Origin of the sequence: Defluviitalea raffinosedens, from assembly GCF_016908775.1 — a bacterium.
Taxonomy (GTDB): Bacteria; Bacillota; Clostridia; order Lachnospirales; family Defluviitaleaceae; genus Defluviitalea; species Defluviitalea raffinosedens.
In genome coordinates this window covers 288,357-383,104 of record NZ_JAFBEP010000001.1, presented here as the reverse complement: position 1 = coordinate 383,104, position 94,748 = coordinate 288,357, and the positions used below count along the sequence as shown (strand labels likewise).

Below are 94,748 nucleotides of genomic sequence, written 5' to 3'. Positions count from 1 at the left end.
CTACCAAGTGCACAGCAGAGTAGCCAAGTTTGGAAGGGATAAACGCTGAAGGCATCTAAGTGTGAAGCCCACCTCAAGATAAGATTTCCCATAGCATAAGCTAGTAAGACCCCAGGAAGACTACCTGGTAGATAGGCTTAAGGTGAAAGCATGGTAACATGTTGAGCTGATAAGTACTAATAGGTCGAGGGCTTGACCTAAGAAAGCTTTAGCAGACAGTGTTTAGTTTTGAGGGTGCAGATCCTCAAGAAAGCTTCCAAGGGAAGCGAGAATATGAAGTTTTAGAAGAAAATTTCTAAAAACTTCTGATGTGTAGCGAGATTGTGAAGTTTTTGAAAAAAACTTCTAAATAATTGCGAAGCAATTATAATCCTCGATAGCTCAGCGGTAGAGCATCCGGCTGTTAACCGGAGGGTCGTAGGTTCGAATCCTACTCGGGGAGCCAATATGGCCCATTGGTCAAGCGGTTAAGACACCGCCCTTTCACGGCGGTAACAGGGGTTCGAGTCCCCTATGGGTCACTCATATATTTCTGGTGGCGATGCGTCTATGGGAAACACCCATACCCATACCGAACATGATGGTTAAGCCATAGACGGCCGATGGTACTTGGCGGGAGACTGCCTGGGAGAGTAGGTGGCTGCCAGAATTTAAAATATGGCGCCATAGCCAAGTGGTAAGGCAGAGGTCTGCAAAACCTTTATTCATCGGTTCAAATCCGATTGGCGCCTTATAAAATAATCCCCATAGGTTTGATATCCTATGGGGTTTTTGATTATTCTTTTTTTATTTTGATAATTCCATGAATGATTCTTTTAATACAAATATCCCAATTCCTATAAACAAGCATCCGGCAATGAATTTAATAATATGCTGCGGGATATATCTTGATATGTATTCACCAAAAAATGCCCCTAAGAACGTGACCAGAATTAAAGCTAAGGAGGCTCCCAGAAATATTGGGATAGGTTGTTTTTTATCTGCACTCATGCAAAATACTGCTAGTTGAGTTTTATCTCCTAATTCAGCAATAAATAAGGTAAAAAAGGCAGAAAAGAAAAGTTTCCAATTCATTAAGGTTCCCCCATATTTAAGTTTTACAAAGTATTGATATCGTACAGCAATAAAAACACAAAGTTCTGGTTTTATCTTCCTTTCTTTATATATAATACAGTGTAGATCAATTTATTCATTAAAACTATGGAGGTAGGAAAATGAAGTTTTATGTAGGAGATATCGTACAAATGAAAAAACCCCATCCCTGTGGTGCCAATAGGTGGGAAGTACTTAGAGTGGGCATTGATTTTAGATTAAGATGTACGGGATGCAATCATTTAGTCCTGATTCCTCGAACAAAGTTTGAAAAAAGAGTGAAAAAAATTCTTGAGAGGCCAGAAGGAATAGCTGAGGAAATAACTGGGGCAGATAATTTGTAAAAATAGCTTGTATCTTTCTTGATTTTATGGTATCATCTTAGATTGTAAGTGTAAATCCTTGCTCTATTTATAATAGGGCCAAAGTCCAAAAGGAGGTGCTTGAGAATGAACAAATACGAATTTGCAGTGGTTTTTGCACCAAGTCTTGAAGAAGAAGCAAAAAATGCAGCATTGGAAAAAGTTCAAGGCTATATCACAAGATTTGGCGGAACCGTAGAAAAAGTGGATGAATGGGGTAAAAGAAAATTAGCTTACGAAATCAGTAAGTTTAACGAAGGTCTCTATTACTTCATTACTTTCACAGCTGATGCAAGTGCGCCAGCAGAAATTGAAAGCCGTGTTCGTATTATGGATTCTGTAATCAGATATTTGATTACAAAAGTAGAAGAATAATTGATCCATAATGATTAGACATTGAACATATTGGAAATAATTTGAGATAGAATATTGCAGTTCCTCAAAAGATAAAGGGGGTTATTGTATGAATAAAGTGATTTTAATGGGACGATTGACAAAAAACCCGGAAATAAGATACTCGCAAAGCGCAGAGCCGTTGGCAGTAGCTAGATATACCCTCGCTGTTAATAGACGTTTCAGACGTGAAGGAGAGCCGGATGCGGACTTTATTAATGTGGTTGCATTTGGAAAACAGGGAGAATTTGCGGAGAAATATTTTAAGAAAGGGCAGATGGTTTCTGTAGTAGGTCGCCTTCAGGTGCGTTCTTGGGATGACCAGGAAGGTAAAAGAAGATGGTCTACGGATGTGGTTGTTGAAGAACAGTACTTTGCAGAAAGCAAAGCTGCCTTTGAAGCCCATCAGAGCTATGAACCGTCCCAAACACAGCAATATAAAACAACCCCTTTTGATCAAGAACCGGAAGGATTTTATCCAATCGATGAAAGTTTAGAAGATGAAGACTTACCATTCTAGTGAATGGTATTCGTAAAGGAGGGTTAAGCGTGGCAGTTCAAAAAAGACGTATCCGTAAAAGAAAAAAAGTATGTAATTTTTGCATTGATAAAATGAACGTGATTGATTATAAAGATACAAATAGACTTAAAAAATACGTTTCTGAAAGAGGCAAGATTCTTCCAAGAAGAATTACAGGTAACTGTGCAAAGCATCAACGTGCCTTAACAATTGCTATTAAGAGAGCAAGACATATCGCTCTTCTTCCATATACTCAAGATTAATAGGTTAAGAAGTGTCACGAAACTACTAAGTAGTTGGCGGCACTTCTTTTTTATTGACTAATAGATTTCACTTAGATACAATGGAATTAAAACTAGATTAGGTAATGGTGATTAAAAATGGATATAACTGAAAATCAAATTTCAAGCTTTTCTAAACGCTTTACAGAAATAGAAGAGGCCATTGGAGAAAGTATCATAGGGCAGAAAGACATTATACGGTATGTGCTTATGGCTATTATTGCCGGGGGTAATGTGCTCCTTGAAGGGCTTCCCGGCTTAGGAAAAACACAATTGGTCAAAACCTTAGGGAAAGTGCTGGATCTTAGATTCTCAAGAATTCAGTTTACCCCGGATTTAATGCCAGCAGATGTTATTGGAACCAATATCATTATGAAGAAGCAGGACGGAAGCAGTGAATTTCAATTTCAGGCAGGGCCTGTATTCTCAAACATTGTGTTAGCCGATGAAATCAATCGTGCAACGCCAAAAACCCAAAGTGCAATGCTGGAAGCCATGCAGGAAAAAACCGTTACAGTAGGCAATAATACATACACTCTTCCTAGTCCATTTTTTGTAATGGCGACTCAAAATCCTTTAGAAATGGAAGGAACTTATCCTTTGCCGGAAGCCCAGATGGACCGGTTTATGTTCAAACTAGATGTTAAGTTCCCAAACGAAAAAGAATTGGCTCAAATTGTAGGCCTGACAACAGGAGTTAATGTTTCTGAGCCAAGAACTGTATGCGGCAAAGAAGATCTATTACAGATGGGAGAAATCGCAAAGCAGGTGCCAATTGCAAACCCTGTATTGGAGTATGCTATGCAGCTTATACTGAAACTTCATCCGGAATCGGAGCATGCTTCTGAAACAACTAAAAAATATGTAAGATATGGTCCAAGTCCAAGGGGTGCTCAGGCAATTATTATCGCTGCAAGAATTCATGCCTTGCTTGAAGGCAGATACAATGTATCCTTTGATGATATTAAGACTGTGGCCCTTCCTACTTTAAGGCACCGTATTTTCTTAAATTTTGAAGCTTTAGCAGATCAGGTTACATCAGATGATTTGATTTTGGCAGCTTTAGAGGAAGGGAAATAACTATGCCCAAATTGATGGAAGTTATTACAAAAGAATTTTTATCCCAATTGGATGTTTTTGCTATAAGAATGGAGTCTCTTCTTGTCAATGGATATAGCGGTGCGCGAAAATCAAAAGCTCAGGGGATGTCCTTAGAGTTTTCTGATTTTCGTCCCTATGTTCTTGGAGATGACTTAAGAAGAATTGACTGGAACAGTTATGGCCGCTTTGATAAACCGTTTTTAAAACTTTTTATGGAAGAAAAACAAGGAAATGTAAATGTATTTTTAGACAACAGCATGTCTATGGACGACAGTGAAATAAGCAAAATTTTTTATGGAAAGCATTTGGCGGCAGCTATTGCATATATTGGATTAAGAAACATGGATGTAGTGAATCTCTATGCCTGTGGCAGAACGATTAACGCAGAGAAGAAAAATATCAAATCAAAAAACTTGTTTTATGATGTTGTAAAGTTTTTAGATGAACTTCCTCTTGATAGAGAAACGACTTTAACCCAGTCTATTATGAGCCTTAAGAATTATCCTATGGCACAGGGGATCTCTTTTATTCTGTCTGATTTTTTTTCGCAGGATGGATATGAAGAAGCAGTGAAGCTTCTTCAATATAAAAAACAGCAGGTTGTACTGGTTCAAATTTTATCCCCGGAAGAACTAAACCCAAGTCTTAGGGGATATTACAGGCTAACAGATCAAGAAAGCGGGGAATTTAAAGATATAGAATTAACAGAGAGTACAATCGAAGCATACAAAAAGGCCCTTAAAGAATTTCAAATTCAAATTCAATCCTTTTGCCAAAAGCGCGGTCAACAGTATGTTTGCCTATCAACAGATATACCTATTTTAACAGGTCTTAAGAAATGTTTGGGAGAATGAGAAAAGGAAGAAGAGTGTCGTCATGAAAGAACATCCTAAATTTGAATTCATAATCCATTCAGTGTTATTGGTTATAGGCGTTTTGCTGGGTGTAGTACTTTTTTATATACATACTTATATTTCCGACGGAATCGCAATTTTGATGATTATAGGGGATGTATTTTTAGTACTTGCTTTTTCTTTTATATCCTGGTGGAAGTATAAGAAAAATGTTTATGGACAAATAGATGCATTAATGAAAAATATTGAAAGTATTTCTAAAGGGGAAGAAGCTGATTTCGCGCCTTCTAAGGCATTCGAGAAGGTGTATAATGCTCTGGAATCTTTAAGAGGACATTTAAAACGTCAAAACAGGATTAAAGTTAAGACATTTAATATCATTAATGCCTTGGCAGTGAATATTCAACTGGAAAAGCTTTTAGAAGATCTTCTTCCCAAAGTGATTGATGCAACAAGAAGCAACTGGGGAGCGTTTTATATTGCCAGCTCTGTTACGAATAAGTTGGAGATCAAGGCTTCTTTTGGATTTTCTAAGAATGTGTATAAGGAGTTTGATATTTCTATTGGAGAAGGGTTTATCGGGCAGGCGGCACAAAGCAATGAAATTCAAATTATCTCCGATATTCCTGAGGATACGGCATATTGTACCCGGACATTTTTAGGAAAGATTAAGCCTAAGTCCCTGATGGTCGTTCCTATTTCAACTCAGCATGAGCTGGTAGGAATATTGGTATTGGCCAGTATTACAGATTATCAGGAAGAGCAGATAGAGGTCATAAAGTCTATTCGCTATTATCTAGGAATGTCTGTTTCCAATGCGATGATTTATGAAAGAACGGAAAGACTTTCAAAAGAGCTGCAGTTTCAAAATCAGCTGATTCAAAATATGAATGATGAATTAGAAGAAAAGGTAAAAGAAAGAACAGATTTCTTAAACAATATTATAAACAGTATAAAAGATTATGCCATCGTATCTATGGATAAGGACGGTTTTATTACTACCTGGAATAAAGGAGCAGAATTATTGGAAGGCTATAAAGCAGAGGAAATCATAGGCAATCATATATCAACCCTTTATAAGGACGAAGATGTAAAATCAGGAAAAGTGGAAAAGGAGCTGGAAATCGCCAAAACAGAAGGGGAATATGTTGAATATGGATGGAGGACCAAGAAAAACGGAGAAAACTATTTTGCCGAGGTCCTTATTACTCCAATGTATAATAAAAATAATGAGCTCATCGGATTTACCAATATCACTAAAGACATTACTGCGATGAAAAACATGGAGCAGGCCTTAATCTATGAAAAGAACTTTAATCAGAAACTTTTGGAGAGCAGTACGAGGGCCCTTCTGCTCATCGACAGGGAAGGAATCATTATACAGAGCAACGAACTAATATCTTCTTTATTGGGATTTACCAGGGAAGAAATGAAAGGAAAATATTTTGCCGATTATTTTGATGATCCGGAAATGGTGGATAAAAGTCTAAAAGATATGATGAGAAGAGGTAGTCTCGGGGAATGGAAGTGGAATATCAGGGATAAAGAAAACAATTCCCTTCCAGTGATTGTGAATGCTTATGAGATCATGGATCATCAAGGAAAAGGATCGGAAATTTTATTATATTTAAAGATCCAGGAAATATAAGAGGAGTTGAAAGTAAAGCTTTCAACTCCTTATATTTTGCATATAATAATGCTTACATCATCGGTTTCATATTTTGATGAATCATCGAGATAATAAAACTGATTTAAAATAGATTCTATGATTTCTTCTGAGGGCTGGTTTTTGTAGTCCAGCAACAGTTCTTTTAATTTTTGAATAAATTCTTCCGGATTATCTTTGTAAAGGGAATCACATAAGCCATCCGTATAAAATAAAATGACATCTCCTTTTTCAAATACAGTGGATTTTAAATCATAGGAAGAATCTTCCATAAGACCAATGGGAAGACCGTTGATACTGAGTTCTTCTACTGTGTCATCGCAGGATCGGACAAACAGAGGTAGCGCTTGTCCTGCATTGGAATAATGTATGATCCTATTTTTGGTATCTATTTTTGCATAAAAGGCTGAGGCATATACATCAGTGATTTTATTGGCAAATACATTAATAAATTCTCGATTCATTTGAGACAGGAGTTTATCTGGTTCAGGACAGGCAGCTACCAGATTTCTGAATAACATTTTTACCATAGATGTAAGAAGAGCAGCTGAGATTCCATGGCCTGAAACATCGGCAATAAATACCCCGACAGAATCTTCATTTAACTTGATGATGTCGTATACATCTCCTCCCACATCTAAGGCTGGTATATAGCGGCTCGTAAATTTTACGTCATTCACTGAGAAGTTGGCCTCCTGAATTAAGGACTGCTGAATTTGCTTTGCCATTTTAAGCTGATAATCCATGATGTTATTTTTTTCCTGAAGTTCGGCATATTGCTTTTTTAACTGATCGCTTAAATGTTTGATACGAAGAAGAGATTTTACCTTTGAAAGCAGGGTCATTTTATCAAAGGATTTGGTAATAAAATCATCTGCACCTGCTTCAAAGGCTCTTACTTTCGTATCTTTTGAATCCAGAGCCGTTATAACCAATATGGAAATATATTTTGTGTCTTCATTGCTTTTTAAGATTTTGCAAACGTCATAACCGCTTATATTAGGCATCATAATATCTAATATAATCAAATCAGGCTGAAGCAGTTTTGCTTTTTTGATTGCCATAGAGCCACTATTGGCTGTGATGACATCATATCCTGCATTGATTAAATATCGGCTGATCAATTCTACATTTTGCTCGATATCATCTACAACTAAGATTTTGTCCATTTTTGCTCATCCTTTTGTAAAAGCTTATTCGTTTTCCTGAAGGTTCATAATGAAGTTCATTGGTTAATGATTGTACCAGCTGAATGCCTCGACCGCTTTCTAAGAAAAGCCGGTCTGTTTTTTCTATTTCTTTTAATATACGATTATAGTCAAAGCCATTTCCTTCATCTGTAATAGTAGAGTATATACTATCATCCCCTATAATTTCAATCGTTACAGATACAAATTTGCTTTTATCGTTTTCATTTCCGTGAATTACGGCATTGATTAAGAGCTCATTATAAATTAATTTGCAATCAAAATAATCCTCTGAGGATAAAGAAGGAAAGGAACAGCATAAATAGTCCATAATTTCTTCTATGACTGTTCTAATACATTTGAGTTCACTTGGAAAGGTCTTTTTGAAGAGTTGAGCTTTCATAAAACCACCTTCATCCCTATTGATCTTACATGGCAAAGCTTCATAAAAGACATGTATTATTATATATATATTAATTCTGCGCAAAGGAATATTATACCTTTTTTGAATCAAAAATTTTTAGAAAAATAAAAAAGTGGTATATATAACCACTTTTAAGAACATATGCATTTATTTTAATTTTTTCAACATTACTATATGGGTATCATCATCTTTATTAGAGATAGAAATGAAATCCATTAATGCTTCGATCATCAGGATGCCTAAGCCGTCTTCCTCTTGTCCGGAACTTTTTTTGAATCTGCGGGTGGTTAACTGAATCTCCAGACCTTCCTCTTTAATCATAAATTGAATTTTGAAAGTACTTTGCCCATCTCTGTCTAATTGATACTGTTTGATTAAATATGTACAAGCTTCTGATACAGCTGCTTTAATATCTTCAATATCTTCAATGTCAAATCCCATGCGGTTTGCAATGGAAGAGGCAGTGAGTCTTGCAGCAGAGACATAGGCAGGATTTAAGGGGAGTCCCAGTTCAATAACATCTTGGTTGGCGGATGGATTTTTAGGATTATTCATGGGCAGCACCTTCTATCATAAATACTTTGTTTAAGTCAGTGATTTTAAAGATTTTTGCTACATTAGGCTTGAGCTGAGATAAATGAATATTTCCATTAAACTGCTTAACTTTTTTAAGAACAGATACCAATGAGCCTAATCCGGTGCTGTCAATATATTCTAAATTACTGCAGTCGATATATAAATCCGCTTGTTTTTCTTCAAGGAGCTCATATAATTTTCCTTTTAATTGTTCAGAATTATAGATATCAATCTCACCTTCAATAGAGATATGCCATTGATGATCCGATTCATTTAATTTATGGGTAATTTTAAAGTCCATTTTCCAGTGCCTCCTTTATTTAGAAATATATATCAACAGTAGTATAGCACAGATTAAGCATAAATGCCATAGATTTAAAAAAATGTATGTGATAGAATAAAAGAGCTTATACTTCTAAAGAAAGTGGGGAAGCTATGTTACTTGCAGGATATTTAGGACCAAGCGGAACTTTTTCGGAGCAGGCGGCTTATGCGTATTTTAACAATATAAATGAATATCAGTTAATTCCTTTTCCAACGATTCAGGATTTATTACAGGCTGTAGACAAAGGAGAAGTTTCAAAAGGCGTTGTTCCTATTGAAAATTCCATCGAAGGGGCTGTCAATACAACTGTGGATATGCTGGCCTTTGAAGTCAATTTAAAAATACAGGCGGAAATTGTAATACCTGTAAGACATTATTTTATTGGATTTGAAGAATTCGGTTTTGGTGAAATTAAAGCAGTTTTATCCCATCCTCAGGCCATTGCCCAATGCAGAAACTATTTACATACTCATGTTCCAAAAGCTGAGATCGTATTTACCAGTTCAACTGCCGAAGCAGTAAGGGAAGTTGCAGCCAATAAGGCTCCCAGGGCAGCAGTAGGAACTTTGCTTGCAGCAAAGAAATATGGACTTTCTGTTCTGGATTCCGATATTCAGGATAACAAACATAATGAAACCAGATTCGTAGTATTAGGAAAAGAAGAGGGCAAAAGGGGTGCAAAATGCAAAACCAGCCTTGTATTTTCCACGGAGAATAAGCCTGGGGAACTCTACAGAGTTTTAAATATTTTTTCTCTATGGGATGTCAACATGACTAAAATCTTATCCAGGCCTTCTAAAACAAGACTGGGTGAATACGTATTTTTTGTTGACTTAGAGGGACATATTTTGGAAGAGGATATGAAAAATGCGCTTATGATGGTACAGAGAAAAACTTCATTTTACAAATTATTAGGGTCCTATGAGATTATTGAATAGACTTTTCATTAAAACGAAAGAATGATATAATTAAAAGACGGTTTCAATGGGAGAATGGGGTGGTATTATGGCGATGCACGATAAAGAGTTCGATATTACACGCTCTTTAAAAATTATCGAAAAGTTAAAGGCACAACTTCTTTCAGATGTAGCAAATCTGTTTTCAGGAATGCTTGATTATGGGAATCAAAGTTACCAGGACAGAGGAGACTTATTAGCCAATATCATTATTCTTACTTATCTACTCGCAAAAAGATTAGGAATACCATATAATACATTAGATATGAAGATTCGTAACAAATTAAAAGTAGGTATTTTAGAAAATACTGATGAGCAAGAATGGTTTGCTGATTTGACAGCTTTACTTAGACATCTGGATGGAGCGTATGAGAAAAACAGGAGGTCATGAAATGAAATTTTCGATAAAAGATATTCTATGGCTTTTAGCTATGGGATTATTTTATACGGGTGTTGGTGTACTGGGATATTCTCTTCCCGTTTTATATATTCTTGCATGTTTTTTTGGTGTACCCTATAGCCTGTATGTATACAAAAAAGGGACGCAGATGTCTTCTTTTGTAATGCCGGTGGTTGTGTTGTCTGTATTAATATTTACAGTTAGTCCAAGAGCTGCGATTATGCTCATATTACTTCTTTTAATGCCGTCTTTTGTATGCGGTATTTATTATCATAAGCAAAAAAATCTCCCTAAAAATATTATTATGCTTTCTATTGCGTACTTATCCGGATGGATTGGATTGCTGATCATATGGAACTTTGCCTATAAAGTAGGCATTATATCACGGTTCTATTCATTTACCAATTTTGTTGAAAATCAGTATCTTAGTCAACTGTCTAAGCAGTACGAGCTGTTATTAAATAATTTGCAGGGAACAGGGACTACTTCTTTATATCTTTTAAAGGAAGACCCTGTAAAATTTGCGGAGAATTATTCGCTTTACAGATTGGCAATAAAGCAATCTTTTTTCTTAATACGATATCTGTTCCCAGCTTTCATTTTTATTGGTGGCTTTTTATCTTCAATTGTTCAAGTCTTATTTACAAAGCTTATTTTAAAAGCTCTAAAATGGGAGTCTCCTAAAATTAAAGACATAACGAATATTGGATTTACCCCTTTAACTGTAGGTCTTTTGGGTTTAACCTGGCTTATTCGAAATGATATGGATGACAGATTATATCCAAGGCTAGCCATGGCTATGGATAATGTTCTGATTATATTTGCTGTTTTTATGTTTATTGTTGGTGTTTTATTTACGATCCACGTGATTAAAAATGCTAAGGCCGGTGCTAGATTTAAGGCATTTATGGGCATCTTAAGTTTCTTAAGCATCATTGTAAGTCCTTTCTTATTTGTAATCCTTGGATTCTTGGAAGGCATATTTAATTTCAGGAAAACAGAAAGATTCCTATAGTAAGGTTGTATAGATGTATGTGTGGAGGCTAAACCATGAATAAAAGTCATTACAAAACATTTATAAATAGAGTTTTTCTGCAGCCTCATTTCTATATATTGATTTTGTTTGTTTTTGGAGTAATCTTTCTATTTTATGAGCCAGTTATAGGGTTTGTTGCAATGCTGCTTTGTGTGGCGTTATTGATCTTTACTCTTTTATGGGGGAAGAAAGGAAGTCAGCTGGAAGAAAGGACTCTAAATAAAGACTATGATTTCCATTCCATTCATAAAGATGTGCTGTCTTATTTTCCTTTTCCATTTATTATGGTTGACGCCCATGGATGGATCAAATGGTATAATCCCAGGATAGAAGAAGTCATAAAAGCAAAGAATTTAGTGAATAAAAACATTCAAAATCTTTTTCTGGATATTACTGCCGATCAGTTTCCAAAAGGAAAAGAACAGGTTACAAAAACAATCACTGTAGACAACAGGCACTATAATGTATATATCGATCGGGTGTATTTGTCACAAGCCAGCGGCAGCCAGCGGACTATGTATGGACTTTACTTTATTGACAATACGCACAATATGATTTTAAAAGAAGAAAATTTAAAGCAAAAAGTATCTATAGGACTAATTTTTATAGATAATTATGAAGAGGTCATGCAAAGTGTAGAAGACGTCAGAAGGCCTTTACTGATTGCCTTGATTGACAGAAAGTTAAATTCCTGGGCGCAGCAGGGTGAAGGTATCGTTAAAAAGTTAGAAAAAGACCAGTATCTTATGCTTTTTTACAATGAGCATTTAGAAAAGTTCAGACAGAAGAAATTTGAGATCCTGGATGAAATAAGGCAGATCCATATAGGCAATGAGCTTCCTGTGACATTAAGCATAGGGATTGGGGTGAATGGGAAAAATTTGCCCCAGTCTATGGAGTATGCAAAAGCAGCCATTGATTTAGCTTTGGGAAGAGGCGGAGATCAGGCGGTTATTAAAAATGTTGACAAATATTCTTTCTACGGGGGAAAAACCAAGGAAGTTGAAAAAAGTACCCGGGTAAAGGCAAGAATGAAGGCTTATGCATTCCGAGAGATTATTGAAGAGTCGGATGAAGTTCTGATTATGGGGCATAAAAATCCTGATGTGGATTGCCTCGGAGCAGCCATAGGTGTTTATCGGGCAGCTCAGTTATTAGGTAAAAAAGCTTATATTGTATTAAACGAACCTACCAGTGCGATTAAAACAGTATATGACAAAATCTTAGAATCTGGAGAATATGAAGAAAAGATTTTTTTAAACAGTATTGAAGCCATAGGGCATACGGGAGAAAAAACCCTTGTAGTGGTTGTAGATGTTCATAGACCGAGTTATACAGAGTGCCCTGAGCTTTTGGAATTAAGTAAAAATATTGTAGTATTTGATCATCATAGAAGAAGTGCAGAGTTTATTGATAATGCTGTATTGACTTATTTAGAACCTTTTATATCTTCCACTTGCGAAATGATTGCTGAAATCTTACAATACATCGTAGATAAGGTTAAACTAAAGCCAATAGAAGCAGATATTCTTCTTGCAGGAATTACTATTGATACCAAGAACTTTGTATTTAAAACAGGGGTAAGAACCTTTGAGGCTGCTGCATTTTTAAGAAGAAATGGGGCTGACAGTACGAGAGTTCGCATGCTGTTTCAAAACGATATGGAATCATATCAGGCAAGGGCAGCTGCGGTTAAGGATGCACGCATTTATAGGAAGAATATGGCGATTTCTATTGCGCCTTCTGATCTTAAAAATGGAGCTGTGATCGCAGCTCAGGCGGCAGATGAATTATTAAATATCTCAGGGATTAAAGCATCCTTTGTGATGTGTTCTATAAAAAATGATGTTATGATTAGTGCAAGATCTTTAGGAGATATTAATGTGCAACTCATCATGGAAAAGTTAGGGGGCGGAGGCCATCAGACTGTGGCAGGAGCCCAGTTTAGCGAAGTCCCTATTGATGAAGTATACGATCAATTAATAGAAGCTATAGATGAATACTTAGAGGAAGGAGCGGAAAGAAGATGAAAGTTATATTAACTCAGGATGTAAAAAAACATGGTAAAAAAGGTGATGTTATAAATGTCAGCGATGGTTATGCAAGAAATTATCTAATTCCTCAGGGATTAGCAGTAGAAGCAACCAAAACGTCTTTAAATGATTTGAATTTGAAAAAGAAAGCAGAAGATAAGAAAAAACAGGAGGAACTTGCTGCAGCACAGCAACTCAAAGAGGAATTAAAAGATAAGATTGTGACAGTCAGTGTCAAGGCAGGAGAAGGCGGAAGGCTCTTTGGTTCTGTGACAGCTAAGGAAATTGTTGAAGCCGCCAAAAAGCAATTTAATTTATCTTTAGACAAGAAAAAGATTCAACTGGATGAACCCATTAGAAGTTTGGGCAATCATATGGTTCCAGTTAAACTTCATCCGCAGGTTACAGCAGAGTTAACGGTTAAAGTAACTGAAGCATAGAAAAATAAAAGGGGGCTAATTATGGAGGAATCAAGATTGCAGAGAATTCCCCCTCATAATATTGAAGCTGAACAATCTGTATTGGGATCCATGATTCTTGATCGGGAAGCCATCGCATCTGCAGCAGAGATTTTAAGAGGAGATGATTTCTACAGACCCGATCATAAGATGATTTTTGAAACTTGTATTGAGCTTTTTAATCAAGGCGCTCCGGTTGACTTGGTTACCCTTAAAAGCCGCCTTGAGGAAAAAGGATTGTTAGAGCAAATAGGGGGTATTGCGTACTTATCAGAATTAGCTTCCAGTGTTCCTACATCAGCTCATATTAAGCAATATGCCAAAATTGTTGAGAGCAAATCAATTTTAAGAAGATTGATTAAAGCAAGCCAGGATATTATGGGGCTTAGTTATGAAGCTAAGGAAGATGTGAATACGATTTTAAACCAAGCAGAGCAAAGCATTTTTCACATTTTGCAAAATAAGCATACAGAAGATTTTTCTCCTATGAGAGAAGTGCTTTTATCTGCCTTTGAAAAAATAGAAGAAATATATAAAAATCAAGGGAAGGTAACAGGACTTTCCACTGGTTTTATCGATTTAGACTATAAAACTGCAGGTCTTCAGCCTTCGGATTTGATTTTAGTGGCTGCAAGGCCTTCCATGGGAAAGACGGCGTTTGCCCTGAATATTGCCCAATATGCAGCGGTACGGGAAAAAGTACCCATTGCCATCTTTAGTCTGGAAATGTCAAAAGAGCAGTTGGTTAATCGTATGCTTTGCGCTGAAGCGATGATCGATGCACAGAAACTTCGAACCGGTGCTATGAACCAGGAAGATTGGGTAAAAATAGCGAGAGCTATGGGTACTCTTGCAGAAGCACCTATTTATATTGACGATACACCTGGTATTTCTGTTATGGAGATGAGGGCAAAATGCAGGAGATTAAAGCTTGAGAAAGGCCTTGGCCTTATTTTAATCGACTATCTGCAACTTATGAGTGGAAGTGGAAAGTCTGATTCCAGACAGCAGGAAATATCTGAAATCTCCAGATCCTTAAAGGCTCTGGCAAGAGAAATGGAAGCTCCTGTTATTGCCCTTTCCCAGCTTAGCCGAGCCTGTGAAACAAGGGCAGACCATAGACCGATGCTTTCAGATTTAAGAGAATCCGGAGCTATAGAGCAGGATGCCGACGTGGTAATGTTTTTATATAGGGATGAGTATTACCATCCGGATACAGAAAAGAAAAACCAGGCAGAAGTCATCATAGCAAAACAAAGAAACGGCCCGACAGGGACCGTAGATCTGGTTTGGTTAGGTCAGTATACGAAGTTTGCCAATATGCAAAAAGCCAATTAAGAAAATACATAAAAATCCAGTTCTTCTTTTGGTGAAGAACTGGATTTTTTGTTATCATATCGATTTATATGGTCGCCTGAAAGATAAACCAACCCTCTTTGGTCGTAAACAGAAAGACACCGCTATGCTTTTTTATAATATGGGCCATGCTCTTTGTACCATAACCATGTCCCTGCTCTTTGGATATCGGCAGATCCCCAGAAAAAATCGGTTCTGATTGATAGCTGTTTCGGATGTCAATGCACAATTTATTGCTTTTGGAATACATGCGGAGTTTGATAGATCGTTTACTGCTTTCTGATATTTGCTCGCAGGCATGTATGGCGTTTTCCAAAGCATTGGACAAAAGTGAACAAAGCTCGGTATCGCTAAAGGGAAGGGCATCAGGCAATCTTGCATCTATGCTTAAATGGATGCTTGCTTCCTTTGCCTTGAAAGCAAAAGAGGACAAAATCAGATTGACAGTCTCATTTTCACAAAAACGTATGGGAGTGATGGCATCGACATCGGACTGGGCAGTCTTTAGGTATTCTATGATTTCATCTACAAGTCCTTCGGATGCCAACCACTGTAAAAGGGAGAAATGGTGGCGCATATCGTGTCTGTAGGCTGCAGCAGTCTGCTGAATTTGTTTTAGAGAAGCAAATTCGGTTTGAGCCTGCTTAAACTGTGTGGCCAGCATGTCTCGCTCTCTTTGAATTCTTGCTTGTTTTTGAGTTTCGTCATAATACAAAAGAACAAAAACTATATAGAATGCGGACGTCACAAAGGGCATAAACTGTACAGCCGCCCGGGTTCCGCTGTACATAAAATCTGTATATACTGTGGAAGTATGCTCAAAAACATAATAAAAAGTGGGCATTGCACCAAACAGCAGGCAGGACTTATTAGACCGTTCCAACAGATGCCGAACAGATTTTACGGCATATTTCTGTAGAAAGTAGTACATCAGAATGGCTGTGACAATATAACCAATGTGGTTCATAGTAACCCAGCCAAAAGTGGCTCCTAAAACAGTGCCAACGTATCGGGGAAACTGGTAGCACAGAAAAGAAAGACACATACTGGTAATAGCTATTAGCCATGATTGTTTTAAATAAAATACAATAAATATAACCATTGGAAGATGGGTGATGAGTGGATAGAGTTTAAACGTGATCTCCATGCCCCATGTCCATAAGGAAAGAAGTTGTAAAAGAAATATGATGATGGTAAAGATTCCATAAACCAGATAGTTTTTCCTTGTGTGTGGCATTCCGGTAAAAAGGGCTGCTATGCCCGTTCCGAACAGAAGGGCGATATAATAGCGAGAAAACTCAATGACAGTTTCTATCATTCTTTTATTGCTCCTCCATCTGATAATTTAGATATTGTTGCTTAATTTCTCTAATCTTTCTCTGGGCAACAGGTATAATGGCAAGATTCTGCAGGGTGATCTGATGATTTTCGATGGTGTCTATAAACTGCATGTTCACAATGTAGGAGCGATGCGGTCTGATAAAGCACCCATATTTCATAAGCTTGTCGCAGACAGAGGAGAAAGATTCTGTACATTGGATGATTTTTCCGAAGTAAAGATGATACAAAACATTTCTGCCAATCACCTCGACAAAAGCTAAATTAGAAATGAGGATTCTTTGAATGCCTTCATTGCTTTTTACAATAATGGCATCTTCTTCTTGATCTGCGTTTATTTTCTCTAAGACTTCATCCAGGGTGAGGAAGAATTTTTCTTTTGTAATAGGCTTTAGTACATAATTGACAGCTTTTACAGAATAACTTTCTAAGGCAAATTCAGCGGAGGAGGTAAAGAACAGAAGGGGTGTGGTTTTGTCAAACTTACGGATTTCCTTTGCCACATCAATGCCCGTCAACCCCGGCATAATAATATCCAGACAGTATATATCGAATCTCTTTCCTTTTTCTAAAACCGAAATGAGCTCAAATCCATTATGAAAGATGGTACATTTGCAGCTGAAGTTTTTGGATACTTTATATAGGTTGATCAGTTGAACAATGTGGGATAGTTCGTCAATATTGTCGTCGCAGACTGCAATTTGTATCATTAAAATTCCTCCGTTTCTTCACTATTATTTTAACATAATAATTTGACAGACGATACTATGTTTCATGTAAAAAAGTATTTCATGTCAAAAAAATCGTCATTCATGCAAAAGACGGTTAAAAAAAAATGCCTGATATACTTAACGGGCGGTGCGTTATTACATACGTTGACTAGAAAGAGGAGGATTTAAAATGAAAAAATTACTTGTAGTATGTTAACACTTATGATGACACTGAATCTTGTTGCCTGTGGTGGAGAAAAAGCGTCCACTTCATCAACCAGTTCACAAGGAAGTGCACAGGAGAATAAACAAGAAGCTGCGCAAGATACTACACAAGAAAGCACAGAAGTGGAATATACCGAGGAACAACAAGCCCTTGCACAGGAATTTTCAGCGATGATAGACGCATATAATGAGGTTGTTGACAAGGTGAATACAAGTCCTGAGCTTTTAGAGATTGAAGAACTTGTTACAGTTATGAATGAGATTTCCGAAGGAATTACAGAAATTGACGGATATTTTGCTGATCCCAAAAACCTCACACCTGAAGTTATGGACAACATAAAAACAGTTATTGACAGAGCTTACGAATTCATCAACAGTGCTGAAAAACTTATAAACGAAGTCGAAAGTGGGAATGCAAATTCCTAAATCACTCATAAAACAGCAGTTAATAAAAACCTTCCCGATTCATGTTTTACTTTAGCATGAGCCAGGAAGGTTTTTATTTTTTCGTCTTCAACTTTTATCAATATTAGCCCTTAAAGTAAATTTTTAGCATTTTTTTATTGATTTAATGTAAATTTATGGTATACTACGAGTATAACTGGAAATTTTTGATAATGGGGTGAAACTATGGAAGAAAAAAGATACAGTATTTCAGAGGCATCTGAAATGCTCAATTTAGAAACACATGTACTTCGGTACTGGGAAGAAGAACTTAACCTGGAGATTCCAAGGAACGAAATGGGGCATAGATATTATACGGATCAAGAAATCAGGATCTTTGAAAACATTAAGCACTTTAAAGAGCAGGGACTTCAGCTTAGAGCTATTAAAGCTGCAATTTCCAGTATGGATGAAAATGAAGATTATGCACTGAAATTAAGCCATGGAAATGAAGTAGATATAACCAATCCTAATGATGAAAAGGTTAAACAGTTTCAGATGATGATGAAAAATTTATTCAAAGAGGCTTTGGTTGAACATAATCATATATTAAGAAAAGAGATCAAAGAAGAGTTAAAGCAGGACTTAAAGGAAGAAATGTTGACTCAGATTAAATTTTTAGAAAAAGAATATGAAGCAAGGGATAAAGAACGATACAAAAGGTTAGATGAAGTTTTAAGGGAAGTTCAGAATATGAGAAAAGAAACAGCGGTTGCAGCCAGCAGAAAGATTCCATGGTATAAGCATATTTTTGGAAGATAAAAAAATCGCCCATCAGGGCGATTTTTTGATTTTAGGCTGGGTTTGGAGCATTTACAGGACAAGCGTCTGCACAAGCACCACATTCAATACATTCATCTGCATTGATTTCGTATTTTCCATCTCCTTCAGAAATACAGGAAACAGGACATTCTGGCTCACAAGCTCCGCAGCTGATACATTCGTCATTTATTACATAAGCCATAATAACACCTCCTCAGAATATTCGATACAAGCATATTGTATACTAATTGCGTTAAGTTTACAAGTAAAATGTTAAATTCTTATTGTTCCCAAAATACTATTTTATTATTCTTTTTAGAAAGATTGACATCAATGATTCTTTGATTCGATGATCCTCTGTACAATAAGGTGAAATCTTTTTTTTCTAAGATAAAGGGACCATCGATCAGTACGTCAATTTCTTCCAAAAACTCATTCCACAAGGAGTTGTTATTTGCTAGTATTTCTTCATAGGTATAACCGGTGTAAACCCATACATCCCAATTTAAGTTATGACAGAATCTGGCGATTTCTGCACAGGCCTCCGGCTGCAAGAAAGGCTCTCCGCCGGAAAAGGTGATGCCTTTTTGGAGTTTTAATGTTTTTAAGGTTTCCATGATCTCTTCTGTAGAAGTTTCGAATCCACCGTCCAGGGGATGGGTTCCTGGATTGTGGCATCCTATGCAATGATGTTTACACCCCTGGGTCCAAAGGACTGTTCTAAGCCCGGGGCCGTCCACAATACTATCTCGAGTGAGAGAAGATGCAAGTCGTATTTTCATTTTTTGTACCCCTCTTATTGAAATTTAAACCAGATTATAATGCTTTTTTATATTAACACAGGAAAAATAAAATTGAAAGATTTATTACATAGTTGGTAAAATGTTATAAAAATTTAAAAAATATTGATTTGATAGCTTGTTTCAATGTATAATAAATTATATGAATTTTAATACATATTAAGGAGGTAGCGTGATGGATCGCTGGGAATTAATTTTAGGATTAGGTCTTGCTTTTGTTTTAGTATTTGCTGTTATTTTTATCGTACTTTATGTTCTGAAATCTATTGGACTATTTGGTATGGCAAAGAAGGCAGGGATTGAAAATTCCTGGCTTGCATGGATTCCTGTAGCTGATATGTACATAATGGGAAAACTAGTTGGAAAGATTAAGTTATTTAATCAGGAAATCAACAAATTGGAAGTTGTTCTTCCTGTGGTATGTGCAGCAAGTATAGTGCTGGGAGGGATACCCTTTATAGGTTTTCTTATTTCGATAGCTTATGTGATCTTAAACTTTGCATCCATTTATAATCTCTATAAAAAATATAGAGGAGATAAAGCCGTTGGAATGTTGATTCTAAGTATTATATTTATATTTATGTGCCCAATTTACTTATTTACTTTAAGAAATGCAGATCCTATTGAGGGATTTGGTGATAACACAAATACGGTTGCTATGTAAAAGCAAAAGCCGCAGATTTTCTGCGGCTTATATTTTTATACTTTTAATCCATATCTTTCAAAGATCGCTTTGGCATTTTTAATGGCTTCTTCTGAAGGAGGGGGAGTATTTTTTAAACGATAGGGGTAGCCCAGTTGCTCCCACTTGTACTCACCCATTTTATGAAAGGGGAGGAGTTCAACTTTTTCAATATTATTAAGGGTTGAGAGAAAAGAAGCTAAGCCTTCTATATTTTCCGGGTCATCTGTCAGATTAGGAACAAGGACAAAACGTACCCACATCGGTTTATTAATATCTGAAAGATATTTTGCCAACTTTAACGTTGGTTCATTGGAAACACCAGTAAGATCCTTATATATATTCGGGTCAAAGGATTTAATATCCAGCAAGACTAAATCTGTATATTCCAGGACTTCTTTTGCATGTTCCAGGGGGATATATCCGGAGGTGTCCAGGGCTGTGTGAATGCCTCTTTCTTTACACTGACGAAACAGCTCAGCTGTAAACTTAGGCTGCATAAGAGGTTCACCTCCGGTTAAAGTAACACCACCACCAGAAAATTTCATATAAGACTTATATTTTTCTATTTCCTTTATAAGCTTTTCAACAGTAGTTTCTTCTCCGTGCGCAATATTCCAGGTATCAGGATTGTGACAGTACTGGCATCTAAGAGGACAGCCTTGTGTAAACACCACAAATCGAATGCCGGGACCATCTACGGTTCCACAAGTTTCAATCGAATGAATTCTTCCAGTTATACTCATAACAAGGCTCCTTTCCTTTAGGATAAAAGAGAAGAAACTAATGTTTTTTCTCTTATTATAACATATTTACTTAGAATCTTTCGTGGAAAGTTCTATTAATAACATCTAATTGTTGTTCTCTTGTAAGTTTGATAAAGTTAACAGCATATCCAGAAACACGAATGGTTAATTGAGGATATTTTTCAGGATGATCCATTGCATCGAGTAAAGTCTCTCTGTCAAAGACGTTTACATTGATGTGATGTCCTTCATCATGGAAATATCCATCCAGCATACCCACCAGGTTAGATACTCTTTCGTCTTCGGACTTTCCTAAAGCTTTAGGAACGATGGAGAAGGTATAAGAGATACCGTCTTGTGCATGTTGATAAGGAAGTTTTGCAACGGATGCCATAGATGCGATAGCACCTTTTTTATCTCTTCCGTGCATTGGGTTAGCACCTGGGGCAAAAGGTTCGCCGGCTTTTCTTCCGTCAGGCGTATTTCCTGTTTTCTTACCGTATACCACATTGGATGTAATGGTCAAGATGGATAATGTCGGAACAGAATCACGGTAAGTTTTATGTCTTCTTAATTTGTTCATGAATCTTTCTACGATTTCAATAGCAATGGAGTCCACTCTTTCATCGTTATTTCCGAATGCAGGATATTCACCTTCTATTTCGTAGTCAACTGCTAAGCCTTGTTCATTTCTTATAACTTTTACTTTGCTGTATTTGATAGCAGATAAGGAATCGGCTACAACAGATAATCCTGCAATACCGCAAGCGGAAGTACGAAGGATGTCTTTATCATGAAGCGCCATTTGGAGTTTTTCATAGGCGTATTTGTCATGCATATAGTGGATGATATTGAGGGTGTTGATGTAAACTTGAGATAACCAATCCATCATTTGATCGAATTTTTCCATGACTTCATCATAATCAAGATAGTCAGAAGTAATAGGTGCAAATTGAGGAGTAACTTGTTCTCCGCTCTTTTCATCCCTACCGCCATTGATTGCATATAACAGGGCTTTTGCAAGGTTTGCACGGGCACCAAAGAATTGCATTTGTTTACCAATTCTCATAGGAGATACACAGCAAGCAATTCCGTAGTCGTCGCCGTACCATCTTCTCATGATGTCGTCATTTTCATATTGGATGGAACTGGTGTCAATAGATACCTTAGCGCAGAATCTTTTAAAGCTTTCAGGCAATCTTTCAGACCATAGAACGGTTAAGTTTGGTTCTGGCGCAGGGCCTAAATTATTTAATGTATGAAGAATACGGAAACTGTTTTTTGTTACTAAGGTTCTCCCGTCTTCGCCCATACCTCCGATGGATTCTGTTACCCAGGTTGGGTCTCCTGAGAACAATTCATTATAAGATGGTGTTCTGAGGAAGCGAACCATTCTTAATTTCATAACGAAATGATCGATTAATTCTTGGGCTTGTTCTTCTGTTAAAATGCCTTCTTTCATGTCTCTTTCAATATATATATCAAAGAAAGTAGATACGCGGCCCAAAGACATGGCAGCACCGTCTTGTTCCTTAACAGCACCTAAATATGCAAAATATGTCCATTGGATTGCTTCTTTTGCATTAGATGCAGGCTTGCTTATATCAAAGCCATAATTCTTTGCCATTTCTTTTAAATCCTGAAGAGCTCTTATTTGCTCGGAGATTTCTTCACGAAGGCGAATGATTGGGCTTTCCATATATTCTACTTCGAGTTCTTTCTTTTCTTTTTGCTTTTCTTCTATAAGTCTGTCAACACCATATAAAGCCACTCTTCTATAGTCTCCTATGATACGGCCTCTGCCATAGGCATCTGGAAGACCAGTGATAATTCCAGTGTGTCTTGCTTTTCTCATTTCTTCTGTATAAGCATCAAACACTCCATCATTATGAGTTTTTCTATATTTCTTAAATATTTCACGGGTTATTGGGTCCAGTTCATAGCCATAAGCATCCAATGCTTTTTCTACGACACGGATTCCGCCAAAGGGCATAATACCTCTTTTTAAAGGTTTATCTGTTTGAAAACCTACAATTTGCTCTAAATCTTTGTCAAGATATCCAGGGCCGTGGGAAGTAATGCTTGAAGGGATCTTTGTTTCAACATCTAAGATTCCTTTTTCCCTTTCTACTTTGGTTAATTCCATAACTTCATCCCAAAGCTTTTTAGTTCTTTCAGTTGGTCCTGCAAGGAAGGAGTCGTCTCCTTCATAAGGGGTGTAATTTCTTTGAATAAAATCTCTGACATCTATTTCTTTAGTCCAGTTACCTTCGCTAAAACCTTTCCATTGTTCAAACATAAGGCATCCTCCTTTTTTATTTATACAATTAAGTGTTATTTTTTTAACACAGTTACAATATTAATTTATTGTTTGATTCTATTATATATGAATACTGTATACACGTCAATAGATTTTTAAATAATAATTGTTATTAATTATTTTAAAATCCGCTTAAAAAGACAATTATTCTAAAAGATAAAATAATGAGAAAACAATACAAATGATAATTATTTTTAATAAGACAAAAAGGATAAAAAATATGAAAAATATAAATGATAAATCATTAACAATATGGTCAATATTTCCATCAAATAGTGTAAAAAGCTGGTTTGAATTAAGGCGGAAACTGGGGAAAAACTAAATTAAAAATATATGATACTTGCTGTGGAGGACATATAATGATTAAAGCAAATGATATGGCAGTCCTTGTACTTCATGGATTTAACAGTTGCTCCAAAGATGTTAAAATATTGTCAGATTATTTAAAAGATAGGGGAATTTATACCATATCTCCCACTTTAGCAGGAATAAAAGGGACTAAAAAAGAATGGAATACAACCACATGGAGAGACTGGATCTCCAATGCAGAAAAAGAATTCATACATTTAAAGCAAAACTTTAAAAGAGTTGCAATCATTGGTTTTTCCATGGGAGGGCTGGTTGCACTTTATCTTACTTGTAATTATGGTGCAGATGTACTGGCGACGGTGAATACACCAATCTATTGTGCAGATATTAGGAAGGTCCTGGGGAATATTAAAAGATGTATTCGAAAAAGAAGTTATGATCCTCTAAAATACTATTATCGCGTGATTAATGAGACACCTTTTTGGGGAGCTATTCACTTAAGTTTGGGGCTTAGTGAATGCATCCCTTTAGTAGAAAAGATCAAAACGCCTCTTCTTGTTATTCAGGGATTAAAAGATGAAGCTGTCCGATGGAAGAGTGCCGATTATCTTTTTTGCCGCTCGGCTTCTCCATGGAAAAAGAAAATATACTATAGAAATGCGAATCACTTTATATTTGACGGGGAAGAAAAAGAAGATGTCTGCCAGGAAATCTTTCATTATTTAATGCAGGTTTAAGTATAAAAACTGTTTGAATCTTGTATAAGGGAATGTTAGAATAATGAGAAATGGAGGTGATAGTTTGAAAATTGATAAGAGTAATCCTCTGCCTTATTATATACAGTTAAAAACCATCATAGAAAAGCAAATAGAAGAAGGCATTTTTCAGCCGAATCAAATGATCCCTTCAGAAAGGCAATTAAGTGAAACCTATGGCATTAGCCGGATGACTACACGACAAGCCATCAATGAATTGGTTAAAGAAGGGAAATTATATAGAGAAAAGGGAAGAGGAACTTTTGTATCCTCTCCTCGTTTTTTACAAGAAAATATGATGAGTTTTACAGAGACCCTAAAAGCTCAGGGTTATACGCCAACTACCAAAGTTTTGGAATTTTCAGTGGTACGAAATCTAAAAAATATCAGCAAGATGTTGGATGAGAAAGAAGAACAGACCTTTTATAAAATCAAGCGCCTGCGTTTTGCAGATTCCATACCTGCTGCTCTTGAGACCGTTTACATACCCACAAAATATTGTGAAGGGTTAGATCAGTATGATTTGGGAACGCTTTCGTTATACAAGATCTTAAAAGAGAATTATAACCATAATATTGAATCAACTTTTTTAACCATTGAAGCGCTGATTTCCGACAAAATGATGATGAAAATTTTTGAGTCTGGTAAAGCCATTCCTTTGCTAAAGATAGAAGGGGTTACAAGAACAGAAGAAGATATAAAATTATTTTATGAAACATCTTATTATCGTTCGGACGTATATACATATCAAGTCAATATATACAGGAGAATGATGGGACGGTGAATGATGTGGATAAACCGATTTTCATTTTCGGACATCAAAATCCAGATACCGACTCTATTTGCTCAGCCATTGCCTACGCCCATTTAAAACGGGAGCTGGGTTTTAGAAATGTTCAAGCGGTTCGCTTAGGGAATATTAATAAAGAAACTGAATTTGCTTTAAATTTTTTTAAAGCAGCTCCACCGCCCCTGCTTTCTGATGTAGAACCTCAGGTAGCAGACTTAAATTTCTATAAGCCCTATGTAGTACATAGAGATGATTCAATTAAATCCGTATGGGATTTGATGAAAAAAGTAGAAAGAAATATGATTCCTGTAGTGGACGAAGAAGACCGATTGAATGGGATTGTATCTCTTAAAGATATTGCGGCATCTTATATGGAATTTTCGGACGAGATGGCAATAAAGAATAATAAAACCAGATTTTCTAATCTCATTAAGGTTTTGGACGGAGAAATTTTAGGAGGGAGATACCCTTATGAATATGTAGAAGGAAGTATTTATACGGATTCTACTTTATTAAAAGGTCAAAAGCTTTCTAGAGGCGATATTTTAATTATAGGCTGTGATAAAGATATACAGGAAAAAGTAAAAAATGCCGGGGCAGGATGTATTATTGTAGCTGGGGATAAAGATTTTAACCTATCCCTTGATCTTGGAGAAGACTTAAGCTGTGCAGTAGTCAAGGTGCCTCACAGTTTTTTTAAAACAATAAAATTAATCAATCAGAGTATCCCTGTATCTGCCATTATGCGAAAGCATAATCTGGTGTATTTTCAGATGGATGATTATGTAGATGAAATTAAAGAGATTATGCAAAGCTCCACCCATAGAAGTTTTCCTGTTGTAGATGCCAAAGGAAAAGTGAAGGGGATAGTCTCAAGAAGGCATTTGATCGACTTTAACAGAAAACATGTCATCTTGGTGGACCATAATGAAAAAGGGCAATCCATAAAAGGTTTGGAAAAGGCTACGATATTAGAAATCATCGATCACCACAGAGTCGCAGATATCCATACTATGGCGCCTTTGTACTTTAGGGCAGAACCGGTAGGATGTACTGCTACAATCGTTTCAAAAATGTATCGGGAAAATCATATAGAGCCAACCCCTCAGATGGCAGGACTTATGCTAAGTGCGATCCTGTCTGATACTCTGATCTTTAAGTCTCCAACCTGTATGGAGGAAGATAAAAAACAAGCTGAGTACCTCGCTAAACTTGCCGGTGTAGATATAGAAAAGTACGGTATGTCCCTTATTGTTGCCGGTACTTCCTTAGAAGGAAAGACTGCAGAACAACTTTACTATACCGATATGAAAAAATTTGTATTCGGTAAATACAATGTGGCCATTTCCCAAATTAATACGGCTGATTTTAAGGGCTTGTTTAATTTAATTCCAGATATAAAAGCTATGATGTATAAGCTTTGCGAAACGCAAAATTATGATTTGGTGCTTTTAATGGTAACAGATCTGTTACTAGGCGGAACAGAACTGATCGCGATAGGTTCGGGAAAAGAATTGGTGACACGGGCATTTGGTCTAAATAGTAAAGAAGACAGCATATTCTTACCAGGTGTATTATCAAGAAAGAAGCAAGTGGTTCCAAAGCTTATGAATGCGGCTCAAATGTAGAGAGAGCCGACACATATTTTGGTTATTGCATTATATCCTATTATTGGGCTATAATAAAAATGTTACAGATTACTTATTGTTTATATAAAGGAGGAAATATCATGGCAGCTAAGATCACAAAGGACATGATTATAGCAGATATCATTGCCGTTGACCGCAATCTTATTCCTATTTTGATGGAAGCAGGAATGCACTGTGTTGGATGTCCTTCCTCTCAGGGAGAAACCTTAGAAGAAGCAGGAATGGTTCACGGTCTTAATGTAGATGAAGTAGTAGAAAAAATGAATGCTTATTTAGCAAGTAAAGAATAAAAATAAAAAACCTTCAGGCTAAAAGCTTGGAGGTTTTTTGGTATATGAAATACTTAAGAATTTCCTATAGCAAAAAATTTCCAGGCAGGATGAAACTTGCGCATGTTGTATTTTGTCGGCTTTGGCGACCGCACTCGGCGCTAGAGTTTTGAGGCGAAACTCTTTTTCAAAGAATTTTAACTAAAAATGATGATGAAACAAAGTAATTTGAATATAATATATATAACAGATGTTAAAATATAAAACTGTTACAAAGGAGGAGTTTTTGTGATGAATATCAACAGTGCAACAACTCTACATAATGGAGTTAAAATGCCGTGGCTTGGTTTTGGGACATTCAAGATCACAGAAGAAGGACAGGTAGAAAATTCTGTTTTAGAGGCTTTGAAAGTGGGATATAGACATATTGATACCGCTGCAGTTTATGGAAACGAAGAAAGTGTAGGAAGAGCCATGAAGAATAGCGGCGTAAAAAGAGAGGAAATATTTTTAACCAGTAAAGTTTGGAACTCAGACCAGGGATATGATTCAACTTTAAGAGCTTTTGAAGCATCCTTAAAGAGACTGGATACAAATTATCTGGATTTATATTTAATTCATTGGCCAAAGCCTCTTAATAAAGAAACCTGGAGAGCACTGGAAAAGCTTTATAAGGAAAAAAGAGTAAGGGCTATAGGTGTTAGCAATTTTAAAGTTTATCATTTAGAAGAACTTATGGAATCCTGTGAAATTGTACCGATGGTTAACCAGGTAGAATATCATCCACGACTCCAGCAGACTGATTTGTTGGAATTTTGTAAGAAACATAATATCCAGCTGGAAGCCTGGGGACCTTTAATGCAGGGAAAAATCTTTGATATTCCTCTTATGAAAGAACTATCAGAGAAGTACAATAAAACGATTTCACAAATTGCACTTAGATGGGATCTTCAAACAGGCGTGGTGACGATACCTAAGTCTGTTACTCCTGAAAGAATTAAGGAAAATTCGGATATCTTTGATTTTGAAATATCAAAAGAAGACATGGAAAGAATTGCAGAGCTCAACACTGGAGAAAGAGTTGGTACCGATCCGGATGATGTTTATCTGCATAATAAGTTTTAAAGATCTTATGATGAAGCAGGAATAAAAAGTATTTTTTATTCCTGCTATTTTTATTGTATAGGAAATTCTTCCGGATTTCCTATGAAATAGAAAGTCTTCATATCTATTTTAAAATAATAGGATGGAATTTTTTTACTTTAAAGAGTTTGTTATTGAAATATAATGAATATTTAAGTAAAATAGATTTTAAGATGATTTAAATTATTTAGAATTTGAAACAATTATCTACATTATTCTAAATAAATATAGATCATATTTTTTATAACCAGTATTTAGTATTGTAAAGCTGTTATTATGAATGTGGAAGGAGGACCGATCTGAAAACGACTTTGAAACTCTACTTTTATGGAGTGGAGAATTGAAATTCTCTTTTAAAAAAAAGGAAAATACTAAGGCATTTAAAATAAAAAAGAATATAATCTAGTTCAATCAGAAAAAGAGGTGAGAATTATTTGGGTTTGAAAACTAAATATATAAGAACCTGCTATATTTATTTATAAATATAGTATTAATATGTTTACTGATGAGGGGGAAAAGTATGGAAAAAACAATGAAGCCAGTGCTGAACTTTAAGCCTAAGTTTGAGTCTGCAAAGGGGAGACAGTATAACAAATGGCTTAAATCTTTGCTTGGCAGAATACGCAATGTCGGGATAGCCAAGAAACTCATTGTATCTTTTATGATCCTAAGCATTATACCCTTAAGTGTAGTAGGTATGTTTTCGTATTATAATGCAGAAAACACTGTGGAAGGTAAAGTTGGTTTTTATTCAAAACAGATGATTGATCAGTTGATCTTGAATATTGATTATAAAATAGAAGAAGTAGAACGGGCTTCTATGATGCTGATTTCAAATAAAGAGATTACAAAAATAATCGAGCAAAAGAAACAAGATGTAATGGATTATGATCAATTACAAGAGATTAATAAAGTTGAATCTACGATATTATCCATAGTTAATACCAATAGTGGTATATCAGGAATATACATATACAAAGAAGATGGTACCAGAATAGGGGCTGGTTCGGATTCTATATTATATAAAGGTCAGAATTATGATAAGCAGATAGAATATTACAACATGTTTAAGGAGATTTTAGATAATTCTCAAGAAGAAGCCTCATGGATTACAGGGTTCAATGATTCCTATCAAAATATATACTTTGTAAGAACCATGAGATCTCCTCAAACCATGAAGGAGATAGGATTAATTATTATATCCATTAATAGTAAATATATCAATTCAGTATTGGAAAATATGGAATTAGACCAAAATGCCCAAGTGTATATATTAAATGAAAATCAAGTCATTATCGGACATTTGAATCAAGAAAATTTAGGTATAAAAAATGAAGATGAGTTCCTGACTTATATTTACGGGGAAGAGTCATCAGGCAATATTACTCTTAATGGTGATTTGATTAGTTTTGCGACAGCTTCCAATGGATGGAAGGCTGTTACAACAGAACCAATCGCCTCTTTGATGTCAGAAATGAATAGTACAAGAAGAGGGATCGTAGTGATCGTTGTCCTGTGCATTATTTTATCTGTGGTGGTTGGAAGTTTAATTTCTTTTAGTATATCCAAACCTTTAAAACATATCATGAAGTTAATGTCAAAAGCAGAGAATGGGGATTTAACAGTCTCCTCCAATATCAATAGCAAAAATGAAATAGGTAAGTTGGCTCAAAGCTTTAATAAAATGATCGAAAATATCAGGAATTTAATCAATGAAGTAAATTATGCAGTCGCTCAAGTAGAAGAAAATGCAGATGTTATGAAAACTTCATCGGAGAAATCGGCAATAGCGGCTTCTCAGGTATCAGCAACGATCAGTGAACTGGCACAAGGATCTACTGAGCAGGCAAAACAGACAGAACATGGCTATGAATTAATGGAACGTCTGGCCAAAAACATTAATCAGGTTACAAAAAGAATTGAAATGGCCATGGAAATGATCGGCAGAACAGAAGTATCAAGGGATCATGCAGCCCATACAGTGGGGAAATTGAATGAAAAATCAAAGATTGCTGTAGAATCCACCCGAGCCATAAATGAAGAAATTAAAAAGCTGGATGAAGAAGCAAAAGAAATCATTAAAGTGATTCAGGTGATCGAAGATATCAGTGAACAGACAAACTTGCTTGCTTTAAACGCAGCCATAGAAGCAGCAAGAGCAGGAGCAGCTGGGAAAGGGTTTGCAGTAGTTGCTGATGAAATCAGAAAGTTAGCCCTCCATTCAAAAGATGCAACGGGTATGATCAGCCAAATTATTTCCAGAATACAGCAAGAAGTTAAAGAAACCGTAGCCATGGTTGAAACTTCAGATCAGATCTTTGAAGAACAAAGCAGGATTGTCCATGAGACAGACAATAATTTTAGAGAGATGGCAGCATCTATGGGAAAAGTCATTGAGCAAATAGAAAATATTAATCGAGCCATCATAGAAATAGAAGGCCAAAAAGAAGAGACTACAAAAGCCATTGGATATATTGCAAAAATTGTTGAAGAAAACGCAGCCTCTATTGAAGAGGTTACTGCAACCAGCCAGGAACAGGCCAGTTTTTCAGAGCACCTGTCTATGTTGGCAGGAAAGCTAAACCAGGTCATCGAAGGGTTAAAAGAAAGAGTGTCCAGATTTGAGATATAATTATTTTAAAAACGATTGGAATTATATTTTAGGTTCTAAATAATTAAAATGTTTAGCCAGGAAGCTAGGGAAGTTTATTCCCTAGTTTTTTTATTGTATAGGAAATCTTTTTGGATTTCCTATACAATAAAAAGCCTTCCGATATCAGGATTATTCCTAAGTCAGCAAAACCACAGATAGCAGATACTTGATCTTTGATGATTCTTAAAGTAAAATATTTAGTAAAAATATATTGTTTTAAATGTTTTAGGAGGGGAAGCTTTGGCTACATTAAAAGATATTGCCAATGAGGCAGGAGTTTCCATTACAACAGTATCAAGAGTAATCAATTACGACACTACTTTTTCCGTGTCAGAGGAAACAAGAAAAAGAATTTTAGAGATTGCAGAAAGAATGAAATATAAGTCCCCTAAGGAAAAAGCAGAGGTTTATAATACTAAAGCTAATGGGAGAAGTACTCCGGTAAGGATAGGTATTCTCTCAAGTTATTCTGAAGAAGTAGAGCTATCGGACCCTTATTATCTGTCTATCCGTATGGGGGTTGAAAAAGAGTGTGACAGACAGGGTATTATTACAGAGAAAATTTTTAATATGAAAGATTATAACGAACTTGCTAAAAAACATCCGGATCTGTCAGGAATCATTGCAGTAGGGAGATTTAGCAAAGAGAAAATCAATACTTTGGCAGGATTGTTTTCAAATATTGTTTTTATAGATGAAGAACCGGAAGATCCTCATCTGGATTGTGTGATTATTGATTTAGCAAAAGCTGCAAGAGAAGTTCTGAATTTTTTACTAAAAAAAGGACATCGGGATTTAGGATATATCGGAATACTGGGTTGTAACAGTGAATATCCGGAAAAGATCGACGCAAGAGAATATGAATTCCGGAATTTTATTAAAGAAAATTGTATAGAGAAAAATGAAAAAAATATCTATCTTGAAAATGGAACAGCTGCAGGGGGATATCTGGCAATGGTAAATGCGATCAAAAGGGGGAATTTGCCTACAGCATTTTTTGTTGCCAGTGATTCTATGGCCATTGGAGCATTAAAGGCTCTTCACGAACACAATATATCTGTCCCGGACCAGGTTTCTATTGTTGGCTTTAATGATATTCCAAATGCTGAGTATACAGTACCCTCATTGACAACAGTCAGAACGTATACTGAATTTATGGGTGTAACAGGAGTAAAATTACTGATGGATCTTATAGAAAATGGAGCCAACGACATCGGACGAAAAGTGATCATACCAACAGAATTTATCATAAGAAACAGTACAAAGTAATATTACTAAAACTGACTAAAATTATCCCAAAGTTCATTGACAATATTTTTTGAGCAAGGTAAAATTTAAGTAAAATAATACTGTAAAAACTGATTATTTTACTTAAATATCAGGAGGGAAAAAATGAGTATTGTAAAAGGGATCAACAATCACTGGTACTATACCCCGGATTATAAAGAAACTTATCTTACGGACAATGAAATTGACTTAAATATTTTTAAAGAAGTAAGGCTTCCCCACACCAATGTGGAACTTCCGTATAACTATTTTGATGATAAAAGTTTTCAGATTATTTCCTGTTATAAAAGGAAGCTCAATATACCAAAAGAATATGAAGGAAAGGCCATTTATATTGATTTTGAAGGTGTAATGGCATATGCACAAGTTTATCTTAATGGGATTAAACTAGGAGAACATAAAGGAGGATATACCCCTTTTACAATTGATTTATCCGATGCAGTCAAATTTGGTGAGGAGAATGTATTAACTGTTGTGGTAGACTCCACAGAAAGAGAAGATATTCCACCTTTTGGCGGAGTTATAGATTATCTTACTTTTGGAGGCATATATAGAGAAGTACATTTACGCATTACTGAAAGTACGAATATTGAAAATGTGTTTGTGAAAGCCTTTGATGTCCTTCAAAGTGAAAAAAGATTAGAAGTAGATCTTTCTCTAATCAAGAAAGGCAATAAAGATGAAGTGATTGAAGCAGTATGCATTTTAAGAGATAAGGATAAGGAAATCAGTAAGATTTCTAAAACATTCAGCGAAGATTCTGCAACCCTTTCGATGGACGGCCTTCAGGATATTCAGTTATGGGACATTGATCGTCCTTATTTATATGAATTGGAGGTAAAAATATTAAAAGGGTATAACGAATTAGATTCATATACTACGAGATTTGGTTTTAGAGAGGCAGTCTTTAAATCCGATGGCTTTTACTTAAATGGCAGAAAGATTAAGCTGATGGGACTTAACAGACATCAGTCCTATCCATATGTAGGCTATGCAATGCCAAAAAGAGCCCAGCAAAAAGATGCGGATATCTTAAAATATGAATTGGGACTTAACATTGTCCGAACTTCTCACTACCCTCAATCCAGGCACTTTTTAGACCGATGTGATGAAATAGGACTTTTAGTATTTGAAGAAATACCAGGGTGGCAGTATATAGGTGATGTGGCTTGGCAGGAGCAGGTATTAGAAGATGTTAAAGCAATGATTAGGAGGGACCATAACCATCCATCAATTATTCTGTGGGGGGTTCGCATTAATGAATCCCAGGATAATCACGACTTATATGTAAAAACCAATGAGTTGGCAAGAAAGCTAGATCCTACAAGACAAACCGGAGGGGTTCGCTTTTTAACCAACAGTGAGCTTCTGGAAGACGTATATACCATTAATGATTTTATCCATGACGGAGGATACAGAAAATACCTTGCAAAGAATGTAAAGAACTTTGAAACCTATGACCAACCTATGGGCGCTGATGGAGAAGAAGTGGCCTTAAGAGAACCCAAAATGGTAACAGGATTAGACTATTACGTTCCTTATCTGGTTACAGAATATAATGGACATATGTATCCAACAAAACGTTATGACCAGGAAGAGAGAGTTATGGAACATGCTCTGCGTCATGCAAGAGTACAGAACGCTTCCCATTTAGACGAGCATATATCCGGGGCTATAGGATGGTGTGCTTTTGATTATAATACCCACGCTGATTTCGGGTCAGGAGATAAGATCTGTTACCATGGTGTCATGGATATGTATAGACTTCCCAAGTTTGCAGCTTATGCCTATAAAAGCCAAAAAGATGCCACTAAAGAAGTGGTATTAGAGCCTGTAACCTACTGGTCCAGGGGAGAGCGCAGCATAGGAGGCGTTATTCCTCTTGTAATTTTTACAAACTGTGACTATATTGACTTTTATTATGGAGAAGAATATAGAGGAAGATTTTATCCTAATAAGGAAAAGTTTGCAGGATTAGCTCATCCCCCTGTCATTGTAGATGAACTCACAGGATATTGGGGCATGGAATGGGAAGATGCTAAGTTTATTGGATATGTTGGAGAAAAAGAAGTGATCTGTAAGAAATATTCAAGGAATCCTATCCCTGCTCAATTAGAAGTAGCAGCAGATGATTCTGTTCTTTGCGCAGGGGATATGGACGTTACAAGGGTAGTTGTAAAAGCCTTGGACCAATACGGTAATCTCATGCCGTTTATTACAGATGGGATTTATGTTGAAGTGACAGGAGAGGGAGAGCTTATTGGCCCTAAATGCCTTTCTCTTATTGGTGGAAGCATAGCTTTTTGGGTGAGAACGACAGGCCAAAAAGGAAAGATTCATGTAAAGGTATGTAACGAGCGTTTTAAAGAAAGAGAAATAGAAATATCTGTTGAATAAACAGAAAAAAGCATAAAAAAACTGACCCACCGGGTCAGTTTTTTTATGCCAAATGTTTTTTAAGAACTTCTATAGCTTTATCTTGAATCATAAGCTCTCCATGTTCAACCAGAAAACCTTCACTTAATGGAGAAGAGACATGTTTATTGCCATATTCACTTAATATTGATTCTATTTCATTGGGATTAGTATTGATGAAGTAGTTTTTATGAAGCACAAGAAAATATTTTTGAGATTCGGTGTCTTTGTACAAAGAATTTACACCGCAGTATAAAGGATATAAGCGAATGGAAACATCGACTACATCGTCTAGTTTATTAAAGGAATAAATGGTCACAGACTGAGGTTCGTTTTCTTCTTCTGCAACAGAGGACTTTTTCTTGAAAGTACGAGAATTTACTTTAGGCCTGAATGAATTTAATTTCTTGTCTATGTCATCCGGGTGGTCCACCTTAGTTACAATAATCATAATACTGTCCACAGAAAGGGGAACGGCCTCAATCATCAAAGGAACATTATCCGTATTAAATCCATATTCTTCAAAAGCGGTTTCCATCATATCTCTGAATAGTTCCTGAGCTTTTTTAGAACCATAAGCGAGTTCGCTGATTTTAATGTCTCTATGCTTAAGATCTGCTTGATTCAAAATAATTTTAATTTGAGAGTCATTGATTTTTTCTATTTTCACAAGCATCACTTCCAATCTAATATAATCATCAAAATATATATGTATAGTATATCGATGTTGGGGCAAAATGTAAAGAGGTGAATAATGTAACTTAAAATGCGAACATTTAGATGAAATGTACCGAAAATATTCGAATACATATTGATTTTGGATGCCATTTCTGTTATCCTTAGAAAGGACTGTATAAAGCAGAGAGTTTGAAGCTGCGTTTTTTTATGTTTACATAATGAAGTAAAGGATTTTAGGAAGGGGTGGTTTTATGCCAGCTAAAGTAGTCATTGGAGCTCAATGGGGTGACGAAGGTAAAGCAAAAATCATTGATATATTATCTCAACAGGCAGACATGGTGGTACGTTCTCAGGGAGGAAACAATGCAGGTCATACAGTAGCAGTCAATGGTGAAGTTTATAAATTTCACCTTGTGCCTTCAGGTATACTTTATCCGGGAACAGTTTGCATCGTAGGCAATGGAGTTGTAGTAGACCCTCAGGGGATTTTAGAAGAAATAGATATGCTGACAAGTAAAGGAGTTTCTGTTTCAAATTTAAAAATTGACTTAAGGGCACATGTAGTAATGCCTTATCATAAAGCTTTAGACGGCATTAAAGAAAAACACAGAGGGCAGGACGACATCGGTACAACCAAAAAAGGCATAGGCCCTTGCTATATGGATAAAGCTGAACGTTCAGGAATTCGTATGTGCGACTTTTTCTATCCGGAAGTTTTTGAAAAGAAAGTTCGCGAAAATGTAAGGATTAAAAATGCCATTATATCTAAAGTATATGAAAGCGACGAAGTTTTTGATGCCGATGAAATCATCAGAGAATATAAAATGTACGGCGAAAGACTAAAGCCCTTTTTAGCTGATACAACAGTGCTGATCTATGAAGCGATTAAAGCGGGCAAAAACGTACTCTTTGAAGGTGCACAGGGTACTCTTTTAGATATAGATTTAGGAACTTATCCATATGTTACATCCTCTCATCCGATTACTGGAGGAGTTTGTGTCGGAGCAGGCATAGGTCCTACAATGATTGACGAATGTATTGGCGTTATGAAGGGCTATGTTACAAGAGTCGGAAAAGGACCTTTTCCTACGGAACTTTTTGATGAAACCGGGAACAGAATCAGAGAAGTAGGTGGAGAATACGGTACGACTACAGGCAGACCAAGACGTTGTGGCTGGTTTGATGCGGTAATTGGCAGATTTGCCGTAAGAACGAGCGGACTTACAGCTATTGCTTTAAATAAAATAGATGTATTATCCAATCTTCCAACCATCAAGATTTGTACTGCTTATAAAAAGGGAGACGAAATTTTAACAGAGTTCCCCGCAAGTTTAGAGGACTTAAAACAATGTGAACCGATTTATGAAGAATTGGAAGGATGGGGAGACATCAGTCATATTAGAAAATATGAAGATTTTCCTGAATCCGTTAAAAAATACATTGCCAGAGTAGAAGAACTTTGCGGTGCTAAAGTTACTATGATAGGTGTAGGACCAGAAAGAGAGCAAAATATATATAGAGACTAAATCAATAGGGACGGTTCTTATTGGCTTTAACCAAAAAGAACCGTCCCTATTGATTTTCCTGTTAATTAACTCACTATTTACTTATTGTATTTACTGGTGTAAAATAAAAATAAAGTATGTTTATGGGAGGTAAGCCAATTGAATTGTTACGTTCATCTACAAAAGGAAGCGGTAGGTACGTGTGTAGGCTGCGGAAAATTCATATGTGAAGAATGTAATACTGAAATTTCAGGGAAAAATTACTGCAAGAAATGTATAAGTGAATTGATTAATGAGAATAAGAAAAAAATAGAAAAGTTAGAGGAGAACACAAGACAACAGCCGATGGTGTTTATGAATGCAGGAGGAGGAGCATCTTCAAGCAGTTCTTCTTCATCTGGAGGAAATATAGGCAGATTGGTGCCGACTAAGAGCAAATTGGTTGCCGGGTTATTGGCAATATTCTTTGGAGGTTTAGGTATTCATAAATTTTATTTGGGTAGGCTAGGTACTGGGATTTTGTATTTAATTTTTTGCTGGACATGTATACCCTTTATAATAGGATTTATTGAGGGAATTATTTATTTATGTACCAGCGAGGAAGTGTTTGCTGCAAAATATGGTGGGAGATACATATAAATCCCCAAAATCAGCAGGGGCGGTTCTTTTGATTGAAATTAAAAAGGACCGTCCCTGCTATTTTTGCCATTCTAATGCAGTATAAAATAGGATATAATTTATAAGAATATATGTAGAGTTTTATCCTTATAAAGGAGTGATACCATGTATGATATGATTATTATCGGTGCAGGGCCAGCAGGCATGGCTGCAGCAATTTATGCCGGCAGAGCAAAGCTTAATGCCATTATGTTTGAAAAGGAGTTTCCGGGAGGACAGGTAACCAAAACTTATGAGGTAGCCAATTATCCTGGGATCGCTGATGTCATAGGACCGGATCTTGCTCTTAAAATGCAGGCCCATGCGAAGGAATATGGAATAGAGCCCATCGTTGAAGAGGTTATAGAAATAGATGTAAATGATAAAATTAAAAAAGTAAAAACGAATAAAAATACATACGAAGCCAGGACGCTTTTATTAGGAATGGGGGCTACATGGAGAGAACTTGGGGTTCCGGGAGAAAAGAAATTAAAAGCAAGGGGAGTTTCCTACTGTGCCACCTGTGACGGTGCTTTTTTTAACGGAAAAAATACAGTGGTAGTCGGAGGAGGCAACACAGGAGTAGAAGATGCGATTTTGCTCGCTAAATTTTCTCCTAAAGTGTATGTGATTCAAGATCTTCCTCAGCTTACAGCTCAAAAAATTCTGCAAGACACATTATTCTCTCTGGACAATGTCGAAGTTTTTACCAATCATCAGGTTCTGGAAATCTTGGGAGAAGACAGCGTCCAGGGTATTAAAATTAAAAACAAAGAAACAGGAGAACAAAGGGTGCTGGATGTAGAAGGCGTATTTGTTGCCGTTGGAATGACCCCTAACTCAGAGCTGGTAAAAGGAAAGGTTGAAATCAATGAGTGGGGATATATCAAGGCCAATGAAAATTGCGAAACCAATATTCCCGGAGTATATGCCATAGGTGATATACGGGATAAGAAACTCAGACAAATCATTACTGCTACAGCAGACGGAGCTATAGCTGTTTCTGCAGCGGAAAAATATATCTTAGAAAATCCGTAAAATTAAATCTATATTTTTTAGCGGATATGATATTCCTTTTTAATTGAGATTAATATACATACTGAATTTTAGGAGGAATCAATAATGAAGATTGGCATTATTGCTGCGACAGGTAAAGCAGGGAATCTTATATTAAAAGAGGCCCTTAACCGTGGCCATGATGTTACTGCCATTGTAAGAAATAAAGCTAAATTGGAAGATCAAAATGTTAAAGTTATAGAAAAAGATATTTTTGAACTTACAAAGGAAGATTTAAGACAGTTTGATGTGGTTGTAAATGCCTTTGGGGCCCCAATGGGGCAGGAAGAAAAACACGTTCAGGCAGGCCGGGTACTGATTGATGGGTTAAAAGGAAGTAATACAAGGCTGATTGTGGTAGGCGGGGCAGGAAGTCTTTATCTGGATGATTCCCATACTACATTGGTAGTAGAAACTTTACCGGAATTCGTTCATCCAACAGCTAAAGCACAACTGCAAAATTTAGAAGAATTAAGGCAAACCTCCCAGCTTAAATGGACATTCATCAGTCCGCCTATGTCTTTCGTACCGGAAGGAAAAAGAACAGGAAAATTCAAAAAAGGAAAAGACCAATTGATTTATAATTCAAAAGGGGAGAGTTATATCAGTTATGCAGACTTTGCCATTGCTGTAGTGGATGAAATTGAAAATCCAAAACATATCAATGAACGGTTTACTGTTGCCGGTGAAGCAGAGTAAATTAATAAGGAATATTATAAAAATCGAAGTTTTTTGGAATAAACACCAGAAAGTCTTCGATTTTTTTATTTTATAGGAAATCCTTAAGGATTTCCTATAAAATAAATGAGCAAAAATGTTATATTCATTTCTACCCTTCCAATGTATTCATATAAATAATGTCGATTTCTATGATATAATAAGGAAACAGACAATATAATATCGAACTGCCTTTATTGAGTGTGGTATAGATATATTTCAAGGGGGGTTATAATGGCAAGGAAGAAGAAAAGGAAAAAAGGATTTAAGTTTTTACTAGGGTTTATAGGTATATTATTTGCTGCATTTATGATCAAAATTTATATGCCGAATTTTACAGTGGTTCCTGCTTATAAGATGTTTTCAGGTTTTGGCCAGGAAGAGACGGGAGTTGTTCTTGGGAAAGAGATCATAGTGATGGAATACGGACCTCAAGTCATTGAGGGAGAAATTTTTCTTCCTTTTGATTTTGCCAAACAGTATATAGATCCTTATTTATTTTGGGATGAAGAAGCCGAAAAACTAACCATTACAACACAGAACAAGGTTATCAGAATGCAAACTGATGCGTTAACTTATTATGTTAATCAGGAGCCGCTGACACTTAATATGCCCTTAAGGAAATTCGGAGATATGGCATATATTCCCTTTTCATTTTTAAAGAATTTATTTAATGTTGAAGCATGTTATAACGAAGAAAATAATATTGTAATTATGGATTATACCACAGAAATTAAAACCACGGGAGAAATCCTCTCAAAGAATGCCCCAATCCGTTATGAAGCCAATATCAAAAGCCCGATTTTAAAGAAATTAATCCAGGGAGATAAGGTGAGAATATTTGAAGAGAGTGAGGATTGGCTGCTTGTTAGAAGTGAAGATGGTGTAATCGGTTATATGGCTAAAAAGCATATAGGAAATGTAGAAGAAATGGAAGGGCAGCCTGTGGCACAGGAAGAAGAAAAGCCTTCCTGGAAGCCTGTAAAGGGGAAAATTAATCTGGTGTGGGATCAGGTTTTTAAAGTGGAAAGCAGTGAAGTACCTTCAAAATTTGAACCAATCAAGGGATTGGATGTTCTATCCCCCAGTTGGTTTGAAATAGAAAATGAAAAAGGTGATTTAAAAAATATTGCCAGCGAAAAATATGTTAACTGGGCTCACAGTAAAGGTTATCAGGTATGGGGCATGATTACCAATCCTTTTAATGATCCGGACCTGACCCATAAGGTTTTAAAAGATACCAACAGCAGAGAAAATATTATAAAGCAGCTTCTGGCATTTTCTTCTTTATATAATTTGGATGGTATCAATATTGATTTTGAAAGCCTAAAACAAGAAACAGGAGAATATTATCTCCAATTTATAAGGGAGCTGGCGCCTCTTTTAAAAGAGCAGGGACTGGTGGTATCCGTTGATATGTATGTCCCATCCGGTTGGACGCGGCATTACAACCGTTCGGAAGTGGGGAAAGTCGTAGATTATATCATGGTGATGGCTTATGATGAGCATTGGAGTACATCTCCAACCAGTGGCTCAGTTGCTTCCATTGGCTGGGTTGAGCAGGGAATAAAAAATACACTTGAGGAAGTACCAGCGGAAAAAGTCTTGCTTGGATTACCATATTACACAAGATTATGGGAGGAAGAAGAAGTAGACGGAGAGATCAAAGTCTCTTCCAAGGCCTATGGAATGAGCAGGGGAGAAAGTATCTTAAAAGAAAGGGATATAGAACCTCAGTGGCTCGATGAAATAGGACAATACTATGGAGAATTCAAAGAAGACCATAAAACCTATAAAATTTGGCTGGAAGAAGAGCGCTCTATAGAAGAAAAAGTGAAACTCGTTAACAAATACAATCTGGCCGGGGTTGCAGGCTGGAAGCGAGGACTGGAAAAGAAAGAGATATGGGATATTTTGTTCAAATACCTTAAGGAATAACAGTCATATATCTTCTTATTGAGAATAAAATAGTTAGCAAAGAGAAGATATATGAGGTGAACCCATGGATTTCTGGACCAAAAGGCCAAAAATATATGTAGGAATCGGAATGCTTCTGGTGTTGCTTTTGGGGTATAATATTTATTCCAATCGGACAGTAAGCACCTTTGCCTTGCCAACAGCAAAAAGGGTCATCGTGATTGATCCGGGCCATGGGGGCTTTGACCCAGGCAGGGTAGGCACTAACGGTGCTGATGAAAAAGATATTAATCTTGCCATCGCCCTAAAGCTTCAGGCTTACCTTGAACAAAGCGGGGCATACGTTGTTATTACCAGAAATGCCGATGAAGGTTTAAACCAAAAGGGAGACCCTAAACCAAAAAGCGCTGACATGAGAAGGAGAAAAGAACTCATCAATCAAAGTGAAGGAGATGTCCTTATCAGTATCCATCAAAACAGCTTTCCTGAATCTAAATATAAAGGGGCACAGGTTTTTTATCATGGGCATTCGGAAGAAGGAAAGATGTTGGCAGAATCTATTCAAAAGGCTTTAAAGGAATTTGTTGATCCTACCAATAAAAGAGAAGCCAAGGCCAATACGGATTACTATGTATTAAGAACCACCAATATACCGGCGGTTATTGTGGAATGTGGATTTTTATCAAATCCTGAAGAAGAAGCTAATTTAAATAATGAAACCTATCAGGAAAAAGTTGCATGGGCTATTTATGTGGGAATTGTAGAATATTTTAAAAATCTTTAAATTTCTTCTTTACAAACTGGGAATAATTGAATATAATATATCAAAAAAGGAAAAATCAATGACTGGAAAGAGTACTTTTAGGTCTTTTATCCCAGCGAGCCGGCGGTGGTGTGAGGTCCGGTATAAAAACCTTTAAGGAATGGTTCCAGGAGATGCTAGGTGAAATGCAAAAAGTAGCCGATGCCGGGGCCTCCCGTTACAGAGGTAAGATATCGAGCACAAGCTCCGTATCGGATATGCAGGATACTTAAATGTATTGGGTGGCAGTATAAGACATTTTTCCCAAAGGATGAATGTCTTTTTTTATTTTAAAAATATAAAAGTCCCTCATACATTTAAGTCAAGTCAATTTGAGTGGCATAGCGAAGTAGCCCTTCGTCTCAAGTTTTGAGACGAAGGGTTTTTTTATTACATAGGAAATCCTTAAGGATTTCCTATGTAATAAAAAATTCTGGGTAGGATGCACACTCGTGGGTATTGGATTTTGTCGGCTTGCTGACTGGGTGTGGTGAAAGAGTTTTGATGGCGAAACTCTTCGTGTTTTGAAATAAGAAGGAGGGATGATGATGGAATTAAAGCTGTATTTAAAAAGCTTAGAAGGAGATACCAAGACGCCTATTACTTTATTTAAAAATTATGTAGGAAAAGAAAAAGGATTTTTATTGGAAAGCAGAGATGAAGGAAAGGGAAGATACTCTTTTATTGCAAGAAACCCCTTTGCAGAACTACAAGGAAAAGGGGAGGGAATCATCATCAGAGAAGGCAGCCAGGTTACCATAAAACAGGGCAATATCATGGAAGCTGTAAGAGCATATATGTCAAAATTCACTGTTAAAAATCACAGTTCTATTCCTTTCATAGGCGGAGGGGTAGGGACTGTAGGGTACGATATCGTAAGACAGTTTGAAAAACTTCCGAGTCCCAATAAAGATACCATCCAGGTTCCCGATGTACATCTGATGTTTGCCAAAGAAATGATTGCCTATGACCATTTTCATCAACAGATTTTTATCATGGTGCTGGAAGAAGATACTGAAGACGGAGAAAAAAGGGCGGAAAGCAAAATGAAGCTTATAGAAGAAGCCATCAAAAAAGATGAACCCTTGGAACCAAGTGCAGAATTTATCCCTTCTTTCAGAAATCTAACCAGTAATATGACAAAAGAAGAATATATGCAAAAAGTTGAAAAGGCTAAGGTGTACATCAAAGAAGGAGATATTTTCCAGGTAGTTCTTTCTAAAAGATGGATTCTGGAAACAGATGAAGATGCTTTTAATCTTTATAGAAAGCTTAGAAGGGTTAACCCTTCACTATATCTTTTTTATCTGAACTTTGGGGAGTATCAGGTGGCAGGCAGTTCTCCGGAGATGCTGGTAGAGTTAAGAAAAGATAAGGTGTATACCTGTCCCATTGCCGGTACAAGAAAACGGGGAAAAGACGAAAAAGAAGATGAAATTCTAGCGGAGGATCTTTTAAGCGATGAAAAAGAATGCGCAGAACATGTGATGCTGGTGGATCTCGCCAGAAACGATATGGGAAGAATTGCAGAGGTTGACACGGTAAAGGTTACAGAATTTATGAAAGTTCATTACTATTCCCACGTTATGCATCTTGTATCTTTGGTAGAAGGAATTAAGAAAAAAGAAGAAGATGCCTTTTCAGTTCTCCAATCTTTTCTTCCTGCAGGTACTTTATCCGGGGCACCCAAAATCCGTGCCATGGAAATTATAGATGAGCTGGAAGAAGAAAAACGGGGTATTTACGGAGGCGCTGTGGGATACTTTGGTTTTGATGGAGATATGGATATGTGTATTGCCATCCGTACTATGGTTGCAAAAGACGGAAAAGTATATATGCAGGCAGGAGCAGGAATTGTGGCGGATTCCGATCCTGAAAAGGAAAACGAAGAATGTGAGAACAAAGTAAAAGCGCTGCTTATGGCAGTGGAATAGGAGGGTATTATGGTTTTATTAATCGATAATTATGACTCCTTTACATATAATTTGTATCAATATATAGGCAAGTACGAAAAAAATATAAAAGTTGTACGAAATGATGAAATCACTATAGAAGAAATAGAAGATTTAAACCCGGACCACATTGTTATATCTCCGGGACCTAAAAGCCCAAAAGAAGCAGGTATCTGTATCGAAGTTATAAAACATTTCCATGATAAAATCCCTATTCTTGGCATTTGCCTTGGCCATCAGTGTATAGGGGCAGCTTTTGGAGCGGAAATTACCTATGCCAAGCAGCTTGTTCATGGCAAGGCATCAAAGATCTTCCATAAGGGCATTGGTGTTTTCAGTGGCATTGAAAATCCTATGCAGGGGGCAAGGTACCATTCTCTGGCTGTTCGCCTGGATACTATTCCTGATTGCTTTGAAATCGCGGCAATGACTGAAGACGAAGAAGTGATGAGCATTATTCATAAAGAGTATCCCTTGATTGGACTTCAGTTTCATCCTGAATCTATTTACACGCCTGATGGCATCAAAATTATAAAGAAATTTTTAGAAAAGGAGAGGGTTATATGTTAAAAGAAGCAATTGAAGCCATTATACAGGGAAGACATCTGTCGGAAGATGAAATGATGAGTGCTATGGAATGTATTATGGATGGAGAAGCCTCTCCGGCTTTGATTGGAAGCTTTCTTACAGCTCTTAAGATGAAAGGGGAAACCCCGGATGAAATCACCGGAGGAGCTAAAGTTATGAAAAGAAAGGCAGAAAAGATTAATTTAGAGGATTTGTATACTCTGGATACCTGTGGAACAGGAGGGGACAGTGCAGGAACTTTCAACATCTCAACAGCCGTGGCATTTGTGGCAGCTGCTGCCGGTATTCCTGTAGTTAAACATGGGAACCGTTCCGTATCCAGTAAAAGCGGCAGTGCAGATGTGTTGGAAGCTTTGGGAGTAAATATTTCTCTTATGCCCAAGCAGGTAGAGGAATGTGTAAAGACCCAAAATATAGGTTTTCTCTTTGCTCCGACCTTTCATAAAGCTATGAAACATGCCGCTGGTCCGAGAAAGGAACTGGGGTTTAGAACTATCTTTAATATCCTGGGGCCCTTAACCAATCCGGCCAATGCAAAGGCTCAAGTTCTGGGCGTATTTGATGAACACTTAACAGAACCCATAGCAAAAGTGCTGCTTAATTTAGGAGTAGAACATGCGATGGTTGTCCATGGGATGGATGGACTGGATGAGATGACTATAACTCAAAAAACGAAAGTAACTGAGGTTCTGCATAATGAAATTAAGACCTATTATATATCTCCCGAAGATTTTGGTATTACAAGATGCCAAAAAGAAGATTTACAAGGGGGAGATGCCAAGGAAAATGCAGAGATTATTAAAAACCTTTTCCAGGGAGCCAAAGGACCTAAACGGGATATCCTTCTTTTAAACAGTGGAGCTGCCCTTTATGTTGGAAGAAAGGCAAAGTCCTTAGAAGAAGGTATGGAGATCGCCAGAGAATTAATTGATGGAGGATATGCCCAAAGGAAACTGGATGAATTTGCAGAGTATACAAGGAGGCTGGCATGATACTGGATCGTATTGTTGAACAGAAAAAAGAGACCTTAAAAGAGTTAAAGAAAACTATTAATATACCTTTGCTGGAGGATGTCATAAAGCACACCAAAACTCCTCCTTCTTTTTATCAGGCTATGGCAAAGCCAGGGCTATCGATTATCGGAGAGATCAAAAAGGCCTCTCCTTCAAAAGGGGTCATAAAGGAAGACTTTAACCCCAAAGCATTGGCAAAGGAATATGAGACCTGTGTGGATGCAGTTTCTGTGTTAACGGAAGAAAAATTCTTCCTGGGTGATGCCAGATTCTTAAAGGAAATCCACGAAGAGATTGACTTACCTTTACTGAGAAAGGACTTTATCATCGATCCTATCCAAATTTATGAAGCAAGGGCTCTGGGAGCCAGCTGTGTTCTTTTGATCGTAGCCATATTAGAGGACAGTCAGCTAAGAGAACTGGTAAATATAAGCCATTCCCTTTATATGGACACCTTAATTGAAGTTCATGATGAACATGAACTGGCAAGAGCCTTAAAAACCAATGGAGAAATTATAGGTATTAACAACAGAAACTTAAAAGACTTCAGTATAGATCTTCAAACCACCATAAATCTCAGAAAAGAAATACCGGAGGATAAGATTGTTATCAGTGAAAGTGGAATCTTTGATAAAGGAGACATTTTTAAACTTAAAAAATCCAATATCCATGGCATTCTCGTCGGAGAGAGCTTTATGAGATCAGAAAATATAAGGCAAAAAGCAGAGGAGTTCAGAAAGGCATATGATTCCTAAAATTAAAATCTGTGGATTAAAAACTGTTGAGCAAATCAAGATGATCAATCGATATGATGTGGATTATGTGGGCTTTATATTTGCAAAAAGCAAAAGACAAATATCTCCTAATAAGGCAAGAGAGATGAAACTGTATTTAAGAAAAGACATTAAGGCAGTAGGGGTATTTGTAGATACTCCCATAGAAGAAGTAAACGAAATTGTACAATTTTGCAATTTAGATATGGTTCAATTCCACGGGAAGGAAGATAATGACCAGTGTGCCAAAAGCATTGTTCCTGTATGGAAGGCTTTTTCAGTTAAGGATGGGGAAATACTTAAAGCCCTGCCATCCTATCAAAATGTCCAGGGCTTTGTATTTGACAGCAGCAGCGGAGGTTCTGGAAAGACCTTTTCCTGGGATCTGATTAAAGGCATTTCAAAAGATTATTTTACGGTCTTAGCCGGAGGATTAAATGCAGAGAATGTAAGAGAGGCAATAAAGACAGTTTTTCCCCATGTAGTTGATGTAAGTTCTGGTGTGGAAACCAACGGAGAAAAAGATGAAGAGAAAATAAAAGAATTTATTAGAAAGGTGAAAAGTTATGAAATTGGATAGAAAGTTTGGTATATTTGGAGGGCAATATGCTCCCGAAACACTGATGAACCCTTTAAAGGAACTGGAAGAAGCACTTATAGAAGCTTTAGAGGATCAAAGTTTTATGGATGAATATAAGTATTACTTAAAGCAGTATGTAGGTCGTCCCAATCCCCTTTACTATGCTAAGAATCTTACAGAAGAACTGGGAGGGGCTAAGATTTATCTTAAAAGAGAAGATTTAAATCATACAGGAGCTCATAAAATCAACAATGTTATAGGTCAGATTCTGCTTGCAAAACGTATGGGAAAGAAAAAGGTGATTGCAGAAACAGGAGCAGGTCAGCACGGAGTGGCAACAGCCACAGGAGCGGCTTTATTTAATATGGAATGTACAGTATTTATGGGAGAAGAAGATATCAAAAGGCAGAAACTCAATGTGTTCCGAATGGAACTTTTAGGTGCAAAGGTTAGGAGTGTCACCAGCGGTACAAGAACTCTAAAAGATGCAACCAATGAAGCTTTAAGAGAATGGGCAAGAACTGCAGAAGATACTTTTTATGTTGTAGGTTCTGTTGTAGGCCCCCATCCTTATCCTACCATGGTTCGAGAATTTCAAAAGATTATAGGAGAAGAAACCAAAATCCAGATTAAAGAACAGGAAGGAAGATTACCGGATACCATTATCGCCTGTGTTGGAGGAGGAAGTAATTCTATGGGAATCTTCTATCCTTTCCTGGAAGAAAAGGAAGTAGAACTCATTGGTGTAGAAGCAGGAGGCCTTGGCATAGAAACCAAAAAGCATGCGGCTGCCTTTGCAGAAGGAAAGATTGGGGTGATCCACGGCATGAAAACCTATTTACTGCAGGATGATGATGGCAACATCCTTCCAGCCCATTCGATTTCTGCAGGCCTGGATTATCCGGGAACGGGACCTGAACACGCATATCTTTTTGAGACAGGAAGGGCAAAATATGTGTCCATAACCGATGATGAGGCGGTAGAAGCTTTTACCCGTTTGTGCAAAACAGAAGGTATTATCCCAGCCTTAGAAAGTTCTCATGCCATAGCTTATGGCATTAAGCTGGCACCCATGAAAAGTAAAGATGAAATCATCGTGATCAATCTATCCGGAAGAGGGGACAAAGACGTGCAAAGTGTTGCAAATTATCTCGAGAGCAGGGGTGGTTATCATGAATAGAATTCAGGAAAAGCTAGAAGGGCTAAGAAAAGAAAATAAGAAAGCATTAATTACTTATATGACGGCTGGAGATCCAAATATTGAGCAAACAGAAAAGCTCATCTACGCCAAGGAAAGGGGAGGGGCGGATATCATCGAAATAGGTATTCCTTTTTCCGATCCCGTAGCGGATGGACCCGTGATCCAGGCAGCAGCTCAAAGAGCTCTGGAGGCAGGAACCAATCTGGAAAAAATATTTAAGTGTATTGCAAATGTCAGAAAAAACACTCAAATCCCTATAGCATTTTTAGTATATTATAATTCAATTCTGGGTTACGGGGTAGAAAGGTTTATCAGGCAGTGTGAAGAAGTTGGCGTGGACGGCCTGGTTATTCCTGATCTTCCCTTAGAAGAAAGGGAAGAAATCATGCCATACATAAAATCTTTTAACATAGGCCTCATTCCTTTGGTAGCACCTACATCCAAAGACAGAATAAAGGATATTGTTCAGGATGGAGAAGGATTCGTTTATTGCATATCTTCCATGGGTGTTACAGGTATAAGAAGTGAATTCCATAAAAACTTAGAAGAGTTTTTAAAGGATGTAAAAAGCATAGCCCATATTCCTACCGCAGTAGGCTTTGGTTTTTCCTCAAAAGAAGATATTAAAAGATTGCTTCCCTATGTGGACGGCGTAATCGTAGGTTCTGCAATCGTTAAGAAAATTGAAGAAAGTAAAGGCAATGAAAAAGTAATAGAAGAATTTATAAAAGATTTAAAAAGTGCTTATTAAAATGCCTTCAACTTTAAAAATATTATAGAAAATTAAAATTTCTCTTGACAAATTTCTTTTTAATCTTTATAATCCTTATAAAAATTCTATGAATAAAAAAGACTCTTATCCAGAGTGGTGGAGGGACTGGCCCGATGAAACCCGGCAACCGGCATAATTGCAAGGTGCTAAATCCTGCAGTTTCTGCTTTCAAGTTATTTTGAAAGCAAAAATCTGAGAGATAAGGGGAGCAGAGTATTACTCTCCTAATCTTAGGAGAGTTTTTTTGTTTATAAATCAATTTCTGAGAGGAGAATGTATAATGAGTAATAAGCAGTTTAGGTTTGATACCATCCAAGTTCATGGAGGGCAAGAAGTAGATCCCACAACAAAGGCAAGAGCCGTACCTATTTACCAGACCACTTCTTATGTTTTTGACAATGCACAACATGCGGAAGATTTATTTGCACTTAAAGAAAGCGGAAATATCTATACCCGTATTATGAATCCTACCACCGATGTATTTGAAAAAAGGATTGCACAGTTAGAAGGCGGTGTAGGTGCATTGGCGGTAGCTTCCGGTTCAGCGGCAATCACTTATGCAGTGATCAATATTTTAGGTGCTGGAGATGAGCTTGTTGCAGCATCCACCCTATATGGAGGAACTTATAACTTATTTGCCAATACCCTTCCCCGTTACGGAATTACGACACATTTTGTAGATCCAGACGATCCGGAAAATTTCAGAACGGCCATTACGGATAAGACGAAAGCAATTTTTATAGAATCCATTGGAAATCCGGGAATCAATATTATAGACATTGAAGCAGTGGCAAAAATCGCCCATGAAAACAAAATTCCTCTCATTGTAGACAACACTTTTGCAACACCTTATTTGCTAAGACCTTTTGAATATGGAGCAGATATTGTTGTTCATTCTGCAACGAAATTTATTGGCGGGCATGGCACATCTATTGGTGGTGTGATCGTAGATTCCGGAAACTTTGACTGGGAAGCCAGCGGCAAATTCCCAATACTTACTGAGCCGGACAGAAGCTATCATAATATTCAATTTACAAAAGCTGTGGGAAGGCTTGCATATATTACGAAAGCAAGAGTAACCCTTTTAAGAGATACCGGTGCATCCCTTAGTCCATTTAATGCCTTCTTATTCTTACAAGGCCTTGAAACCCTCTCCTTAAGAGTAAGAGCCCATGTTTCCAATACACAAAAAATAGCAGAATTCTTGCAAAGTCATCCGGCTGTTGCTTGGGTAAATTATCCTGGATTGCCAGGCAATAAATACTATGAATTGGCTAAAAAGTATTTCCCAAGAGGAGTAGGTTCCATCTTTACCTTTGGAATCAAAGGAGGAGAAAAGAAAGCTAAGGAATTCATCGACAAGCTTGAGCTCTTCTCAAATTTAGCGAATGTTGCAGATGCTAAATCCTTAGTCATTCATCCTGCAAGTACTACCCATCAGCAATTATCTCCAGAAGAGCAATTAAGTGCAGGGGTTACACCGGATATGATCAGATTATCCATAGGAATAGAAGATGCAGAAGATTTAATTGATGATATCAAGCAAGCGCTGGAATAAAAATAGTTTTAGAAGTTGCTGTAAAGTCATGCAATATTGGCTTTACGGCAATTTTTTTATTGTATAGGAAATTCCCCCGGATTTCCTATACAATAAAAAGCCCTCAATCAAAAAAGATGTTATTATTATAGAAATGTGATATCATTTATACTAGGATATAAAAAGTTTTCTAAGGTTAGATAAGTTATGTGCTCTAATTTGAAGGCATAACTTTGGAATTATTTTTATCTATATTGGTTAATGGAACAATAAAATCTATCATAGGTTGAGGTGGATGATGGCAAATTATAAGGAAATAACCTGTTCTGTTGCCTGCAATAAATTAAAAAGGAAGATGCCCTATTCCTGGGATTTGAATATATACCGAGGGTGTGAACATGGCTGTATATATTGTTATGCAATGTACTCTCATCAGTATTTAGATTCCGAACAGTATTTTGATGATATATATGTAAAGACCAATATTGTAGAGCAGTTGGAACAACAACTGAGCAGTCGTTCCTGGAAAAGAGAAGTTGTTAATATAGGTGGAGTAACGGATAGTTATCAGCCTATAGAAGCACAATATAAGATCATGCCTGAGATCTTAAAATTAATGATTAAATATAAAACTCCCTGTATTATTTCCACAAAGTCAGATTTAATTCTGCGAGATTATAATTTGATTGAAGAACTTGCCCGTATTACCTATGTAAATGTAGCAGCTACTATTACCTGTATGGATGAAGAAATTCGCAGAAAAATAGAATCAAACGGGGTAGATTCTCTAAAAAGATTTGCTATGTTAAAAGAATTTTCAAAAACAAATGCATCCACAGGACTGCACTTTATGCCAATCATCCCCTACATTACGGATACCCGTGAAAATGTTGATTCATTGTATGCCTATGCCAGGGATTCCAGTGTAGATTATGTTCTTCCTGGAACCTTATATTTAAGGGGAAAAACAAGAGAGGTCTTCTTTGATTTTATAAAAAAGGAATTTCCGGATTTGTATGAAGAGCTGACCTTATTATATAAAACCGGCGGTGCAGATAAGGAATATAAGAATAAACTCTATTTGATGGTCAATGAAATAAAGGCAAAATATAATCTTTCAGGCAGCTACTCAAAGCCTATGAAAGAAAAATTAAATCAAGCTGAGAATATACAGTTATCACTTTTTTAAAAAATTATCTGCTATATGCATTATATTTTTGCAAATAGAATAGGAGAAGAATTTATAATAACTATTTGCAAAAAGTAGTTTTTTTATCTAAGATAATATAGTAGTTTGATTTTATTGTTCAGGAGTACATAGATCAAGTTTCTGACAGGAGGTATTAATGATTATGAAAGCATTTATTTTTGACATGGATGGGGTTATTATAGACAGTCAGCCGATTCATTTTGAAGTGGACACCATGATTTTAAAAGACATGGGAGTGGATATAGATCAAAAGGAATTGGAAAAGTATGCCGGCAGGGCTAACGAAGATATATGGTCTACACTTAAAGAAAAATATAATTTAAAGCCGACTGTGCCTGAAATTATAGACCGTTTAGTAAGTAAGAAGGTCCAGATTTTTAGAGAATCAGACATTGGACCGATAGATGGAATTATTGATTTACTTAAGGCATTGCATGAAGCGAAAATCCCTATGGCCGTGGCATCTTCTTCCCCGATAGAATTGATAGAAACCGTTATGGAAAAGTTTAATATCAGACATTATTTTTCTTATATCATTAGCGGAGATGAAGTCCATAAAAGCAAACCGGATCCGGATATTTATCTGACCGCTGCACAAAAAATCCATGTGGAACCAAAGGACTGTGTTGTTTTGGAAGACAGTAAAAACGGTGTCCTGGCTGCAAAGGCTGCAGGTATGAAATGCATAGGATTTCACAATCCTAATTCAGGAGATCAGGATTTGTCTAATGCGGATGTAATCGTTGAAAGCATTAGAGAAGTTATTCAAATGATTAAATAATATCTTTTCTTTTTATTCTCCCAAAGATGTGGGAGATTTTTTATTGCTTGGGGCACTGCTTTGGATTTTTTATGCAATAAAATAAGAATATTTTTCTGTTTGTAAAGAATTAAACTTCGATTTGGCAAGTAGTTGTAGTGATTTATGCAGAAATTGTGCATATCTTGTGGACAAGCCAGAAATACTAAAAGTAATTGTGGATAAAGTTTAGATAAAGCCTGAATCTACTATTGAAATAGGTATTGGATTATGATAAGATATACCAAGGAATGCAAGCGTTTGCACAAAAATTAAATAGGGGGTTGCTTTATGAGTTATAAAAGAATTTTCGAAATCGATGAATGGAAAGTTATTGAAAAAAGTCTCCACAAAGAAGATATGCGACTGGCAGAGAGTATCACATCTTTAGGAAACGGATATATGGGAATGAGAGGTAACTTTGAAGAAAAGTACAGTGGAGACATGCACAGAGGCACATATATTGCAGGAGTATGGTTCCCTGATCCGACTCGAGTAGGATGGTGGAAGAATGGCTATCCCAAATATTTTGGTAAAGTCATTAATGCAACCAATTTTATTGGTATAGATGTTTTCGTTGACGGAGAAGAATTAGACCTTTATAAGACTGAGATAGAAGAATACTACAGAGAATTAGACATGAAAAACGGAATGCTCTACAGACGATTTATTGCCAATATGTCTGGAAAAAGAACTTTGTTTGAAGTTACAAGATTCGTAAGTATCGCCAATAAAGAGCTTTGCCTGATTTCTTATGAAGCTACACCTTTAAATTATGACGGAGAAATCACATTTGTTCCTTATTTAGATGGTGACGTATTCAATGAAGATTCCAATTACAATGAGCAATTCTGGCTGGAAGTTGATCAAGGGATCAGTCCTAAAGAAGGACATTTGATCATGAAAACCAAAGAAAATCCTTTTGGCACCCCAAGATTTACAGTATGCACCAGCATGAGAACAGAAGCTTCTGCAGATTGTGATGTTGAGGTACTTAAAAAGGATAAATATGTAGGCAATAAACTCGTCTTTAAGGCTAAAAAAGATGAGAAGATTCAACTGATTAAATATATTTCAGTAGTGACATCGAGAGATTATGAAGAAACAGCCCTTAAAGATGAAGCTTTTAAAGTTCTGGATGAAGCAGTTAAGGTAGGATTTAACGGATTAAAAGAAAAACATTCCCAGGCATGGCATAAGAGATGGGAAAAAGCAGATGTTGAAATTAAAGGAGATCCGGAAGCACAGCAGGGGATTCGATTCAATCTTTTCCAGATGTTCTCAACTTATTATGGGGACGATCCAAGATTAAATATAGGACCTAAAGGTTTTACAGGAGAAAAATATGGTGGAGCAACTTACTGGGATACGGAAGCTTATGCACTACCCATGTACTTATCCGTTGCAGATCAGGAAGTAGCAAGAAATCTCTTGCTCTATAGATACAATCAGTTAGAAGGTGCATACCACAATGCAAGGCAACAGGGATTAAAAGGTGCCCTATATCCCATGGTTACCTTTACAGGTGTAGAATGTCATAACGAATGGGAAATCACCTTTGAAGAAATTCACCGTAACGGAGCCATCGCTTATGCAATTTATAATTATGTAAATTACACAGGAGATAAAGAATATCTCCACCCTTATGGAATAGATGTTTTAGTAGGTATCTCCAGATTCTGGGCGGACAGAGTACATTACCATAAGAAAAAAGATGTTTACATGATTCATGGGGTAACAGGTCCTAACGAATATGAAAACAATGTCAACAACAACTGGTACACCAATACCATGGCAGCATGGACTCTTTCATACACCCTGAAAGTGATTGATTATCTGAACAGTACCAATAATAATGCACGCCTGAAGGAACTGAATGTAACCGAAGAAGAAAAAGCAAAATGGAAAGAAATTACTGATAAAATGTACTATCCCTATGATGAAGAATTGGGAATATTCGTTCAGCATGATACCTTCTTAGATAAAGACTTAATGACAGTGGATCAGTTATCTCCAGAAGACAGACCTCTTAATCAAAAATGGTCATGGGATAAGATCCTTCGTTCCTGCTTCATTAAACAGGCAGATGTACTGCAAGGACTTTATTTCCTAAACGATCAATTCACTTTCGAAGAAAAGAAAAGGAATTTTGAGTTCTATGAACCTATGACGGTGCATGAATCCAGCTTATCTTCCTGTATTCATTCTATATTGGCAGCAGAACTCAAAATGGAAGAAAAAGCTGTAGAAATGTATAAACGTACTGCGAGACTGGACCTTGATAACTATAACAATGATACAGAAGACGGACTTCATATTACTTCCATGTCCGGAAGCTGGCTTTCTATTGTTCAAGGTTTTGCAGGCATGAGAACATTTAATGAAGAACTGTCTTTCTCACCATTTATTCCTAAAGACTGGGAAAGCTATTCCTTTAAAATCAACTATAGAGACAGACTCATTAAAGTTTTAGTTGATAAGAAAGAGATAAAAATTTCTCTGGAAAAAGGTGAAGCTTTGGACCTCAAGTTATATGGAGAAAAGATCACTTTAAAAGATACTTATCAATGTCCTTTAACACAACGTTAAAGATAAAAAGAAAGGGGGATACTTATGGTAAAAGGTGTAATATTTGATTTGGATGGTGTTATTACAGACACCGCAGGTTATCATTTTTTAGCGTGGTCTCATTTGGCAAAAGAAATAGGAATCGAAATTGATGAAGAATTTAATGAAAAGCTTAAAGGGGTTTCAAGAATGGAATCCCTTGAAGCCATTTTAAAATACGGAAACAAAGAAAACGAATTTACGTGGGAAGAAAAAGAAGCCTTAGCCACCAAGAAAAATGAGCACTATAAAGAATTGATCCAAAACATTTCAAAGAAAGATATCTTGCCGGGCATAGAAGCATTACTAAAAGAGTTAAAAGCAAACAATATAAAAATTGCGCTTGGCTCTGCTTCCAAAAATGCCCCGGTGATCTTAAAACAGCTGGGAATCGAAGAATACTTTGACTACGTAGTAGATGCAAATCAGATTAAAAACAGCAAGCCTGCACCGGACATTTTTATAGATGCTCTTAAAGGCCTTAATCTTAAACCTGAAGAAGCTGTAGGGGTTGAAGATGCAGAAGCCGGAATAGAAGCGATTCATGGGGCCGGAATGGTTGCCATAGGCGTAGGCGTAAATGGTGATGTTAATGTAAATTCCACAGAAGAATTAACTTATGATGTGATTCTTCGTGCCAGCAAAGTATGTTAGTTGCAGAGAGCCATAAAGTCGTGTTATGCTGATAAGGATTTAATATTTTATAAATAGGAAGTGGACTAGTGAATGACTGCTACGATTAAAGATGTTGCTAAAGAGGCGAATGTATCTCCTTCAACCGTGTCAAGGGTAATAGCAGATAATCCTAAAATCAGCGATGCAACTAAAAAAAGAGTTTTAGCGGCTATGGAAAAACTAAACTATCATCCTAATGCCATAGCCAGAAGCTTAGCCAATAAATCTACGAAAACCTTAGGGCTGCTTCTTCCCAATACGGACGAAGACCTATTCAACAATCCATTTTTTACCCAGGTCATGCGTGGTATCAGTATCTATGCGCAAAAAAAGGGATACTACATTATGTACAGCTACAGCAATAATGAAACCCAGGATATAGAATTTATCAAAAGCTACATTCACAGTAAGTGGGTGGATGGGATCATTCTTCTGTCGGCAAGGCAGGAAGATAAATGTATAGAATATCTGAAAAATATTCATTATCCCTTTGTTGTGGTTGGTCGGCCTAAGGACAGCCAAAGTGTCTTATGGGTGGATAATGATAACTTTCAGGCAATGTATAATGTAGTAACATCTTTGATGGAAAGAGGATATAAAGATATTGCTTTTATAGGTGGTCCACAAAGTCTTACTGTTACAAATGACAGACTTAAAGGATATAAAAAAGCCCTTTGGGAACGAGGAATAGAAATTGATGAAAACTATATTCTTACCTCTGAATTTTCTGAGCTTGCAGGTTATGAGGGAGCAAAAAGAATCATAGAATACAAAGTACCCCAGGCAATTGTCACCACTGATGATATTATAGCCTTTGGCGTACTTAAGGCTATAAAAGAAAAAAATATGCAGAAAATAGCTGTCATAGGGTTTAACAATACTTTTCTTGCACCTTATCAATCTCCAAGCCTTTCATCGGTAGATATCAATGCAGAGCAAATAGGTTATCAGGCGGCTAAACTTTTGATCGACAGCTTAGAAGATAAAGAAGGAAATAATAAACCGACATATTATATCGTAGATACCAAATTTATCGAAAGAGAATCTACACAATTATAAAAAAATGACCTTGGTACAACCAAGGTCATTTTTTTAGTGTTTAATATAAAGTTTTTCATAATATTCTTCTAACATTCTCTTGATGGAGAACTGATCTTTTGTACTTAAGATGCTGTTTCGCATCATTTCAACCCATTTATCCCTGTTTTCATAATATGTGGGGATCACCTCATCCAAAAGTATTTTATAAAGTGCTTTTAAATCATGAGCATCCAGTTCTTTTTCGTCTTCACTTTCAAATCCGTCACCGAACTGCCATCCATTTACCCCATGATTACATGCTTCTGGCCACCATCCATCAAGGGTACTTACATTCAATACACCGTTCATAGCAGCCTTCATGCCGGAAGTACCGCTGGCTTCTTTAGGCCTTCTGGGGTTATTAAGCCATACATCTGAACCTCTGGTTAACATAGCACCTATGGTCATATCATAGTTTTCAAGGAATACTACTGAATTAGGATATTTCTTGGACATACGTACAATGTTTTCAACAATTTCCTTTCCGGTATCATCCAGAGGATGGGCTTTACCGGAGAATACAATCTGAATCTTTCCTTCTTTTAATAAAGGATCAATAACTTTTTCGTCGGTAAAGATGAAATTGCTTCTCTTATAAGGAGCAGCTCTTCTGGAAAAACCTATAAGCAGCTTATTGGCATCTAATCGTACGCCATTTCTTTCTTCTACAAAATTAATCAGTTTCTTTTTATTATCCATATGGATTTCCCATAAATCTTCGCCGTTTACTGCACAATCAATCATCCTTTCATCAACCCATGTAGGAATATGGATTGCGTTGGTGATTCCGATGATTTCAGCGCGGTTATCGATATGCGCCCACATTTTGTTTGCAGTTTCTTTATGAAGATCTGCAACGGCATTGGATATTCTGGATAGTCTTAATGCACCTACAGTCATGTTAAAAGGAGAACCGCCAATGGATACTAATTGTTCTAAGGTTAAGCCGTTGTTGGCACCCATATACATTAATCTGTCCAGATAATGGGATTCATTTCCCTGAACGATAGGTGTATGGGTAGTAAATACGATTTCTTCCCTTGATGCTTTTACAGCTTCTTCAAAGGACATTCCACGATCCATTTTTTCTTTTATAAGTTCAAAGCCTGCAAAAAGTGCATGGCCTTCATTAAAATGATAAACGTCAACATCAATACCTAAAGCTCTTAATGCCCTTACGCCGCCGATCCCCAGAACCATTTCCTGAGCGATTCTTTCTTCACCAAACCATCCGTACAATTGACCGGTGATCCATGCATCCTCATTCTCAGGAAGATCTGTATCCAGAAGATAAATTGGCGCATTACCAAATTCGGTTACTTCCCAAACTTTACATACAACGTCTCTTTGACGAATCTTTACAGTAACTTTAACCCCTGTATCTTTTAAGAAATCATATTTATAATTATGATATGTATCATAAGGACGACCATCTTCATCGATCTTTTGATCGGTGTATCCTTGTTTCCATTTGATGCCTATGCCTACGATGGGATAATCATAATCTTTGGCACCTTTTAAGTAGTCCCCAGCTAATATTCCGAGCCCGCCTGCATAGGTTCTCAGGGATGTATCCAGTCCATATTCCATACAAAAATAAGCAACCTTAGGTAAATTCTTATTAGCCATAAAGCCCCTCCTAAAACGTGTTATTTTTAATAGGTGATCACACCAATACTTGTATTATACAAAAAAATTTGGTATAGTGCAATCGCTTGCATGAATATTAACCAAAATATTTTTTCTATTAAGATAATACTTTTAAATTGCAAACCCCAATAGAATATGAAATAATAATAAGGATATTGTAATAAACGGGAGGATATGACATGTTTCTACCAGATGGATATGGAAGCTTAGAAATAATCTGTGGACCTATGTTTTCAGGGAAGTCAGAAGAACTCATCAGAAGAATTAAACGGGCAAAGATTGCAAAGCAAAATGTATTGGTTTTTAAGCCTAAGATTGACACTAGATATGAGGAAGAATGTATTTGCTCCCACGATGGCAATAATATTAAAGCCATCAGTATATCAAATTCTGAAGAAATTCTAAATTACATAAATGAGGATACAGATGTGATCGGCATTGATGAGGTGCAATTCTTAGAAGGAGATACGGTATCCGTATGCAAAGGGTTGGTAGCAGAAGGAAGAAGGGTGATCTGTGCAGGACTGGACATGGATTTTAGAGGGGAACCTTTTGGATGTGTCCCAAATCTTTTGGCGGTTGCTGATTCAATCACAAAATTAACAGCAGTGTGTATGAATTGTGGAAAACCTGCTATATTTACTCAGCGCCTTGTGGATGGAAAGCCGGCAAAATATAATGATCCCCTCATATTAATCGGTGCGAAAGAATCCTATGAAGCACGATGCAGAAAATGCCATCAAATAGATCAATAATTATAACATTTATTGGACATGAAAGCCTTACTTAGAGAATATATTTTAAGTAAGGCTTTTTATTGTATAGGAGATTCTTTCGGATTTCCTATACAATAAAAAGTCCTCCGATGAAATAAGAAAGTTTGATGCGCTTAAAGAATCAGACTTTCTTATCTCACAGTGTGTGCAGGTGTTTTTTTTATACATGAACTGGACAACCGTATATGCTTCATATTTTGAGCGGGATTTTAAAGTTTACCAGGAAGATGTTAGGACCTTTTTAGGTTCTTAACATAAAAAATAAAAGTATTGGGGGGTCCTTCATGAAAAAATTAATTAACAAGCCGGAAAACGTTGAAAAGGAAATTCTAGAAGGGATTGTAAAGGCACATGGAGAGTATGTGAAAAAGCTACCTGGTTTTAATGTATTGGTTCGTGCGAAAAAGAAAGAAAACAAGGTAGCTTTGGTCAGTGGGGGCGGCAGTGGCCATGAGCCTGCCCATGGAGGATTTGTTGGAGAAGGGATGCTTGATGGAGCGGTTGCAGGGGCTGTATTTACTTCTCCGACGCCAGACCAGGTATTTGAGGCAATCAAAGCAGTTGATGGGGGACAGGGAGTGCTGCTCATTATCAAAAATTATACCGGAGATGTCATGAACTTTGAAATGGCTGCTGAGATGGCTGAAATGGAAGGGATTAAAGTAGAGAAAGTTATTGTAAATGATGATGTAGCGGTTGAAGGAAGTTTGTATACGACTGGCCGACGGGGTGTTGCTGGAACAATATTCGTGCATAAGATCGCAGGTGCCTTGGCAGAAAAAGGTGCGACATTAGAAGAAGTCAAAGCCGTTGCGGAAAAAGTAATTGCCAATGTAAGAACCATGGGCATGGCACTTACTCCATGTACCGTACCGGCTGCAGGAAAACCGGGATTTGAACTGTCAGAACATGAGATGGAAATGGGTATTGGAATCCATGGAGAACCGGGAACCCATAGGGAAGCCCTGGTGGAAGCGGACAAAATAGTTGATCATATGATGACTAAAATACTTGGGGATATGGATTTAAAGGCTAAGGATGAGGTAGCTGTCATGGTCAACGGATTTGGCGGTACACCATTGATGGAATTATACATTGTCAATAATCATGTATACGATGTATTAAATGAAAAGGGTATTAAGATTTACAGGACTTTTGTAGGTAATTACATGACATCCATCGAAATGGCAGGGTGTTCGGTAACGGTATTAAAATTGGACGAGGAAACGAAAGAACTTCTCGATGCGAAAGCCAATACCATTGCCTTTAGAGTATAACAAAGAGAGGGTGCCTTTATGATCGATCATAAAAAAGTGCTGGAAATCATAGAGAAGATTGCAGAGAAAATCCATGAAAACAGACAGTTTCTAACAGATTTGGATGCTGCGATCGGGGATGGAGACCATGGAATTAATTTAGATCGGGGATTTCAAGCGGTTGTCGAAAAACTTCCTACGATAAAGGATAAAGATATTGGCTCTATTTTAAAAACAGTGGGAATGACATTGGTATCCACTGTAGGAGGGGCTTCAGGGCCATTATATGGTACTGCTTTTATGAAAGCAGGGGCTGTGATGAGTGGGAAGATGGAACTTAATGGATCGGATATTCTTACGATTTTTGAGGAAGCCATAAAAGGCATTCAAGTGAGAGGAAAAGCCAACAGGGGGGAAAAAACCATGCTGGATGCCATTGAACCGGCTTATGAAGCCTTACGCAGGGAATTAGAAAAAGGCAGTACTTTAAAAGATGCCCTATCCCAGGCAGAAAATGCGGCAAAAGAGGGTGTAGAATACACAAAGACCATTATTGCAACCAAAGGAAGAGCAAGTTATCTTGGAGAAAGAAGCATAGGACACCAGGATCCGGGAGCAACTTCTTCAATGCTGATCTTTACAGTATTAAAAGAAAGTTGTGAGGAATAGAGGTGATTAAATGGTTGGAATTGTCATTGTTTCTCACAGTGAAAAGGTAGCAGAAGGGGCAAAGGAACTGGCACTGCAGATGGCTAAAGAAGCACCTGTTGCAGCAGCTGGAGGGATGGCTGACGGAAGCATTGGAACAGATGTAGAAAAAATCGTCAAGGCGATCAAGTCGGTGCAATCAGAGGATGGGGTTGTGGTTTTAGTAGACCTTGGCAGTGCCATTATGAGTTCTGAAATGGCCATTGAAATCACCGGAGGGAATGTAAAGATTGTGGACGGTCCGATCGTTGAAGGAGCGATTGTTGCAGCAGTAGAATCCGTCATTGGCTCAAACTTAGAAACAGTAACCAATGCCATCATAGAAGCCAAAACCACCAATAAGCTCCTTTAGATTAATTAGGCAGTAGGAGGTAAGAAATGAAACAAGTGACTCTTGTATTAAAAAATGACGGGGGACTTCATGCACGGCCGGCAAGTCTTTTTACAAAAACCGCTTCGAAATTTCAATGCAGGCTTAAAGTAGTGAAAGAAGAGAAGGAAGTTAATCCCAAAAGTATCTTATCTTTGCTCGGCATGAATGCAAGGAAAGGAGACAGCATCACAATTATTGCTGATGGAATAGATGAAAATGAAGCAATAAAAGCACTGCAAAACCTAGTTGAAAACAATTTTAAAGAATAGCGGAAGAGCAATCTTCCGCTATTTTTTTCAATTGATTATATGTTCGTGGGATCCGCTGTAATATTTTTCTGAGTATAGGAAAAGATAAAAATAGACTTTGATTATAGGAGGAGTATATATGCCCGAGCAACGAGGAAATGAAAAGAAGTCTATTTTTAAAAAATGGTGGTTTTGGGTACTGATTGTTTTGATTATTTTAATATTGGCAAGCTTAGGTGGAGGGGGTAAGAATCAAACTCAGGAACCCACTCCCCAGGAAGAAACAACGTCCCCGAATGAATCTGTGCAGCAAGATACAGAAGAAACAGCACAGGAAACCCCCGAAGAAGTAGCAAAACAAGGACAAGAAGTAAAAGAAACACCTGATGCAGCGGAAAATGCAGCAGATGAAGAACCAGAAAAAATTGAGTTTTCAAATATACTGGTAAATACTGATTTGGATATGACCATGGTTTATGGTGAAGTAAAAAATAATGATACCAAAGCCCATAGCTTTACCGTTAAAGTTACTTTTTATGACGATGCCGGAAAAATCATAGGAACTGCCAGCGGTGCAGTCAATGATTTAAATGGTGGAGAAACCAAACTTTTTTCAGCCATTGGTACTGATGACATATCCTCAGCAACAAGCCAAAAGGTTCAGGTGGATACGATGGTAAGTACAAAAGACAATACGCCTTTGGTCATTACTTTTTCCGAGCCACTTGTAAGATCTGACGGAGGCATTACGATGATCGATGTGGATACTACCAATAATGATACTTCCACCCATTCATTTACTGTCCTTATAGGTTTCTATGATGAAAGCAATACTTTAATCGGTGCAGCTACCGGTGCTATGAATGATTTAGGCGCGGGAGAAACCAAAACCCTTTCAGCTATGGCCAATGGAGATTTGTCCAATGCTGCATCCACTAAAATTTATGTAGATGCCATGGTACGATAAAAATGACCTTGAAGGATTACCTTCAAGGTCATTTTAAAATAAGGAGGGAATTTTACAGTTTAAAGGTTTCAACCAGACGTTTAAGATCATATGCCAGATTCTTAAGAGATTCTGCATCTTGAGCAATTTCTTCAATAGCAGAAGTCTGCATTTCTACAGAAGCCAGTACTTCCTGGGAAGCAGAAGCAGATTGTTCAGAGATCGCAGCAATTTCTTCAATAGCAGTGATGACTTGATTTTTGTTTTCATTCATATTTTCTATACCTTTTAGGAGTAATTCTGCTTCAGAAAGAACTTCTTTTATAGATTCATCTATATTATTAAAGGCAGATATGGTATGGCTGGAAGCTTCATTGGACTGTTCTAAAATCATGTTCAGCTCTTGAAGTTTCTTCTGAACATTTTGAATAGAGTGTTGCACTTCTTTGATGGTACAATCTATATCCTTTGAAGACTTGGCAGTCTGCTCGGCAAGTTTTCGGATTTCATTTGCAATGATTCCAAAGCCTTTTCCGGATTCTCCTGCTCTGGCGGCTTCTATGGCTGCATTGAGGGAAAGAAGGTTTGTTTTGCTGGCGATATTTTGAATAGCCTGTGTGATATCACTGATGGAAGAAGATTTTTCTGCCAGATTAGAGATACTTTCTGTAACATATGTTTTGGCTTCGTCGTAAGCTTCTACGCCTTCCTTAAGAGCATTTACTGCAACCATTCCAGCGGTTTTAGCTTCATTGGTTTTATTCATGCACAAATGAATTTGCTTGCTTCTGTTAAATATATTATCCATTTCTGAACCTAATTCAGAAAGCTGAATACTTCCTTTACGGGCCTGATTAGCCTGGGAAGTGGCTCCCTGAGCCAATATTTCTGCAGTATGTGCAATCTCATCGCTAGTTGTGGCATTTTGAGTAGAAGATGAAGCTATACCCTGGGCGGATAAAAGGAGTTCTTCTGAGACTTTAGAAATGATTCCGATCATTTCACGTAATTTTTTTCTCATTTCAAGAACCGATTTTGCCATGAATCCGATTTCATCTTTATGTTTTGCTAAGCCATAATTTTCATCATAAACTAAGTCAAACTTAGATGTTCTTTCGATTAAATCTGTAATGTGCTTGATTGGTTTTGTGATCGTATTGCCTATTAAAATCGCTATGATACTGCTTACAATGATACTGATGCATGCAAAAGCAACCATAAAGGCGAAACTTTTGTTGACTTCTTCAGACACTTCGTCAAAAGGCACATTGGCAACTAAAATAAATCCATTAGACAACTTGGAATATCCAAAGATTTTCTTTTGATGGTTTAAAGAATATTTAACCACATCCGTATCTGAGTTATTTATTGCGTCAGCAATGACTTTGAAAGAGCCATCTTTTACAGTTTTCAAGTTTTGATTTATGGAGAACTGTGGGTGTACAAGAAAATCAAGATCAGAATTTAGAAGGAAGCCATAACCAGTTTCGTAAAATTTCATAGCATTTACGATTCTCTTAAAATACGCAAAATCAAGATTCATTCCTACCACACCTATTAAAACATTGTCTACATATATGGGATAGGTGTAAGAGATGATCTGTGTACCGGAAAGGCTGTCCGACCTAATGTCGCTCCAGACGCCTCTGCCTTCTTTAATTGGCTCATAGTACCATTCCATGGCTTCATTATATGGATTGAAATCTTCTAAAGTATACGCACCATCCATAAAAAATTCGTTGGAGCTGTTATTTCTTTTGTAGGCACAGTAAGAAAGGTCATCGGTCAGTTCCGGGTTAAAGAAAAAGTAAGTACTCAATACTTCTTCGAAAGGCTTTCCAAACTCTTTAATCAGAGGGGTCAGATGTTCTTTATACTCTTCTAAATAGTGACAATCATTTATTTTATCCATTTCAAATTCTGCCAGTATACTTTGGGCCAGGAAATCTACCCTTTCTTCTGTATTTTTTAAGATGGCATTAAACTCTTGTGATTTATTTTCAATGTTCATAGAAAGTACTGTAGTCGCAATTTCTTCAGACAGTTGGATTCCTTTGGAAATTACACCTATACCCATCAGCAGCATAGCCGAAACAGAACAGATCGTCATTCCAAGGATTAGTTTAGTCTTGATCTTTTTCAATCCTCTCACTCCTTTCAATGAATTTTTGACTTTGTAATATATATATGCAGACAACCTCAAAAATGGGACAAATTTTGATAAAATATGACATCAATAAATTTTTATAAAATATGTAAGAAATAATTGATTTATGCCGATATTTATAATGAGAGGATATTGAGCAATAGGAGATGATAGAGATGAATCATTATGAAGCAATTTTAGACTTTTTTAGCAAAGCAGATAAACCTGTGAGTGCAGGGCAAGTTGCAGAGGCAACCGGTATAGAAAGAAAAGAAGTGGATAAGGTAATGAAAAAACTTAAAGAAGAAGAAAAAATTGTATCTCCAAAGAGATGCTATTGGGAACTTAAGAAATAATACATAATAAAAAGCCTTCATTAAAAAATGGAGGTTTTTTATTAATAGTTAGTCACTTATATCCATTGTATTAATAATCATAGACTAGTAATATAAAAGTATAGTCTAGTCTTATAGGAGGCGCGATGATTGAAAACGGTAAGTTGTGCAAGGTGTGGAAAATTATATGAATATAATGGCATCTCTGATTACTGCCCGATTTGCATGCAATATGATGAGGCAATCTTTCAAAAAATCAAGGAGTACTTAAATGAGCATCCTAAGGCAACGGTAATACAGGTAGCGACTGACCTAGATATCCCTGTAAAAATGATCAAAAAGTATTTGCGAGAAGGAAGACTTGAAATTGTTGAAGCCGAAAACTTTTTTTTAAATTGTGAAAAATGCGGAGCGCCTATTAAGACAGGAAGATATTGTGATAAGTGCGCAAGAGATTTTGACAGTGGCGTAAAAAGGATCACTAATGAAGCAGCAACCAATATCCATAATAGAAAATATAGTGAGAAAATGAGATATTTAGATAAATCAAAAGTAAAATAACCGAGGAGTATCCCCGGTTATTTTTATTATTTTGTATTCATTACACGCATGGCATTTAATACTGCAATTAAAGCAACGCCTACATCGGAAAATACGGCTGCCCACATCGTAGCAAAACCTAAGGCTCCTAAAGCCAGAACAAAGATCTTAACGCCAAGAGAAAAAATGATATTTTCCCATACAATACGGCGGGTTTTTTTGGCAATTTGAATGGCAGAGACAAGTTTTGAAGGTTCGTCGGTCATAAGAACGATATCGGCAGCTTCGATTGCCGCATCGGAGCCTACTCCTCCCATGGCAACGCCTATGTCAGCCATTGCAAGAACCGGTGCATCATTTATACCGTCTCCTACGAAGATAAGCTTTTCTTTTGAAGGAATTTGAGTTTGGATCAATTCTAATTTTTCTACTTTTTCGTGGGGAAGCAGTTGACTGTAGTACTCATCCAGACTAAGTTCTTCTGCAACTTCTTTGGCAGTAGAATGTCGATCGCCTGTCAGCATTACTGTCTTTTTAATTCCAATGGCTTTTAATTCATGAATCGCCTGTTTGGAATCTTCTTTGATTTCATCGGAAATGACGATTAACCCTTCATAATTTCCGTCCACCGCAATATGAATCAGACTGCCGGAGGTATCAGAATCAACATGAATGTTATGATTAAGCATTAACTTTTCATTTCCAGCCAATATTTCATTTCCATCCACATTTACTTTAACACCGTGCCCAGGTATTTCTTCCGCCGCAGATATTTTGCTTTTATCGATGTCTTTTCCATAGGCTTTTAAAATTGAAAGGGCAATGGGATGTGTAGAATAACTTTCCGCCAATGCAGCAAATTCAAGCAATGCTTCTTCGGAAAGATTTCCTTTAGGAATTACTTTTGTTACTTTAAATACGCCTTTTGTTAATGTGCCTGTTTTGTCAAATACAATGGTATGCACATCATTTAAAGCTTCCAGATAATTGCTTCCTTTTATGAGGATACCGTTTTTTGATGCGCCTCCAATTCCTCCAAAAAATCCAAGAGGTATAGAAACAACCAGGGCACAGGGGCAAGATATAACCAGGAAAATAAGGGCCCTATAAATCCACTCTGAAAAGGTTGCGTCAGGAATAAAAAGAGGAGGGATCAAAGCAAGAAGAGCTGCCGAAATGACAACGGTAGGGGTATAATATCTTGCAAATTTCGTAATGAAGTTTTCTGTGGGAGCTTTTTTGCTGCTGGCATTTTGAACCAAATCCAGTATTTTTGATACGGTAGATTCAGAAAAAAGCTTTGTCACTTTGATCGTTAATAACCCTCTTTCATTAATTGAACCTGAAAGTACTTCATCATTTACTTTAACTTCCCTTGGAAGAGATTCTCCAGTGAGAGCCGATGTATCAAGGGTAGAACTTCCTTCTACAACGATTCCGTCCAATGGAATTTTTTCACCGGGTTTTACAAGAATCAGATCGCCCACTTTTACTTCTTCAGGAGATACGACTTTACTGCCGTTTTCAAGTTTTAGATGAGCATAGTCCGGCCGGATATCCATTAAGGCCTGGATGTTTTTTCTTGAGCGGTTAACCGCCAAGTCCTGAAAGAATTCTCCGATTTGGTAAAAGACCATTACCGCTACAGCTTCAGGAAATTCTCCAATAGCAAAGGCGCCAATTGTTGCAATCACCATCAGGAAATTCTCATCGAATACTTGCCCTTTTAATATATTTTTCAGGGCTTTTACTAAGACTTCCGTGCCGACCAGAAGGTAACTCAGTAAAAATATAAGTTTTTCATTTAATGAAGACAGAGGAAGTATTAATCCCAAAGCATAAAGAGCAATTCCCAATATCAGAGGTATTATTTCTTTAAAATCTTCCTTTTCTTCTTTCTTAGTCTCTTTAGGTGTATTTTCCAGTACACGGATACCGGATTCGACAGATGTAGCTATCGTTGATGCTTTTTCTATTATAGAGGCTATTGTACCAGGAGAATTAATTTCTAATGTGAGTTTTTGAGATACAAAATCAATATATGCATTTTGAACTCCTGGAATAGCTTTTACTTGAGTTTCAATTTTTGCAGCACAGTTAGCACAGTGCAATCCTTCTAAAATCAGTTCTTTTTTAACCATAGGATTTCCCCCCTTGCAATTACTCATTAACGTGTTCTAAACCTTGGGCAAAGATTTGAGTCACATGGTCATCTGCCAGAGAATAATAGATGGTTTTTCCTTCTTTTCTGTACTTTACAAGTCTTGCTTGTTTTAATACCCGGAGTTGATGAGAAATAGCCGATTGTGTCATTCCAAGGAGTGCGGCAATATCACATACACACATATCGGAAGCTGACAGGGCATGAAGTATTCTGATTCTGGTACTGTCTCCAAATACTTTAAATAATTCTGCCAAATCATATAAAGTTTCTTCAGGGGGCATGGAATCTTTTACTTTTTCTATAACATCTTCATGAATGATCGTAGAGTCACATTTTTCTATTCCATTATATTCCATAATAAAACTCCTTTCTACGTCTGAACATATGAACGAATATTCATATGTTAATTACATTATATAATAAGTTAAATGAAAGTCAATAGGATTGGTAAATTTTTATATGCATTTTATATGCATTTACTTTAATTCACCCTTATGCTAACATGAAGTAAGATTAAGCCATTAGAAGCGAGGGAGAATAATGCAGTATAAGCTTATCGGGATTGATATGGATGGAACTTTACTAAATTCAAAACATGAAGTAACTTTAAATACTCAAAAGGTATTGACCCAATGTATTAAAAAAGGCATTAAAGTGGTATTGGCTTCAGGACGTTTATGGGATTCTATGTATGCTTTTACGAAGCATTTAGGACTGGTTGATGAATATGTTTCTTTAAATGGAGCGGTGATTACTTCACCAAAAGAAAGAGAAAAGGTGTTTAAGGCATTCATTAAAGATAAAGATTATTATGAGCTTCTTGAGCAATTAAAAGGCGTAGAAATGCCTGTATATGTATTTGATATGGATCGGTACTACACACAAAAGAATTGGGATGACAGAGAAATCATTGAAGAAATATCAGGAATGAAAGCAGAGCTTATAGAGGATTTCTCGGTTATCAAATATCCCACGAAGATTCTTCTGTCTTTTCAAAATGAAGAAGAGATTAAGACATTAACACAGAGAATCAATCATCCGGATTACAAGCTGATCCGAACAGGCTTTAATTATATTGAGATTGTAAGAAAAGATGTCAGCAAGGGAGAAGCAATCTACTGGCTTGCTCAAAAATATGGATATGCTAAAGAAGAGATTCTAACCATAGGGGACAGTGAAAATGATATAGAAATGATCTCTTATGCTGGTCTTGGAATTGCTATGGGGAATGCAGCACCTAATGTTAAGGCGGTGGCCGATCAAATAACAGATACCTGTGATAACGAAGGGGTTGCCAAGGCGATTGAAAAATATGTTTTAAATGGGTAACATATTAAAAAGCTTAAAGGCATAAACTTATAATAAGAACTAATTTGCATACGATTGGCTCTTGACATAATATCCAGAATAATGTTATTATATGGACAAATAGTAAATAATGTAGATGTGTTACTGGTTATCAGGCATAAATCTATTCATGAAGTTTTTTCGTAAGTGAGTGGGTTTATGCCTTTTTGTTTTTTGTATTGGTTATCCGATTATTGGGGGGAGTCCTTTGACAAACAAGTCAAGGTATCAAATAAAAAAAGTAATGAATAATAATGTGATTCTTGCAGTAGACCTTCAAAATCACCAGGAAGTAGTTTTGATTGGAAAAGGACTTGGATTTGGTAAAAAAGAAAAAGCCATTATCGAAGTAGATAAAAGTCAAATCGAAAAGGAGTTTCGCACCTTTGACAAAAAGATCAAAGAGGAGTATTTTTCTCTTTTACAGCAACTGGATGAAGACGTCATAAGTGCATGTGAAGAAATCATTACCATCGCAGAAGAGCAACTTGGAAAGTTAAACGATCACATTCATATTGTACTTGCGGACCATATAGGTTTTGCTGTAGAGCGGCTTAAAAATGGAATGGAGATCAATAATCCCTTCTTATTTGAAATCAAGACTTTATATCCTAGAGAATTCGAAATAGGAAGAATAGGAGAAGAGATTATCAGAAACAGATTAAAAACAGAAATATCCGAATCAGAAATAGGTTTTATCGCCCTTCATCTGCACTCTGCGAGACAAAATAAAAGTATTTCAGAAACGGTAAAAGATACAAGGCTTCTTAAGGAAGCTGTTGAAATTGTTGAAAAGGCTTTAGATTACAAAATTGATCCCCAAGATCTTTCGTATTATCGGTTGGTCAATCATTTAAGGCTTGCAATTAATCGGATGGAGCAGAATAAGCAGGTTGAAAATCCTCTTTTAGATACAATCAAGCAGCGTTTTTCATTTTCCTTTGAGATTGCAAGAAATATTGCAGATCATATTAAGCAATATAAAGACATTAGGATTACGGATGATGAATTAGGATATATGGCGATTCATATTGAAAGATTAAGGGAATTAATGAAATCAAATAAAGAATAGTAAGCGTGTTACTGACGGTTGTTCAGGCATGAGCTTATATCTTAGAAATAATTATTTTCTAAGATGTGAGTTCATGCCTTTTTTAAATTTTTATTATGATTATTAAATGTATAACGAAAGGAGGGTAGAAACATTTATAAATTTTATTCTATTATATTTTAGGAGGGGTCAGAATGAGTAATGTATTTGGAAAGTTACAAAAATTGGGGAAGGCATTAATGCTTCCTGTTGCTGTAATGCCGGTTGCAGCACTGATGCTTCGTCTAGGTGCGGAAGATGTATTTAATATTCCTTTTATTGCAAGTGCCGGTTCAGCGGTATTTGACAATCTGGCAATCTTGTTTGCTATTGGAGTTGCTGTTGGTTTGGCAAAAGACAATAATGGATCGGCAGCTTTGGCTGGAGCTGTAGGTTACTTTGTTCTGACGAAAGGTACAGCAGCTATTAATGATACAATCAATATGGGGGTTCTTGCAGGGATGCTTGCAGGGATTGCAGCAGGACTTTTATATAATAAATATCATGATATAAAATTACCGGATTTCTTAGGATTTTTTGGCGGAAGACGATTTGTACCCATTGTTACTTCCTTAGTTATGATTATTGCGGCATTGATATTTGGTTATGTCTGGCCTCCAGTTCAAGGAATCATCGATGCGATCGGCCATGGCATGGTAGCAGCCGGTGCAGCGGGTACATTTGCTTTTGGATTCTTAAATCGTCTGCTTATTCCAGTGGGCCTTCACCATGTTATTAACAGCTTTACATGGTTTGTATTTGGAGAATTTAACGGAGCTACAGGAGATTTGAACCGTTTCTTTGCGCAAATTCCTGCACAGGGTTTAATGGATCCATCTGCCGGAATGTTTATGACAGGATTCTTCCCAGTGATGATGTTTGGTCTTCCTGCAGCTGCATTGGCAATGATTAAAACTGCCAAAAAGGAAAACCGTAAGGCTGTTACAGGTGCATTGCTTGGAGTCGCTTTTACTTCTTTCTTAACAGGAATTACAGAACCTATTGAATTTATGTTTATGTTCCTGGCACCAGCACTTTATGTTGCGCATGCCCTTCTAACAGGTGTATCTATGGCTGTTACCTATGTAATGGGCATTCGTCACGGATTTGGATTCTCTGCAGGTGCGATTGACTATTTCTTAAATATGGGGCTTGCCACCAAAGGATGGCTGCTTATTCCTGTAGGAATTGTATTTGGTATTATTTACTATTTCTTGTTTGTATTTATTATTGAAAAAATGGATCTTCCAACTCCGGGAAGAGTGGATGAAGAAGGCGGAAAAGCAGATGATCTGATTGCAGATAAGGGACTTTCCGGTTTGGCAAGAGAATATATTAAGAAGCTCGGTGGCAAATCTAATATTGTTGAAGTAGATTCTTGTATTACGAGATTGCGTCTTACAGTTAATGATGCCAGCATCATAAAAGACGAAGAACTTAAAGCTTTAGGCGCAACTGGTGTACTTCGTCCCAATAAAAAGAATCTGCAGGTAGTTGTAGGAACAAAAGCAGAACTTATTGCCAATGAAATAAAACGTCTTCTGTAAGAAAAGGGAAAATCTCGTTACGGGAGACCCTTCTCCCGTAACGAGATTTATGTTTATTTATGAATGTTTTTATATACTATAATGGTATTTTATATAAAAGCATTCATAAATAAATAAGCATTTCACATTAAAAGGAGGGCTTTTATGTTTGGATTTTTAAAGAAAAGTATTGAAGTATATATCGTTGCACCGGTTTCTGGAAAACTGATGGATATTACAGAGGTTCCTGATGAAGTGTTTTCAGCAAAAATGGTTGGAGATGGAGTGGCTATTGAACCCAATAATGGCTTGGTCGTTGCTCCCTGCAACGGAACCATTGTCCAGATTTTTAATACCAATCATGCAGTGGCTATGAAGACTAAGGAAGGACTGGAAATCTTGATTCATTTAGGAATTGATACGGTAAAATTAAAAGGCGAGGGTTTCAGGCGTATTGCAGCAGTAGGGGATGAAGTCAAAGAAGGAGATCCACTTATAGAAATGGATCTTGAAACAATTAAGTCGTTAGGGAAATCCACAATTACCCCGATTATTATTACAAATCCTCAGATCACAGAAGCAATGGAAAAGAAAAATGGCATTGTAGAAGCAGGTAAAGACAATATCATGGTGATCAAAATAAAAAGATAAACAGTCCTTTAGTTTTGCCTCATAAACGGCAGGGAGAATCCGAACTTTTTGCAGTATGGTTTGGATTTCCCCTGCTTTAAAAATATCAGGGTTCCATTTAGTTCTCCGCCCAGGAGTATGACGATACTGCTTAAATACAACCAAAGGAGTAAAACAATGATGCCTCCTATGCTTCCATACATCATATTAAACTTCCCAAAATTGTTTACATAAGCAGAAAAAACAGATGAAATTACTATCCAGATCAATGCAGAAAACAATGTTCCAGGAATCACATCTTTAAACGAAAGATGATGATTGGGCATATAACGATAAACACACATTAAAACAAGCACCAGAGTAATGATGATAATAAAATAGCGAAATAATCCCCATAAGGTTTTAAACCAGGGGGATAGTCCCATATGTGAGAATAAAGAGCGCCCTATGGTTTCTCCAAAAACAATCAGCCCAAGAGAAAACAGAATAGAAATCGCAATAACAAGGGTGAAGAATAAGGAAATCCCGCGAATTCTTAAAAACGAACGGGTCTCTTCTGCGTCATAGGCTTTGTTAAGGCCTCTTATGAGGGCATTAACACCGTTGGAAGCACTCCAGAGGGTGGTGATCATACCAAGGGATAAAAGAGTGTGATTGCCTCCCGCCATAATTTCTTCAATCGTTTGATACACCGCATAATATGCTTCATGAGGAAGGATACCTGACAGATTCATAAGAAAAGAATCAAATGTTATGGGAGTATAGCTTAAGATGCTTAGTACAAAAATTAAAAAAGGGAAAAATGACAATACGAGGTAAAATGTAAGTTGTGCACCTAAGGCCGTAACTTCATCATCATAAAATCTGCAGTATAAATCTTTTATGATTACGCTGAGCTTAGGGTGTTTCAAACCAATACCCCCTTTTTTAAAGAACTATTTATGATATGGTTCATTGTTTATAATACGATAAGCACGGTATATTTGCTCAAATAATATAGTAGCTGTAAGCCCCAAGTCCATTTCCATAGGGCTTATGGCAAGACATTCATCATAATTTGCTTTCGTGGACCCTATAATTATGGCAATATCCGATTTTCCTGACACTCCAAGGTGATTGATTTTAGATGCAAGTTCTTCGGAAGAGAGTTGAGCGCCATAAGAAGCGATCAAGATTTTATAGGATTTTGGAGAAAGTTTTTTTAGCAGATCTTCTTCATTTTTCACGGGAACTAAACTTGGTTTGCAGTATCGGCTTAATCTTTTGACATATTCTTTGATCCCGTCAGTGTAAAATTTTTGGATTTTATTGCCAACCACGTAGATTTTGTAATTCATATTAGTATACTCCTTATCGTTGAAAAAATATGATAATAATATTATAATGGGAAAAAACATTAAAACAAAGGCGGGAAGAGGAGGAAGAACATGGTTAAACATATTGTGATGTGGAGATTAAAGGAAGCTTCGGACTTTGGAAGCAAGGAAGAAATAGCGAAGGAAGCCAAAATTCGCTTAGAAGGTTTAAAGGACAAAATAAAAGAGATTGTTTCCATCGAAGTAGGCATTAATTTTAATCCCAGTGATATGGCATACGATTTGGTATTATATTCCGAATTTAAAAGCAAAGAAGATTTAGATACATATCAAGAACATCCCGAACATTTAAAAGTTGCAACCTTCATAAGAGCCAATATAGTAAGCAGAGCTGTTGTAGATTATGAAATATAAGAAATCCCTCCATTTTCTGGAGGGATTTTAATTTATTTTTTAACTGATTTAATGGACAAGATATAGAGCCCTGCAATTTCCACTTTAACGACTTTTTTAGTTGGAAGTTGTTTAAACACTTTTTCATCACAAAGAAAAGTAGTGATTTGAGGGCCTACTTTCGCCTTTACTAAAGGCATTTTACGAAAACGATACCACTTGGGAAATTGATCAATTACCATTTTCGGCAAGTTGGAATCAGTAATTTTGCTTTTCTTCTTATCAATTACAAGAATGGATGTAACCATTTTGTGTTGATTGATTAAGCTTTGTTGTTGGTCCATTTTGGTTTGCATTTTTTTTCCCAAAAAATACAATACTACACCCAAAGCAATCAACACTGCAAGAATGATCAAAAGGATTTGCCAAATATTCACTCGTTGTCCTCCTTTGTTTCTACTGCCACATTTATTGCAGCAAGAAAATATTATGTAATATATCCTTTTTACATTGTACCATTGAATATGAAAATATGAAATAGAAATTTCTTAGAAAAATATTTGGGAAATACAAAGTTTTGGTATAATAATATGTGATAAAAGGAGGGGGAAAATGACTATTGAAAACACAATTCTTTGGATTATCAATCATATTTTGTTTATTAATTTCATACTGGCGATTTTGATTGTGTTTTTTGAAAGAAGAAATCCTTCTTCTACATGGGCGTGGCTCATGATCCTGTTTTTTGTACCTATTTTAGGCTTTTTATTATATTTATTTATAGGCCAGGATTTAAGAAAAAAGAAGCTCTTTGAGCTTAAAGAAGAAGAGGACCAGATCCACAGGATGGTACACAGGCAGGAAAAAGTGCTGCACCAAAAGGAAATTGCCTATGATTACCCCAATATTCAAAAGTGTAAAGATATTATACATCTTCATCTGGTAGGACACAATGCTCTTTATTCCCAGGATAATATTGTGGACATTTATTATAATGGTTATGACAAATTTGAGAAAATGATAGAGGACATTGAAGCGGCAAAGGATTTTATCCATATAGAATATTATATTATTCGAAATGATTCTTTAGGCAAGAGGGTTGTTGAACTTTTGGCCAAAAAAGCAAGAGAAGGAGTGGAGGTTAAGCTGCTCTATGATGGCATGGGATGTATTTGGCTTCCAAAAGATTTTTTTAAGCCTTTGCTGGAAGCTGGAGGAGAAATCAGCTGTTTCTTACCGCCTTTTTTGCCTTATATCAATCTTCGTGTTAACTATAGAAACCATCGTAAAATATGTATTATCGACGGTCAGAAAGCCTATGTAGGGGGCATTAATATTGGCACGGAGTATCTGGGGTTATCAAAGAAAATGGGTTTTTGGAGAGATACGCACCTAAGAATTCAGGGAACTGCTGTGGACAGTCTGGAACTTAGGTTCTTGCAGGATTGGCGTTTCTGTACAAAAACTCCCCAAATTATAGAATCAAAATATTTTCCTCCTAAAAATGTCGATGGCAATACGGGTATTCAAATCGTTTCCAGCGGTCCTGACTCTAAATGGAGTTCCATACGAAACGGATTTTTAAAGATGATTAGCCTGTCAAAGGAAAGAATATATATCCATACCCCTTATCTTATTCCTGACGACAGTTTATTGGAAGCTTTAAAAATAGCAGCCTTATCGGGAGTGGATGTAAGAATTATTATCCCCAATAAGCCTGATCATATGTTTGTATATTGGGCATCCTTATCTTATGTTGGAGAGCTGCTTCAGGCTGGAGTTAAATGCTATACTTATGAAAAAGGATTCATACATAGTAAAATGATTTTGGTGGATGATTTAGTGAGTACCGTAGGGACGGCTAATTTCGACATCAGAAGTTTTAAGCTGAATTTTGAAGTAAATGCATTTATATATGATGAAGAGGTCAATACCAGGCTTTACGAACAGTTTCTGAGAGATTTAGAAGACAGTGAAGAAATTACTTATGAAATATACAAGAAAAGAGGATTTAGAATTAAATTCAAGGAGTCGGTTTCAAGGCTTTTGTCTCCAATGCTATAGTTTCCAAAATAATAACGGGTGAGCATGCTCACCCGTTTAAATTTTTCGCAAATTTTCAATTTGATTTTTAACATATTCTGATAGGTTTTTCTTTTCTTCCGAAGACAGATTTTCTAAATCAATGGGGCTGCCGATATTTACAAGGATATCAGTGGCTTTAACCCAAGGGAAATGAGTTTCTAAAATATTATAGGCATTTCCTATGTAGATCGGCACAATAGGTGCATTAGTCTTTGTGGCAAGTTTTAAACTTCCTTTTTTAAACTCTCCCAGTTCATCTCCTATGATTCTTGTTCCTTCCGGAAAGATTAATAAGGATTGCCCTTCTTTGATTTGCTCAATACCTTGATTAATGGCTTTAAGGGATTGGCGGATATCGTCTCTGTCCATAAATATGCAATTGATTTTTTTCATCCAATAGGATACTACAGGCGTCTTTTTAAGTTCCATTTTACCAATAAAAGCCATAGGCATATCAATGACACTGACTAAAATAGGTATATCAAAAAAACTCTTATGATTGGCTACAAAAAGAACTGTTTTGTCCTTTGGTATGTTTTCTTTTCCATTTACAGTCATTCTTGCTCCTGAACACCATAGGACACCTCGAGCTAAACCCTGGACCCATTTATACGCATAAGCGGTTAATTTTTCTTTTGTTCTAAATTTTTTTAAAAAAGTATATTTAACCATAAAAATGAGTGAAGAGATTCTATGAAAAACAATGAATAAAATGCAGAGAACTGATCTCATAATGTACACCTCATTTTTCAACAAGTATTTCGATATAGAAACATTATATCATATTATTCTGTACAATTACCAAAAAACATACAACATTTTTCTCTAAATTTAAGAGACAATAAATAATGAAATTTATAATAAGGAGGCGATGAGATGAAAAAGTTTGCACAAGCAGCATTAATTGGATTACTTGCCGTAATGGTTATGCTTGCAGGATGCTCTGGCAACAATACTGCAAGAAATACTAGAAACAATGATGGATTGTATGATAATGGCGTTACAGACCGCAACGCCAATGATTGGGACGATAATATTATGGGCTATGATGATACAGGCAATACCAATAGGGCCAATTATAACACTGACAATGATGTAGATTTAATGCCTGGTGACGAAAATGTATTTGACGGAGATTTAAACGATGATGAAGACAATGTAAGACGAGGCATTACAACCCAGATTCAGCGAACACTTCCCGGAACAACAAACAGAACAATAACAGGAACAACAAATAGAATTATAAACAGAAATACTACCGGAACCACAACCAGAAACACGACTGGTACAACAGGCACACGAGGAACAACAGATCTATCTAATATAAAAGGTACAACAGGTAAAAACAATATATCAGGAGGAGCGGGGATTACCACATATAAAACACCAACTGCTGGGAATACTCCAAACACCAGAACAACAACCACAACGACAAGACGAAATAACTTGACTACTTCTAGATAGATAAAAAGCGTGCATGGACTTGCACGCTTTTTGTACAATGGTTTTATTCATCTATACTGGTACCTCTAATGTCATCGATCATTTGCTTTTTCAAATCGTAAAGTTTTTTGGACAAATCCACAGGGATGATATATGGGTTGGTGAGTCTTTTTGCTTCGTCCCATAAGGTCGATAGCTCATGCTGACAATATTCCCGTATTTCCATAACAGAAGGAGACTGATAAACACATTCTCCATTGATGAAAACAGGAACAAGCAATTCTCTTAAAGTAAATGTCCCGGGTTTAAGCTTCATTTGCTTCCAGGTATTCACTGGATCAAATAATTTAAGAGGTTTGCTTTCGTCAAAGGTTTCATCATCTAAAGCAATCAAATCCGCTTTTATTTTGCCTGAAGCTTTATCATAAATTCTGATGATTTTCTTAACTCCAGGGTTCGTTACTTTATCGGGGTTTTCTGAAAGCTTGATTTTAGGTTCTAAAACCCCTTCTTCATTTCTTTCCGCGGCTAATTTATAAACTCCTCCAAAGGCAGGGCAGTCTTTAGAGGTAATCAGTCTTGTTCCTACACCCCACATAGTAATTTTTGCACCTTGCCGTTTTAAATCCGCTATAAGATATTCATCAAGATCGCTGGAGGCGCTGATAATGGCTTCGGGGAATCCGGCCTGATCAAGCATCTTCCTTGCTTCTTTAGAGAGATATGCCAGATCCCCGCTATCCAAACGAATACCTATGATTTTAGGCTTTATATTCTTTTCTCTTAATTCTTTAAACACTTGAATGGCATTGGGTACTCCGGATTTTAAAGTGTCATATGTATCCACAAGAAGGATACAGTTATCCGGGAATGCTTTTGCATATTCTCTGAAGGCTGTCAGTTCATCCGGAAAACTCATGACCCAACTGTGGGCATGGGTACCTTTAACCGGAATGTCAAACATTTTACCTGCCAGTACATTTGAGGTGCCGGTGCATCCGCCAATCATTGCTGCCCTGGCTCCATAAATGCCAGCGTCAGGACCCTGTGCCCGTCTTAATCCAAATTCTAAGACAGAGTCTCCTTCCGCCGCCCAGCATACTCTGGCAGCTTTGGTAGCAATCAAACTTTGATGGTTGATAATGTTCAGCAAAGCAGTTTCGATAAATTGCGCTTCAAAAATAGGCGCCTTTACCCGAAGGAGAGGTTCCTTTGGAAAGACCACTGTGCCTTCAGGAATAGCGTATATATCTCCAGTAAATTTAAAGTTTCTTAAATCATTAATAAAGTCTTCGGTAAATAAATTAAGGCTTCTTAGATAGTTCAAGTCTTCTTCAGAAAAAGAAAGATTTTTAATATAATCAATCGCCTGTTGCAACCCTGCAGCGATGGCGTATCCTGAGTTGCTGGGATTGGTACGATAAAACAAATCAAATACGACTTCATGGTTTTTGACATGAGCTTGTTTATACCCTTGCATCATGGTCATCTCATAAAGATCCGTAAGAAGGGTTAAATTTAAACCGTTCATTTTAGACTTCCTTTCGTATACTATTTAATACCGGCTTGTACCATTATACCACAAAGTCAATGAACGGAATAAGGATTTTGAAATAGAAAAACTATATCTGTTTATTTCTGGATATAAGTTTAACCAGTTCCTCCCCTTTTTTGACTGCATAATGTTTGCATTGAGAAGATAGAAGCAGCAAAGTAAAGGCAGAAAACAATGTAACGATAATGAAGTATAAAATCTCCATATCCATCCTCCTTTCTAATCCGTCAAGGCAATGTAAAATCTATAACTATAAAATATGAATAAAAAGTTAAAATAATGACAATAAATATAAAAAACCCCCTTTACAAATCATAAAGACTTTCCTATAATAATAAATTGAATTATAGATTGGGATATTTGTATAAACACGAGGAAAAGGACAAGTACGTATTTTTGGAGTCCACAGCGAATTGGGGATGGTGGAAGCCCAAGATGAAGAAAATACGGAAAATCCCCTTGGAGTGGCAGACCGAACTTGCAGTAGGCTCTGACGGGATTCCCCCGTTAACAGGAAAGCATATTATAGTATGTATAGAACGATGTAATATCAGGTGGTATAGCGAAAGTAGCCTTTCGTCCTGTTAAGGGATGAGAGGCTTTTTATAATGGAAAGGAATGGAGGGTATACTGTGTATAACAAAGTTTCGACAGACCTGAATTTTGTGGAACGAGAAAAACAGGTATTAAAATTCTGGAAAGAAAACAATATCTTTGAAAAAAGCATGTCCCTGAGAGAAGGGGGACCGACTTTTACATTTTATGATGGACCTCCTACAGCCAATGGAAAGCCTCATATAGGGCATATTTTAACAAGGGTAATTAAGGATATTATCCCAAGATACAAGTCAATGAAAGGATATAATGTTCTTAGAAAAGCAGGCTGGGATACTCATGGACTTCCTGTTGAGCTGGAAGTAGAAAAAACCCTTGGCATCAGCGGTAAGCCTCAGATTGAAGAATATGGCGTAGAACCTTTTATCAAAAAGTGTAAGGAAAGCGTTTGGAAGTATCAAAGTGAATGGGAAAGAATGAGCGATCGTGTAGGTTATTGGGTAGATATGGAAAACCCATATGTAACCTATCATAATAATTATATTGAATCGGTTTGGTGGTCTTTAAAGAAAATTTGGGATCAAGGACTTTTATACAAAGGCCATAAAATAGTACCTTATTGCCCAAGATGTGGTACATCCTTATCCAGCCATGAAGTCGCACAAGGCTATAAGGATGTTAAAGAAGCTTCTGTTTTTGTAAAATTCCCTGTAAAAGGCGAAAACCAAGTTTACTTAATGGCTTGGACAACAACCCCATGGACTCTGCCGTCCAATGTGGCATTGGTTGTAAATCCTGATGAAACCTATGTAAAAGCAAAATGTGCTGATGAAGTTTATATTTTAGCAGAAGCTTTGGCAGAAACCGTATTAAACGAAGCATACGAAGTTTTAGACAGAATGGTTGGAAAAGATTTAGTCGGAACAGAATATACACCAATTTTTGATTTTGCTAAGGTAGATAAAAAAGCATGGTATGTTGTAGCAGATGATTATGTAACCTTAACAGATGGTACTGGTATCGTTCATACAGCTCCTGCTTTCGGGGAAGACGATGCCAGAGTCGGAAGAACTTATGATCTTCCTTTTGTGCAATTGGTTAATGAGCAAGGTAATTTTGTAGATGCTGTAACCCCCTGGAAAGGAATGTTTGTAAAAGACGCTGATCCAGAGATTATAAAGAATTTAGACAGCAGAAACCTTCTTTACAAAGCTCAGGATTATGAGCACTCCTATCCTTTCTGTTGGAGATGTGATACACCACTTTTATATTACGCAAGAGATACCTGGTTCATTAAGATGACAGCAGTTAGAGACAAATTGCTTAAAAATAACAAAAAAATTAACTGGCTTCCTGAAAATATCCGTGACGGCCGTTTTGGAAACTTCCTTGAAAATGTCATAGACTGGGGTCTTAGCCGTGAAAGATACTGGGGAACTCCTCTGCCAATCTGGGAATGTGGTTGCGGATATCGCCATGCCATAGGCAGCATTGCAGAACTCCGCGAAATGGGAAAAGATGTACCAGAAGATATAGAACTTCATAAGCCTTATATTGACAATGTATATCTTAATTGCCCCAAGTGCGGCGGCAGCATGAAGAGGGTTCCGGAAGTTATTGACTGCTGGTACGATTCTGGTTCCATGCCTTTTGCACAATGGCATTATCCGTTTGAAAACAAGGAAAAATTCGAGCAAAATTTCCCTGCAAACTTTATCAGTGAAGCAGTGGACCAAACAAGAGGTTGGTTCTATACACTCCTTGCTATTTCCACTCTTTTATTTGATGAACCGGCATACCAGAACGTAATTGTGCTCGGATTGGTTCAGGACAAAGATGGACTTAAGATGAGCAAGCATAAAGGAAATGTAGTGGATCCATGGTCTGTTCTGGACAAACAAGGGGCGGATGCAGTAAGATGGTATTTCTACACCAACAGTGCACCATGGCTTCCAAGCAGATTCTACGGAGAAGCCGTCAGTGAAGCTCAAAGAAAATACATGGGAACTTTCTGGAATACTTATGCATTCTATGTACTGTATGCGAACATTGACGGATTCAATCCAATGGATTATACATTGGATTACGACCAATTATCCATCATGGACAAATGGATTTTATCCAGACTGCATTCTTTAATTGCAACTGTTGATAAAAACTTAGACAATTACAGAATCATAGAATCTGCAAGAGCTCTGCAGGACTTTGTAGATGATTTAAGTAATTGGTATGTAAGAAGAAGTAGAGAACGTTTCTGGTATAAAGATATGCCTCAGGATAAAATCAATGCCTATATGACTCTTTATACTGTTTTAACCACTTTAACGAAGCTTACAGCGCCATTTACACCATTTATGGCAGAAGAAATTTACCAAAATCTTGTAAGAAATGTGGATAAGAACGCTCCTGAAAGTGTGCACCTGTGCCTGTTCCCAGAAGTTAATGAAACATTCATTAACAAAGAATTAGAAGAAAACATGGACACAGTTCTAAAAGTCGTTGTTCAGGGCCGTGCATGCAGAAATACTGCCAATATTAAAAACAGACAGCCTTTAGGAAAAATGTATGTTAAAGTAGCTAAAGAACTTCCAGGCGAATACAAAGACATCATTGCCGATGAGTTAAATGTGAAAGAAGTTATCTTTACCGATGATGTGGCTGATTTTACAACCTATTCCTTCAAGCCTCAGTTAAAGACTGTAGGGCCTAAATACGGAAAACTGGTAGGAAAAATCCGCGAAGCTCTAACAGCAATCGATGGCAACAAAGCCATGAATGAGCTAAAAAGCGGCAATCCATTAACCTTTGATTTTGATGGAGAAAAAGTGGAACTCCTTGAAGAAGACCTTTTAATCTCCACAGAGCATAAAGAAGGTTTTGTGGCAGAAAGTGAGAAAGATGTGACTGTAGTATTAGATACCAATCTTTCAGAAGAACTGATTGAAGAAGGATTTGTAAGAGAAATCATCAGCAAGATCCAGACCATGAGAAAAGAAGCTGACTTCGAAGTACAGGACTATATTCTTGTAACATATCATGGCAATGAAAAGCTGGCTAAGATTATCGAAAGAAATAAAGAAGAAATCGCCGGAGAAGTTTTGGCAGAAAACATATCAGAAGGAACCATGGACGGCTATTCCAAAGACTGGAATATCAATGGAGAAGCAGTTCAATTCACCGTGAAAAGAGCGTAAGTTTAGCAGGCTGCTCAGTAAAAGATTTACTGAGCAGCCTGTTTTTATTGTATAGGAAATTCCACCAAATTTCCTATACAATAAAAAGTCTTCCGGGCAGGATGCACACCTGCGGGTATTGTATTTCATGTCAAAAAAATCATGTTTCATGCAATAGATCGTTTTTAGAGAATTTTTTATGATATTTTAAATGAAAGAAATATAAAAATTCATTTCAAGGGAGGAAAGCAAATGAGAAAAAAAGGAGGGAAAACAGTGAAAAAGCTAATTAAAAGAATGGCTCCCCTTATATTGGCATTAGCGGTGATTTTGGGAAGTCTGCCAGGCTTTTTAAATGCAAAAACTGTTTATGCTGAAGAAAGACTTAAAGACTTAGGAAACATTTTAGTTGAGCTGGGATATTCCGATGCAAAGGTGATACGAGGGATTCCTGGTGCAGAGCCTGTTGTTCCAACACAGGAATTTTAGAATACAATGTATACAGAGATGGTGTATTTGCTGGTAAGACCATAGAGACTCAGTATTTAGATACTGGATTAACTAAAGGAACTGAATATGCTTATACGGTTGAAGCTATAGATGACAGTTCTGATCAACTTAGTTCCGGGCTCTCTGAACCACTTAAGGTAACGACAATTGAAAGTCAACCTGTACCTGAGCTTACACCAGATACGACTTCCAATACAGTAGATAATTCCTTAGATATTACTTTTACAGATCATGTAGATTGGAGAAGTAATATTGTCGAAATTACAGTTGGTAATACCGCATTAACAGCGTCTCAATACAGTATTGCTCCTGGAAAGATAACCATTAAACAGGGTGTTATTACTAAAGCAGGAGATTATGAAATTACTGTCAGAGCTAATAATTATAATCCTCTAACGGTCACACAATCTGTAAAAGCAGGAAAACTTGCTGCAGAAAAAACAACTGTAGAAGTAAATCCTGCATTCGATTTAGGAACTGAAAGTACCATTACAGTGACTGCCAAAGACCAATATGGCAACCTTGTAAAAGGTGAGCAGCTCTATACCGATGTAACGATTATCAATAATGACGGGGAAACAGATGAAGAATATATTGTTGCAGGATATGTTTATAAAGAAAGCGATAAGAATGTGGAATTCGTTGTACCGACAAATGAAAATGGAAAGACATCCATGAAGGTTCGCATTCCTTCTCACGTTGATGAAAATGATGGTATATCCATACAGTTTAAAACTGATGGTGGAACCAAAGCAGGCAGTGCAGTAGGATTTATCGCTGGATCAATTCCTCCAGTGAATACCACAGTGCAAGTTTCCCCCAGTTTAAGTTCAGGGAAAACAAGTATCGTTACAATTATAGCAAGAGATGAAAAAGGAAGAGCGATAAAGAATCATCAATTCTATGCGGATATTATAATTATAAACCATGATAAAACTAATAATGAGAGTTATACAGTTTCAGATCATGTATACCGAGCAAGTAATACCAACGTAAAAGTTGGAAGGAAGACAGATGCCAATGGAATAACAACCTTCCAAATTACAATCCCTAACGTGGTGGACAAAAATGATGGAATATCTATTCAGTTAAAAACAGATATCAATGGGTATGCCATCGGAGAACCAATCAAATTTATAGAATCTTCTTCCGGTGGAGGTTCCGGTGGTGGCGGTTCTGGCAGCGGAGGATCCGGAGGATCCGGCGGTGGTTCTGGCAGTGTTTCTCAAAATAATAATAAAATTAATGTGACAAAAGAGATGGTAAAGAATGCTTCTGGAGAAACGTTAACAGTTACGATATCTTCATCTGCAAAAGAACCTGCGGTATATGTTAACGGTGATGCATTAAAAGAACTCATTTCACAAAGAAAATCACTTGCTGTTAAGACGAATGATGTAGCGATTACTATACCATCCAGTGTGGTCGCTTCCATTGATGACGATCAACAGGCAAAAATTACTGTGAAAGAACTTGACAGCAAAGAAGCTGAGGACAAATTAAAAGATGCCTCCAAGAATGCTGGGAAAGGTTTATTTGCCATTGGCGGAAGAGTATTTGAATTTACGGCAGAAATTGAGGACGAAAAAGGAGATAAAGAAACTCTAAGATTTAACTCTGATATCACGGTAGCAATTTCTCTGGCAGGAATGGATTTAAGCACTATCAATGTAGAAAAATTAGGCGTATACTACTACAATGAATCTACTGAAGAATGGGAATATGTTGGCGGAGTATATAATCCGAAAACAAATACAATAACATTTACCACCAGTCATTTTTCACTTTATGCTGTGATGGAATATAATAAAACCTTTGCAGACATTGCAAGCCACTGGGCAAAGAATGAGATTGAAATTATAGCTGCAAAACACATTATGGTTGGAGTAGATGATACCCATTTTGAACCTGACAGAAGCATTACCAGAGCGGAATTTGCAGCGATCCTGGCAAGAACCTTAAAACTTGAACCCGATCAAGCTTCTGTTCAATTTGTCGATGTTCCAGAAGGAAAGTGGTACTACGATTATATCTCTGCTGCTACCAAAGCAGGATTAATCAAAGGAGTAGACAGTAACCATTTTGCACCAGATGCAAATATCACCAGAGAGCAAATGGCGACCATGATTACAAGAGCATACACATATCTCTACGGAGGAATAGGCCTTCCTGATATACCAAATGCAAACGATGGAAACTTGTCCATCTTTACAGACAGGAGCAATATTTCAGGTTATGCAAGAGCAAGTATTTCCTTTGTTATAAATGAGAAGCTGGTAGACGGAAGAACTCAAACGACATTTGAACCAAAAGCAAATGCAACAAGAGCAGAAGTTGCAGTAGCACTTTACAGATTCATTAAACTCATGGAAAGAAAATAAGTAAAAAGAGTAGGCAAAGGGCGTATAATGCGCCCTTTGCTTTTTGTGAAATAAAAAAAGGTATTTGTGTTATAATGATAATATCGACTTTCACAATATCTTGTATATAAAGGAGTTTATTATGAGAAATGATACATTTGCAAAAGAACTTATTTCATTTATAGACAGCAGCCCTTCGCCTTTTCATGTAGTTCACAATTTAAAAAAGACTTTAAGAGATCATGGGTTTATAGGCTTAGACCCTAAAAGTCATTGGGAACTTCAAAAGAAGGGGCGTTATTTTACAGTAATGAATGATTCTGCTCTAATCGCTTTTGAGATAGGAGAAGGAAATATAGAGGAAGAGGGCTTTAAGATGATTGCGGCCCATACGGATAGTCCTGCGTTTAAAATAAAGCCTTTTCCTGAAATGAGGATAAAGAATTATATCAAACTCAATACTGAAAGCTATGGAGGTGCTATACTGCATACCTGGCTTGACAGGCCCTTGTCCATTGCTGGAAGAGTAGTCCTAAAAAGTCAAAATCCGTTGAATCCTACAAAAAGGCTTATAGATTTTAAAGAGCCTATTGTCATTATTCCCAGTCTTTCAATCCATATGAATCGGACAGTGAATGAAGGCGTAAAATTTAATAAGCAGAAGGATACCCTACCCTTACTGGGGGTTGTAAATGATGAATTTGGCGAAAAAAATAGAATTTTAAGATTGATTGCTCAAAACTTAGATGTTAAAATAGAAGAAATTTTGGACTTTGATTTGATTTTATACCCTGTAGAAAAAGGACTTATTACAGGTATGAACAAGGAGTTTATCTCCTCACCTAAACTAGATGATTTAGCCATGGTTCATGCTGGTTTGAAAGCCATTATAAGTGCAAGGCAGACATCGGGTATTAATGTTTTGGTATGTTATGATAACGAGGAAATTGGAAGTGCTACCAAACAAGGGGCGGATTCCCCCATGCTTCCTTACGTACTGGAAAGGATTCTCCTGTCATTAGGCAAGGGGCGGGAAGATTATTTTAGAGCTTTATCCAACTCTTTTATGATTTCTGCCGACATGGCCCATGCCCTTCACCCGAACTACGAAGAAAAACAAGATCCAACCCATCATCCTTTAATCAATGGAGGGCCGGTAATAAAGATCAATGCTGATCAAAAATATGCAACAGATGCGGACACCAGTGCAGTGTATCAGGAAATATGTCAAAAAGCAGGCGTACCTGTCCAAAAGTTTGTCAATCGTTCTGATGAATTGGGAGGAAGTACCATAGGACCCATCAGTGCCACCCAACTTGGAATACGTTGTATAGATGTAGGAAATCCCATGCTGTCCATGCATTCTGTCAGAGAACTTGGCGGCGTATTGGATCATGAATATATCATTAAGTCCTTTGAAACGTTTTATGGTTTATAAGAAATAATGTGGAGGGATTTGCTTTGAATCTGGATTTTAATAAAGAAGAATTCAAAAGACAAGTATTAGAAAATGTTAAAACATTAAAAAGAAAGACTATCGAGACAGCGACAAAGCAGCAAATCTACCAGGCAGTTGCTTTTGCCCTCAGGGATCTAATTACCGACCGCTGGATTGCTACCCATAAAACTTACGAAGAAAAAGATGCAAAAATTGTCTACTATTTATCTATGGAATTTTTAATGGGGCGGGCTCTCGGAAATAATTTAATCAATTTAATGGCTAAAAAAGAAGTTGAAGAGGCCTTGGCGGAACTGGGAATAAACTATAATGATATTGAAGAGGAAGAACCCGATCCAGGCCTTGGAAACGGTGGTCTTGGAAGACTGGCTGCATGTTTTTTGGATTCTCTTGCGACTCTTGAATACCCGGCCTATGGTTGTGGAATCAGGTACCGGCACGGTATATTTGAACAAAAAATCGTAGATGGATATCAGGTTGAACAGCCGGACAACTGGTTGGAAAACGGCAATCCATGGGAAATAAGACGCTCTGAATATGCCTGCGAAGTCAAATTTGGGGGTAATGTCAGAGTTGAAAAAAAGGAAAATGGAGAGGATAGATTCATTCAGGAAAACTGTCATACCATCATTGCAGTGCCCTACGATATTCCAATTTTAGGATACAATAATTATACGGTTAATACCTTAAGATTATGGGATGCCAGGGCAATTATTAAATTTGACTTTAACAAGTTTGACCAGGGAGAATACCAAAAAGCAGTAGAACAGCAATATTTGGCAGAAACCATCGTAGAGGTATTATATCCTAACGACAATCATATACAGGGTAAAGAGCTCAGACTAAAACAGCAGTACTTCTTCGTCTCTGCCAGTGTTCAAACAGCAGTAAAGAAGTTTAAATCAAAACATAATGATTTAAAAGACTTGCCTAAGAAAATTGCGATCCAGATGAACGATACCCATCCTTCCATGGCAGTTGCTGAACTGATGAGAATTCTTATAGACGAAGAAGATTTATCCTGGGATGAAGCATGGAATATTACAACCCAGGTTTGTGCTTATACCAATCATACCATAATGTCCGAAGCCCTTGAAAAATGGCCGGTTGAGTTGTTTAGCAGACTCCTTCCAAGAATTTATCAGATCATTGAAGAAATTAACCGCAGGTTCTGCCTTGAATTATTAATTCGCTACAAAGATGACCATGAAAGAATCCGTCGTATGGCCATTATATCTGATGGTCAAGTAAAAATGGCTTGGCTGGCTATTGTGGGAAGTCACTCTGTTAACGGAGTTGCGGCACTCCATACAGAAATCCTGAAAAATCAGGAACTAAAAGACTTCTACGAATTATATCCCCATAAGTTTAATAACAAAACCAATGGAATCACTCAAAGAAGATGGCTTGCAAAAGCTAATCCGAAACTTGCAGCACTCATTACAGATACTATAGGGGATGGTTGGTTTACGGATTTAACAGAATTAAATAAACTGGTGCCTTATAAAGAAAATGAAGCATTCAGAAAGAAATTTATGGAAATCAAGTACGAAAACAAGATAAAACTGGCGGAATACATAAAGAAGCATAACAACATTGAAATCGATCCCAATTCCATATATGATATTCAAATTAAACGACTTCATGAATATAAAAGGCAGCTCCTTAATGTGCTTCATATCCTGTATTTATACAATCAATTAAAAGCTCACCCCGATATGGATTTCTATCCTCGTACCTTCATATTTGGGGCAAAGGCTGCGCCAGGATACAGAAGGGCAAAACTCATTATTAAACTCATCAATACTGTAGCAGACATCATTAATAAGGATGAGCACATTAATGGAAAAATTAAAGTTGTATTTGTTGAAAACTATAATGTATCCATTGCTGAAAAACTTTTCCCGGCTGCGGACATCAGCGAGCAGATCTCAACAGCAAGTAAAGAAGCATCCGGAACTGGTAATATGAAGTTTATGCTAAATGGAGCAGTGACTATAGGGACCTTGGACGGAGCCAATATAGAAATTAAAGAAGAAGTTGGGGATGAAAATATCTTCATTTTTGGTTTGACGGCGGATCAAGTGATTGAGTACTATAAAAACCGAAACTATAATCCTTGGGATATCTATAATACCAATCAAGATCTCAGATTGGTTTTGACACAGCTTATTAATGGATTTTTATCCCCAGAAAATCCAGAACTGTTCAGAGAGATTTATGACAGTCTGCTAAATGGAGGAGACGAATATTTCGTACTTAAAGACTTTGACAGCTATGCGCAGACTCATAGGAGAATTGTTGAAGCCTATAAAAACAGAGAAGAATGGACGAAAATGCAGATCATGAATGTAGCTAAAAGCGGCAAGTTTTCCAGTGACAGGACGATTAAAGAATATGCAGAAGAAATCTGGAACTTAGAACCTATTCATGTTTCGGTAGATTAAAACGAAAAAATCCCTAAATCATTTAGGGATTTTTTTATTGCATAAAAAAATATTTCCGATTTCCTCTGCAATGAAAAAAACACCGGGCAGGATGCACACTTGCGAAACTCTTTTTACACGAACCAAATGGAATATATTGCATATATTGTTATTGAGTAAAAAATAAGTAAAAAGGAGGAGGAAAAATGTCTCAAAATTTTGAGCAAAATAGAGCATATAACCAAGGTAATCAACAGCCTGGCCAACAACCAGTAAGTCAACCTCAGATGAATCAACAGCCCATGATGCAACAACCAGCAATGCAAGACACAATGATGCCACAGTCGGGGATGTATCCGGGAATGTATCAACCAGGTATGTATCAGCCGGGAATGTATCAACCAGGTATGCAGCAGACTATGCCTTCCTATTATATTGATGATATGGATGATAGAGATAGAGAATATTTAAAGAAATTGCATCCAGAATTAAATCAAAGGATACTAAAGTATATAGAAGAAGAATGCAGCAAAATGGATTATGATGGAAGCCCTATGTATGATGAATACCCTGATCATGAAACGATAGAGCAAATGATCGACAGAATTTACGAAAGAATCGTCAATGAAATGCCTGAAGTATTAGAAGAACCTGACATGGATAGACAAAGAATACCAAGATATCGTCTCATTCGTTCTCTGACAGGAGCACTTTTACTATCTGAATTGTTTGGAAGAAGACAAAGATATCGCAGAAGATATCCATATGATTATTTCTATGGATATCCATCTTATCAATACCCGTATTATGGGTATCCATACTACCAATATCCATATCCTTATTATTATTAAAATTGATGCATTGTTTATAAGACCAAATGAGGTCTTTTTTTTTATTATTTTTTCATAGCTCTTAAAATAGCAGGATTGTTCATATATTCATCCGGAACGAGTTCTCTTTGAATTTTAATATCGTCATGAAGAACCAAGTCCAGTCTTTTAAAAAGCTCCTGCTGAGATTTCAAATCATAGATCACTCTTACAGTGGGTTGGTTAATGGCTTCAGTTTTATTTTTTTCAACGATGGCAATGGTATCGTCACTTAATAAGACTGTTGTCCCTACAGGATAATAGCATATGATACTCCGAAATATTTTAAAGATATCTGAATCCAAATGATATCTTGTCATTTTTTCCATTTCATTTAAAGTATCAATAATGGTATATGGATCTCTATGGATACGCTTGCTGGTCATCGCATCGAAGATATCACAGATCGCACAAATTTTGGCCGCTTCGGGAATTTTTTCACCAGTGAGTCCTAAGGGATATCCTTTACCGCCAATTTGCTCGTGATGCATCAGAATCATTGCTTTAGTTATGGGAGTTAAAGAAGGATGTTCTTTAAATATATGATATCCTTGAAGGGGATGCTGTTTGATCAAATTATATTCTTGGTTAGAGAGCTTTACAGGCTTATTTAATACTTCATCGGGAACTAATATTTTTCCAAAGTCATGAAGAAGTCCTCCTATAGCCAATTTTTTTAAGTAAGATTTATTGCCCCCCATTTTTCTCCCGAGCATAACGCATAAAACGGCTACATTTACACTATGGCAATAGGTGTAGTTATCTTTGGCTTTAATGTCGACTATATCATATAGAATTTCCTTGTTGTTTAAAATCTCTTCAATAATTCTGACAGCGGTATCTTCCAGTCTGTGAACATCTATTTGCTGAGTTGCTTTAAATAAAGAAACCATATCCTTTACCAAATCAATGGTTTCCAGGCGAACTTGCTCAGAAATGACGTCTTTGTTTTCGATTCCTTCAGACAAATCATCCACAATATATATTTTATCGATGCCTCTTTCCAGCAATTTTTCTTTATAATAAAGTTTAAAACTTGTATTTTTAGCAAGCAGTCTGCTGCCATCTTTATCAATAATCGTTTTGGCTATAATTTCTCCACCATTTAAACATTCTACAGGGACCAGGCGCATAGTATGTCCTCCGATCTTTAATTAATACATTTATTATAAATCAAAAAAGGTATGTTTTCCACATTCTTAAATAAAAGAAAAAAATACGTTTATACATTTATTCCAGCATACCATTGGGTTTGACAAGAGTAGCCCCAGGGGGTACATTAATAGTAGAAAAATAAAGTGGAGGATAAGATCTATGTATAAAGACAGTACGATTTGCGTAATATAACAAAGATGAATTGAGAATATTAAAACAAGGAGGATTCATATGGTTAAAAACGCAATGACTGCTGACTTTTTGCGCTCTGCTTACGGTGGAGAAAGCATGGCGCATATGCGCTATCTGATTTGGGGTGAAATCGCCAGAAAAGAGGGATTTCCCAAGATAGGAACTCTGTTTGAAGCCATAGGATATGCAGAATATGTTCATGCAAATAACCACTTTAATGTCTTAAAGGAACAAAAAGGAGACTATACAGTTCCTGCCGGAGGAGTTTTTGGTATTGGAAGTACTGTAGAGAACCTACAGGGCGGCATTGATGGAGAGCTTCACGAAGTAGAACAGATGTATCCGGTTTATTTGCAGACCGCAGAGTTCCAGGGGGAAAAAGGCGCAAAACGTTCCTTCCACTATGCATTGGAGGCTGAAAAAATTCATGCGAAAATGTTTAAAGAAGCGCAAGAAAGTGCGAAGTCGGGGAAAGATTATGACTTTGAAGCGGTTTACATATGTCCTGTTTGCGGTTATACGGTTCTGGATGAATCGCCGGACGTATGTCCAGTCTGTGGAGCTAAAAAGGAAATATTTAAAGAATTTAAATAGCTAAGGGCTGTTGGTAAAAACCAACAGCTTTTTTAGTACTTTCAGTGTATTGTAAATAAAAAATGGAAGTGATATAAAAATAAAGAAATAAGGAGGAAAAGGAAGCTATACGCATTAATGTCGATAATTGTATGCAAAAATTGTCGAATTATAAACTTGACCAAAAATTGAACTGGGTTTAAGATTAAAATAAGGCAACATATATAAAATTGAAGGGGCGGATTCTAATGAAGAAGATAGAAAATAAAATCATACTCCTGTCATTGTTGAATACTTTCGTACTGGTTGTACTATTAGGTACCATATCCATTTCATTGGTCTTATATACACAAACAACATCGTTAAATGCAATGGAAAAAAGCATGAGAGAAAGCTTTGATCACTTGATTTCGACTCAGGTGCAAAGTGCTGTCAGTGTGATTGAACAATATGGGAAAAAAGTAGAGAAAGGCGAGATGACTTTAGAAGAGGCTAAAAAAGCTGCTGCCGATATCGTTAGAGATATGCGTTATGGCGAAGATGGGTATTTTTGGATTGACACATATGAGGGAGTTAATGTAGTATTATATGGAAGTGCAACAGAAGGTACCAATCGCTATGAGCAGAAAGACAGTAACGGCAAGTATCTTATTAAAGAGATTATCAAAAACGGAATGCAGGAGGGTGGTGGTTTTTCAGACTACCACTTCCCAAAAGAGGGACAGACAGAACCACTACCTAAGCGTAGTTATTCATTATCTTATAAACCTTTTGAATGGGTTGTTGGAACAGGAAATTATACGGATGATATTGATGCAGTAATCAATACTAAGAAAATAGAAATGAGGAAGCAAATAAACAGGCAAATTATGTTATTTGGCTTTATGGCTCTTTTGGTTGGAGTTCTATTTGTTATTATATCCATCATAGTAGGTAAAAAAATATCAAAACCTATTAAAGAATCTTCTAAGATCATCGAACAGATTTCCCAGGGGGATTTATCTGTCGATATGCCAGCCAAATATCAGAAATATAAGGATGAAATCGGTCTCATTTCAAGATCTTTGCAGCAAATGATCAAGACTTTAAGAAGCATGGTGAATGATATTGTAACTGAATCCAATAAATCTATGAAGGCAGTTATAGTGGTTAATGAAAATGTTGATGCTCTGAAAGATCAGATAGATGAGGTAGCATCTACAACAGAAGAAATTTCTGCAGGGATGGAAGAAACGGCGGCATCTTCCGAGGAAATGAATGCCACTGCTTCAGAATTTGAAAATGCTGCACACTCCATTGCTCAAAAGGCACAGGATGGAGCAAAAACTGTCGAAGAAATTCAAGAAAGGGCAAACAGATTAAAAGAAAGAGTTTTAACATCTCAAAATAATGCAATGAAGATTCTTGAAGAAGCAAAATCTGCCCTTGAAAAAGCAATTGAAGAATCGAAATCGGTAGAACAGATCACAGCTTTATCTAATATAATCCTTGAAATTACTTCTCAAACGAATCTTTTGGCCTTAAATGCGGCTATCGAGGCAGCCAGAGCAGGGGAAGCCGGTAAAGGCTTTGCGGTGGTTGCGAATGAAATCGGAAAACTGGCTGAAAACTCAGGAGCTACAGCAAAAGAAATTCAAGAAATAATCAAGACAGTCCAAAGTTCAGTAAATAATCTCTCATCTACTTCGAATAAATTGATGGAATTTGTTTCTTCGGATGTAAAAGAAGATTATGGATTAATGCTGGAAGCAACAGATCAATACCAAAAAGATGCTGAAAATGTAAGTGCGATCATTACAGATTTTAGTGTTACATCTGAGAAATTACTGATTTCTATACAGAATATGATAAAAGCTATTGAGGAAGTAGCTTCTGCAACCAATGAAGGAGCCGCCGGAATAACCAGTGTGGCTGAGAATACGGCAGTCATTGCAGATAAAGTTAGTACAATAGCAGAGCAAACAGAAGAGGTGAAGTCAGGAAAAGAAAAACTTATGGAAGCTGTGGAAAGATTTAAACTTCAATAATAAAAAACTGAATAATTCATTTAGGTGCCTTATAAGATGAAACTTATAAGGTGAAAAGGGAATACGGTTAGAATCCGTAGCAGCCCCCGCTACTGTAATTGATGACGAGTCTTTAAAAGCCACTCTAAGTATTTAGGGGAAGGCAAAGACGAGGATGAATCATGAGCCAGGAGACCTGCCTAAATGAGAGCATTAATAAGCTTTCGGAGGGAAAGCCTATTAGAGTCAATTAACTATTTTGCTTTTATGCTATAGTTATAAATTCTAGTGGCAGTACGTCTATGATGTACTGCCTTTTTAATAGATAAAATTTTTAATGGATTAAAGCTGAAAGGAAAGGATAAAGCAATATGAAAAGAATCTTAAAGACATTACATATTTTTATGATCATAGCCCTTTTAGGCACTATGGCTGGATGTAGTGGTGTTAAGAACACCCAAATAAGTGAGGAGCCAAAAAGAATCGTTTCTGTAGCTCCCAGTATTA

At 36.8% G+C, this 94,748-nt stretch carries 91 protein-coding genes, 3 tRNA genes, 2 rRNA genes, 1 pseudogene, 2 riboswitches and 1 other annotated feature (1 of these 100 only partly in view); of the genes and pseudogenes, 74 read left to right on the top strand and 23 right to left on the bottom strand.

Going from position 1 to position 94,748, the window contains the following annotated elements:
* The 5 genes from JOD07_RS01930 to JOD07_RS01910 form a co-directional block, all read left to right on the top strand.
* Positions 1-200 (top strand): 23S ribosomal RNA (locus tag JOD07_RS01930); the annotation flags it as partial.
* A 170-nt stretch (positions 201-370) separates the two neighbouring features.
* Positions 371-445: transfer RNA gene (locus tag JOD07_RS01925), tRNA-Asn, on the top strand.
* Between the two features lie 4 nt (positions 446-449).
* Positions 450-521: transfer RNA gene (locus JOD07_RS01920), tRNA-Glu, on the top strand.
* A gap of 10 nt (positions 522-531) precedes the next feature.
* Positions 532-649: ribosomal RNA gene (rrf, locus tag JOD07_RS01915) — 5S ribosomal RNA — on the top strand.
* Positions 650-659: 10 nt separating this feature from the next.
* A tRNA-Cys gene (locus tag JOD07_RS01910) sits at positions 660-731 on the top strand.
* 55 nt (positions 732-786) lie between these two features.
* On the opposite strand, the gene JOD07_RS01905 is transcribed toward JOD07_RS01910, so the two are convergent.
* On the bottom strand, positions 787-1,074 hold the full coding sequence (locus JOD07_RS01905; RefSeq protein WP_158741160.1) for a TMEM165/GDT1 family protein: 288 nt from the start codon (positions 1,072-1,074) through the stop codon (positions 787-789).
* A 140-nt stretch (positions 1,075-1,214) separates the two neighbouring features.
* Between JOD07_RS01905 and JOD07_RS01900 the strand changes: the two genes are divergently transcribed.
* The 7 genes from JOD07_RS01900 to JOD07_RS01870 all read left to right on the top strand — a co-directional run bounded on the left by JOD07_RS01900 (position 1,215) and on the right by JOD07_RS01870 (position 6,251).
* Positions 1,215-1,436 carry a DUF951 domain-containing protein gene (locus JOD07_RS01900; protein WP_204611799.1) on the top strand — a complete coding sequence of 74 codons (222 nt, stop codon included), beginning with the start codon at positions 1,215-1,217 and terminating at the stop codon, positions 1,434-1,436.
* 105 nt (positions 1,437-1,541) lie between these two features.
* Complete coding sequence (gene rpsF / locus JOD07_RS01895; RefSeq protein WP_204611797.1) at positions 1,542-1,829, top strand: 30S ribosomal protein S6; 288 nt, start codon at positions 1,542-1,544, stop codon at positions 1,827-1,829.
* An 88-nt stretch (positions 1,830-1,917) separates the two neighbouring features.
* A complete protein-coding gene (locus JOD07_RS01890) occupies positions 1,918-2,367 on the top strand; it encodes a single-stranded DNA-binding protein (RefSeq protein ID WP_158741157.1) in 450 nt (149 codons plus the stop codon).
* Between the two features lie 8 nt (positions 2,368-2,375).
* Positions 2,376-2,630: a 30S ribosomal protein S18 gene (gene rpsR, locus JOD07_RS01885; protein WP_158741169.1), complete on the top strand. Its 255-nt coding sequence runs from the start codon at positions 2,376-2,378 to the stop codon at positions 2,628-2,630.
* Positions 2,631-2,747: 117 nt separating this feature from the next.
* On the top strand, positions 2,748-3,728 hold the full coding sequence (locus tag JOD07_RS01880) for an AAA family ATPase (protein WP_158741156.1): 981 nt from the start codon (positions 2,748-2,750) through the stop codon (positions 3,726-3,728).
* 2 nt (positions 3,729-3,730) lie between these two features.
* Positions 3,731-4,603 (top strand): DUF58 domain-containing protein, encoded by an 873-nt coding sequence (locus tag JOD07_RS01875; RefSeq protein ID WP_158741155.1) that lies wholly within the window; start codon positions 3,731-3,733, stop codon positions 4,601-4,603.
* 22 nt (positions 4,604-4,625) lie between these two features.
* Positions 4,626-6,251 (top strand): PAS domain S-box protein, encoded by a 1,626-nt coding sequence (locus tag JOD07_RS01870; protein WP_204611795.1) that lies wholly within the window; start codon positions 4,626-4,628, stop codon positions 6,249-6,251.
* Positions 6,252-6,280: 29 nt separating this feature from the next.
* On the opposite strand, the gene JOD07_RS01865 is transcribed toward JOD07_RS01870, so the two are convergent.
* The 4 genes from JOD07_RS01865 to JOD07_RS01850 all read right to left on the bottom strand — a co-directional run bounded on the left by JOD07_RS01865 (position 6,281) and on the right by JOD07_RS01850 (position 8,757).
* Positions 6,281-7,438: a PP2C family protein-serine/threonine phosphatase gene (locus JOD07_RS01865; RefSeq protein WP_204611793.1), complete on the bottom strand. Its 1,158-nt coding sequence runs from the start codon at positions 7,436-7,438 to the stop codon at positions 6,281-6,283.
* Positions 7,413-7,859, bottom strand: coding sequence for an ATP-binding protein (locus JOD07_RS01860; RefSeq protein ID WP_158741152.1), 447 nt, complete (start codon positions 7,857-7,859; stop codon positions 7,413-7,415). Before JOD07_RS01860 ends, JOD07_RS01865 begins: the two co-directional genes overlap by 26 nt.
* Before the next feature lie 168 nt (positions 7,860-8,027).
* Positions 8,028-8,435, bottom strand: a complete 408-nt coding sequence (locus tag JOD07_RS01855) for an ATP-binding protein (protein ID WP_158741151.1) — start codon at positions 8,433-8,435, stop codon at positions 8,028-8,030.
* Positions 8,428-8,757: an STAS domain-containing protein gene (locus tag JOD07_RS01850; RefSeq protein WP_158741150.1), complete on the bottom strand. Its 330-nt coding sequence runs from the start codon at positions 8,755-8,757 to the stop codon at positions 8,428-8,430. Before JOD07_RS01850 ends, JOD07_RS01855 begins: the two co-directional genes overlap by 8 nt.
* Before the next feature lie 134 nt (positions 8,758-8,891).
* Here JOD07_RS01850 and pheA point away from each other — a divergent pair, with 134 nt between their 5' ends.
* The 6 genes from pheA (at position 8,892) to dnaB (ending at position 15,002) form a co-directional block, all read left to right on the top strand.
* A complete protein-coding gene (gene pheA, locus JOD07_RS01845; RefSeq protein WP_158741149.1) occupies positions 8,892-9,719 on the top strand; it encodes a prephenate dehydratase in 828 nt (275 codons plus the stop codon).
* Positions 9,720-9,786: 67 nt separating this feature from the next.
* Complete coding sequence (locus JOD07_RS01840) at positions 9,787-10,128, top strand: MazG-like family protein (RefSeq protein ID WP_158741148.1); 342 nt, start codon at positions 9,787-9,789, stop codon at positions 10,126-10,128.
* 1 nt (position 10,129) lies between these two features.
* Positions 10,130-11,152 (top strand): DUF2232 domain-containing protein, encoded by a 1,023-nt coding sequence (locus JOD07_RS01835; RefSeq protein WP_204611791.1) that lies wholly within the window; start codon positions 10,130-10,132, stop codon positions 11,150-11,152.
* Between the two features lie 35 nt (positions 11,153-11,187).
* Positions 11,188-13,203 (top strand): DHH family phosphoesterase, encoded by a 2,016-nt coding sequence (locus JOD07_RS01830; RefSeq protein ID WP_158741146.1) that lies wholly within the window; start codon positions 11,188-11,190, stop codon positions 13,201-13,203.
* A complete protein-coding gene (gene rplI / locus JOD07_RS01825) occupies positions 13,200-13,646 on the top strand; it encodes a 50S ribosomal protein L9 (protein WP_158741145.1) in 447 nt (148 codons plus the stop codon). The genes JOD07_RS01830 and rplI overlap by 4 nt, the downstream gene beginning before the upstream one ends.
* Positions 13,647-13,667: 21 nt before the next feature.
* Positions 13,668-15,002 (top strand): replicative DNA helicase, encoded by a 1,335-nt coding sequence (dnaB, locus tag JOD07_RS01820; RefSeq protein WP_158741144.1) that lies wholly within the window; start codon positions 13,668-13,670, stop codon positions 15,000-15,002.
* Between the two features lie 64 nt (positions 15,003-15,066).
* On the opposite strand, the gene JOD07_RS01815 is transcribed toward dnaB, so the two are convergent.
* On the bottom strand, positions 15,067-16,338 hold the full coding sequence (locus tag JOD07_RS01815; protein ID WP_204611789.1) for a sensor histidine kinase: 1,272 nt from the start codon (positions 16,336-16,338) through the stop codon (positions 15,067-15,069).
* A gap of 4 nt (positions 16,339-16,342) precedes the next feature.
* The gene (locus tag JOD07_RS01810; RefSeq protein ID WP_158741142.1) at positions 16,343-17,068 is read right to left on the bottom strand and encodes a LytR/AlgR family response regulator transcription factor; all 726 of its coding nucleotides are present in this window, start codon (positions 17,066-17,068) and stop codon (positions 16,343-16,345) included.
* Positions 17,069-17,278: 210 nt separating this feature from the next.
* On the opposite strand from JOD07_RS01810, the gene JOD07_RS01805 reads away from it, so the two are divergent.
* The gene (locus JOD07_RS01805) at positions 17,279-17,719 is read left to right on the top strand and encodes a hypothetical protein (RefSeq protein ID WP_204611787.1); all 441 of its coding nucleotides are present in this window, start codon (positions 17,279-17,281) and stop codon (positions 17,717-17,719) included.
* Positions 17,720-17,923: 204 nt separating this feature from the next.
* Complete coding sequence (locus JOD07_RS01800; RefSeq protein ID WP_204611785.1) at positions 17,924-18,499, top strand: helix-turn-helix domain-containing protein; 576 nt, start codon at positions 17,924-17,926, stop codon at positions 18,497-18,499.
* Positions 18,500-18,530: 31 nt separating this feature from the next.
* On the opposite strand, the gene JOD07_RS01795 is transcribed toward JOD07_RS01800, so the two are convergent.
* Positions 18,531-18,701: a DUF362 domain-containing protein gene (locus tag JOD07_RS01795; protein ID WP_158741096.1), complete on the bottom strand. Its 171-nt coding sequence runs from the start codon at positions 18,699-18,701 to the stop codon at positions 18,531-18,533.
* Between the two features lie 79 nt (positions 18,702-18,780).
* On the bottom strand, positions 18,781-19,281 hold the full coding sequence (gene nrdG, locus JOD07_RS01790; RefSeq protein ID WP_158741094.1) for an anaerobic ribonucleoside-triphosphate reductase activating protein: 501 nt from the start codon (positions 19,279-19,281) through the stop codon (positions 18,781-18,783).
* A gap of 193 nt (positions 19,282-19,474) precedes the next feature.
* Between nrdG and JOD07_RS01785 the strand changes: the two genes are divergently transcribed.
* Positions 19,475-19,963, top strand: coding sequence for a hypothetical protein (locus JOD07_RS01785; RefSeq protein WP_204611783.1), 489 nt, complete (start codon positions 19,475-19,477; stop codon positions 19,961-19,963).
* Positions 19,964-19,998: 35 nt separating this feature from the next.
* Here the strand turns inward: JOD07_RS01785 and pflA are convergent, their stop codons facing one another.
* Both pflA and pflB read right to left on the bottom strand, forming a co-directional pair.
* Positions 19,999-20,727, bottom strand: a complete 729-nt coding sequence (gene pflA, locus JOD07_RS01780; RefSeq protein WP_158741091.1) for a pyruvate formate-lyase-activating protein — start codon at positions 20,725-20,727, stop codon at positions 19,999-20,001.
* A gap of 70 nt (positions 20,728-20,797) precedes the next feature.
* A complete protein-coding gene (gene pflB / locus JOD07_RS01775) occupies positions 20,798-23,026 on the bottom strand; it encodes a formate C-acetyltransferase (protein ID WP_204611781.1) in 2,229 nt (742 codons plus the stop codon).
* A gap of 380 nt (positions 23,027-23,406) precedes the next feature.
* On the opposite strand from pflB, the gene JOD07_RS01770 reads away from it, so the two are divergent.
* From JOD07_RS01770 to JOD07_RS01735, 8 genes are all read left to right on the top strand, one after another.
* Complete coding sequence (locus JOD07_RS01770; RefSeq protein ID WP_158741087.1) at positions 23,407-24,093, top strand: alpha/beta hydrolase; 687 nt, start codon at positions 23,407-23,409, stop codon at positions 24,091-24,093.
* A gap of 64 nt (positions 24,094-24,157) precedes the next feature.
* Entirely contained in the window at positions 24,158-24,895 is a 738-nt protein-coding gene (locus tag JOD07_RS01765; protein WP_158741085.1) for a GntR family transcriptional regulator, read from the top strand.
* Positions 24,892-26,529 (top strand): putative manganese-dependent inorganic diphosphatase, encoded by a 1,638-nt coding sequence (locus JOD07_RS01760; RefSeq protein WP_274596589.1) that lies wholly within the window; start codon positions 24,892-24,894, stop codon positions 26,527-26,529. The genes JOD07_RS01765 and JOD07_RS01760 overlap by 4 nt, the downstream gene beginning before the upstream one ends.
* A 101-nt stretch (positions 26,530-26,630) precedes the next feature.
* Positions 26,631-26,840 carry a DUF1858 domain-containing protein gene (locus tag JOD07_RS01755; protein WP_158741083.1) on the top strand — a complete coding sequence of 70 codons (210 nt, stop codon included), beginning with the start codon at positions 26,631-26,633 and terminating at the stop codon, positions 26,838-26,840.
* Between the two features lie 270 nt (positions 26,841-27,110).
* Positions 27,111-27,944, top strand: a complete 834-nt coding sequence (locus tag JOD07_RS01750; RefSeq protein ID WP_204611810.1) for an aldo/keto reductase — start codon at positions 27,111-27,113, stop codon at positions 27,942-27,944.
* A gap of 538 nt (positions 27,945-28,482) precedes the next feature.
* Positions 28,483-30,594, top strand: coding sequence for a methyl-accepting chemotaxis protein (locus JOD07_RS01745; protein WP_158741082.1), 2,112 nt, complete (start codon positions 28,483-28,485; stop codon positions 30,592-30,594).
* A gap of 261 nt (positions 30,595-30,855) precedes the next feature.
* Positions 30,856-31,884: a LacI family DNA-binding transcriptional regulator gene (locus JOD07_RS01740; RefSeq protein ID WP_158741080.1), complete on the top strand. Its 1,029-nt coding sequence runs from the start codon at positions 30,856-30,858 to the stop codon at positions 31,882-31,884.
* Between the two features lie 123 nt (positions 31,885-32,007).
* The gene (locus JOD07_RS01735) at positions 32,008-34,299 is read left to right on the top strand and encodes a glycoside hydrolase family 2 protein (RefSeq protein ID WP_158741078.1); all 2,292 of its coding nucleotides are present in this window, start codon (positions 32,008-32,010) and stop codon (positions 34,297-34,299) included.
* Positions 34,300-34,342: 43 nt separating this feature from the next.
* On the opposite strand, the gene JOD07_RS01730 is transcribed toward JOD07_RS01735, so the two are convergent.
* Positions 34,343-34,987 (bottom strand): adaptor protein MecA, encoded by a 645-nt coding sequence (locus JOD07_RS01730; RefSeq protein WP_158741076.1) that lies wholly within the window; start codon positions 34,985-34,987, stop codon positions 34,343-34,345.
* Between the two features lie 259 nt (positions 34,988-35,246).
* Here JOD07_RS01730 and JOD07_RS01725 point away from each other — a divergent pair, with 259 nt between their 5' ends.
* The 20 genes from JOD07_RS01725 (at position 35,247) to JOD07_RS01630 (ending at position 56,415) form a co-directional block, all read left to right on the top strand.
* Positions 35,247-36,521, top strand: coding sequence for an adenylosuccinate synthase (locus JOD07_RS01725; RefSeq protein ID WP_158741074.1), 1,275 nt, complete (start codon positions 35,247-35,249; stop codon positions 36,519-36,521).
* 138 nt (positions 36,522-36,659) lie between these two features.
* Positions 36,660-37,139, top strand: a complete 480-nt coding sequence (locus tag JOD07_RS15310; protein WP_243144609.1) for a TM2 domain-containing protein — start codon at positions 36,660-36,662, stop codon at positions 37,137-37,139.
* Positions 37,140-37,283: 144 nt separating this feature from the next.
* Complete coding sequence (gene trxB, locus JOD07_RS01715; RefSeq protein ID WP_158741072.1) at positions 37,284-38,195, top strand: thioredoxin-disulfide reductase; 912 nt, start codon at positions 37,284-37,286, stop codon at positions 38,193-38,195.
* An 84-nt stretch (positions 38,196-38,279) separates the two neighbouring features.
* On the top strand, positions 38,280-38,912 hold the full coding sequence (locus JOD07_RS01710; protein WP_158741070.1) for an NAD(P)-dependent oxidoreductase: 633 nt from the start codon (positions 38,280-38,282) through the stop codon (positions 38,910-38,912).
* A 252-nt stretch (positions 38,913-39,164) separates the two neighbouring features.
* Positions 39,165-40,868, top strand: a complete 1,704-nt coding sequence (locus tag JOD07_RS01705) for a glycosyl hydrolase family 18 protein (RefSeq protein ID WP_204611779.1) — start codon at positions 39,165-39,167, stop codon at positions 40,866-40,868.
* A gap of 64 nt (positions 40,869-40,932) precedes the next feature.
* Positions 40,933-41,631 (top strand): N-acetylmuramoyl-L-alanine amidase CwlD, encoded by a 699-nt coding sequence (gene cwlD / locus JOD07_RS01700; RefSeq protein WP_158741066.1) that lies wholly within the window; start codon positions 40,933-40,935, stop codon positions 41,629-41,631.
* Between the two features lie 110 nt (positions 41,632-41,741).
* On the top strand, positions 41,742-41,882 hold the full coding sequence (locus JOD07_RS01695; RefSeq protein WP_204611777.1) for a hypothetical protein: 141 nt from the start codon (positions 41,742-41,744) through the stop codon (positions 41,880-41,882).
* A gap of 315 nt (positions 41,883-42,197) precedes the next feature.
* Positions 42,198-43,583 carry an anthranilate synthase component I gene (gene trpE / locus JOD07_RS01690; RefSeq protein WP_243429200.1) on the top strand — a complete coding sequence of 462 codons (1,386 nt, stop codon included), beginning with the start codon at positions 42,198-42,200 and terminating at the stop codon, positions 43,581-43,583.
* Positions 43,584-43,592: 9 nt separating this feature from the next.
* On the top strand, positions 43,593-44,171 hold the full coding sequence (locus JOD07_RS01685; RefSeq protein ID WP_158741062.1) for an anthranilate synthase component II: 579 nt from the start codon (positions 43,593-43,595) through the stop codon (positions 44,169-44,171).
* The gene (gene trpD / locus JOD07_RS01680; protein WP_158741060.1) at positions 44,165-45,181 is read left to right on the top strand and encodes an anthranilate phosphoribosyltransferase; all 1,017 of its coding nucleotides are present in this window, start codon (positions 44,165-44,167) and stop codon (positions 45,179-45,181) included. Before JOD07_RS01685 ends, trpD begins: the two co-directional genes overlap by 7 nt.
* Positions 45,178-45,957, top strand: a complete 780-nt coding sequence (trpC, locus tag JOD07_RS01675) for an indole-3-glycerol phosphate synthase TrpC (protein WP_158741058.1) — start codon at positions 45,178-45,180, stop codon at positions 45,955-45,957. The genes trpD and trpC overlap by 4 nt, the downstream gene beginning before the upstream one ends.
* Positions 45,947-46,555, top strand: coding sequence for a phosphoribosylanthranilate isomerase (locus JOD07_RS01670; protein WP_207756734.1), 609 nt, complete (start codon positions 45,947-45,949; stop codon positions 46,553-46,555). Before trpC ends, JOD07_RS01670 begins: the two co-directional genes overlap by 11 nt.
* On the top strand, positions 46,542-47,735 hold the full coding sequence (gene trpB, locus JOD07_RS01665) for a tryptophan synthase subunit beta (RefSeq protein WP_180322464.1): 1,194 nt from the start codon (positions 46,542-46,544) through the stop codon (positions 47,733-47,735). The genes JOD07_RS01670 and trpB overlap by 14 nt, the downstream gene beginning before the upstream one ends.
* A complete protein-coding gene (gene trpA / locus JOD07_RS01660; RefSeq protein ID WP_158741057.1) occupies positions 47,728-48,507 on the top strand; it encodes a tryptophan synthase subunit alpha in 780 nt (259 codons plus the stop codon). The genes trpB and trpA overlap by 8 nt, the downstream gene beginning before the upstream one ends.
* 102 nt (positions 48,508-48,609) lie before the next feature.
* Positions 48,610-48,734: riboswitch (SAM riboswitch) on the top strand.
* 74 nt (positions 48,735-48,808) lie between these two features.
* A complete protein-coding gene (locus JOD07_RS01655; RefSeq protein ID WP_204611773.1) occupies positions 48,809-50,086 on the top strand; it encodes a homocysteine synthase in 1,278 nt (425 codons plus the stop codon).
* Between the two features lie 277 nt (positions 50,087-50,363).
* Complete coding sequence (locus JOD07_RS01650; protein ID WP_158741053.1) at positions 50,364-51,254, top strand: SPL family radical SAM protein; 891 nt, start codon at positions 50,364-50,366, stop codon at positions 51,252-51,254.
* 163 nt (positions 51,255-51,417) lie between these two features.
* Complete coding sequence (locus JOD07_RS01645; protein WP_158741051.1) at positions 51,418-52,056, top strand: HAD family hydrolase; 639 nt, start codon at positions 51,418-51,420, stop codon at positions 52,054-52,056.
* Positions 52,057-52,365: 309 nt separating this feature from the next.
* Positions 52,366-54,663 (top strand): glycoside hydrolase family 65 protein, encoded by a 2,298-nt coding sequence (locus JOD07_RS01640; RefSeq protein WP_158741049.1) that lies wholly within the window; start codon positions 52,366-52,368, stop codon positions 54,661-54,663.
* A gap of 24 nt (positions 54,664-54,687) precedes the next feature.
* Positions 54,688-55,335, top strand: coding sequence for a beta-phosphoglucomutase (gene pgmB, locus JOD07_RS01635; RefSeq protein ID WP_158741047.1), 648 nt, complete (start codon positions 54,688-54,690; stop codon positions 55,333-55,335).
* A 72-nt stretch (positions 55,336-55,407) separates the two neighbouring features.
* Positions 55,408-56,415: a LacI family DNA-binding transcriptional regulator gene (locus JOD07_RS01630; protein ID WP_158741045.1), complete on the top strand. Its 1,008-nt coding sequence runs from the start codon at positions 55,408-55,410 to the stop codon at positions 56,413-56,415.
* 33 nt (positions 56,416-56,448) lie between these two features.
* Here the strand turns inward: JOD07_RS01630 and glgP are convergent, their stop codons facing one another.
* The gene (gene glgP / locus JOD07_RS01625; RefSeq protein ID WP_204611771.1) at positions 56,449-58,065 is read right to left on the bottom strand and encodes an alpha-glucan family phosphorylase; all 1,617 of its coding nucleotides are present in this window, start codon (positions 58,063-58,065) and stop codon (positions 56,449-56,451) included.
* A 200-nt stretch (positions 58,066-58,265) separates the two neighbouring features.
* Here glgP and JOD07_RS01620 point away from each other — a divergent pair, with 200 nt between their 5' ends.
* From JOD07_RS01620 to JOD07_RS01595, 6 genes are all read left to right on the top strand, one after another.
* Entirely contained in the window at positions 58,266-58,841 is a 576-nt protein-coding gene (locus JOD07_RS01620; RefSeq protein WP_158741041.1) for a thymidine kinase, read from the top strand.
* Between the two features lie 305 nt (positions 58,842-59,146).
* A complete protein-coding gene (gene dhaK, locus JOD07_RS01615; protein ID WP_204611769.1) occupies positions 59,147-60,139 on the top strand; it encodes a dihydroxyacetone kinase subunit DhaK in 993 nt (330 codons plus the stop codon).
* 18 nt (positions 60,140-60,157) lie between these two features.
* On the top strand, positions 60,158-60,787 hold the full coding sequence (gene dhaL / locus JOD07_RS01610; RefSeq protein ID WP_158741037.1) for a dihydroxyacetone kinase subunit DhaL: 630 nt from the start codon (positions 60,158-60,160) through the stop codon (positions 60,785-60,787).
* 10 nt (positions 60,788-60,797) lie between these two features.
* Positions 60,798-61,178, top strand: a complete 381-nt coding sequence (dhaM, locus tag JOD07_RS01605; RefSeq protein ID WP_158741035.1) for a dihydroxyacetone kinase phosphoryl donor subunit DhaM — start codon at positions 60,798-60,800, stop codon at positions 61,176-61,178.
* Positions 61,179-61,204: 26 nt separating this feature from the next.
* On the top strand, positions 61,205-61,468 hold the full coding sequence (locus JOD07_RS01600; RefSeq protein ID WP_158741033.1) for an HPr family phosphocarrier protein: 264 nt from the start codon (positions 61,205-61,207) through the stop codon (positions 61,466-61,468).
* A 118-nt stretch (positions 61,469-61,586) separates the two neighbouring features.
* Positions 61,587-62,414: an FxLYD domain-containing protein gene (locus tag JOD07_RS01595; protein WP_204611768.1), complete on the top strand. Its 828-nt coding sequence runs from the start codon at positions 61,587-61,589 to the stop codon at positions 62,412-62,414.
* Positions 62,415-62,466: 52 nt separating this feature from the next.
* Here the strand turns inward: JOD07_RS01595 and JOD07_RS01590 are convergent, their stop codons facing one another.
* Positions 62,467-64,536, bottom strand: a complete 2,070-nt coding sequence (locus tag JOD07_RS01590) for a methyl-accepting chemotaxis protein (RefSeq protein WP_204611766.1) — start codon at positions 64,534-64,536, stop codon at positions 62,467-62,469.
* A gap of 179 nt (positions 64,537-64,715) precedes the next feature.
* Here JOD07_RS01590 and JOD07_RS01585 point away from each other — a divergent pair, with 179 nt between their 5' ends.
* Positions 64,716-64,895 (top strand): HTH domain-containing protein, encoded by a 180-nt coding sequence (locus tag JOD07_RS01585; RefSeq protein WP_158741028.1) that lies wholly within the window; start codon positions 64,716-64,718, stop codon positions 64,893-64,895.
* Positions 64,896-65,024: 129 nt separating this feature from the next.
* Positions 65,025-65,435, top strand: a complete 411-nt coding sequence (locus JOD07_RS01580) for a hypothetical protein (protein WP_158741026.1) — start codon at positions 65,025-65,027, stop codon at positions 65,433-65,435.
* 26 nt (positions 65,436-65,461) lie between these two features.
* On the opposite strand, the gene JOD07_RS01575 is transcribed toward JOD07_RS01580, so the two are convergent.
* Together JOD07_RS01575 and JOD07_RS01570 are read right to left on the bottom strand one after the other, a co-directional pair.
* The gene (locus JOD07_RS01575; RefSeq protein ID WP_204611764.1) at positions 65,462-67,555 is read right to left on the bottom strand and encodes a heavy metal translocating P-type ATPase; all 2,094 of its coding nucleotides are present in this window, start codon (positions 67,553-67,555) and stop codon (positions 65,462-65,464) included.
* A 19-nt stretch (positions 67,556-67,574) separates the two neighbouring features.
* Positions 67,575-67,934: an ArsR/SmtB family transcription factor gene (locus tag JOD07_RS01570; RefSeq protein WP_158739914.1), complete on the bottom strand. Its 360-nt coding sequence runs from the start codon at positions 67,932-67,934 to the stop codon at positions 67,575-67,577.
* Between the two features lie 184 nt (positions 67,935-68,118).
* Here JOD07_RS01570 and JOD07_RS01565 point away from each other — a divergent pair, with 184 nt between their 5' ends.
* The 4 genes from JOD07_RS01565 to JOD07_RS01550 all read left to right on the top strand — a co-directional run bounded on the left by JOD07_RS01565 (position 68,119) and on the right by JOD07_RS01550 (position 72,192).
* Positions 68,119-68,907, top strand: a complete 789-nt coding sequence (locus JOD07_RS01565; RefSeq protein WP_158739913.1) for a Cof-type HAD-IIB family hydrolase — start codon at positions 68,119-68,121, stop codon at positions 68,905-68,907.
* A 226-nt stretch (positions 68,908-69,133) separates the two neighbouring features.
* Complete coding sequence (locus tag JOD07_RS01560; RefSeq protein ID WP_204611761.1) at positions 69,134-69,997, top strand: PRD domain-containing protein; 864 nt, start codon at positions 69,134-69,136, stop codon at positions 69,995-69,997.
* Between the two features lie 173 nt (positions 69,998-70,170).
* On the top strand, positions 70,171-71,562 hold the full coding sequence (gene nagE, locus JOD07_RS01555; protein ID WP_158739911.1) for an N-acetylglucosamine-specific PTS transporter subunit IIBC: 1,392 nt from the start codon (positions 70,171-70,173) through the stop codon (positions 71,560-71,562).
* A gap of 144 nt (positions 71,563-71,706) precedes the next feature.
* Complete coding sequence (locus tag JOD07_RS01550; RefSeq protein WP_158739910.1) at positions 71,707-72,192, top strand: PTS sugar transporter subunit IIA; 486 nt, start codon at positions 71,707-71,709, stop codon at positions 72,190-72,192.
* An 8-nt stretch (positions 72,193-72,200) separates the two neighbouring features.
* Here the strand turns inward: JOD07_RS01550 and JOD07_RS01545 are convergent, their stop codons facing one another.
* Both JOD07_RS01545 and JOD07_RS01540 read right to left on the bottom strand, forming a co-directional pair.
* Positions 72,201-73,082 (bottom strand): YihY/virulence factor BrkB family protein, encoded by an 882-nt coding sequence (locus JOD07_RS01545; protein WP_158739909.1) that lies wholly within the window; start codon positions 73,080-73,082, stop codon positions 72,201-72,203.
* A 24-nt stretch (positions 73,083-73,106) separates the two neighbouring features.
* Complete coding sequence (locus tag JOD07_RS01540) at positions 73,107-73,508, bottom strand: 23S rRNA (pseudouridine(1915)-N(3))-methyltransferase RlmH (protein ID WP_158739908.1); 402 nt, start codon at positions 73,506-73,508, stop codon at positions 73,107-73,109.
* Between the two features lie 90 nt (positions 73,509-73,598).
* Between JOD07_RS01540 and JOD07_RS01535 the strand changes: the two genes are divergently transcribed.
* Entirely contained in the window at positions 73,599-73,901 is a 303-nt protein-coding gene (locus JOD07_RS01535) for a Dabb family protein (protein ID WP_158739907.1), read from the top strand.
* Between the two features lie 32 nt (positions 73,902-73,933).
* Here the strand turns inward: JOD07_RS01535 and JOD07_RS01530 are convergent, their stop codons facing one another.
* Positions 73,934-74,317, bottom strand: a complete 384-nt coding sequence (locus JOD07_RS01530; protein ID WP_158739906.1) for a hypothetical protein — start codon at positions 74,315-74,317, stop codon at positions 73,934-73,936.
* 175 nt (positions 74,318-74,492) lie between these two features.
* Between JOD07_RS01530 and cls the strand changes: the two genes are divergently transcribed.
* On the top strand, positions 74,493-75,944 hold the full coding sequence (gene cls / locus JOD07_RS01525; protein ID WP_158739905.1) for a cardiolipin synthase: 1,452 nt from the start codon (positions 74,493-74,495) through the stop codon (positions 75,942-75,944).
* A 36-nt stretch (positions 75,945-75,980) separates the two neighbouring features.
* Here the strand turns inward: cls and JOD07_RS01520 are convergent, their stop codons facing one another.
* Positions 75,981-76,637, bottom strand: coding sequence for a lysophospholipid acyltransferase family protein (locus JOD07_RS01520; protein WP_158739931.1), 657 nt, complete (start codon positions 76,635-76,637; stop codon positions 75,981-75,983).
* Between the two features lie 204 nt (positions 76,638-76,841).
* Here JOD07_RS01520 and JOD07_RS01515 point away from each other — a divergent pair, with 204 nt between their 5' ends.
* The gene (locus tag JOD07_RS01515) at positions 76,842-77,429 is read left to right on the top strand and encodes a hypothetical protein (RefSeq protein WP_158739904.1); all 588 of its coding nucleotides are present in this window, start codon (positions 76,842-76,844) and stop codon (positions 77,427-77,429) included.
* Positions 77,430-77,472: 43 nt separating this feature from the next.
* On the opposite strand, the gene JOD07_RS01510 is transcribed toward JOD07_RS01515, so the two are convergent.
* Complete coding sequence (locus JOD07_RS01510) at positions 77,473-78,939, bottom strand: nicotinate phosphoribosyltransferase (RefSeq protein ID WP_158739903.1); 1,467 nt, start codon at positions 78,937-78,939, stop codon at positions 77,473-77,475.
* A gap of 91 nt (positions 78,940-79,030) precedes the next feature.
* Positions 79,031-79,168 carry a hypothetical protein gene (locus JOD07_RS01505; RefSeq protein WP_158739902.1) on the bottom strand — a complete coding sequence of 46 codons (138 nt, stop codon included), beginning with the start codon at positions 79,166-79,168 and terminating at the stop codon, positions 79,031-79,033.
* 159 nt (positions 79,169-79,327) lie between these two features.
* Positions 79,328-79,550, top strand: a binding site (T-box leader).
* Between the two features lie 45 nt (positions 79,551-79,595).
* On the opposite strand from JOD07_RS01505, the gene ileS reads away from it, so the two are divergent.
* From ileS to JOD07_RS01470, 7 genes and pseudogenes are all read left to right on the top strand, one after another.
* Entirely contained in the window at positions 79,596-82,712 is a 3,117-nt protein-coding gene (ileS, locus tag JOD07_RS01500) for an isoleucine--tRNA ligase (protein ID WP_158739901.1), read from the top strand.
* A gap of 231 nt (positions 82,713-82,943) precedes the next feature.
* Positions 82,944-83,180 (top strand): hypothetical protein, encoded by a 237-nt coding sequence (locus tag JOD07_RS01495; protein ID WP_204611755.1) that lies wholly within the window; start codon positions 82,944-82,946, stop codon positions 83,178-83,180.
* Positions 83,111-83,605, top strand: a pseudogene (locus tag JOD07_RS15955) (DUF1533 domain-containing protein); the annotation flags it as partial. The gene JOD07_RS01495 and the pseudogene JOD07_RS15955, both read left to right, overlap by 70 nt.
* 90 nt (positions 83,606-83,695) lie before the next feature.
* On the top strand, positions 83,696-85,582 hold the full coding sequence (locus JOD07_RS15765; RefSeq protein ID WP_204611753.1) for an S-layer homology domain-containing protein: 1,887 nt from the start codon (positions 83,696-83,698) through the stop codon (positions 85,580-85,582).
* A gap of 121 nt (positions 85,583-85,703) precedes the next feature.
* Entirely contained in the window at positions 85,704-86,999 is a 1,296-nt protein-coding gene (locus tag JOD07_RS01480; protein WP_158739899.1) for a M18 family aminopeptidase, read from the top strand.
* Positions 87,000-87,022: 23 nt separating this feature from the next.
* Positions 87,023-89,467, top strand: a complete 2,445-nt coding sequence (locus tag JOD07_RS01475; RefSeq protein WP_158739898.1) for a glycogen/starch/alpha-glucan phosphorylase — start codon at positions 87,023-87,025, stop codon at positions 89,465-89,467.
* Between the two features lie 185 nt (positions 89,468-89,652).
* A complete protein-coding gene (locus tag JOD07_RS01470) occupies positions 89,653-90,297 on the top strand; it encodes a hypothetical protein (RefSeq protein WP_158739897.1) in 645 nt (214 codons plus the stop codon).
* Between the two features lie 44 nt (positions 90,298-90,341).
* Here the strand turns inward: JOD07_RS01470 and JOD07_RS01465 are convergent, their stop codons facing one another.
* A complete protein-coding gene (locus JOD07_RS01465; protein WP_158739896.1) occupies positions 90,342-91,448 on the bottom strand; it encodes an HD-GYP domain-containing protein in 1,107 nt (368 codons plus the stop codon).
* Positions 91,449-91,701: 253 nt separating this feature from the next.
* On the opposite strand from JOD07_RS01465, the gene JOD07_RS01460 reads away from it, so the two are divergent.
* The 3 genes from JOD07_RS01460 to JOD07_RS01450 all read left to right on the top strand — a co-directional run.
* Positions 91,702-92,256: a rubrerythrin family protein gene (locus tag JOD07_RS01460; protein WP_204611750.1), complete on the top strand. Its 555-nt coding sequence runs from the start codon at positions 91,702-91,704 to the stop codon at positions 92,254-92,256.
* A 227-nt stretch (positions 92,257-92,483) separates the two neighbouring features.
* Positions 92,484-94,262 carry a methyl-accepting chemotaxis protein gene (locus tag JOD07_RS01455; protein ID WP_204611749.1) on the top strand — a complete coding sequence of 593 codons (1,779 nt, stop codon included), beginning with the start codon at positions 92,484-92,486 and terminating at the stop codon, positions 94,260-94,262.
* 5 nt (positions 94,263-94,267) lie between these two features.
* A riboswitch (cobalamin riboswitch) is annotated at positions 94,268-94,459 on the top strand.
* A 153-nt stretch (positions 94,460-94,612) separates the two neighbouring features.
* Positions 94,613-94,748, top strand: the 5' end (the start) of a protein-coding gene (locus JOD07_RS01450; RefSeq protein WP_243144557.1) for an ABC transporter substrate-binding protein. 728 nt of this gene lie beyond the right edge of the window; 136 of the gene's 864 nt are visible here — the first part of the coding sequence; it begins with the start codon at positions 94,613-94,615; the stop codon falls past the right edge of the window.

Coding starts and splice junctions, on each gene's coding strand:
- JOD07_RS01460 (WP_204611750.1), top strand. CDS start 91,702: ATGGTTAAAAACGCAATGACTGCTGACTTTTTGCGCTCTGCTTACGGT.
- JOD07_RS01650 (WP_158741053.1), top strand. CDS start 50,364: ATGGCAAATTATAAGGAAATAACCTGTTCTGTTGCCTGCAATAAATTA.
- pflA (WP_158741091.1), bottom strand. CDS start 20,727: ATGAGTATAACTGGAAGAATTCATTCGATTGAAACTTGTGGAACCGTA.
- pflB (WP_204611781.1), bottom strand. CDS start 23,026: ATGTTTGAACAATGGAAAGGTTTTAGCGAAGGTAACTGGACTAAAGAA.
- JOD07_RS01630 (WP_158741045.1), top strand. CDS start 55,408: ATGACTGCTACGATTAAAGATGTTGCTAAAGAGGCGAATGTATCTCCT.
- trpB (WP_180322464.1), top strand. CDS start 46,542: ATGAAATTGGATAGAAAGTTTGGTATATTTGGAGGGCAATATGCTCCC.
- trpA (WP_158741057.1), top strand. CDS start 47,728: ATGAATAGAATTCAGGAAAAGCTAGAAGGGCTAAGAAAAGAAAATAAG.
- JOD07_RS01510 (WP_158739903.1), bottom strand. CDS start 78,939: ATGAACGGTTTAAATTTAACCCTTCTTACGGATCTTTATGAGATGACC.
- nrdG (WP_158741094.1), bottom strand. CDS start 19,281: ATGAAAATACGACTTGCATCTTCTCTCACTCGAGATAGTATTGTGGAC.
- JOD07_RS01725 (WP_158741074.1), top strand. CDS start 35,247: ATGCCAGCTAAAGTAGTCATTGGAGCTCAATGGGGTGACGAAGGTAAA.
- dnaB (WP_158741144.1), top strand. CDS start 13,668: ATGGAGGAATCAAGATTGCAGAGAATTCCCCCTCATAATATTGAAGCT.
- rplI (WP_158741145.1), top strand. CDS start 13,200: ATGAAAGTTATATTAACTCAGGATGTAAAAAAACATGGTAAAAAAGGT.
- JOD07_RS01710 (WP_158741070.1), top strand. CDS start 38,280: ATGAAGATTGGCATTATTGCTGCGACAGGTAAAGCAGGGAATCTTATA.
- JOD07_RS01855 (WP_158741151.1), bottom strand. CDS start 8,435: ATGAATAATCCTAAAAATCCATCCGCCAACCAAGATGTTATTGAACTG.
- JOD07_RS01600 (WP_158741033.1), top strand. CDS start 61,205: ATGAAACAAGTGACTCTTGTATTAAAAAATGACGGGGGACTTCATGCA.
- JOD07_RS01465 (WP_158739896.1), bottom strand. CDS start 91,448: ATGCGCCTGGTCCCTGTAGAATGTTTAAATGGTGGAGAAATTATAGCC.
- JOD07_RS01540 (WP_158739908.1), bottom strand. CDS start 73,508: ATGAATTACAAAATCTACGTGGTTGGCAATAAAATCCAAAAATTTTAC.
- JOD07_RS01535 (WP_158739907.1), top strand. CDS start 73,599: ATGGTTAAACATATTGTGATGTGGAGATTAAAGGAAGCTTCGGACTTT.
- JOD07_RS01645 (WP_158741051.1), top strand. CDS start 51,418: ATGAAAGCATTTATTTTTGACATGGATGGGGTTATTATAGACAGTCAG.
- JOD07_RS01585 (WP_158741028.1), top strand. CDS start 64,716: ATGAATCATTATGAAGCAATTTTAGACTTTTTTAGCAAAGCAGATAAA.
- JOD07_RS01685 (WP_158741062.1), top strand. CDS start 43,593: ATGGTTTTATTAATCGATAATTATGACTCCTTTACATATAATTTGTAT.
- JOD07_RS01805 (WP_204611787.1), top strand. CDS start 17,279: ATGTTAACACTTATGATGACACTGAATCTTGTTGCCTGTGGTGGAGAA.
- JOD07_RS01570 (WP_158739914.1), bottom strand. CDS start 67,934: ATGGAATATAATGGAATAGAAAAATGTGACTCTACGATCATTCATGAA.
- JOD07_RS01595 (WP_204611768.1), top strand. CDS start 61,587: ATGCCCGAGCAACGAGGAAATGAAAAGAAGTCTATTTTTAAAAAATGG.
- JOD07_RS01495 (WP_204611755.1), top strand. CDS start 82,944: ATGAGAAAAAAAGGAGGGAAAACAGTGAAAAAGCTAATTAAAAGAATG.
- trxB (WP_158741072.1), top strand. CDS start 37,284: ATGTATGATATGATTATTATCGGTGCAGGGCCAGCAGGCATGGCTGCA.
- JOD07_RS01655 (WP_204611773.1), top strand. CDS start 48,809: ATGAGTAATAAGCAGTTTAGGTTTGATACCATCCAAGTTCATGGAGGG.
- glgP (WP_204611771.1), bottom strand. CDS start 58,065: ATGGCTAATAAGAATTTACCTAAGGTTGCTTATTTTTGTATGGAATAT.
- JOD07_RS01735 (WP_158741078.1), top strand. CDS start 32,008: ATGAGTATTGTAAAAGGGATCAACAATCACTGGTACTATACCCCGGAT.
- JOD07_RS01795 (WP_158741096.1), bottom strand. CDS start 18,701: ATGGCTTATGTAATAAATGACGAATGTATCAGCTGCGGAGCTTGTGAG.
- JOD07_RS01705 (WP_204611779.1), top strand. CDS start 39,165: ATGGCAAGGAAGAAGAAAAGGAAAAAAGGATTTAAGTTTTTACTAGGG.
- JOD07_RS01890 (WP_158741157.1), top strand. CDS start 1,918: ATGAATAAAGTGATTTTAATGGGACGATTGACAAAAAACCCGGAAATA.
- JOD07_RS01840 (WP_158741148.1), top strand. CDS start 9,787: ATGGCGATGCACGATAAAGAGTTCGATATTACACGCTCTTTAAAAATT.
- JOD07_RS01620 (WP_158741041.1), top strand. CDS start 58,266: ATGTTTCTACCAGATGGATATGGAAGCTTAGAAATAATCTGTGGACCT.
- JOD07_RS01860 (WP_158741152.1), bottom strand. CDS start 7,859: ATGAAAGCTCAACTCTTCAAAAAGACCTTTCCAAGTGAACTCAAATGT.
- JOD07_RS01875 (WP_158741155.1), top strand. CDS start 3,731: ATGCCCAAATTGATGGAAGTTATTACAAAAGAATTTTTATCCCAATTG.
- JOD07_RS01550 (WP_158739910.1), top strand. CDS start 71,707: ATGTTTGGATTTTTAAAGAAAAGTATTGAAGTATATATCGTTGCACCG.
- dhaK (WP_204611769.1), top strand. CDS start 59,147: ATGAAAAAATTAATTAACAAGCCGGAAAACGTTGAAAAGGAAATTCTA.
- JOD07_RS01750 (WP_204611810.1), top strand. CDS start 27,111: ATGAATATCAACAGTGCAACAACTCTACATAATGGAGTTAAAATGCCG.
- JOD07_RS01670 (WP_207756734.1), top strand. CDS start 45,947: ATGATTCCTAAAATTAAAATCTGTGGATTAAAAACTGTTGAGCAAATC.
- JOD07_RS01470 (WP_158739897.1), top strand. CDS start 89,653: ATGTCTCAAAATTTTGAGCAAAATAGAGCATATAACCAAGGTAATCAA.
- JOD07_RS01745 (WP_158741082.1), top strand. CDS start 28,483: ATGGAAAAAACAATGAAGCCAGTGCTGAACTTTAAGCCTAAGTTTGAG.
- trpD (WP_158741060.1), top strand. CDS start 44,165: ATGTTAAAAGAAGCAATTGAAGCCATTATACAGGGAAGACATCTGTCG.
- JOD07_RS01770 (WP_158741087.1), top strand. CDS start 23,407: ATGATTAAAGCAAATGATATGGCAGTCCTTGTACTTCATGGATTTAAC.
- JOD07_RS01520 (WP_158739931.1), bottom strand. CDS start 76,637: ATGGTTAAATATACTTTTTTAAAAAAATTTAGAACAAAAGAAAAATTA.
- pgmB (WP_158741047.1), top strand. CDS start 54,688: ATGGTAAAAGGTGTAATATTTGATTTGGATGGTGTTATTACAGACACC.
- dhaM (WP_158741035.1), top strand. CDS start 60,798: ATGGTTGGAATTGTCATTGTTTCTCACAGTGAAAAGGTAGCAGAAGGG.
- JOD07_RS01880 (WP_158741156.1), top strand. CDS start 2,748: ATGGATATAACTGAAAATCAAATTTCAAGCTTTTCTAAACGCTTTACA.
- nagE (WP_158739911.1), top strand. CDS start 70,171: ATGAGTAATGTATTTGGAAAGTTACAAAAATTGGGGAAGGCATTAATG.
- JOD07_RS01850 (WP_158741150.1), bottom strand. CDS start 8,757: ATGGACTTTAAAATTACCCATAAATTAAATGAATCGGATCATCAATGG.
- JOD07_RS01455 (WP_204611749.1), top strand. CDS start 92,484: ATGAAGAAGATAGAAAATAAAATCATACTCCTGTCATTGTTGAATACT.
- JOD07_RS01815 (WP_204611789.1), bottom strand. CDS start 16,338: ATGATAGAAACTGTCATTGAGTTTTCTCGCTATTATATCGCCCTTCTG.
- JOD07_RS01865 (WP_204611793.1), bottom strand. CDS start 7,438: ATGGACAAAATCTTAGTTGTAGATGATATCGAGCAAAATGTAGAATTG.
- JOD07_RS01810 (WP_158741142.1), bottom strand. CDS start 17,068: ATGATACAAATTGCAGTCTGCGACGACAATATTGACGAACTATCCCAC.
- JOD07_RS01565 (WP_158739913.1), top strand. CDS start 68,119: ATGCAGTATAAGCTTATCGGGATTGATATGGATGGAACTTTACTAAAT.
- JOD07_RS01640 (WP_158741049.1), top strand. CDS start 52,366: ATGAGTTATAAAAGAATTTTCGAAATCGATGAATGGAAAGTTATTGAA.
- trpC (WP_158741058.1), top strand. CDS start 45,178: ATGATACTGGATCGTATTGTTGAACAGAAAAAAGAGACCTTAAAAGAG.
- JOD07_RS01480 (WP_158739899.1), top strand. CDS start 85,704: ATGAGAAATGATACATTTGCAAAAGAACTTATTTCATTTATAGACAGC.
- JOD07_RS01505 (WP_158739902.1), bottom strand. CDS start 79,168: ATGGAGATTTTATACTTCATTATCGTTACATTGTTTTCTGCCTTTACT.
- JOD07_RS01835 (WP_204611791.1), top strand. CDS start 10,130: ATGAAATTTTCGATAAAAGATATTCTATGGCTTTTAGCTATGGGATTA.
- JOD07_RS01900 (WP_204611799.1), top strand. CDS start 1,215: ATGAAGTTTTATGTAGGAGATATCGTACAAATGAAAAAACCCCATCCC.
- JOD07_RS01755 (WP_158741083.1), top strand. CDS start 26,631: ATGGCAGCTAAGATCACAAAGGACATGATTATAGCAGATATCATTGCC.
- JOD07_RS01515 (WP_158739904.1), top strand. CDS start 76,842: ATGAAAAAGTTTGCACAAGCAGCATTAATTGGATTACTTGCCGTAATG.
- rpsF (WP_204611797.1), top strand. CDS start 1,542: ATGAACAAATACGAATTTGCAGTGGTTTTTGCACCAAGTCTTGAAGAA.
- JOD07_RS01575 (WP_204611764.1), bottom strand. CDS start 67,555: ATGGTTAAAAAAGAACTGATTTTAGAAGGATTGCACTGTGCTAACTGT.
- pheA (WP_158741149.1), top strand. CDS start 8,892: ATGTTACTTGCAGGATATTTAGGACCAAGCGGAACTTTTTCGGAGCAG.
- trpE (WP_243429200.1), top strand. CDS start 42,198: ATGGAATTAAAGCTGTATTTAAAAAGCTTAGAAGGAGATACCAAGACG.
- dhaL (WP_158741037.1), top strand. CDS start 60,158: ATGATCGATCATAAAAAAGTGCTGGAAATCATAGAGAAGATTGCAGAG.
- cls (WP_158739905.1), top strand. CDS start 74,493: ATGACTATTGAAAACACAATTCTTTGGATTATCAATCATATTTTGTTT.
- JOD07_RS01785 (WP_204611783.1), top strand. CDS start 19,475: ATGGATCGCTGGGAATTAATTTTAGGATTAGGTCTTGCTTTTGTTTTA.
- JOD07_RS01905 (WP_158741160.1), bottom strand. CDS start 1,074: ATGAATTGGAAACTTTTCTTTTCTGCCTTTTTTACCTTATTTATTGCT.
- JOD07_RS01870 (WP_204611795.1), top strand. CDS start 4,626: ATGAAAGAACATCCTAAATTTGAATTCATAATCCATTCAGTGTTATTG.
- JOD07_RS01800 (WP_204611785.1), top strand. CDS start 17,924: ATGGAAGAAAAAAGATACAGTATTTCAGAGGCATCTGAAATGCTCAAT.
- cwlD (WP_158741066.1), top strand. CDS start 40,933: ATGGATTTCTGGACCAAAAGGCCAAAAATATATGTAGGAATCGGAATG.
- JOD07_RS01830 (WP_158741146.1), top strand. CDS start 11,188: ATGAATAAAAGTCATTACAAAACATTTATAAATAGAGTTTTTCTGCAG.